The sequence below is a fragment of the Chromatium okenii genome, from assembly GCF_002958735.1.
Lineage (GTDB): Bacteria > Pseudomonadota > Gammaproteobacteria > Chromatiales > Chromatiaceae > Chromatium > Chromatium okenii_A.
Map to the genome: position 1 here is coordinate 1 of NZ_PPGH01000013.1, position 115,343 is coordinate 115,343.

Annotated in this window: 105 protein-coding genes, 1 tRNA gene, 1 other RNA gene and 6 pseudogenes (1 of these 113 running past the window's edge); 64 read left to right on the forward strand and 49 right to left on the reverse strand. The window is 49.2% G+C overall.

All coding sequences use genetic code 11. The annotated features are described in order from the left end of the window. The first annotated feature begins 331 nt into the window (after nt 1–331). Genes CXB77_RS01805 through CXB77_RS01825 form a run of 5 tightly spaced genes read left to right on the forward strand, consistent with a single transcriptional unit; the run spans nt 332 to nt 7,150 of the window. On the forward strand, nt 332–427 hold the full coding sequence (locus tag CXB77_RS01805) for a type II toxin-antitoxin system RelE/ParE family toxin (RefSeq protein ID WP_347338015.1): 96 nt from the start codon (nt 332–334) through the stop codon (nt 425–427). 3 nt (nt 428–430) lie between these two features. Continuing rightward, nucleotides 431–721: a helix-turn-helix domain-containing protein gene (locus tag CXB77_RS01810; RefSeq protein ID WP_105072446.1), complete on the forward strand. Its 291-nt coding sequence runs from the start codon at nt 431–433 to the stop codon at nt 719–721. A gap of 38 nt (nt 722–759) precedes the next feature. Beyond that, nucleotides 760–1,305 (forward strand): DUF1566 domain-containing protein, encoded by a 546-nt coding sequence (locus CXB77_RS01815; protein WP_172452492.1) that lies wholly within the window; start codon nt 760–762, stop codon nt 1,303–1,305. Beyond that, nucleotides 1,302–2,252, forward strand: coding sequence for a DUF1566 domain-containing protein (locus CXB77_RS01820; protein WP_105072562.1), 951 nt, complete (start codon nt 1,302–1,304; stop codon nt 2,250–2,252). The genes CXB77_RS01815 and CXB77_RS01820 overlap by 4 nt, the downstream gene beginning before the upstream one ends. Next, on the forward strand, nt 2,252–7,150 hold the full coding sequence (locus CXB77_RS01825; RefSeq protein ID WP_105072563.1) for an InlB B-repeat-containing protein: 4,899 nt from the start codon (nt 2,252–2,254) through the stop codon (nt 7,148–7,150). Before CXB77_RS01820 ends, CXB77_RS01825 begins: the two co-directional genes overlap by 1 nt. A gap of 21 nt (nt 7,151–7,171) precedes the next feature. On the opposite strand, the gene CXB77_RS18995 is transcribed toward CXB77_RS01825, so the two are convergent. The 3 genes from CXB77_RS18995 to CXB77_RS01835 all read right to left on the reverse strand — a co-directional run bounded on the left by CXB77_RS18995 (nt 7,172) and on the right by CXB77_RS01835 (nt 10,104). Then, complete coding sequence (locus CXB77_RS18995) at nt 7,172–7,474, reverse strand: hypothetical protein (RefSeq protein ID WP_146108644.1); 303 nt, start codon at nt 7,472–7,474, stop codon at nt 7,172–7,174. Between the two features lie 101 nt (nt 7,475–7,575). Then, the gene (locus tag CXB77_RS01830; RefSeq protein ID WP_105072564.1) at nt 7,576–9,594 is read right to left on the reverse strand and encodes a transglycosylase SLT domain-containing protein; all 2,019 of its coding nucleotides are present in this window, start codon (nt 9,592–9,594) and stop codon (nt 7,576–7,578) included. Then, nucleotides 9,595–10,104, reverse strand: coding sequence for a DUF2939 domain-containing protein (locus tag CXB77_RS01835; protein WP_347338024.1), 510 nt, complete (start codon nt 10,102–10,104; stop codon nt 9,595–9,597). Between the two features lie 70 nt (nt 10,105–10,174). Between CXB77_RS01835 and CXB77_RS01840 the strand changes: the two genes are divergently transcribed. From CXB77_RS01840 to CXB77_RS20815, 4 genes are all read left to right on the forward strand, one after another. Continuing rightward, a complete protein-coding gene (locus CXB77_RS01840; protein WP_105072685.1) occupies nt 10,175–11,437 on the forward strand; it encodes a multifunctional CCA addition/repair protein in 1,263 nt (420 codons plus the stop codon). Between the two features lie 211 nt (nt 11,438–11,648). Then, entirely contained in the window at nt 11,649–13,322 is a 1,674-nt protein-coding gene (locus tag CXB77_RS01845) for a methyl-accepting chemotaxis protein (protein ID WP_105072565.1), read from the forward strand. A 32-nt stretch (nt 13,323–13,354) separates the two neighbouring features. Then, the gene (locus CXB77_RS01850; RefSeq protein WP_242445347.1) at nt 13,355–14,293 is read left to right on the forward strand and encodes a response regulator; all 939 of its coding nucleotides are present in this window, start codon (nt 13,355–13,357) and stop codon (nt 14,291–14,293) included. A gap of 89 nt (nt 14,294–14,382) precedes the next feature. Beyond that, on the forward strand, nt 14,383–14,556 hold the full coding sequence (locus tag CXB77_RS20815; RefSeq protein WP_242445348.1) for a hypothetical protein: 174 nt from the start codon (nt 14,383–14,385) through the stop codon (nt 14,554–14,556). Nucleotides 14,557–14,603: 47 nt separating this feature from the next. Here the strand turns inward: CXB77_RS20815 and CXB77_RS01855 are convergent, their stop codons facing one another. Together CXB77_RS01855 and CXB77_RS01860 are read right to left on the reverse strand one after the other, a co-directional pair. Further along, the gene (locus tag CXB77_RS01855) at nt 14,604–16,025 is read right to left on the reverse strand and encodes a putative bifunctional diguanylate cyclase/phosphodiesterase (RefSeq protein ID WP_105072566.1); all 1,422 of its coding nucleotides are present in this window, start codon (nt 16,023–16,025) and stop codon (nt 14,604–14,606) included. Next, the gene (locus CXB77_RS01860; RefSeq protein ID WP_347338032.1) at nt 15,977–16,690 is read right to left on the reverse strand and encodes a response regulator; all 714 of its coding nucleotides are present in this window, start codon (nt 16,688–16,690) and stop codon (nt 15,977–15,979) included. Before CXB77_RS01860 ends, CXB77_RS01855 begins: the two co-directional genes overlap by 49 nt. Before the next feature lie 176 nt (nt 16,691–16,866). On the opposite strand from CXB77_RS01860, the gene CXB77_RS01865 reads away from it, so the two are divergent. The 4 genes and pseudogenes from CXB77_RS01865 to CXB77_RS01880 all read left to right on the forward strand — a co-directional run bounded on the left by CXB77_RS01865 (nt 16,867) and on the right by CXB77_RS01880 (nt 22,247). Beyond that, nucleotides 16,867–17,217 carry an Hpt domain-containing protein gene (locus CXB77_RS01865; RefSeq protein WP_105072568.1) on the forward strand — a complete coding sequence of 117 codons (351 nt, stop codon included), beginning with the start codon at nt 16,867–16,869 and terminating at the stop codon, nt 17,215–17,217. Between the two features lie 388 nt (nt 17,218–17,605). Continuing rightward, nucleotides 17,606–19,419, forward strand: a pseudogene (typA, locus tag CXB77_RS01870) (translational GTPase TypA). Between the two features lie 111 nt (nt 19,420–19,530). Next, nucleotides 19,531–20,910 (forward strand): hypothetical protein, encoded by a 1,380-nt coding sequence (locus CXB77_RS01875; protein ID WP_146108645.1) that lies wholly within the window; start codon nt 19,531–19,533, stop codon nt 20,908–20,910. A 98-nt stretch (nt 20,911–21,008) separates the two neighbouring features. Beyond that, on the forward strand, nt 21,009–22,247 hold the full coding sequence (locus tag CXB77_RS01880; protein WP_105072570.1) for a hypothetical protein: 1,239 nt from the start codon (nt 21,009–21,011) through the stop codon (nt 22,245–22,247). 85 nt (nt 22,248–22,332) lie between these two features. On the opposite strand, the gene CXB77_RS23445 is transcribed toward CXB77_RS01880, so the two are convergent. The 5 genes and pseudogenes from CXB77_RS23445 to CXB77_RS01900 all read right to left on the reverse strand — a co-directional run bounded on the left by CXB77_RS23445 (nt 22,333) and on the right by CXB77_RS01900 (nt 25,287). After that, nucleotides 22,333–22,962 carry a TOBE domain-containing protein gene (locus tag CXB77_RS23445; RefSeq protein WP_347338025.1) on the reverse strand — a complete coding sequence of 210 codons (630 nt, stop codon included), beginning with the start codon at nt 22,960–22,962 and terminating at the stop codon, nt 22,333–22,335. Next, nucleotides 22,959–23,440 (reverse strand): annotated as a pseudogene (locus tag CXB77_RS24335) (ATP-binding cassette domain-containing protein). The gene CXB77_RS23445 and the pseudogene CXB77_RS24335 overlap by 4 nt, the downstream one beginning before the upstream one ends. Then, nucleotides 23,406–24,084, reverse strand: a pseudogene (gene modB / locus CXB77_RS01890) (molybdate ABC transporter permease subunit). The pseudogenes CXB77_RS24335 and modB overlap by 35 nt, the downstream one beginning before the upstream one ends. Before the next feature lie 4 nt (nt 24,085–24,088). After that, entirely contained in the window at nt 24,089–24,844 is a 756-nt protein-coding gene (modA, locus tag CXB77_RS01895; RefSeq protein WP_105072571.1) for a molybdate ABC transporter substrate-binding protein, read from the reverse strand. A gap of 20 nt (nt 24,845–24,864) precedes the next feature. After that, complete coding sequence (locus tag CXB77_RS01900; RefSeq protein ID WP_105072572.1) at nt 24,865–25,287, reverse strand: TOBE domain-containing protein; 423 nt, start codon at nt 25,285–25,287, stop codon at nt 24,865–24,867. A gap of 257 nt (nt 25,288–25,544) precedes the next feature. Here CXB77_RS01900 and CXB77_RS01905 point away from each other — a divergent pair, with 257 nt between their 5' ends. Then, nucleotides 25,545–27,161 carry a hypothetical protein gene (locus CXB77_RS01905; protein WP_105072573.1) on the forward strand — a complete coding sequence of 539 codons (1,617 nt, stop codon included), beginning with the start codon at nt 25,545–25,547 and terminating at the stop codon, nt 27,159–27,161. A gap of 109 nt (nt 27,162–27,270) precedes the next feature. Here the strand turns inward: CXB77_RS01905 and CXB77_RS01910 are convergent, their stop codons facing one another. From CXB77_RS01910 to CXB77_RS01920, 3 genes are all read right to left on the reverse strand, one after another. Continuing rightward, complete coding sequence (locus tag CXB77_RS01910; protein WP_105072574.1) at nt 27,271–27,567, reverse strand: TusE/DsrC/DsvC family sulfur relay protein; 297 nt, start codon at nt 27,565–27,567, stop codon at nt 27,271–27,273. A gap of 128 nt (nt 27,568–27,695) precedes the next feature. Beyond that, nucleotides 27,696–29,324, reverse strand: coding sequence for a sensor domain-containing diguanylate cyclase (locus CXB77_RS01915; protein ID WP_105072575.1), 1,629 nt, complete (start codon nt 29,322–29,324; stop codon nt 27,696–27,698). Nucleotides 29,325–29,335: 11 nt separating this feature from the next. After that, complete coding sequence (locus CXB77_RS01920) at nt 29,336–29,689, reverse strand: cupin domain-containing protein (RefSeq protein ID WP_105072576.1); 354 nt, start codon at nt 29,687–29,689, stop codon at nt 29,336–29,338. A gap of 124 nt (nt 29,690–29,813) precedes the next feature. Here CXB77_RS01920 and gcvPB point away from each other — a divergent pair, with 124 nt between their 5' ends. From gcvPB to CXB77_RS01970, 10 genes are all read left to right on the forward strand, one after another. Further along, nucleotides 29,814–31,283: an aminomethyl-transferring glycine dehydrogenase subunit GcvPB gene (gene gcvPB / locus CXB77_RS01925; protein ID WP_105072577.1), complete on the forward strand. Its 1,470-nt coding sequence runs from the start codon at nt 29,814–29,816 to the stop codon at nt 31,281–31,283. After that, nucleotides 31,276–31,647, forward strand: coding sequence for a diacylglycerol kinase (locus tag CXB77_RS01930; RefSeq protein WP_105072578.1), 372 nt, complete (start codon nt 31,276–31,278; stop codon nt 31,645–31,647). Before gcvPB ends, CXB77_RS01930 begins: the two co-directional genes overlap by 8 nt. A gap of 58 nt (nt 31,648–31,705) precedes the next feature. Continuing rightward, nucleotides 31,706–32,470 (forward strand): DUF4198 domain-containing protein, encoded by a 765-nt coding sequence (locus CXB77_RS01935; protein ID WP_105072579.1) that lies wholly within the window; start codon nt 31,706–31,708, stop codon nt 32,468–32,470. Nucleotides 32,471–32,473: 3 nt separating this feature from the next. After that, the gene (gene cbiM / locus CXB77_RS01940) at nt 32,474–33,094 is read left to right on the forward strand and encodes a cobalt transporter CbiM (protein WP_105072580.1); all 621 of its coding nucleotides are present in this window, start codon (nt 32,474–32,476) and stop codon (nt 33,092–33,094) included. Beyond that, nucleotides 33,087–33,662: a hypothetical protein gene (locus tag CXB77_RS01945; RefSeq protein WP_197710964.1), complete on the forward strand. Its 576-nt coding sequence runs from the start codon at nt 33,087–33,089 to the stop codon at nt 33,660–33,662. Before cbiM ends, CXB77_RS01945 begins: the two co-directional genes overlap by 8 nt. After that, nucleotides 33,629–34,414, forward strand: a complete 786-nt coding sequence (cbiQ, locus tag CXB77_RS01950) for a cobalt ECF transporter T component CbiQ (protein WP_242445349.1) — start codon at nt 33,629–33,631, stop codon at nt 34,412–34,414. The genes CXB77_RS01945 and cbiQ overlap by 34 nt, the downstream gene beginning before the upstream one ends. A 5-nt stretch (nt 34,415–34,419) precedes the next feature. Then, nucleotides 34,420–35,097: an energy-coupling factor ABC transporter ATP-binding protein gene (locus CXB77_RS01955; protein WP_105072582.1), complete on the forward strand. Its 678-nt coding sequence runs from the start codon at nt 34,420–34,422 to the stop codon at nt 35,095–35,097. 124 nt (nt 35,098–35,221) lie between these two features. Further along, nucleotides 35,222–35,836 carry a cytochrome b/b6 domain-containing protein gene (locus CXB77_RS01960; protein WP_105072583.1) on the forward strand — a complete coding sequence of 205 codons (615 nt, stop codon included), beginning with the start codon at nt 35,222–35,224 and terminating at the stop codon, nt 35,834–35,836. Then, on the forward strand, nt 35,836–36,189 hold the full coding sequence (locus tag CXB77_RS01965; protein ID WP_105072687.1) for a DUF1924 domain-containing protein: 354 nt from the start codon (nt 35,836–35,838) through the stop codon (nt 36,187–36,189). Before CXB77_RS01960 ends, CXB77_RS01965 begins: the two co-directional genes overlap by 1 nt. Before the next feature lie 16 nt (nt 36,190–36,205). Continuing rightward, nucleotides 36,206–36,817 carry a diheme cytochrome c gene (locus CXB77_RS01970; protein ID WP_105072584.1) on the forward strand — a complete coding sequence of 204 codons (612 nt, stop codon included), beginning with the start codon at nt 36,206–36,208 and terminating at the stop codon, nt 36,815–36,817. 53 nt (nt 36,818–36,870) lie between these two features. Here CXB77_RS01970 and fliD read toward each other — a convergent pair whose 3' ends face one another. From fliD to CXB77_RS01985, 3 genes are all read right to left on the reverse strand, one after another. Continuing rightward, nucleotides 36,871–39,273 (reverse strand): flagellar filament capping protein FliD, encoded by a 2,403-nt coding sequence (gene fliD, locus CXB77_RS01975; protein ID WP_105072585.1) that lies wholly within the window; start codon nt 39,271–39,273, stop codon nt 36,871–36,873. A gap of 37 nt (nt 39,274–39,310) precedes the next feature. Next, nucleotides 39,311–39,718, reverse strand: a complete 408-nt coding sequence (locus tag CXB77_RS01980; protein ID WP_105072586.1) for a flagellar protein FlaG — start codon at nt 39,716–39,718, stop codon at nt 39,311–39,313. Between the two features lie 107 nt (nt 39,719–39,825). Next, entirely contained in the window at nt 39,826–41,961 is a 2,136-nt protein-coding gene (locus CXB77_RS01985) for a flagellin (RefSeq protein WP_105072587.1), read from the reverse strand. Between the two features lie 168 nt (nt 41,962–42,129). On the opposite strand from CXB77_RS01985, the gene CXB77_RS01990 reads away from it, so the two are divergent. Next, nucleotides 42,130–43,080: an AAA family ATPase gene (locus tag CXB77_RS01990; protein ID WP_105072588.1), complete on the forward strand. Its 951-nt coding sequence runs from the start codon at nt 42,130–42,132 to the stop codon at nt 43,078–43,080. 147 nt (nt 43,081–43,227) lie between these two features. Here CXB77_RS01990 and CXB77_RS19000 read toward each other — a convergent pair whose 3' ends face one another. Beyond that, on the reverse strand, nt 43,228–46,275 hold the full coding sequence (locus CXB77_RS19000; RefSeq protein ID WP_146108646.1) for a calcium-binding protein: 3,048 nt from the start codon (nt 46,273–46,275) through the stop codon (nt 43,228–43,230). A gap of 144 nt (nt 46,276–46,419) precedes the next feature. Between CXB77_RS19000 and cysS the strand changes: the two genes are divergently transcribed. Beyond that, nucleotides 46,420–47,805 carry a cysteine--tRNA ligase gene (gene cysS / locus CXB77_RS02015; protein WP_105072593.1) on the forward strand — a complete coding sequence of 462 codons (1,386 nt, stop codon included), beginning with the start codon at nt 46,420–46,422 and terminating at the stop codon, nt 47,803–47,805. 24 nt (nt 47,806–47,829) lie between these two features. Here cysS and cysE read toward each other — a convergent pair whose 3' ends face one another. The 4 genes from cysE to CXB77_RS02035 form a co-directional block, all read right to left on the reverse strand. Next, nucleotides 47,830–48,621: a serine O-acetyltransferase gene (gene cysE, locus CXB77_RS02020; protein ID WP_105072594.1), complete on the reverse strand. Its 792-nt coding sequence runs from the start codon at nt 48,619–48,621 to the stop codon at nt 47,830–47,832. Nucleotides 48,622–48,638: 17 nt separating this feature from the next. Beyond that, nucleotides 48,639–50,054, reverse strand: a complete 1,416-nt coding sequence (locus CXB77_RS02025; protein WP_105072595.1) for an ABC transporter permease — start codon at nt 50,052–50,054, stop codon at nt 48,639–48,641. 13 nt (nt 50,055–50,067) lie between these two features. Beyond that, on the reverse strand, nt 50,068–51,045 hold the full coding sequence (locus CXB77_RS02030; protein ID WP_105072596.1) for an ABC transporter permease: 978 nt from the start codon (nt 51,043–51,045) through the stop codon (nt 50,068–50,070). A gap of 575 nt (nt 51,046–51,620) precedes the next feature. Beyond that, nucleotides 51,621–53,093: a mannose-1-phosphate guanylyltransferase/mannose-6-phosphate isomerase gene (locus CXB77_RS02035; protein WP_105072597.1), complete on the reverse strand. Its 1,473-nt coding sequence runs from the start codon at nt 53,091–53,093 to the stop codon at nt 51,621–51,623. Nucleotides 53,094–53,187: 94 nt separating this feature from the next. Between CXB77_RS02035 and CXB77_RS02040 the strand changes: the two genes are divergently transcribed. Further along, on the forward strand, nt 53,188–53,988 hold the full coding sequence (locus CXB77_RS02040) for an inositol monophosphatase family protein (RefSeq protein ID WP_105072598.1): 801 nt from the start codon (nt 53,188–53,190) through the stop codon (nt 53,986–53,988). Between the two features lie 32 nt (nt 53,989–54,020). After that, nucleotides 54,021–54,455 (forward strand): tetratricopeptide repeat protein, encoded by a 435-nt coding sequence (locus CXB77_RS02045; protein WP_105072599.1) that lies wholly within the window; start codon nt 54,021–54,023, stop codon nt 54,453–54,455. Between the two features lie 6 nt (nt 54,456–54,461). Here the strand turns inward: CXB77_RS02045 and CXB77_RS02050 are convergent, their stop codons facing one another. From CXB77_RS02050 to CXB77_RS02075, 6 genes are all read right to left on the reverse strand, one after another. After that, the gene (locus CXB77_RS02050) at nt 54,462–55,136 is read right to left on the reverse strand and encodes a hypothetical protein (protein ID WP_105072600.1); all 675 of its coding nucleotides are present in this window, start codon (nt 55,134–55,136) and stop codon (nt 54,462–54,464) included. Between the two features lie 35 nt (nt 55,137–55,171). Continuing rightward, a complete protein-coding gene (locus CXB77_RS02055; protein ID WP_431520696.1) occupies nt 55,172–55,501 on the reverse strand; it encodes an ArsR/SmtB family transcription factor in 330 nt (109 codons plus the stop codon). A 24-nt stretch (nt 55,502–55,525) separates the two neighbouring features. After that, on the reverse strand, nt 55,526–56,392 hold the full coding sequence (locus CXB77_RS02060) for an ATP-binding response regulator (protein WP_105072602.1): 867 nt from the start codon (nt 56,390–56,392) through the stop codon (nt 55,526–55,528). Further along, complete coding sequence (locus CXB77_RS02065) at nt 56,389–58,734, reverse strand: hybrid sensor histidine kinase/response regulator (RefSeq protein ID WP_105072688.1); 2,346 nt, start codon at nt 58,732–58,734, stop codon at nt 56,389–56,391. The genes CXB77_RS02060 and CXB77_RS02065 overlap by 4 nt, the downstream gene beginning before the upstream one ends. A gap of 84 nt (nt 58,735–58,818) precedes the next feature. Further along, nucleotides 58,819–59,394: a peroxiredoxin gene (locus CXB77_RS02070; RefSeq protein WP_242445350.1), complete on the reverse strand. Its 576-nt coding sequence runs from the start codon at nt 59,392–59,394 to the stop codon at nt 58,819–58,821. Continuing rightward, nucleotides 59,345–59,872 carry a DUF4184 family protein gene (locus tag CXB77_RS02075; protein WP_105072689.1) on the reverse strand — a complete coding sequence of 176 codons (528 nt, stop codon included), beginning with the start codon at nt 59,870–59,872 and terminating at the stop codon, nt 59,345–59,347. The genes CXB77_RS02070 and CXB77_RS02075 overlap by 50 nt, the downstream gene beginning before the upstream one ends. Before the next feature lie 64 nt (nt 59,873–59,936). On the opposite strand from CXB77_RS02075, the gene CXB77_RS20820 reads away from it, so the two are divergent. The 7 genes from CXB77_RS20820 to CXB77_RS02090 all read left to right on the forward strand — a co-directional run bounded on the left by CXB77_RS20820 (nt 59,937) and on the right by CXB77_RS02090 (nt 64,361). Further along, nucleotides 59,937–60,626, forward strand: a complete 690-nt coding sequence (locus CXB77_RS20820) for an efflux RND transporter periplasmic adaptor subunit (RefSeq protein WP_242445351.1) — start codon at nt 59,937–59,939, stop codon at nt 60,624–60,626. 61 nt (nt 60,627–60,687) lie between these two features. Then, entirely contained in the window at nt 60,688–60,834 is a 147-nt protein-coding gene (locus CXB77_RS20825) for a hypothetical protein (protein ID WP_242445352.1), read from the forward strand. Further along, nucleotides 60,809–61,117 (forward strand): hypothetical protein, encoded by a 309-nt coding sequence (locus CXB77_RS20830; protein ID WP_242445353.1) that lies wholly within the window; start codon nt 60,809–60,811, stop codon nt 61,115–61,117. The genes CXB77_RS20825 and CXB77_RS20830 overlap by 26 nt, the downstream gene beginning before the upstream one ends. After that, entirely contained in the window at nt 61,114–61,581 is a 468-nt protein-coding gene (locus tag CXB77_RS20835) for an efflux RND transporter permease subunit (RefSeq protein ID WP_242445354.1), read from the forward strand. Before CXB77_RS20830 ends, CXB77_RS20835 begins: the two co-directional genes overlap by 4 nt. Continuing rightward, on the forward strand, nt 61,568–61,729 hold the full coding sequence (locus tag CXB77_RS20840; protein WP_242445355.1) for a hypothetical protein: 162 nt from the start codon (nt 61,568–61,570) through the stop codon (nt 61,727–61,729). Before CXB77_RS20835 ends, CXB77_RS20840 begins: the two co-directional genes overlap by 14 nt. Beyond that, complete coding sequence (locus CXB77_RS22775; RefSeq protein ID WP_277949327.1) at nt 61,689–61,820, forward strand: hypothetical protein; 132 nt, start codon at nt 61,689–61,691, stop codon at nt 61,818–61,820. The genes CXB77_RS20840 and CXB77_RS22775 overlap by 41 nt, the downstream gene beginning before the upstream one ends. A 51-nt stretch (nt 61,821–61,871) precedes the next feature. Continuing rightward, nucleotides 61,872–64,361 carry an efflux RND transporter permease subunit gene (locus CXB77_RS02090; RefSeq protein WP_242445356.1) on the forward strand — a complete coding sequence of 830 codons (2,490 nt, stop codon included), beginning with the start codon at nt 61,872–61,874 and terminating at the stop codon, nt 64,359–64,361. A 3-nt stretch (nt 64,362–64,364) separates the two neighbouring features. On the opposite strand, the gene CXB77_RS02095 is transcribed toward CXB77_RS02090, so the two are convergent. Further along, the gene (locus tag CXB77_RS02095; protein WP_105072604.1) at nt 64,365–66,056 is read right to left on the reverse strand and encodes a diguanylate cyclase; all 1,692 of its coding nucleotides are present in this window, start codon (nt 66,054–66,056) and stop codon (nt 64,365–64,367) included. 94 nt (nt 66,057–66,150) lie between these two features. Here CXB77_RS02095 and CXB77_RS02100 point away from each other — a divergent pair, with 94 nt between their 5' ends. After that, entirely contained in the window at nt 66,151–67,026 is an 876-nt protein-coding gene (locus CXB77_RS02100) for a transporter (protein WP_105072605.1), read from the forward strand. 8 nt (nt 67,027–67,034) lie between these two features. Here CXB77_RS02100 and hrpA read toward each other — a convergent pair. Then, nucleotides 67,035–71,076: pseudogene (gene hrpA, locus CXB77_RS02110) on the reverse strand (ATP-dependent RNA helicase HrpA). Nucleotides 71,077–71,192: 116 nt separating this feature from the next. Between hrpA and CXB77_RS02120 the strand changes: the two are divergent. Beyond that, nucleotides 71,193–75,638: a calcium-binding protein gene (locus CXB77_RS02120; RefSeq protein ID WP_146108647.1), complete on the forward strand. Its 4,446-nt coding sequence runs from the start codon at nt 71,193–71,195 to the stop codon at nt 75,636–75,638. 180 nt (nt 75,639–75,818) lie between these two features. Here CXB77_RS02120 and CXB77_RS02125 read toward each other — a convergent pair whose 3' ends face one another. From CXB77_RS02125 to crtD, 8 genes are all read right to left on the reverse strand, one after another. Further along, nucleotides 75,819–76,052, reverse strand: a complete 234-nt coding sequence (locus CXB77_RS02125; RefSeq protein WP_146108648.1) for a hypothetical protein — start codon at nt 76,050–76,052, stop codon at nt 75,819–75,821. Nucleotides 76,053–76,097: 45 nt separating this feature from the next. After that, nucleotides 76,098–77,441: a chlorophyllide a reductase subunit Y gene (bchY, locus tag CXB77_RS02130; protein ID WP_105072610.1), complete on the reverse strand. Its 1,344-nt coding sequence runs from the start codon at nt 77,439–77,441 to the stop codon at nt 76,098–76,100. Beyond that, nucleotides 77,434–78,384: a chlorophyllide a reductase iron protein subunit X gene (locus tag CXB77_RS02135; RefSeq protein WP_172452494.1), complete on the reverse strand. Its 951-nt coding sequence runs from the start codon at nt 78,382–78,384 to the stop codon at nt 77,434–77,436. The genes bchY and CXB77_RS02135 overlap by 8 nt, the downstream gene beginning before the upstream one ends. Further along, nucleotides 78,381–79,217 carry a chlorophyll synthesis pathway protein BchC gene (bchC, locus tag CXB77_RS02140; RefSeq protein WP_347338028.1) on the reverse strand — a complete coding sequence of 279 codons (837 nt, stop codon included), beginning with the start codon at nt 79,215–79,217 and terminating at the stop codon, nt 78,381–78,383. The genes CXB77_RS02135 and bchC overlap by 4 nt, the downstream gene beginning before the upstream one ends. Before the next feature lie 160 nt (nt 79,218–79,377). Then, the gene (locus CXB77_RS02145) at nt 79,378–79,587 is read right to left on the reverse strand and encodes a hypothetical protein (RefSeq protein WP_105072612.1); all 210 of its coding nucleotides are present in this window, start codon (nt 79,585–79,587) and stop codon (nt 79,378–79,380) included. A 35-nt stretch (nt 79,588–79,622) separates the two neighbouring features. Beyond that, nucleotides 79,623–80,003, reverse strand: a complete 381-nt coding sequence (locus tag CXB77_RS02150) for a hypothetical protein (RefSeq protein ID WP_105072613.1) — start codon at nt 80,001–80,003, stop codon at nt 79,623–79,625. A gap of 77 nt (nt 80,004–80,080) precedes the next feature. Then, nucleotides 80,081–81,040 carry a carotenoid 1,2-hydratase gene (locus CXB77_RS02155; protein ID WP_105072614.1) on the reverse strand — a complete coding sequence of 320 codons (960 nt, stop codon included), beginning with the start codon at nt 81,038–81,040 and terminating at the stop codon, nt 80,081–80,083. Nucleotides 81,041–81,055: 15 nt separating this feature from the next. Next, nucleotides 81,056–82,543 carry a 1-hydroxycarotenoid 3,4-desaturase CrtD gene (gene crtD / locus CXB77_RS02160; protein WP_105072615.1) on the reverse strand — a complete coding sequence of 496 codons (1,488 nt, stop codon included), beginning with the start codon at nt 82,541–82,543 and terminating at the stop codon, nt 81,056–81,058. A 237-nt stretch (nt 82,544–82,780) separates the two neighbouring features. Between crtD and CXB77_RS02165 the strand changes: the two genes are divergently transcribed. The 5 genes and pseudogenes from CXB77_RS02165 to yegQ all read left to right on the forward strand — a co-directional run bounded on the left by CXB77_RS02165 (nt 82,781) and on the right by yegQ (nt 86,458). Then, nucleotides 82,781–83,185, forward strand: a complete 405-nt coding sequence (locus CXB77_RS02165) for a hypothetical protein (protein ID WP_242445357.1) — start codon at nt 82,781–82,783, stop codon at nt 83,183–83,185. 204 nt (nt 83,186–83,389) lie between these two features. Next, nucleotides 83,390–83,536, forward strand: coding sequence for a light-harvesting antenna LH1, beta subunit (pufB, locus tag CXB77_RS02170; protein ID WP_105072690.1), 147 nt, complete (start codon nt 83,390–83,392; stop codon nt 83,534–83,536). Between the two features lie 30 nt (nt 83,537–83,566). Beyond that, the gene (gene pufA / locus CXB77_RS02175; RefSeq protein WP_105072617.1) at nt 83,567–83,815 is read left to right on the forward strand and encodes a light-harvesting antenna LH1, alpha subunit; all 249 of its coding nucleotides are present in this window, start codon (nt 83,567–83,569) and stop codon (nt 83,813–83,815) included. A gap of 347 nt (nt 83,816–84,162) precedes the next feature. Further along, nucleotides 84,163–84,827, forward strand: a pseudogene (locus CXB77_RS20845) (ChaN family lipoprotein). Between the two features lie 347 nt (nt 84,828–85,174). Further along, a complete protein-coding gene (gene yegQ, locus CXB77_RS02185) occupies nt 85,175–86,458 on the forward strand; it encodes a tRNA 5-hydroxyuridine modification protein YegQ (protein WP_105072618.1) in 1,284 nt (427 codons plus the stop codon). A 13-nt stretch (nt 86,459–86,471) separates the two neighbouring features. Here the strand turns inward: yegQ and CXB77_RS02190 are convergent, their stop codons facing one another. The 4 genes from CXB77_RS02190 to CXB77_RS02205 form a co-directional block, all read right to left on the reverse strand. Beyond that, entirely contained in the window at nt 86,472–87,740 is a 1,269-nt protein-coding gene (locus CXB77_RS02190; protein WP_105072619.1) for an alpha-amylase family glycosyl hydrolase, read from the reverse strand. Between the two features lie 113 nt (nt 87,741–87,853). Continuing rightward, a complete protein-coding gene (glgA, locus tag CXB77_RS02195; RefSeq protein WP_105072620.1) occupies nt 87,854–89,869 on the reverse strand; it encodes a glycogen synthase in 2,016 nt (671 codons plus the stop codon). Nucleotides 89,870–89,969: 100 nt separating this feature from the next. Continuing rightward, nucleotides 89,970–91,814, reverse strand: a complete 1,845-nt coding sequence (locus tag CXB77_RS02200; protein WP_105072621.1) for an Hsp70 family protein — start codon at nt 91,812–91,814, stop codon at nt 89,970–89,972. Further along, nucleotides 91,811–92,368 carry a DUF2760 domain-containing protein gene (locus CXB77_RS02205; protein ID WP_105072622.1) on the reverse strand — a complete coding sequence of 186 codons (558 nt, stop codon included), beginning with the start codon at nt 92,366–92,368 and terminating at the stop codon, nt 91,811–91,813. Before CXB77_RS02205 ends, CXB77_RS02200 begins: the two co-directional genes overlap by 4 nt. Before the next feature lie 159 nt (nt 92,369–92,527). Between CXB77_RS02205 and CXB77_RS02210 the strand changes: the two genes are divergently transcribed. Beyond that, on the forward strand, nt 92,528–92,752 hold the full coding sequence (locus tag CXB77_RS02210) for a DUF2934 domain-containing protein (RefSeq protein ID WP_105072623.1): 225 nt from the start codon (nt 92,528–92,530) through the stop codon (nt 92,750–92,752). A gap of 210 nt (nt 92,753–92,962) precedes the next feature. Here CXB77_RS02210 and ssrA read toward each other — a convergent pair. Next, nucleotides 92,963–93,318: a transfer-messenger RNA gene (gene ssrA, locus CXB77_RS02215) on the reverse strand. Between the two features lie 45 nt (nt 93,319–93,363). Then, a complete protein-coding gene (gene smpB, locus CXB77_RS02220; RefSeq protein WP_105072624.1) occupies nt 93,364–93,843 on the reverse strand; it encodes an SsrA-binding protein SmpB in 480 nt (159 codons plus the stop codon). Nucleotides 93,844–93,979: 136 nt separating this feature from the next. Between smpB and tpiA the strand changes: the two genes are divergently transcribed. The 21 genes and pseudogenes from tpiA (at nt 93,980) to CXB77_RS02320 (ending at nt 111,737) form a co-directional block, all read left to right on the forward strand. Beyond that, on the forward strand, nt 93,980–94,750 hold the full coding sequence (gene tpiA, locus CXB77_RS02225) for a triose-phosphate isomerase (protein ID WP_105072625.1): 771 nt from the start codon (nt 93,980–93,982) through the stop codon (nt 94,748–94,750). A 24-nt stretch (nt 94,751–94,774) separates the two neighbouring features. Then, the gene (gene secG / locus CXB77_RS02230; protein ID WP_105072626.1) at nt 94,775–95,188 is read left to right on the forward strand and encodes a preprotein translocase subunit SecG; all 414 of its coding nucleotides are present in this window, start codon (nt 94,775–94,777) and stop codon (nt 95,186–95,188) included. A gap of 9 nt (nt 95,189–95,197) precedes the next feature. Further along, nucleotides 95,198–95,282, forward strand: a tRNA-Leu gene (locus CXB77_RS02235). Nucleotides 95,283–95,432: 150 nt separating this feature from the next. Then, nucleotides 95,433–95,789, forward strand: coding sequence for an NADH-quinone oxidoreductase subunit A (locus CXB77_RS02240; RefSeq protein WP_105072627.1), 357 nt, complete (start codon nt 95,433–95,435; stop codon nt 95,787–95,789). Further along, a complete protein-coding gene (locus CXB77_RS02245) occupies nt 95,780–96,256 on the forward strand; it encodes a NuoB/complex I 20 kDa subunit family protein (protein WP_105072628.1) in 477 nt (158 codons plus the stop codon). The genes CXB77_RS02240 and CXB77_RS02245 overlap by 10 nt, the downstream gene beginning before the upstream one ends. A 12-nt stretch (nt 96,257–96,268) precedes the next feature. Next, on the forward strand, nt 96,269–96,979 hold the full coding sequence (locus CXB77_RS02250) for an NADH-quinone oxidoreductase subunit C (RefSeq protein ID WP_105072629.1): 711 nt from the start codon (nt 96,269–96,271) through the stop codon (nt 96,977–96,979). Then, a complete protein-coding gene (locus CXB77_RS02255; protein ID WP_105072630.1) occupies nt 96,979–98,235 on the forward strand; it encodes an NADH-quinone oxidoreductase subunit D in 1,257 nt (418 codons plus the stop codon). Before CXB77_RS02250 ends, CXB77_RS02255 begins: the two co-directional genes overlap by 1 nt. Then, nucleotides 98,235–98,762 carry an NADH-quinone oxidoreductase subunit NuoE gene (gene nuoE, locus CXB77_RS02260; protein WP_105072631.1) on the forward strand — a complete coding sequence of 176 codons (528 nt, stop codon included), beginning with the start codon at nt 98,235–98,237 and terminating at the stop codon, nt 98,760–98,762. Before CXB77_RS02255 ends, nuoE begins: the two co-directional genes overlap by 1 nt. Nucleotides 98,763–98,766: 4 nt before the next feature. After that, on the forward strand, nt 98,767–100,047 hold the full coding sequence (gene nuoF / locus CXB77_RS02265) for an NADH-quinone oxidoreductase subunit NuoF (protein WP_105072691.1): 1,281 nt from the start codon (nt 98,767–98,769) through the stop codon (nt 100,045–100,047). A 191-nt stretch (nt 100,048–100,238) separates the two neighbouring features. Further along, complete coding sequence (locus tag CXB77_RS23460) at nt 100,239–100,472, forward strand: 2Fe-2S iron-sulfur cluster-binding protein (RefSeq protein WP_347338033.1); 234 nt, start codon at nt 100,239–100,241, stop codon at nt 100,470–100,472. Beyond that, nucleotides 100,457–102,559, forward strand: coding sequence for an NADH-quinone oxidoreductase subunit NuoG (nuoG, locus tag CXB77_RS02270; RefSeq protein ID WP_347338029.1), 2,103 nt, complete (start codon nt 100,457–100,459; stop codon nt 102,557–102,559). Before CXB77_RS23460 ends, nuoG begins: the two co-directional genes overlap by 16 nt. Nucleotides 102,560–102,569: 10 nt before the next feature. Beyond that, nucleotides 102,570–103,603, forward strand: a pseudogene (nuoH, locus tag CXB77_RS02275) (NADH-quinone oxidoreductase subunit NuoH). Nucleotides 103,604–103,617: 14 nt separating this feature from the next. Continuing rightward, entirely contained in the window at nt 103,618–104,109 is a 492-nt protein-coding gene (gene nuoI / locus CXB77_RS02280) for an NADH-quinone oxidoreductase subunit NuoI (protein WP_105072632.1), read from the forward strand. A 13-nt stretch (nt 104,110–104,122) separates the two neighbouring features. Further along, nucleotides 104,123–104,776 carry an NADH-quinone oxidoreductase subunit J gene (locus CXB77_RS02285; RefSeq protein WP_105072633.1) on the forward strand — a complete coding sequence of 218 codons (654 nt, stop codon included), beginning with the start codon at nt 104,123–104,125 and terminating at the stop codon, nt 104,774–104,776. Continuing rightward, nucleotides 104,773–105,078 carry an NADH-quinone oxidoreductase subunit NuoK gene (nuoK, locus tag CXB77_RS02290; RefSeq protein ID WP_105072634.1) on the forward strand — a complete coding sequence of 102 codons (306 nt, stop codon included), beginning with the start codon at nt 104,773–104,775 and terminating at the stop codon, nt 105,076–105,078. The genes CXB77_RS02285 and nuoK overlap by 4 nt, the downstream gene beginning before the upstream one ends. Before the next feature lie 50 nt (nt 105,079–105,128). Continuing rightward, nucleotides 105,129–107,135 (forward strand): NADH-quinone oxidoreductase subunit L, encoded by a 2,007-nt coding sequence (gene nuoL / locus CXB77_RS02295; protein WP_105072635.1) that lies wholly within the window; start codon nt 105,129–105,131, stop codon nt 107,133–107,135. Between the two features lie 17 nt (nt 107,136–107,152). Beyond that, a complete protein-coding gene (locus tag CXB77_RS02300) occupies nt 107,153–108,730 on the forward strand; it encodes an NADH-quinone oxidoreductase subunit M (protein WP_105072636.1) in 1,578 nt (525 codons plus the stop codon). Nucleotides 108,731–108,756: 26 nt separating this feature from the next. Further along, nucleotides 108,757–109,326, forward strand: coding sequence for a hypothetical protein (locus CXB77_RS02305; RefSeq protein WP_105072637.1), 570 nt, complete (start codon nt 108,757–108,759; stop codon nt 109,324–109,326). Between the two features lie 53 nt (nt 109,327–109,379). Beyond that, on the forward strand, nt 109,380–110,819 hold the full coding sequence (nuoN, locus tag CXB77_RS02310) for an NADH-quinone oxidoreductase subunit NuoN (RefSeq protein ID WP_105072638.1): 1,440 nt from the start codon (nt 109,380–109,382) through the stop codon (nt 110,817–110,819). A 36-nt stretch (nt 110,820–110,855) separates the two neighbouring features. After that, a complete protein-coding gene (locus tag CXB77_RS02315; protein WP_105072639.1) occupies nt 110,856–111,248 on the forward strand; it encodes a 4Fe-4S dicluster domain-containing protein in 393 nt (130 codons plus the stop codon). A 3-nt stretch (nt 111,249–111,251) separates the two neighbouring features. After that, nucleotides 111,252–111,737: a Na+/H+ antiporter subunit E gene (locus CXB77_RS02320; RefSeq protein WP_242445358.1), complete on the forward strand. Its 486-nt coding sequence runs from the start codon at nt 111,252–111,254 to the stop codon at nt 111,735–111,737. Nucleotides 111,738–111,758: 21 nt separating this feature from the next. Here the strand turns inward: CXB77_RS02320 and sdhA are convergent, their stop codons facing one another. The 6 genes in view from sdhA to CXB77_RS02345 are tightly spaced (at most 26 nt apart) and all read right to left on the reverse strand, a layout consistent with a single transcriptional unit that may run on beyond the window. Next, nucleotides 111,759–113,519, reverse strand: coding sequence for a succinate dehydrogenase flavoprotein subunit (sdhA, locus tag CXB77_RS02325; protein WP_105072640.1), 1,761 nt, complete (start codon nt 113,517–113,519; stop codon nt 111,759–111,761). Further along, entirely contained in the window at nt 113,516–113,725 is a 210-nt protein-coding gene (gene sdhD / locus CXB77_RS23465; RefSeq protein WP_347338030.1) for a succinate dehydrogenase, hydrophobic membrane anchor protein, read from the reverse strand. Before sdhD ends, sdhA begins: the two co-directional genes overlap by 4 nt. Continuing rightward, the gene (locus CXB77_RS23470; protein WP_347338031.1) at nt 113,707–113,859 is read right to left on the reverse strand and encodes a hypothetical protein; all 153 of its coding nucleotides are present in this window, start codon (nt 113,857–113,859) and stop codon (nt 113,707–113,709) included. Before CXB77_RS23470 ends, sdhD begins: the two co-directional genes overlap by 19 nt. Next, entirely contained in the window at nt 113,856–114,239 is a 384-nt protein-coding gene (gene sdhC, locus CXB77_RS02335; RefSeq protein WP_105072641.1) for a succinate dehydrogenase, cytochrome b556 subunit, read from the reverse strand. The genes CXB77_RS23470 and sdhC overlap by 4 nt, the downstream gene beginning before the upstream one ends. 26 nt (nt 114,240–114,265) lie before the next feature. After that, nucleotides 114,266–114,520, reverse strand: a complete 255-nt coding sequence (moaD, locus tag CXB77_RS02340; protein WP_105072642.1) for a molybdopterin converting factor subunit 1 — start codon at nt 114,518–114,520, stop codon at nt 114,266–114,268. A 16-nt stretch (nt 114,521–114,536) separates the two neighbouring features. Beyond that, a protein-coding gene (locus CXB77_RS02345; RefSeq protein ID WP_105072643.1) for a molybdopterin molybdotransferase MoeA crosses the window boundary here: on the reverse strand, nt 114,537–115,343 show its 3' portion. Its footprint extends 438 nt past the window's final position; 807 of the gene's 1,245 nt are visible here — the last part of the coding sequence; the start codon falls outside the window, past its right edge; its stop codon occupies nt 114,537–114,539.

Sequence of the window (115,343 nt, forward strand, 5' to 3'; positions counted from 1 at the left end):
CAATTGATTCATCCTGATGCAGCAAAATTCGCTACAGCGTCGCATTACTGTATTGGGGTTATCACATTATTGAAGGCTCAAAACCGCAATTAGCTTTTCGTGAAACTGCCGGGCGCAGTTATCCCCGCACCGATTTTTTACAATTGGCAGAATATCTTGAAAATCACACCGATATTGATAAGTTGCGCGATATAGAACATGTGATTTTTCAGCCGCGAGAATAAATGCTATTCAGGAAAATCTCTGCTTTTTCCAATGAATGCTTCAGTGACTTTTAGTCCGCTAAGTACGAAGTGAAGAAGGCACCTAAAATGCTGACATCCGCTTTGATGTGTATGTCCTCCACGCTTTTGTGAAAAAAACGCAGCGCACCCGCAGCGAAGATATAGAATTGGCAACGCGCCGTTATCGCCACATTGAGGAATAACCCATGACGACCGAATACATCATCGAATCCAGTGGCGACGTGTTCACTGATTTAGGCTTTACGACCGAAGAAGCAAATCTGTTGCGTTTGCGTGCTCAACTCATCACTGAATTGCGCATGAGGATTTCCAGACGCAATTGGACGCACCAGCAAGCAGCAATGCAATTGGGTATAGAACCAGCACAACTGTCGGATTTAATACGCGGTCAAGAGGAACAGTTTAGTATAGATATGTTAATCACGTTAGCAACTCGTGCGGGTTGCAGAGTGGAGTTAGAACTTTTACCTGCTTAATTTTAAGTGGATTAAAAACTCACTACTGGAGAATGACAATGCTTGACCGTATGCGATCTTTTCATTCACTGGCGCGTGGGGCGGGATTGATTGCCCTGCTCGCGCTGACTATTCCAACTCACGCCGATGGTCTCAACGACACCGGCATTACCACCTGCTCGAATGCCACGCAAAATGGTTTGCCGTGTCCGGTCGCGGGTTTTCCGCGCCAAGATGCTGAATACGGCAGCAACGGTTTTAATTTCACCAAATTAGATGCAGCGGGAAATGATTTGCCCGCCAGCGCCACCGATCACACCTGCGTCCGCGATAACGTCACCGGTTTGATCTGGCAAGTGAAATTCAGTGATTCATATTACACCTTCGACCAAGCCGCTACTTATACTGGAACTGTTAATACAATTGGCTTGTGCGGATTTAATGATTGGCGAATGCCGAATATAAAAGAATTATCGGGAATTGCCGATCACAGCATTGCTTATCCCGGCCCAACAATTGATACCAATTATTTTCCCAATACGCCGAGTTCGTGGTTTTGGTCGGTTCTCCGCTTGCCAGCAGCGCGGACTACGCGTGGAACGTGAATTTCGACCATGGCAACGCCGTCAACTGCGATCGGAACCACTACTACCACGTCCGGCTCGTCCGCGGCGGACAGTCTTTTGATTCTTTTGCTGATAACAACGATGGCACAGTCTCCCAAACAAACACTGGGCTAATGTGGGCCAAATGCAGTGAAGGTCAAACCGGCACGAATTGTACAGGCACGGCAACGGGAATGAATTGGAGCGCCGCATTAACTGCTGCCAATAACTCTAATCTGGGTGGTTATAACGATTGGCGCTTGCCTAATTTCAAAGAGCTGCAAGCCTTAGTCGATTACAGCCGCAATATCCCAGCAATCAACACCAGTTATTTTCCCAATACGCCGAGTTCGTGGTTTTGGTCGGGTTCTCCGTTTACCGTCTACGCGAACGGCGCGTGGTACGTGGGTTTCGAGAATGGCTACACCTACCACAAACTTCGGAAGGACTACTCCCACGTTCGCCTCGTCCGCAGTGGGGCTGCTGTTGTTAATTCTTCGTTTGAATTAACTGTCAGTAAAGCTGGAAGCGGCAACGGTACAGTCACCAGCAGCGATGGGAGAATTAACTGTGACCCAACTTGCTGGTCATTTTCGACCGGTTTTAGCGGTGGCGCTATTGTCAATCTCATTGCCAGTGCCGATAGCAATTCCGTATTTACTGGCTGGAGTGGGGGCGGTTGTTCTGGCACTGGTTCTTGCACCGTCACCATGAATGCCGCGCAAATCGTCACCGCTAATTTTGCGCCCGCCAGTTATTCGCTCTCGATCAATAAAAGCGGCAACGGATTGATTTACAGCGACGACTACAAAATCAATTGCGGTTCGACTTGTTCAGCCGATTTTAATAGCGGCATCATCGTTAATCTCAATACCACGCCCGATGCTGGCTATATTTTTAGTAATTGGAGCAACGGCTGCACCGGATCGGCGCGTGTTCAATTCTAATGAACAGCGCAAAAGCGGTATTAGCAACGTTTAATCCTGCGCCAACTTATGCCATCGGGTTAGTTGCCAATCCCAGCGTCGGCGGCAGCGTCACTTGCAGCGTCAATCCGGTAATACAAGGCGGCTCAACAAATTGCACTGCAACGCCAAACTCCGGTTACACGTTTACTGGATTTGCTGGTGATTGCAGCGGCACCTATTGCAGCTTGAATAACGTCACCAGCAATAAAACTGTGACGGCGAATTTCAGTGCAATCACTTATCCAATTAACGCCACTGCGAATCCGTCAATTGGCGGCAATGTGAGTTGTAGCGTTAATCCAGTGACTTACGGCGGTTCGAGTAATTGCGCAGCAACGGCAAATACGGGTTATACATTTACTGGATTTGGTGGTGATTGCAGCGGTACGAGTTGCAGCTTGACGAATGTTACTGCGACTAAAACCGTGACGGCGAATTTCACCGCAATCACTTATCCAATTAACGCCACTGCAAATCCTTCAATTGGCGGCAGCGTGAATTGCAGCGTTAATCCAGTGACTTATGGCGGCTCCAGTAATTGCACCGCAACAGCAAATACGGGTTATACATTTACCGGCTTTGGTGGTGATTGCAGCGGCACGAGTTGCAGCTTGACGAATGTCACTGCGACTAAAACTGTGACGGCGAATTTCACCGCAATCACTTATCCAATTAACGCCACTGCGAATCCGTCAATTGGCGGCAACGTGATTTGCAGCGTTAATCCGGTGACTTATGGCGGTTCCAGTAATTGCACCGCAACGCCAAACTCCGGTTATACGTTTACTGGATTTAGCGGCGATTGCAGCGGCACGAGTTGCAGTTTGAATAACGTCACCGGCAATAAAACTGTGATGGCAAATTTCACTGCAATCACTTATCCAATTACCGCTACTGCGAATCCTTCAATTGGCGGCAGCGTGAATTGCAGCGTTAATCCAGTGAGTTATGGCGGCTCCAGTAATTGCACCGCAACGCCAAACTCCGGTTACACGTTTACTGGCTTTGGTGGTGATTGCTACGGAACGAGTTGCAGCTTGACGAATGTCACTGCGACTAAAACCGTGACGGCGAATTTCACCGCAATCACTTATCCAATTAACGCCACTGCCAATCCTTCAATTGGTGGCAATGTGAATTGCAGCGTTAATCCGGTTGTTTATGGCGGTTCGAGTAATTGCGCAGCAACGGCAAATACGGGTTATACGTTTACCGGCTTTGCTGGTGATTGCAGCGGTACGAGTTGCAGCTTGACGAATGTCACTGCGAATAAAACCGTGACAGCGAATTTCACTGCAATCACTTATCCAATTAACGCCACTGCAAATCCGTCAACTGGTGGCAACGTGAGTTGCAGCGTTAATCCAGTGACTTATGGCGGTTCGAGTAATTGCGCAGCAACGGCAAATACGGGTTATACGTTTACTGGCTTTGGTGGTGATTGCAGCGGCACGAGTTGTAGTTTGACGAATGTCACTGCGACTAAAACCGTGACAGCAAATTTCACTGCAATCACTTATCCAATTAACGCCACTGCCAATCCTTCAATTGGCGGCAGCGTGAATTGCAGCGTTAATCCGGTGACTTATGGCGGCTCCAGTAATTGTGCAGCAACAGCAAATACGGGTTATACATTTACTGGCTTTGGTGGTGATTGCAGCGGCACGAGTTGCAGCTTGAATAACGTCACCGGCAATAAAACCGTGACGGCAAATTTCACTGCAATCACTTATCCAATTAACGCCACTGCCAATCCTTCAATTGGCGGTAGCGTGAATTGCAGCGTTAATCCGGTTGTTTATGGCGGTTCGAGTAATTGCGCAGCAACGGCAAATGCGGGTTATACGTTTACTGGATTTAGTGGTGATTGCAGCGGCACGAGTTGCAGCTTGACGAATGTCACTGCGAATAAAACCGTGACGGCGAATTTCACCGCAATCACTTATCCAATTAACGCCACTGCGAATCCGTCAATTGGCGGCAACGTGATTTGCAGCGTTAATCCGGTGACTTATGGCGGTTCCAGTAATTGCACCGCAACGCCAAAGACTGGTTATAACTTCAGTGGATTTAGCGGCGATTGCAGCGGCACGAGTTGTAGCTTGACGAATATCACTGCGACTAAAACCGTGACGGCGAATTTCACCGCAATCACTTATCCAATTAACGCCACTGCAAATCCTTCAATTGGCGGCAGCGTGAATTGCAGCGTTAATCCGGTGACTTATGGCGGTTCCAGTAATTGCACCGCAACAGCAAATACGGGTTATACATTTACCGGCTTTGGTGGTGATTGCAGCGGCACGAGTTGCAGCTTGACGAATATCACTGCGAATAAAACCGTGACGGCGAATTTCACCGCAATCACTTATCCAATTACCGCCACGGCAAATCCTTCAATTGGCGGCAACGTGAGTTGTAGCGTTAATCCGGTTGCTTATGGCGGTTCGAGTAATTGCACTGCGACACCAAAGACTGGTTATAACTTCAGTGGATTTAGCGGCGATTGCAGCGGTACGAGTTGTAGCTTGACGAATATCACTGCGAATAAAACTGTGACGGCGAATTTCACCGCAATCACTTATCCAATTAACGCCACTGCAAATCCTTCAATTGGCGGCAGCGTTAATTGCAGCGTTAATCCGGTTGTTTATGGCGGTTCGAGTAATTGCGCAGCAACAGCAAATACGGGTTATACATTTACCGGCTTTGGTGGTGATTGCAGCGGCACGAGTTGCAGCTTGACGAATGTCACTGCGACTAAAACTGTGACGGCGAATTTCACCGCAATCACTTATCCAATTAACGCCACTGCAAATCCATCAACTGGTGGTAACGTGAGTTGTAGCGTTAATCCGGTGACTTATGGCGGTTCGAGTAATTGCACTGCGACACCAAAGACTGGTTATAACTTCAGTGGATTTAGCGGCGATTGCAGCGGTACGAGTTGCAGCTTGACGAATGTCACTGCGAATAAAACCGTGACGGCGAATTTCACCGCAATCACTTATCCAATTAACGCCACTGCAAATCCTTCAATTGGCGGCAATGTGAGTTGCAGCGTTAATCCGGTGACTTATGGTGGCTCCAGTAATTGCACTGCGACACCAAAGACTGGTTATAACTTCAGTGGATTTAGCGGCGATTGCAGCGGTACGAGTTGCAGCTTGACGAATGTCACTGCGAATAAAACCGTGACGGCGAATTTCACCGCAATTACTTATCCAATTAACGCCACTGCCAATCCTTCAATTGGCGGCAATGTGAGTTGTAGCGTTAATCCGGTGGCTTATGGCGGTTCGAGTAATTGCACTGCGACACCAAACTCCGGTTACACGTTTACCGGCTTTGCGGGTGATTGCTACGGAACGAGTTGCAGCTTGACGAATGTCACTGCGAATAAAACCGTGACGGCGAACTTCACTGCGATCACTTATCCAATTAACGCCACTGCCAATCCTTCAACTGGTGGCAACGTGAATTGCAGCGTTAATCCGGTTGTTTATGGCGGTTCGAGTAATTGCGCAGCAACAGCAAATACGGGTTATACATTTACCGGCTTTGGTGGTGATTGCAGCGGTACGAGTTGCAGCTTGACGAATGTCACTGCGAATAAAACCGTGACGGCGAATTTCACCGCAATCACTTATCCAATTAACGCCACTGCAAATCCGTCAACTGGTGGTAACGTGAGTTGCAGCGTGAATCCGGTTGCTTATGGCAGTTCCAGTAATTGCGCAGCAACGGCAAATACGGGTTATACATTTACCGGCTTTGGTGGTGATTGCAGCGGCACGAGTTGCAGCTTGACGAATATCACTGCGAATAAAACCGTGACGGCGAATTTCACCGCAATCACTTATCCAATTAACGCCACTGCCAATCCTTCAATTGGCGGCAGCGTGAATTGCAGCGTTAATCCGGTGACTTATGGCGGCTCCAGTAATTGTGCAGCAACAGCAAATACGGGTTATACATTTACTGGCTTTGGTGGTGATTGCAGCGGCACGAGTTGCAGCTTGAATAACGTCACCGGCAATAAAACCGTGACGGCAAATTTCACTGCAATCACTTATCCAATTAACGCCACTGCCAATCCTTCAATTGGCGGTAGCGTGAATTGCAGCGTTAATCCGGTTGTTTATGGCGGTTCGAGTAATTGCGCAGCAACGGCAAATGCGGGTTATACGTTTACTGGATTTAGTGGTGATTGCAGCGGCACGAGTTGCAGCTTGACGAATGTCACTGCGAATAAAACCGTGACGGCGAATTTCAAGTTAACAGAAGGTTATGTGCTTAATGTCATTAAAAAAGGCACGGGATCGGGTGTTGTCACTACTACTGATGGTAAAATTAGTTGTGGCATGAATTGCAATGAAAGCTATACAAACGGACAATCAGTCACGCTTAAAGCAGTTTCTGATGTCGGTTCTGTATTTACTGGTTGGAGTGGCGATTGCAGTGGTACTAATACCTGTACTGTTAGTATGAATGCACTGAAAAATATCACGGCAACCTTTACTACAACAGCGGTTGATTTAGTCATTACCAATATGGTCATTACGCCCGCGTCACCAAGCGCAAATGATTTTTTTGACATTAGCGTTACGGTAAAGAACTTTGCGAAAAAAGCATTGGATGCGGGTGATTTGACAATTTGGAAAAGTCAAACCAATCTCGGTACTTGCGGGGCATTAGGTAATGCACGTACTCGCGTTGGCACTTTAGCTGTTGGGGCGAGCCGCACGTTAACAGCGCGATTACGGGTGCCCAACGCGGGAACTTATACTGCGCGGGCATTTATTGATAGCGGCTGTGTCACAACAGAAACCAGTGAAAAGGATAATCAGTTGGGTAAACTCTATACAGTAAAATAATCACTGCTGTTTTTATGACTGTTAGCCTCCCTTTCTACAAAGGGAGGCTTTTTTATGTATCAATAACGCTTCTGCAACTGAATGGCGTTCGCTATATATGGTGTTCGGATGAAAGCGTAAACTGACTTTTATTTCACCGGGAGGAAGTGCTTCGCGTAAGTATCCATCCCTGAAGCTATAAAGCCCTTGACCAAGTAAGTATTGATGACCAGAACCAGCATTCGGTAATTGTGCTTTGGTCAACGGACGCAAATTGGCAGCGACACGCAATAAACATAAACTCTGCCCTGTATTCTCACCATTCGCATAATTGATGGAGGACACACTCCATCCTGCGGTGATTGATCCACGCCACCAATAAACATTGGAGTGACAATTTGAAAAGTCGCAGTGAGTGTATTCGACATTTATGCACCTTAAATCCATTAACTTTTAGCATTATTCCTGGGTAACGCAGGAATTGGTGGCAATAAATCACTGAGACGCAATGGTGGTAATCCCAAACGCTCCGCATAAATCACCCGATATGCCAGCACTCGTTCCACATAACCGCGTGTTTCATTAAAAGGAATCTGCGCAATCCATAAATCAGCATCAATTGGTTGCGGCGGAAGCCAACTGGTGACTCGCCCCGGTCCGGCGTTATAAGCCGCCGTAGCGAGCGCGGCATGAGTAAAGCGTTTCCACATCCAGCCCAAATAGGTGCTGCCCAACGTGATGTTGAGCGTCGGATCGGTTAAATCTTGCGATGATGGCGCGGGTAAACCGCGAGAAATCGCCACTTCTGCAGCGGTTTTCGGCATTAATTGCATCAAGCCCATTGCGCCGGAGCGAGAAACCACCGCTGGTGCAAATACGCTTTCTTGGCGCATTACTCCAAAAATCCATTCCGCCGCAATGCCCACTTGCTCCGCTTGCGTTGTCACCTGCTCTTGATAACGCAGGGGAAAGCGCAGTTTTAAGTCGTCCCAATAACCACTCCGCGCCAGCGTGAAAATCGCCCGATCATGCCAATGCAACACGTCGGCGATGTAGGCTGCCGCTTGTAAATCCGCTGCCTCCAAACGCTGCGTCAACGTGCGCCATTCACGCTGGATTTCCGCCTCTCGCGCCAAATGGCGTAATTCACGCAGTCGTGCCCAGGCTGGCGACCGAATCAGCCGCACAATTCGCGCTGGTTCGGCTGGCGTGGCGACATCTTTCAAGTGATACGGCTGTCCCAGCCGATCGGCTGCCATGAATCCCCAAAAACTCCGCGCTGTTGCAGCTTGCTCAAAACTTTGCCGCGCTGCGGTTGCCTGTCCCAGTGCCGCTTCAGCGCGACCTTGCCAATAACACCAGCGGTCGCGTTTTTCAGTGCTATCAGGCATTTGCGCCAGCCATGTCGCCAATTTCCCCCAGTCCTGAAACTTTAACGCCGCTCGCGCTCGCTGTTCCTGCTCCGCAAGGTTGTCAGCGTTCGCTTGCAGCCCATCCCAATAGCGCAGACCTTCTGGATTATTTTTACCAATCAAAGCGTTACCGACGGCAGCGTAAGCGCGATTCCCCGCAGTAGGATCAGCCGCGAGTAGATCGCGGTAGCGTGTCAACCGTTGCGCGGCATCATCAGGTGCTCGCCGCGCCAGCCGCGTGATGCCATGCGCGACAATCGCCGCACGTTGCGGATATTCCGTTGCAAATGCTGCGTTATCGCTGATTAGCGTCGGTGTTTGATCAACCGCCAGCCACAGCTCCAGCCACGGGCGCTCCGGTTCTGGCAGTGACATTCCGAGCCATCGCGCTAAACCTATTTCGCTAGCGTTCATTGCCAAACGAATGCGTTGCCACACCAGCTCCGGTGTCAGTTTTCCGGCCTGTTGCCACGCCTGAAACACGCGATCACAGGCAGCAGGTTGTGACCGAGGCGATAACCAAATCGCGGCGACTTGCGGCAATACTTCCTCGGCATGTCCGGTTTCCAGCAGCGCCAGCAGTGATAAACAACGCCGTTCAGTTGACGCATTGGCTGGCAGCGGCGGCGGATCAATGCGCAAATAATCTGCCCAGCGTTGTGCGGTTACGAGCCGTTGCAGGTACACCTGCCGCAGTGTTTCGGCGAGCGGCGAATCTGCATCAAAGGTAAAGAAATCAAGGATTTCTGCTTCGGAAACTGCGTCGAGATTGCGCTCGAGGTCGGCAAAACGCAGATAGGAATACAGCGGATAGGCGCGAAGTTTGGCACTGAGTTGTTCAAAAACTGGGCGATCACCGCGTTTCAGTGCCTCTTCAGCAGCGAGAAAATCGCTGCGATCATCCGCATGGGCGCACCAAGTTGCAGTCAGCAACAAGCCAGCACTGAATAAGTGCTTAAAAGTTAGATTAAAAATGGCGGAAGTACCTGAATTGGGAATAACGAGAAAGGCAAAAAACACGCGACACGACGAATGCGTGTCGCGTCGCCTCATTTAATTGATGGCGGTGACGGAAGTAATGATGTCAGTGATTTTCCATTTGCCGCCAATGAATGACAGCCGAATGTGCGTTGCGCCCTGTCCGAGGTCGCCAATGCGAATTAAAAAGCGGTTATGCGATTCAAAAAACGCGAAATCCATTGCCGCCAGCAAATACGCAGGCGTTTGTTTTGTGGCTTCGTTAATTGCATCACGCAGAGTACGTTGCGCCCATTCTGGCGTAATCACTTGATCGAGCGCAGCATCACCAAGTCGCGTTAGATTTTCACCGATCCATGTCATCACGCCATGCGGATCAGAGGTGTTGCCGGGGAGCACATCCTTGACCCCTGCGGTCACGCGCTGTTTATAGTTCGCACGAATTGCCGGTAAATCGAGCAATTCAGCAAGTGGCGCAGTGGATGGTTGCACAATTGCTTTATCCAGTTGATAAACCGTGTAATACGGCCAGATACCGTAACCAATAATTGCCAGTAGGACGAGATAACCAAAAATACGCATCATGTGAAGATATTCCGTAATGTCAGGATGTAATTGAGATTCTAACTGCGAACGAGATGCTGTGGACGAGATGATGAGTGCAACAGAAGGATTAACGGTTTATTTGGTAGGCGGCGCAGTGCGCGATCGGCTGCTGGGACGGACGGTGACGGAACGCGATTTCGTGGTGGTTGGCTCCACCGCTGCGGAGTTGCGAGCGCGAGGTTTTCTGCAAGTCGGTAAGAATTTTCCGGTGTTTTTACATCCGCAGACCAAAGAGGAATATGCGCTGGCGCGGACGGAACGCAAAACTGCGCCCGGCTATCATGGCTTTGCGATGCACGCCGATCCGCTGGTGACATTGGAAGAAGATTTGCTGCGGCGCGATTTAACGATCAACGCACTGGCGGAAGATGCAGCGGGCAACATTGTTGATCCTTACGGTGGATTAGCTGATTTGGCAGCGCGGCGCTTGCGACATGTATCAATCGCGTTTACGGAAGACCCAGTGCGCATTTTGCGTGTCGCCCGTTTTGCCACGCGCTTTGCGGATTTAGGCTTTGAAATTGCTGAAGAAACCCGCGAATTGATGCGCAGCATGATTGCTGCTGGCGAAATAGATGCGTTGGTTCCAGAACGGGTATGGCAGGAATTAGCGCGAGTTCTGAATGAAGCGCAACCGTCACGGTTTTTCAGAGAATTGCGGGAATGTGGGGCGCTGGCGCGATTGCTGCCGGAATTGGATCGCTTATGGGGAATTCCGCAATCTGCGCAGTGGCATCCCGAAATTGATACTGGCGAACATGTAATGATGGTGGTCGATATGGCCGCGCAATTATCAACAAATGCAGAAGTGCGCTTTGCGGCGTTGTGTCACGATTTCGGCAAGGGTACAACGCCACCGGAATTATTGCCGCATCATCACGGTCACGAAAAACGCGGGGAAAAATTGGTCAATCGGCTGTGTGATCGCTTAAAAATCCCTAATTTATTTCGTCATTTAGCGCGAATCACAGCGCGAGATCACGGTTTAATTCATCGCGCACTGGAATTACCAGCAGAAACGTTGCTGGCGCTGCTCGAAGGCGCAGATGCGCTGCGACAACCGGCCCGATTTGAAAAGGTATTGCTTGCGTGTGAAGCCGATGCGCGTGGACGTGCGGGTTATGCCGATGCCGCTTATCCGCAAGCAGCATTGCTGCGGCGACTGCGCAATGTCGTTGCATCGGTCAATGTTGCTGCCATCGTGCACCAAACGCCGGAACCCGAAAAAATTCCTGAGCGCGTACAGGCAGCACGCATTGCGGCAATTGAAAAGGCGTTACAAAAGTACGCAGCGCAACACGTTAATTTTTGATCGGTTGACAAGCATCATAGCGCGTTTATTTAGAATAACCTGATAAACTAACGGAATGCGCGATCACGCCCCAAATTACAATGAGTAACAGCAATAAAGCGCCCGCTGGCGCTTTATTCACATTGATGATCTAAAGAACCGACCGCATTGCGGTTATTAAAATTATGTTTCCCGATTAGAGCTGATATCGGGGTTTGTCTTGGAGTAGGGAATGAAAACTGTTCGATTAAGTGTCAAGCTGATGCTGAGTTTTCTGTCGGTAGCCATGATTGTGCTCGTTGTCGGATTATTTGGCATCAAGGGCGAAATGGATATGCGCGGGCATATCGAAACGATTGGGCAGATTCGCCTGCCATCTATTATTGAATTAGACCGTATGAATGTCGAACGTTTGAGTGTGCGTGCTCAGACCCTTGAAGCACAAGCACAAACGCCGTGGTCATCTGAAACAAATAAGACGCTGGAACTTTTATCGCGGCAGCGGCTTGCCTCGTGGAAAGCGGTTGAAGATGCCATGGCGCAGTATGAAAAATTACCGAAAACAGCAGATGAAAAAGCTATCCAAGATGTCTTCAAATCTGAATACACTGCTTGGCGTAAAGGCTATGAAAAAATTGATCAAATTTTAGCGCAGATGATATTAGCAAAAACAGCGGAAAGCTATGCACCTTTATATGATCAATTCCTGCAATTGGTGCATAGCATGATGTTACTTTCAGACCGCGTTGGCGTTTTAATTGATACGATGGTCGCATTTAATAATCAAAGCACACATTCTGCTGTAGAAAAGGCGCTATCGGAAGCCGGGCAGATGTTTACTTGGACCCTGATTGGCATTGGGATTGGGCTAGCATTAGCTGTGGGTTTAGGGTTGTTTATTATCCGCGATACGTTGCAGCAATTAGGCAGTGAGCCAGCCTATGCGGTTGATTTAGTGAATCAAGTTGCCGCTGGTGATTTGACCGTAGAAATTAATTTGCGGGCTGATGACAACAGCAGTTTGCTCGCAGCGTTTGCGCAAATGGTGACGAATATGCGACGCGTATTGCACGAGGTGACAACTGCCAGTGCGCAGGTGGCGGCAGCAGCCGAGCAGCTTTCAGCGACCAGTGAGCAGATGCGCGAGCAGGTTAGATTGGAACAATCCGAAACCGATCAGGTTGCTACGGCGATGAACCAAATGACGGCCACCGTTGAAGAAGTAGCGCGTCATGCCGCTGCCGCTGCGCGTGCTGCACGCGAAACGGATATGGAAACTGAAGCCGGCAGCAAGGTGGTGATGAAAGCGGTATCGGCAATTGAATCGCTGGCGCGAGAAGTCGAAACCGCTGGCGAAGTCATTGCGCAATTATCGGTCGATAGCACTGAAATTGGTGCGGTGCTTGACGTGATTCGCGGCGTGGCAGAACAAACCAATTTGCTGGCTTTAAATGCGGCAATTGAAGCTGCACGTGCTGGTGAACAGGGACGCGGTTTTGCAGTCGTTGCTGCCGAAGTGCGCACCTTGGCAAGTCGTACTCAATCATCCATTTTGGATATTCAAGCCAAAATTGAGCGGGTACAAAATAGTTCGGCTGGTGCAGTGCAAGTGATGGAAAAAGGACAGACCAAAGCGCGTGAAAGCGTGGCGCAAGCACGACAAGCAGGTGAATCGCTACATGTCATTAGTGTTTCAATTACCAGCATCAATGATATGAATCGACAAATTGCCAGCGCAGCCGAAGAACAAAGTGCCGTTGCTGAAGAAATTAACCGCAATATCCACACCATTTCTGGCACTGTCGATCAAACCTCAGCAGGTTCAGCACAAATCGCCACTGCAAGTGAAAAACTCGCGCAATTAGCCACGCAGTTGCAGGAGCGAGTAGCGCAGTTCAAAATCTAATCATTATCACTTTTGAATAGAAGTAAAACACTGTGATTCGTGTCATTATTATTGAGGATGATGCGTCAACCGGCGCTTTATTGGCACAATTGGTAAAACGATTATGGCCAACAGCGTCGGTTATTTTAGAATCCGATGCAGTTTCTGGAATTGAGCAATGGCATCAGCACGGCGCAGATTTGATTTTGCTTGATTGGGGATTGCCGGGAATGAGTGGAATGGAAGCCCTTAAACAGATTAAAAAAACGGATATGAAAACGAAATGCGTGATGATTTCTGGTCATGCCGAACGCGATGTGATTTTAGCGGCGCGAGCACATCAGGTTGATGCGTTTATTGTTAAGCCATTCAACGCCAAACAGGTAATGGTGCGCTTGGCAGAAATTATGGAGTTATCCAGAGCGCTGCATGACTCAAAAATTGACGGGTTTGATTCACTGAATGATTTTATTCGTTTTCAAATGACGCAAGGCACATTGGGTTTGCCAATTGATCCTGAGTTAATTAGCACTATTGAAAGTCTGCGCAATGCTAATGGCAGCGAGCGTGTGCGGATTTTGCGGCAATGCCAATTTCATCCAGCACTGGTGTTTCGATTATTAAGCCTTGCCAATAGTAGTCAATACATTAAAGGCATAAGTTCTGTTGAAAATTTTGAGGCAGCAATTCAATTGGTGGGATTAGATGGTTTTATTAATCTCGCAGTAGAAATGTCGTTGCATCAAGGCAGTCATTTACAGCAAGATTTTTTAAGAACACGGCAAATGAAATACCAGCGTGACGGGTTAATACTGGCAGAAATTGTCACTAAACTGGCAGCGGATTTGGCTGAAAATGTGTCCTTTAGTCTCAATGCCGCACGCTCGGCTTGTGTATTGTATCGCGTGGGTGAATTGTCGTTATTACAGGTGATGCAGCGTGGATTGATTCTGGGCATGAACTTGATGAAATCACCTGCGATACAACCTTAAAAACACATGCCAGTACTGCTGGAAATCGAATAAAAACGCAGTGGAATATCCCCAACACCATTCGCGGACGCATTGGAGCAACTTATTTATTGCCGTCGGGAACCGTGAAAATTGATGTGATTGTGATGCGGATTGCGCACCTGTTGTTAATGAATGATGATCAACAGGAATTACCACGTTTATTAGCGCGAGTGGGTTTGAATGAAGCGCGAGTGAAAAGCTATCGACCCAACGCGGATGCTGATAGCAGTGTGGATTCATAAGCGGATCGTAAATCGTAGGTTGGGTTGACGCAGTCAACCCAACCTACTTAATTGGTTGGTGTTTCTGCGCCGGGGCGTACAAAGTTGGCAATTAACGTTTCAATCTGCGCAGATTCCATCGGTTTACCAATGAGATAACCTTGGATTTCGGTGACGCCAAGTGCTTCAATAAAATCACATTGGCGCAGCGTTTCGACACCTTCCGCAATGACACTTAATCCCATTGTTTGCCCAATCGCAGTGACCGCTCGCACAATGACTCGATCTGCTTGTACATGCGTGATATTAGTCACAAAAGCGCGATCAATTTTAATGGCGTCAATCGGAAAACGCAGTAGATATTCTAATGATGAGTGACCAATTCCAAAGTCATCAAGCGCAATTTTTAATCCGGTTTCGCGTAAACGTCCCAATAATAAAATAGCATTGGCGGGGTCTTGCATGGCGAGGCTTTCGGTAATTTCTAATTCAATATGCGCCGGATTGACGCCGCTCAGTACGACAGCGCGTTGAATTTTATCGAATAAATCTGGCTCCAAAAATTGGCGCGGCGACAGATTGATCCCCACGCGCAGCGCCAGCCCCATTTGTTCCCAGCGCCGCGCTTGCCGACAGGCATCTTCTAACACCCATTGTCCGACATCAGAAATCAGTCCCAGACTTTCCAGCAGCGGAATAAAGCGCACCGGCGACACCAAACCCCAAGTTGGATGCTGCCAGCGCAACAGCGATTCTGCGCCGACGATCACGCCGGTGCGTAAATCCATTTGTGGTTGATAAACAAGGAAAAACTCTCGACGTTCAAGCGCGGTGTGCAGCGCCCGTTCGACCGCCAGCGTTTCAGTAAAGCGCGAGTTTGATGGGGTGTTTGGCGTTGCCACCAGCAATGAACGGGCTTGACTTTGCGCTAATCGTTGGGCGTCTTGTGCCAATAATAACAATTGGTTAGCGTTGATTGCGTGTTCGGGAAATAGGGCGATGCCGGAGGTGAAGGTCAAAATGGTATCGTTTTGCGCGATGTCAAACGGGCGACGCAGATGAGACAGCATGGACTCGAAACGATCTAGCGCCGTTTTCATGTCGGTAGCACGAAAAATCACCGCAAATTCATCGCCACCGGTGCGAGCGACTGCTTCCGTGTCGAGAATCAACCGCCGCAACCGCCGCGCCAACTGCGTCAGCAATAAATCGCCGAGCGCCTCACCAAGTGCTTCGTTGTGGCGATGAAAACGCGAAATGTCAATCCAGCCAAGCAGCAGCACTTCGCCGTTTTCTGTGTTTATTTTCGGTATTATTTCAGCGACTTGCCGCAGAAAGAGCCGCCGATTGGGAAGATCAGTCAATTCGTCATGCAGCGCCAAATAATCCACCAGCGCCTCGGTTTGGCGCAGCGCGGTCACATCCTGAAACGCGCCGAACATCAGCGCGTGATCGCCACCCTGAACGCCGCGTTCGCCCACCAAACGCACCAGCCGATCTTGCTCGTGTGCATTCGCAATTCCATTTCGATGGAGCCGGTTGATTGCCGCGCCAGATTCATTAGCCGCTGCGCTCGAGCCCGATCATCGGGATGCACGGCATCGAGAAAATCTGCAACCTGAGCAATGTGTTGCGCAGACACGCCCAGCACTGCTTCTAAATCATCTGACCAATGCAACGAATCATCGGTCAAGCGCCATTCCCAAAATGCGAGTTTGGCAATCCGGCAGGCAGACGCTTGGCGCAAACGACTTTGCCGCACTTCACGATTCAGTTGACCGGAACGCAGCGCATAGCGCACCCGTTGCGTTAATAACGTCCAGTTAATTGGTTTGGTAATAAAATCAGTCGCGCCAACGCGAAATGCCTTATCAATTGCTTTCAGATCATCTGCGCCGGTGAGCATAATCAGCGGTGTGCCTTCGTTATGATCAATGGCACGCATTTCGGCACAAGCGGTAAAGCCGTCCATCACCGGCATCATTACGTCGAGCAATACCAACAGTGGACGATGCTGGCTAAACAGAGCAACGGCTTGTGCGCCATTAGCAGCTTCAATAATTTCAAAGCCTTGACGACTGAGTACGCCGCGCAACAACATCCGCGTGGCATTATCATCGTCAACAATTAACAGCCGTTGAGACGGGGTTGGAATAGTGCGTCAGCGTTCAAAAGTGAAAACCTTCCGTGTGAATTATTTTTGTGCAAAGCACGCGATTAGTGAACACTATAATCAACCACCATTATTCAACAAAGCGGTTTACTGTTGGTTGACATTATTTTGGTGTAATAAGTGACATCTATCACATAAACACGAGTTTGGGGGAGTGCATGACGTATTTTGATAATGAAGTATTGGACGAATTGGTAGAAATTTTAGGGGAAGAAGACCTGTGCGCCATCACTGCGAGTTTTGTCGATCAACTGGGGAATCAGTTGGCGGAATTAACAGCGCATAGTGCCAATGCAGAACTGACCGAAATATCGCGTATTGCGCACTCGCTCAAAGGTGGCGCAGGTAATCTCGGCGCTGTCGCATTATCTGATGTTGCTGCCGCAGTCGAACGTCATTCTCGCGCTGGTGATAGTGGATTGACGGCTACCGCAATGGCAAAGCTGCCTGAAGTAGTGCAACAGACCATTGCCGAATTGCGCCAACGTGGTTATTTGCCAACGCATTGAATTAACTGTTTGCTTGTTATTTCTAATCAATTTACTGCAACAGCGACAACCCAGTGTCAAGCAAATCAATCAATGCTCGAACAAAATGTTTCGAGCATTGGCTTTATCAGCGATTTTCTGATGATTTAATGCGCCATGCTAAATAAAAATTGCTGATAACGCGAGCGATGAATAGTGTTCAGTTTTCAATGGTCAGCGCGTTTCTTACTGACAACTTTTCGATGCATCATGAAGCGCATTAAACGCAGTCGTCCGCCGGAATGACGCCGACAGCATATACTTACATACCGGCTGCGCCTTATTTTCCGCGCATACCAGCAATTCGCCGTTAATTTCTGATTTATATCATTAAATCTTTATTTACACTGTCTTTTGGAGCTAGACCCTCGTGATCGAAACCCTACGCAACATCGCCATCATTGCCCACGTTGACCACGGCAAAACCACCTTGGTAGACAAGCTGTTGCAGCAATCCGGCACTCTCGGCGACCGCTTTGGACCAGTCGAGCGCGTCATGGATTCCAATGCGTTGGAAAAAGAACGTGGCATTACATTCTGTCCAAAAACACTGCAATTCGTTGGAATGATTATCGAATTAACATCGTTGACACGCCCGGACATGCTGATTTCGGCGGCGAAGTGGAGCGCGTCCTGTCGATGGTCGATTCCGTGCTGCTGCTGGTCGATGCGCAGGAAGGACCGATGCCGCAAACCGTTTTGTCACCAGCAAAGCGTTTGAGCACGGTCTGCGTCCCATCGTCGTGATCAACAAAATTGATCGCCCCGGCGCTCGCCCGGATTGGGTGATTGATCAGGTGTTTGATCTGTTTGACCGCCTCGGCGCAACCGATGAACAGCTTGATTTTCCAATTGTTTATGCCTCTGCGATCAACGGTTACGCTGGGCTGGAAAACACCGTCAACGGTGGCGACATGACGCCGCTGTTTGAGGCCATCGTGGAGCATTGCCCTGCGCCCGAAGTGGATCCCGATTCGCCGTTTCAAATGCAGATTTCGACGCTCAATTACAGCTCCTTCGTTGGCGCAATTGCGGTCGGGCGCATTCGTCACGGCAGCGTGCGGCCCAATCAACAGATCGTGGTCGTCAAGCCAGATGGCGAACGGTATAAAGCGAAAATTGGTTTGGTTTACGGCTACTTAGGTTTGGAACGTCATGAAGTGCCGTCCGCTTCGGCAGGCGACATTGTGGCGCTCACGGCATCGAAGCGCCCAATGTTTCCGATACGTTGTGCCATCCCGAACACGTTTACGCGCTGCCTGCGTTGACGGTGGACGAGCCGACCGTGACCATGACGTTTCAGGTCAACACCTCGCCATTTTGCGGGCGTGACGGCAAATATCTGACTTCGCGCCAGCTCAAAGATCGGCTAGAACGTGAGTTAATTCATAACGTTGCGCTGCGTGTTGAAGAAGGCAACGATCCTGAAAAATTCCGCGTGTCTGGTCGCGGCGAACTGCATCTGTCGATCCTGCTCGAAAACATGCGCCGTGAAGGGTATGAAATGGCAGTCTCGCGCCCAGAAGTGATTTTCCGCGAAATCGACGGGCAGATTTGCGAACCTTATGAACAGCTTACCGTCGATGTCGATGAAACGTCACAGGGCGCAATCATGCAGGCGCTCGGCGAACGGCGCGGCGAATTAAAAGACATGATTCCAGACAGTAAAGGCGAGTGCGTTTGGATTATGAAATACCATCACGCGGTTTAATTGGCTTTCAAACTGAATTCATGTCGATGACTTCCGGCACGGGTTTGAAATACCACGTCTTTGATCGCTATCGTCCGGCGAATCAAGGTGGTATTGCACCGCGTCGCAATGGCGCATTGATTTCTAATGGAACCGGTAAAGCATTGGGTTATGCGCTATTTGCTTTGCAAGAGCGCGGACGCATGATGGTATCGCCCAGCGATGAAGTGTATGAAGGTCAGGTGGTTGGTATTCATTCCCGCGACAATGATTTAACGGTCAATCCATTGAAAGCCAAGCAGCTCACTAACATTCGTGCTGCTGGCTCAGATGAAAATATCCTGCTCACTCCACCAATCAAATTCACACTGGAGCAGGCGTTGGAATTCATTGAAGATGATGAATTGGTGGAGATCACGCCGAAAGCGATTCGCGTGCGCAAACGTCATCTGACTGAGAATGAACGCAAGCGCAGTTCACGTATTAAAATTTAGTTAACTGCGGATTGAGTAGACTCAACAACCACCAGCTTTTAGCTGGTGGTTGTTGAGTTCATCAGCAAGACACATTTCTGCATAAAACACATGCTCTCAGGTGTGCTAAAAATGCGCAATAACTCTGAAATAATTGAGATGGAAGTGCTTAAGGTTACCAATATACTACGCTTAAGCGGCATTGATATTCAGAAAGATAAAAACAATAACACCCTCTCTATAAATTGTTCAGATACTGTTAAAATCAATGATATTCTTGGGAAAGTGTATGCAAAGTATAAGGTAAGTGATTACTGTTGGAGTAATAGCACAGTAGTCATTGTACTTTATAGAAAAATCTGGGACACCGGAGTCGTGATCAAATTCTTTATCGACAATTTACTGGACAGCTCGACGCCATATCCCAAAAAGGCATTCTTTTCACCCATTACTCAAACATACCTTCTACATCAACGAAATTTTAATACCGAAGAATGCTTATCTGTCTATTCATCTCTAAATACGCAGTGGCAAGCCTTAACAAATAGTAATAAAACTACATTTTTATACGATATTAAAAAAGAAAACTTTGAAGATTTGGCTAATTCTGCGGTTGCTTTTTATGCTTCAAAGCATGATGGATGTGTTGTTCACTCTCAACCTATTTGGAATCTGAGTGAACGGTTTAAAAAACTCGGAAATGATCGTGAAGATAGTATTGGAGAAGATAACTGGAATATAGAACATCATAGTAATTCGACGCTACCAGAAGAAAATAGACCGCATCCTTGCCGTAAATGGCGAATGGAAATGTTAGCTTACTATTCGCCTGCGCATACTAATCGACGTGACGCTTATGGCATTCATCTTACTCAACGAGGTATTGCTAAAGTCGCTTTTCAAGTGCATGAACAGTGTTCTAACGAGCCGTTAGAAATTGTTGTGTTAGCAACGGCATATATGCTGTTGGCTCACGAAATATGTCACGCATGGATTGAAGACCTCTGTTGCTTATTTGATTTTTTTGACGGCGAAAATGCACCAAAGTCTAAAAGACGATATGCGAGAATAAATAATCGTTTTAATGGCTATATTTTTATGGAAGAAGCGATATGCAACACAGCAGCGTATGGTTTTTTGTATAAACACTTAACTGAACATCAAGAAAATTTGATGCCTTTATTTAAGACTTCTACTATTCCAACTTTTATTCCTCCATTTAACGCCGATAGGATTCTTAATGCCTTTGAAAATTGGATGATGAAGCAACCAAAAGGGTACAAAAATTTTGTGGCTATTCAAGAAACGCCCGCTCAAAGTGAGCTTTTTATTGAAAATATGTGTCGGTTGTTGGTTGAAATCTACAGAGTAAATCACTACTCAAATGGGTGTAATTACCCTCGATGTATAAGAGAAATCACTCAGATCATAAACGGCTTTTTTGGGTTGAAAAATCAGCAGTGTTGTGATAATCTTTGCTCTGCCCAGCCACCAGTATACATTGCGCGATGATATTTTATTGTCACACTTTGTGCTTTATAGTAATCTAAGCTACGTCCCCAGCAATTAAATTAAGACCTAATTAACTGAAAAAATCAGAGGTTTTAGTCATGCAAATTTATGCCTTGGATTTAGAAGATTTAAAACCAACAGATATTTCTGAGGCAGTTAATAAATGCCACAGACCAAAGAAATTTTCTGATGCCGGTAGCCATATCATGGAAGTTATTCATAGTCTGCCGAATTTGTTTAATGGCGTTGATCTTGGTGAAGTGGTTATCTATATAGGTAGATCGTTTTTTAATCCTGACAAACCTAAAGCAGGAGTTTATGGAAGATTCATGGAACATTTTAGAATCAAAGGTCATCATTACTCAGTTATAGCTCTGAGATGCGATACAAAGGTTGTTCCTTTATGGGAACGAGCAGCTATTCGAATAATTAGTAAATTAAAACAAAAAAAGCGACTATGCGTTTCAGATATTGTGAACATTGCGCAATGTCAGGCAGGTGCATTGCCAGCTTATAAAGAGTCCGTTATTTATATTACATGGACTCACGGCAAGAAAACTCCTATACAACACTTGAATACTAAAGAAATAAATTTAGTGTCAAATGAAATTTATGAAGATTTAAATAATGAAATCCCTCGTATTCAAATCAGTGACGTGCTATCAGCGACAACCGATGTAAGCCAATGTGTGGAGATAGTTTGGCATCCTCGATATCAAATTACTGATAATAGTGAAGATATTGACTCTATCGGGCAACTAACGGTTAGTTCTGCAATTATAGAAGATACGGCAGAGTCAATTAAGGATATTACGGGTTGTTCGTTGCGCAAGGTTAAACAGATTTTGATGAAGACGCGTGGGAATACACTTGTAAGAAATGCTTTTAGTGATTATTGGCCAGACTCTGAATATGTGGAAGACGATACCGACACCGACACCGAATATGCGGAAGATATTGACTCTATCGGGCAACTAACGGTTAGTTCTGCAATTATAGAAGATATGGCAGAGTCAATTAAGGATATTACGGGTTGTTCGTTGCGCAAGGTTAAACAGATTTTGATGAATACGCGTGGGAATACGCTTGTAAGAAATGCTTTTAGTGATTATTGGCCAGACTCTGAATATGTGGAAGACGATACCGACACTGAATGTGCGGAAGATATTGAATCTATTGGGCAACTAACAGTTAGTTCTGCAATTATAGAAGATATGGCAGAGTCAATTAAGGATATTACGGGTTGTTCGTTGCGCAAAATCGAACAAATTTTGATGAATACGCATGGAAATACGCTTGTAAAAAATGCTTTTAGTGGTTATTGGCCAGAAGATTAGTTTTGAAAATTACGCTATTGAAATTACAGTATTTTGCTTTATGGGATCTTTTTCAATAAAGCAAAATCAAAAATTCAATAACCAACTATTCCATCAGCGCCACCGATTTAACCTGCACCCAAATTTGCTGCCCCAGCGCGATGCCGAGCGCCGCCGCCGACCGTTTGGTCACTCGCGCCAGCAACACCGCTTCACCAATTTGCACCCGCACCAGTGCCAGCCCCGGATGCTCATCATCAGCAATCGCATCGACCTTGCCAGATAACAGATTGAGAATGCTCGTATTTTCTTGATGCTCGGTCGCCAAACTGACATCCCGCGCCAGCACCCGCACCCGCACATGCTGCCCTAGCGCCAGCCCTCGGTCGCGGCTCCACAAACTGCCGCCCGCAAAATCGACCCGCGCTAATTGCCACTGCGCATCGCGCTCGGCGACGGTCGCATCAAGCACCACGCCCGCGTCCTCGCCGAGGCGAATCGGCACATCCAGCCGCGCCAGCGTTTCCGTCAACGCCCCACTTGCCTGCACCAGCCCGCCGTCCATGACCACCAGATGATCGGCTAATCGCGCCACTTCATCCGGCGCATGACTGACGTAAAGCACTGGAATATCTAGTAAATCGTGCAGCCGTTCGAGATACGGCAGGATTTCTTGCTTGCGTTTGAGATCAAGCGCCGCGAGCGGTTCATCCATCAACAAAATGCGCGGATTCACCGCCAGCGCCGCGCAATCCCCACGCGCTGGCGCTCGCCACCCGATAGCCGCTCCGGTTTCCGCGCCAACAGATGACCGATGCCGAGCAGTTCGACCGCTTGCTCCAGACTGCGCCGCTCGGCTGCCGCGATCCGTTTCAGCCCGTAGCGCAGATTGCCCAACACGGTCAGATGCGGAAATAAACTCGCTTCTTGAAAAACATAACCCAGCGGCCGGCGATAGTCGGCACCCACGTCGTCGCGTCCTGCCAAATCTCGCCTTTGAATGATAAAAAACCGCGGGGCGCGTGTTCTAAACCGGCGATGCAGCGCAGCAGCGTAGTTTTGCCAGAACCAGAATGACCGAATAGCGCGGTAACGCCACGTCCGGGTAAATTGAGATCAACATCCAATTGAAAGCCCGGCCAATTGAGTTGAAAACGAGCGGCAATAGTATCCATTGATTTAAGTTTCCTTGCGCCCGCGATGTTGCCAAACATAAAGCGCCAACAAAACTGCAAAAGAAAATGCCACCATCACCGCTGATAAACGATGCGCGTCGGCATATTCCATTGCTTCAACATGATCGTAAATTTGCACGGAAACGACGCGAGTTAAATCAGGAATATTGCCGCCGATCATTAACACCACGCCGAATTCACCGACGGTGTGGGCAAAGGTGAGAATGCCGGCCGTTAAAAAGCCCGGCGCTGCCAGCGGTAATACGACGGTGAAAAACGTATCCAATGGTGAAGCTCGCAGTGTTGCAGCGACTTCCAGCGGACGGTGCCAATCGTTTCAAAAGCGTTTTGCACCGGCTGCACCATAAATGGAAACGAATAAAACACTGAGGCAATGACTAAACCCCAAAAGTAAACGGCAATAAACCGATGCCGAGCGCCTGCGTGAATTGCCCCACCGGCCCGCTCGGCCCCATTGCTAATAGCAGATAAAAGCCCAGCACCGACGGCGGTAATACCAGCGGCAATGCAACCACTGCGCTGATCGGACCTTTCCAGCGCGATGATGTTTGTGCCAACCACCACGCCACTGGTGTTCCCACGACGAATAAAATCGCCGTTACAATTCCGGCTAAACGCAAGGTTAGCCAGATCGCTTGTAAATCGTCGCTACTGAGCCACATCGCGTTATTTCAGGTCATAACCAAAGCTGTGGATAATTGCTTGCGCCGTCTCACCTTTGAGATAAGTCATTAACGCCGCAACTGCCGGTTTATCTTTACCCGCATTCAAAATTACAGCATCTTGAAGAATCGGCGGATATAACTGCGCCGGAATTAACCACATCGAACCGTGCGTTAATTTGCTATCTTTCTGCACCTGCGCCAGCGCAATAAAACCGAGTTCCGCATTGCCCGTTTCTACGAATTGAAAGGTTTGCGCGATATTTTCGCCGGTCACAAATTTGGGCTGCACTGCATCCAATAATCCCTGTTGTTTTAATACCGCCAACGCGGCTGCTCCATAAGGCGCAGCTTTCGGATTCGCAATTGCGACTTTTTGAAAATCGCCCGTCGTCAATACCTTGCCCTGCGCGTCCACAAAACCCGCTTTCGCTGACCACAACACCAATTTTCCAATTGCGTAAGTGAATTGCGAATCAGCAACCGCATTCCCTTCTTTAATTAACTTCGCGGGTGTGGTGTCATCTGCCGCCAATAAAATCTCAAACGGTGCGCCGTTTTGAATTTGCGCATAAAACTTGCCGGTTGCGCCGTAAGCCGCTTTGATCTGATGACCGGTTTCTTTAGTAAATGCAGCCGCAATCTCTTTCATCGGCGCAGTGAAATTAGCAGCCACTGCGATTTGAATCTCATCGGCGTGCGCGACCACGCTGGCACTGAGCAGCGCCAGCGTTAGTGCAAAATAACGAATTGGGTTCATAAAAATACTCCGGCTGGTGCTCAGGATTTAGTGGCCACAATGATCTGCGACGCTTTAATCAATGCGCAGGCACGAACGCCGGGCGCAAGTCCCAAGCTATTCAAACTATCAAGCGTGATTGATGCGGTGATTTCTGGGCCAGCGTCGGACGCGATGACGACGATGGCATTCACTGCGCCGGGTTCGCAGCGCGATACTGTGCCCCAAATCTGGTTGCGGGCGCTGGTTTTGAGCGTGGTATCGGTGAGCACGATGACCGACGGCGCTTTAATGAGCGCGTAGGCGGCGCTGCCGGTCGTTAATCCTAAATGGGCGACGCTGTGGTTGGTAATCATCGCGGTTAATTCGAGACCGTTAACATCAAGGACGACTTCCGAATTGACGGCTCCTTGATCGACGGATTTCACGGTTCCAAAAAACTGATTACGGGCGCTGGTATACATTGCGATAAGCCTATGTTTAGGGTTGAAAGAATGCAGTCGAAACTGCGCAAGGGATCAGCCTTGTGTTTTGAACTATACAGCGTTATGCCCTATGTAAAAAGCGAAAACTGCTCAGTAGGTCGTTTTTAATAAAGGAGTTAAGGTAAACATTAACAGTACCGCTGTGTGCACTAAAATATAGCAACGAAGCGCGATTATGGTGCTGAACAGTAGCCTTGTCGTGTTCATTTCCGCATTCAATTAATAGCAAACATCAAATGAAAAAAATACTCGTCATTGCGTTCTGGTGTGCATTATTCACTGCTGAAAAAATGCCTGCTGCATCAAATGAACAAACTTTAGAACCAATGATTGCAGCACATTATTTCGGTGAACACTGGCCAAAAAATTTCCTGTCCGCATTTCGTCGTGAGTACGTATTAAAAGATTTTCAACAATTGCGAAAAGATGGTTTTAATACGGTGATTTTATTAGTCAGTTGGGGCGATTTTCAACCGGTGATTGCGCCATGTTGCCAATGGAATGAACGTGCATTTACGCGGCTGCAGTTTTTAATTGATGCAGCGGCGCAAGCTGATTTGCGTGTGATTTTGCGCGTGGGTTACGGTTGGAGTTTGAATCCTCATGCAGAAGCGCCGTTGCAGCGTATTCATCAATTGCTCAATGACGCAGCAACTCGCGTCATTTTTCTCAAATTTATTGAGCGATTAGGACGCAGTTTGGAAAATTCGCCGCAGGTCATTCTCACGATGATGAGCTGGGAAGATCAATGGTTACATCAGATTGATCCGGCAGCACAAACCATTTTTGAGGATTTCACGAGCCTATTGCCAGCAGGAACACGTCCGCCATTAAATGCGCCCTTGCCGACAGCAAACGGCATTAACGCTGCGTTATTTCATGCGTATTGGGATTGGTTGGTAATGACGCAATTATATCAACCCGCACAGAAGTTATTGCCTAACTTGAGCTATGAAATCCGTATTGATAAAGACCCAGTGAAGACTGGTGAAAATCAACCAATGATTTGGTTAGATCATCGTGCGATGTATCGGCAAACCGGCAATGCACCAGTCAGTATTTATTGGGCACCATTTTGGGGCGCAGAGAATGTTGGCGAGCAATTAAGTGCTGCTCGCAGTAATGAATTGTTAGCAGCTTTGCTGCGGGAAACACGAGCATTTTCTGGGCAACGTGCAATTTTTATTGATCAATTTAATGTGATTGATAACTCGCTTGGTTACGAGCACAACGCGATTCTCGCGCCGAATGCGCTTGACGATTTTCTGAACACTGCGCTTTGCACATTAAAACAGCAAAATGTTATTGGTTATGGTTATTGGACAACCCGTGATTATCGAGAAAGTCCACTGTATAACCCATCATTTAGTCTTGGCTTAGATGGTTGGAAATTCACTTCAACCAATTCCGCAGCTCTAAAGTGGTTGCCAAATGAAGATGCTGAATTGCAATTAGCGACAGGTGATGTATTAGAACAAACAATCACCAGTGCTGCTGGACGATTACCGACATCTCTGGATTCACAACCAGATCAAGTATGTATTGCTGTTGGCGCAGCGAGTGTAGGCAGTGTAACGATTACCGCAGGTAATCTAAATAGTGCAACGCAATTGCGTTTTACTGCGAATACGAATCCGCTACAATGCACTGCAATCGTTGCTGCTCCATACAATGATCAGTTGACATTACGCATTGCCGCAAATTCCGAAACAACACTGCAATTGCGTAGCATTTGGTTTTTCGATCATATTCAACACGGCGGGCTTTATGATGTCGATGGAAATCACGGAGAATTATATCACGCATTAGTGCAATTTAATCGGAATTTTAAGAACAAACATAACTGCCGTTAATGGTCGTAATTTCTCGAATGTTTACCATGATGCAGCATGAATAACCAACATCTTAACAATAAAAAACGCCGATAACTATCGGCGTTTTTGGTGATTCAATGTGCGGGATTTAGACGCAGCCAGTAGGCTTGGGTAGTCCGCCCCATTTGCAAATGAGTTTCATTGGACCTTTCTTAAAAATGTCATAGAGGTCTTTGGTTGAAACCTTTTGCTTCTTGGCAAAAATACGAATCGGTGGAACCACGCCATCTTCATCATACATGGTACGCGCATCACGAATGAGCGACATCACTTGCTCAGTCATTTCAAAATCATCGGTACGCGCCAATTCAACCGCAACCTGTTCATTCCAATCATCGCGGTTGAGTAAAAAACCTTCGTTATCAAGCGGAAAATTAATGGTCATCGCAGCATCCTTCAGGTTTTGAGAAAAGTTGAATGTTTGGAAGATGGAGACAAGACGACATAAATCAACCGGAATCAGATCATGCTGTGGCTGTTGTCAAAAAACTCGTTAGCGATCAAAAACTAATCTTATTTAATCAAAGAATTAGAAACAACATCAATGCAATTATGACCTTTAATTTTAGCTTGATAAAGTGCTTGCTCGGCATCTTTCAACAACTGATCAACGGAGCTAGTGCTGGCAGATGTGAGTTCTGTAACACCGAAACTTGCAGTAATACTACCAGCAGATAAGGTTGAAATTGCGCTCATTACTAACAATTGACGTAAATCTTCACATAACTTAATGGCGATATTGAGTGGTGTATCCGTTAAAATAACTAAAAATTCTTCATCACCATAGCGAAAAATATAATCAGAATTCCGCACACAACTACGTGTTAATCGCGCTGTCTCAATCAAAACTTGATCGCCAACAGCATAACCAAAACGATCATTAATACTTTTGAAATGATCCAAATCGATGACGATTAGGCTCAGGTTAGTAAGATGACGACGCTGAACGCGAATTGCTTCTTTGGCTAAACATTCTGTTAGATAGCTTCGATTGTAAAGGCTGGTTAGTTGGTCGCGTATAGATAATTCACGTAACGCTGTTGTTTGTAAACTGAGCGTCTGTTTTAGTTTTCTTGTGGCAATACGGAAAGCGATAAATAACATGATTTCAATTAAAATAAAAGCAACTACACTGTAAATGATATTGTTGTGAACATTCTGGTGTAACTGTGCTATTTCATTCGTCACATCATACCAAGTTGCAATTGCGCCAACAGGCGCACGATGTGGATCATTTTGATTTTGATAGTCGCGTAATGGAAACACGGATACTGCAATATCACGTTGATCAATGTGACACCAACTCACACCAAATTCATGTAAAATCGCTTGCGTACAGGGATGATCTAACAGATAGCGAGTTTCATTATGTAAGCTCGATTCAATAAAATAATTACCAACAGCCGAATTTTTAGCAAGGTAGTTTGCAAAATGATATGGCCACATTGTTTCACGAGTGTGGCTCAAGGTTAAAAGCACTGCAAAATGTGTATCACTTGATTTTTCAACCATTTGTAATAGTGATTGATAAGATGTTCCTGCTTCAAGAACGCCAATTTGCGTTAATCGTTGTGGATTATCTGGATCATTGTAAGTGATCGGAACAACGCCACGAATTCCGCAGATAGTACGCCCACATTCAAAACCCATCGTTGGCTTTTTTAAGCGTAATGCATCTTGAATAGTAAAACGAACATCTGCCAGATCATCGCCGAATTCTTCAGGTGCATGAACACGCAAAAATGAGGTTGCTGCTAAACCAAATTGAAAGTGTAATTGACGAGTATCATAAAGACGCTCTAATTCTTCCCAAGGTCTGGATACAATTGAGAGCAGACGACACCGCGCTATTTGTGCTTGCAATCCACCCTTGCCACCGCCTTCTGCTTCAACTGCTTTGCGACCCTCGTAAAATGTTTTTTGTACTTCAGGAATAGAAGCGATATAGGCAGCGGTTTGTTGCATACGCAATGCAGTATCGTCAAGTGCAGTTTTAAAAAGACTATCGAGGTAATCTGCCCGTTGCTCTAAAAAAATCTGGAATTGTTTTTGCTCTGAATGATAGTTGATCCAAACAAAAATGCCTTCACTGAATGCAATTAAACAACTCACGGCGACAAACAAAACGATGCGAATGGTCATGCTATTATTAATTAAGTGTTTGGTGTAGAATTTACGTTGCTGCTTGCGCTAAAACTGTTTTCAAGATGAATTGCCAGCCAAATACACTGCGGTTCTTCTGCTGTGTATAAAACGCGATGCAGTGTGTGCGCAGGAATAAAATAATAGTCTCCTGCTACAAGATTGACAATAACGCCAGCAATCCATAATTGCGCTGTTCCTTGTAATAAACACACCCATTCATCTTGCACTTGATCGTAAAGCTGTTGATCGGGATAAGCACTGCTGATAATACGTTCAATGCGTAATTGAGGGCAGCAGAGTAATGATTCAAATGTTTCGCCGTGAGATAACACCGGTGCATTTGCAAATAAATTTCCAGACATAGTGACGGATTCAAATCTCACGTTGATTTCCCACAATATCGCTATTCGTTAACATGGATTCGGCAAATCGCCGTAAAATCTGTTCCATCCAACAGGATTTAACCTTTATTTTTAGGATACCGCCATGCTGATTTACGACCAATCCCGTGCTGGTCGCCGAGCGCCAACGCAAGCGCCGCTCAATTCATTTGATGTCACTACAATTGCTCCAGCGCTGCGCCGTCGCACTCGTCCGCATCTGCCGGAAGTGTCTGAAATGCAGGTGGTGCGTCACTATACGCGCTTGTCACAAAAGAACTTTTCCATTGATACGCAGTGTTATCCGCTCGGTTCGTGCACGATGAAATATAACCCTCGCGTTTGTCACACGTTGGCGATGCTGCCGGGGTTTCTCAATCGGCATCCGCTGACGCCAGACAGTCACGGTCAGGGAGTGCTGGCTTGTCTGTTTGAATTGCAAGACATTTTGAAAGAAATCACCGGCATGGCAGCAGTATCGCTGGCTCCATCTGCCGGAGCGCAAGGCGAGTTTGCCGGCGTTGCGATGATCCGCGCTTATCATCAAGCGCGGGGCGATGTAGCGCGAACCGAAATGCTGGTTCCCGACGCCGCGCATGGCACAAATCCCGCGTCCGCCGTGATGTGCGGGTTTACTGTCCGCGAGATTCCGACCGGCGCTGATGGCGATGTCGATTTGACGGCACTCGCAGCGGCAGTCGGCCCACAAACTGCCGGAATCATGTTGACCAATCCCAGCACGGTCGGCGTATTTGACCGCAATATCCAAGCCATTGCCCGCACCGTGCACACCGCTGGCGGCTTGCTGTATTACGACGGCGCAAATCTCAACGCCATTTTGGGCAAGGTGCGCCCCGGCGACATGGGCTTCGATGTGATTCACATGAATCTGCACAAAACCTTTTCCACTCCCCACGGCGGCGGCGGACCCGGCGCAGGTCCCGTCGGCGTGTCGCCGCGTTTGGAACCCTATTTACCCGTGCCATTGGTCGCTTGCGACGGCAGCACTTATCGCTGGCTGACCGAGCGCGACCGTCCGCACAGCATCGGACGCTTGACCGCGTTCGGCGGCAACATCGGCATTTTGCTGCGTGCTTATATTTATGCGCGGCTACTCGGACGCGAAGGCATGGGGCGCGTCGCCGAATTCGCCACGCTCAACGCCAATTATCTGCTGGCACGACTGCAAGCCATTGGTTTTGAAGCAGCTTATCCGCAACGCCGCGCCAGCCACGAATTCATTATCACGCTGAAACGTGAAGCAAAAGAACTCGGCGTAAATGCTATGGATATTGCAAAACGTTTATTAGATTACGGCTATCACGCACCAACCACTTATTTTCCATTACTCGTGCCGGAATGCTTATTGATTGAACCAACCGAAACCGAAACTAAAGAAGAATTGGATGGTTTTATTGCCGCACTTGCCGCCATTCGCCGTGAAGCCTATGAAAATCCGCAACATCTCAAAACTGCGCCGCATCATTTGCCCTTGCGTCGTCTCGATGATGTGCGAGCAGCACGGCAATTAGATTTAGCGTGGACACCGAATCATCACGAGAATGCGAATGGCTAATCAAAACGCAAAAGGTTGGCGGCGCGTCGTGTTTGCGTTTGGCTATTCAATGAACGGATTAAAAGCCTGTTTCGTACATGAAGAAGCATTTCGACAAGAGATTTTTCTGCTGATATTTTTCATTCCGCTGGCGCTATGGCTTGGCGAAACGCCAACTGAACGCGCATTATTGGTTGGCAGTTTATTGATTGTGCCCATTGTTGAATTGCTCAATTCAGCAATTGAAGCCAATGTTGATCGCGTGGGTTTAGAACGACATGAATTATCGGGTCGCGCTAAAGACATCGCCTCCGCCGCAGTGTTTTCCAGTATTGCGTTTTGTGTGGTGAATTGGGCACTGATTTTAATTCCTAGATGGGTATAAAACACCTGATGCAGCACACCTACATCTGTTCAGAATTATCAGCGCAGGAATACGTTCTATGATTCGTTTTGCCCTCTCATTGGTGATTGCACTCGCATTTGCCACAACTGCTGCGGCGCATTTTCAAGAACTCATTCCAAATACGGAAATCATTATTACCGCCAGCGAAAATCCAGTTGAATTGCACTTGCAATTCACGCATCCAATGGAACGCGGGCCATTGATGAACATGGCACAACCCGTACAATTTGGCGTGATTAGCCCAACGGGACGCGAAGATTTACTGCCTAATTTGACTGCGCACAGCATCGCCGATCATCAGACGTTTAGTGCCAGTTATCGCATTAAACAGCCCGGCGATTACCTGTTTTTTGTGGAGCCAGCGCCCTATTGGGAACCGGCTGAAGGTGTGATGATTATTCATTACACCAAAGTCATCGTGTCTGCATTTGGCGCAGAAAATGGCTGGGATACTGAAATCGGCTTACCGGTTGAAATCATTCCATTAACGCGCCCCTATGGATTATGGACAGGAAATCTATTCACTGGCGTGGTTAAACACAACGGTCAACTAGTGCCTTTTGCGGAAGTTGAAGTAGAATGGCGCAATGATAGCTCCATTAAACCACCAGCATCGCCGTTTGTGACGCAAGTCGTTAAAACTGATGCCAATGGCGTCTTTAGTTACGCCATGCCTCATTCTGGCTGGTGGGGATTTGCGGCATTACTCAATGGCGATCAACCACTAAAAAACCCAGCGGGAAACGCGGTTCCAGTGGAATTAGGGGCGCTGATTTGGGTGCGCACACGAGATATGAAATAAGCTATGGCACATATTCCCGATGGCGTGTTATCTGCGCCAGTGTTAATTGGCGGCGCAGTGTTTTCAATCGGCTTATTGACGACCGCACTGCGCCGACTAGATGATGAACGATTGCCCGCAGCAGCCGTATTATCTGCTGCTTTTTTTGTCTCTTCGTTAATTACGATTCCCATTGGACCCACCAGCGTTCATTTATTATTAAATGGGTTAATGGGTTTATTGCTAGGGTGGACAGCAATTCCGGCATTATTCGTGGCGTTGCTATTACAGGCAGCGTTTTTTGGTTATGGCGGAATTTTAGTGCTGGGCGTTAATACGCTGAATATGGCATTGCCAGCGTTGATCTGCGCACTGTTATTCACGCCATTATTGCGTCGAATTGCGCCAGCTCGATTTTTTTGGATTGGCGCTGCCGCAGGTTTATGCGGAGTGTTATTAACTGGTGGATTGGTGGCGTTAAGTTTAGGTTTAAGTGGTGACGCATTCCGCACTGCGGCTGGAGTGCTATTGGCAAGCTATTTACCGCTCGCATTGGTGGAGGCACTGATTACCGGCACGGTATTGACTTTTTTACAGCGTGTCGCGCCGGAATTATTGGAGCCATTGGTGGTATTGCGTGGTTAATTACATCAGCACATTGGCGCTATTGTTTATTTGTGCTTTCAATTGCGCCCCAGCGCTGGCGCATCGGCTGCAAGTATTCGCCAGCGCCGAGGGTGCGAATATCAGCGGCAGCGCCTATTTTGCGGGTGGCGCGAAAGCGGGCGATGCGTCCATTTCAATTCAGGATGCGACGGGTCACAAGCTCGCGGAATTGCGCACGGCCGCCGATGGCAGTTTTAGTTATCCGGTGCAAACGCCGACCGAGCATTTGGTGATTGCCGACAGTGGCGACGGACATCGGGCGCAATGGCGCGTGACGGCAGCGGAATTGGGTGGAAATCTGCCGCTGTCCGCAGCGCCAGCGTCATCTGCCATCGTTTCAACTACAACCGCAAACACCGTTGATCCGGCGCTGCTCGCGGCGATGGAGCAGGCAGTGGCGAGGCAAGTACGACCACTGCGCGAGGAATTACAAGCGGCTAAAAATCAAGCCCATTTCCGCGACATTCTCGGCGGCATCGGCTACATCGTTGGTTTAACTGGCATTTTGCTGTGGTGGCGTCAACGCCGCAGCCCACCTCGCCCGTGAGCCAGCTCGCGCTTTTTCTTCCGCCTGCATCCTGTTGGATATGCGCCCGCGATCCTCGGCTGCGCATCGTTGCGGCTGGAGTTTTTGCGCTGGTGACGGTCAATTTCACGCATTTATTCACGTTATTGATCGCAGTGCTAAGTGCCGTGACCATGCTCATCAGCAGCGGCGGCTGGAAACGTTGGCGACAATTGCTGGCGCTAGAAAGCGTGATGCTGTTGTTATTATTGACATTACCGCTGACCGTGCCCGGCGCGGCGCTATTCACCGTCGGCGGATTCAGCGCCAGCCGCACCGGTCTCACCTTGGCAATAACGCTGTTGCTCAAAGCCAACGCCATTGTCGTGATGATGCTGGCACTGGTCGGCAGTCTGGAGCCGATGCAATTCGGTCACGCGCTGGCGCGGCTCGGCGTACCGGAAAAATTGGTACATTTGCTGCTGCTGACCATTCGCCAGATTCACTTGTTATATCAAGAGTTTATTCGTTTGCGCCAAGCGATGCGTGCTCGCGCTTTTGTGCCACGCAGCGATCGCCACACTTGGCACAGTTACGGTTGGCTGATGGGAATGTTGCTGGTGCGCAGTTTGACGCGCTCGCAACGGCTGGCAGCGGCGATGCGTTTGCGCGGATTTCACGGGCGGCTGTATTTGCTCGATGCGTGGGTGTGGCAGTGGCAACGGGCTGACACGACGCTAGCGCTGGGATTTGCGTTATTTCTCAGCAGCTTAATTGCACTGGAATCGTGGTGATAACCATGCCATCGCTCCTCGAATTACGCGAAGTGCATTCTGGTTATCCCACGCATCCGGTGCTGCGCGGCGTCAATTTTGCGCTGGCAGCGGGCGAGCGCGTGGCACTGATTGGTGCGAACGGCGCAGGCAAAACGACGTTGCTGCATTTATTGGTCGGACTGGTACGTCCGACGGCCGGTGAAGTGATCGCTTTTGGTCAAGTGCGGCGCAGCGAGACGGATTTTCACGCCGTGCGAGCGCAAGTCGGGCTGGTGTTTCAAGATGCTGATGATCAACTTTTTTGTCCGACCGTGCTGGAAGATGTCGCCTTTGGGCCGCGCAATCTCGGACGTACTTCGGCGCAGGCGAAAGCAGATGCACTGGACACCTTGGCTGCGCTGGGATTGGCAGGATTTGCCGAGCGCGTGACTTATCGACTATCGGCGGGGGAAAAACGGCTGGTGGCATTGGCGACGGTATTGGCAATGAAACCGACCGTATTGTTATTAGATGAACCAACGAATGGTTTAGATGCCGCAACTGAAGCGCGATTAATTCAATATCTCGCTGCATTAAAACAGGCAATGGTGATTGTATCGCACGATCAACAAGTGCTGGCGCAATTGGCAACCCGCAGCGTTCGACTTGATAGCGGCGTATTACACCATGAACCACGAATGAACTCTGCAAAACATCCATAGCATCCATTTCCTGACCATTCGCTGACAACGACCGATAGCTATTGGTCAGGGCGTCATTGTTAATCTGCGTTTCAGATCGCGGCACACTGCAACGATCAATTCAATCATCAATTGAGGCGCACCGATGACCATACCCACCCAAATTCCAACCGAATCTACTTCAACTGCAAATCCGAATACGCAAGTGCGCGTTTGGGATCGATTCATCCGCGCTTTTCATTGGACGCTGGCAGCGGCTTTTATGACGGCGTTTATTGTGGAAGACGATTTGCTTAATGTGCACGTCAACGCCGGTTATCTCGTATTCATTCTGATTGCTGTCCGCATCATTTGGGGCGTGATTGGCAGCGAATATGCGCGATTTAGCGATTTTGTGCGCCAACCACGCGAGATCATGGCTTATCTGAAAGCTGCGCTGACGCATCAAGCGCCGCGTTATCTCGGTCATAACCCCGCCGGCGGCGCGATGGTGATCGTCATGTTGCTGACCTTAACGGCGACTGCGTTGAGCGGTATGGCGTTATATGGCGCGACGGAATTTGCTGGACCACTTGCGGGAATGATGAGCGGCGCATCGGAAGCAACTGGCGAGGCGATTGAAGAAGTGCATGAATTTTTTGCCAATTTCACGCTGGCGCTGGTGTTCTTTCATTTGGCTGGCGTGGCGTTTTCCAGTTTGTCGCATCGTGAAAACCTGATTGGCGCAATGATTACCGGCTTCAAACGGAGTGCAAAATGATGCGTCAACATCTTGTAATCACAGCGATTACTGCTGCATTGACGTTTTCTGCTGCGTCATTCGCTGCCGATCCCGCCGCCGGTAAAGCTGCATGGAACGCCGAACATGCGCAAACCGATGGTTCACCCGCTCGCAGCTGCGCCACCTGTCACGGTCAAGATTTGACGCAAGCTGGACGTCACGCCAAAACCGGCAAGGTGATTGAACCAATGGCTCCTTCGGTCAATCTGCAACGCTTAACCGATCCCGAAAAGATTGAAAAATGGCTGGCGCGTAATTGTAAATGGACGTTTGAACGCGAATGCAGCACCAATGAAAAAGCTGATTTCATCAGCTACATCAAAACTCAATGAGCGAGCGATAAAACCAATGAACAATTCCAAACGCATATTGAGCATGATCGCTATTGGTTTGTTTTCTCTCGGCGTCGTTAGCGTGGCTTTTAGCGATGATGATAATGATGATGATGACGGACGGAGCAAGCACCATAAAAATAGTGGTTGGGTAGAATCTCGCGCTGATATTGCGCCAGTTACCAATGCAACTTATGGCAAAGAATGCGGCTCCTGTCACATGGCGTATCAACCGGGGCTGCTTCCCGCCACAGCTTGGACGCAAGTGATGACGCCAGCGGCACTAGCTAATCATTATGGCGACGATGCCAGCTTATCAGACACAATTCGCAACGAAATCAACGGTTATCTCAGTGCAAACGCTGCCGATCATGCTGCGCAAACTCGCGCTCAAGCCTTTGCGGTTGCCGCCGCGCCCAACGCACAAAATCAAGGAAATGCGTTACCGCGCATCACTAAAACCCGCTACTTCATGCGTAAGCACGATGAAATTCCGGCACGACTGGTGACGGGCAACCCGGAAGTTGGCAGTTTTAGCCAATGTAATCAATGTCATCGCGGCGCAGCAGATGGCGTATACAACGAACATCAAGTCAGTATTCCCGGTCACGGGCGCTGGGCGGATTAAATACACAAAAAAAGCCCCCGTTCGGGGCTTTTTTCATTGCGATCATTCAATGTTTATTTATTAGATGCGGTAAATGGCAGCCGATCTACCAAGCCATCAAGTTGACCGCCAGTATCTTGAAGACTCGCTACAATGCGCTCCATCGTGACGAATTGCGCGGTCAAGCGTGCGGAAACAGTCGTCATTCGAGTATTTAACTTCGTTTTATCTTCACCCAAACGATCAAGCTGGGTTTGAATACCTGATTCACGCGATTCAATCACACCGGTCGAACTCAAAAAGTTATCAATTAGATTCGAGAGCTCACCAGCCATACCCCGCGAAAAACTCACCTGAAAGCCGCTGCCACTTTGCGCTGTTGCGCCAGCGCGAACGCTAAAGTTTAAGCCATAAGCGTCGGATTCAATATCTGGTAATAGCACATTGCCTGCGCCAAAACCTTCGATGCCATTTACAGTGCCAGCAACATCAATACCGCGAGTGCCACCCATTGTGGTGCTAATTCCAAATTCCGCCATGTCATTACTAATGCTCGCGAAGCTAATCGCTGACACCGTACCACCAGCCCGCGAATTAAAAATAAATCGCTTATTCGTGGTGTCGTATTCAACATCAACTGCCGCACCAGCAGTGGATAATGTGGAATCAGCATTGATTTTTGCCTCTAGCTCTGCAGCGACATCAGCAGCAGTGTTATAGGTATTTATCAAGGTGATAGAGCTTGATTCAAGACCATCAACGTTGATCTTGAACGTATAATCTTTTGTAGTAGCATCTAGTGATGGCGTAAAACTATTAGTGCCGCTATTGAAAGTAGCTTGCGTAATGGCACTGCTAAAAACTTTTGCTTGCGTTGGAGAAATTCCTAAATTCGCCATTCCTGTTCCAGTTTCAGTAAACCCAGCTTGGGAAATAGAACCGTATTCCCGCGACTTAAAACTGAACTGATTGTTAACGGTATCAAAGCCAACATCGACGCCAACTCCAGCGGCTTTTAATTTAGAATCCGAGTTAATCCGTGATTGCAAATCAAGGCGCAATTGTTCTACTGAACTATAAGTGCCTGTCAGTTCAATTGAGTGGGAGGAAACGCCATCGACATTGAGCTTAAAGGTATAACCATCACCAGTGGCAATCGTTTTTGGAAAAGTATCAGTCATCGTACTGCCAATCGTTTCACCTTTTGTTGGATCACGAGTAATCGCAATCTCATAACTACCCGCAACTGCAGCAGAGGCAAAAGTGCCTTGATTCACCGTGACAGCACTATTGGCAGATGTGGTTTTATTAGCAAATAGCTCACCAACTAAATCAAAATGATTGGTAAAAGCATCGTTGAATTCAGTTTGGTTAATACTTAAACTACCATCGCGTTCAGTGCGAATACCGACGTTGGTCAACGCAGTAAAACCACTTTCTAAACCGGGCACTGCGCCGCCGATTAAAGTACGCATTCGGTTAATTGTGCTGCGTGCTGAACTATCGCCAGCAAGATCGCCGCGCACCAGATTGTTATCGGCATCACGGGTATAACCAACTAATTTATTAGTGGTTTCTTGAAAGGTGTTATAAGCAGTGACAAATCCGCGTACCGCTGTTTCTGCCGCACTTTTATCTGCTGTCACGGAAAAAGTCAGGCTTTCAGTCGCAAGCATGGCTTTATTCACTGTGAAATTCAGCCCAGAAATAACATCGTCAATCGTATTACTCTCGCGGATCACTTCTAGACCGTTGACGGTTAATTTAGCATCACTAGCCTGCTGGGTTTCGGTCACAGAAGCATGGTTCGTTGCTGTGAATGAAAAAGAATTGAGACTTGGATCATCAACACTGATTTGCATTGCGTTAGATGCGCCAGAGGGTGCCGTCAGTGTTAATTGATATTTATCATCCACTTTAATCACTGATGCCTGCACACCAGCATTTTGGCTATTGATTTTTTCAGCGATGGTATCGAGCGAATCAGCAGCCGTAACATTAATTGATAGTGCCTCACGGTCAGTATTGGTGGCAAAACTGGTGGGATCGCTGCCAGTATAAGTCCAAGCGCCAAAACTAATAGTCATATTGCCAGATTTATTCAATGCGCTATCGCGTTCAGTTTGCTCTTCAGTCGCAATCGATTGGGCGCTGGCAACTTGAGTCACATTGATTTTATAACTGCCAATTTGCGCACCGGGCGAAACCTTGTCAGCAGTAATCGCTTCTGAAGTGGGCACTGCCACTGAACGGGCATTGAATAAATCGGTACTACCGAGAGAAGCAACTGCGGTTTTAATCGTATCCAACGCACTTTTCAGTTTGCCATAACCAGAAATTTGTGCCTCTAGCGTTTTCTGCTTGGCATCAATTCGCGCCTGTTGTGGAGCGCGTTCGACTTCGACCAATTGCGAAACCAATTTGGTGATGTCAATACCTGATCCAGCGCCGAGTGTACTAACGATATTGGTGTCCATACTGGTCTCCTGTGATCGCAATTAAAAAATTAAGATGTCATGCTTTATGATTAAAAATTAAACCCACTAAACCATCCACATATTGCGCAAATTTTAGTGTTTCTTCGTTGGGAATTTGCCGAATTAACTCATCGGTTTTACTGTCAACTACCCGAATCACCATTCGCCCGGAATCTTGATCCATCGCAAAGGTAATCATCTGTTTATTGTTTTGCATCATTTCATTGATGCGTTCAACTGCCTTGCTGACACGTTCAACTGAATCAGGTGGCGGATTACCGCTGGCATCAACTGGCGTTTGGGTGGAAACCGGCTGCGCAGTCAGCGTTGGGATTGGTGCGGGTGCGGCGTCTTCGGTAGATCGTGTTGGTTGATCTGACTTGGTGAGGCGGGAAAGCGCGGCGGGCGATCCGATTGCGCCAAGCGTGGAAGATTCGCTGACCATGATCGACCGTCCTTTTGTGTGAGAGGTGTTTTTAAATCCCCCCAACCCCCTTTTTCAAAGGGGGCTTTTTGTTTTCTAAAAGGGGGGCAGGAGGATTAGCGATCAGTTTAACGCAGGAGTGACATCACCTGTTGCGGTGCGGAGTTGGCTTGCGCCAGCATCGCCGAACTCGCCTGTTGCAATACCTGTGCCCGTGACAGATTCGCTGTTTCTTTCGCAAAGTCTGCGTCTACGATCCGTGAACGCGAGGCTTCCGAGTTCTGTTGAATGCCGCCCAAGTTGCTGATGGTGAAGTCGAGTCGGTTATTGATTGCACCCAAGTCAGACTTGGTGTTGTTGACTTGCTCCAGCGCGTTATCAATAGCGGTAATCGCTTTTTGTGCACCCTCAGCAGTGGAGATGTCAATGCTGGCGATCGACATGCCGTCTTCACCGTTGCCGTAATTACCGACGCTCAAACCAGTAAGAGCGATGTTGGGATCCATGCCGCGAGTGATGACGATCTCTTTATCCGAGGTTAGCGTGAAGTCGCCAACATAGGTGCCATCAGTCACTGATAGCCCACCATACGCACCGTTACTTTCATCGATAACAATGTTGCGCCCGTCGTCAGCAATCAATTGCACACCGCCGCCTAAAGTTGAACCGTCCACACCAGTATCAACTGCCCGTACTCCGGTCTCTCCTGAAATTTTATTGATCTGCGTCACCAATTCTTGGCGATTGGAGCTAGCGCTGGTGGTAGCACTGAACGAGGTAATCGATACGCCGTTGACAGTTAATGCCACAGTACTTGCACTCGTTGAGGTCAATTGCGCAGTCGTACCCTTGGCGACATTCTGATTGACCACTGCCGTCACGCCAGTTTGCTCAGAAACCTTGTTAAACGCCGCGGCTTTAGCAATCGCGCTGTAACCATTGCCGCCTGATGATGCGGAATCATCAATTGCATACGACGGACCGACCCCAATGCCATTCACCATCACATTGGCTGCTGTCATTACCGCTGTGCTGTCATTCAATCGGGATGAGACCTGAGTGCCTTTGCCATTGTAGGTGCCTTCCATAAAGCCAGCATCCGTCGCCTTGCCGGTTGCATTCGAGGTGATCTTGATATCTTTGCCGCCATCCGCAACCAAAGTTACGGTTCCAGTAGTAATGACGCCGTTGCCACTTGTTGTGGAAAGTCCACTGATTCCAGTCTTAACGTCTGTGAGCGTTCCCGATACGTTATAAACCGAGATATTCCGCCCATCCTCTGCGAGCAAAGTGATGCCGCCATTATCCGTTCCACTGTCAACCGCAGTGACACCGGTCTGCTTGGAGAGCAGATTAATGTCACGCACAAGTCCAGAGCGGGTGGTGGTCATGTCGTCGGATAGATTCACACTAATCGACACGTTATTGATCGAAATGACCCCAGCATCGGTCGCGTTAGCCGTCGTCATTGCCGTGCCGCCAACCCGCGTTTCACCGACAACCGCGGTGACGCCGGTTTCACTAGTTTTCGCATTGATTGCGGCAGCGGTCGCAATCGCACTGGAATTTTTCGCGTCATGCGACGCAGTGTCAGCAGAAGTCACTGCTGGATCGATGGTGATGCCGTTGATGATCAGATCACCAGAACTAAAGGGATCGAGGGCTGTTGCCGCTGAAGTCATTGTTGCAGCCGCACTCGTACCAGTCCCTACTCCGGATTTGGCAAAAGACGTGATGCCTGCCGAATCAGAAACGCCCAGCTCTTTGGAGGTCATCGCACTAATGTTGACGCTGATCGTTTCGTTCGATTCAGCACCGATCTGTAATTTCACATCGCTTGAGGAGCCGTCAAGCAAGTTCAGACCATTGAAATTGGTACTGCCAGAAATGCGGTCGAGTTCTTTAACTAACTGCTGCGTTTCAGCATTCAGCGTGGTGCGGTTGCCGGAGGTGTAGGTTCCGTTCGCCGATTGCACCGATAACTCGCGCATCCGCTGCAAAATGTTACTGGATTCAGTCAACGCACTTTCAGCGGTTTGCACCAACGAAATACCATCATTGGCATTGCGGGTGGCTTGTTCTAAACCGCGGACTTGTGAAGTCAAGCGGTTAGCGATGGCGGAACCGGCGGCATCATCTTTCGCAGAGTTGATGCGCATTCCGCTGCTCAACCGCTCCATGGTTTGACCTAGGGTATTCTGCGATTTTGTGATATTCCGCTGTGCGTTCAGCGACGCCATATTGGTATTGATGACTAATGACATGACTGCTCTCCTAACGTGATCAAATCGGCTGAACTGCTAACTCAATAAGCGGTAAGCCGGGACAAAGAGGTCGTTCAGTGCCACTAACGGCGAGCGCCAGAAAACCTTTAATTTGACTGCATCATCTTCTGGAATGATTTTGCGCGATAACGAAAAGAGCCTAAATCCATGACATTACCTAATCTAAACCCAATCAATACATCTCACCTCAGCCTGCCTGATGTCATTTTGAAACATGCCAGCACCGTGATTCTCGGCAAGGATCACGAATTGCGGCTGGCGCTGACATGCTTGCTGGCGCAGGGACATTTGCTGATTGAGGACGTGCCGGGCGTCGGCAAAACTACGCTGGCACATTTGCTGGCGCGGCTGCTCGGTTTGGATTACGCCCGCATTCAATTCACGAGCGATTTATTGCCTGCTGATGTCATTGGCGTGGCAGTGTATGACCGCGCTGCGGAGAGCTTCCGTTTTCATCCCGGACCGATTTTTTCGCAATTAGTGCTGGCAGATGAAATCAATCGCGCCACACCAAAAGCGCAGAGCGCATTGCTGGAAGCGATGGAAGAACGGCAGGTGACAGTTGAAGGCGAAACGCGCCCATTGCCGGAGCCATTTTTTGTGATTGGTACACAAAATCCACTATTTCAAATCGGTACTTTTCCACTGCCGGAATCGCAACTTGATCGGTTTTTAATGCGCATTCGACTGGGTTATCCCGAAGCCGTGCAGGAAAAACGGCTGCTCGCTGGTGAAGATCGGCGAGCGATGGTAGCGCGGCAAGCGCCAGTATTGACGAATGCGCAATTGCTGGCGCTGCAACAACAGGTTATTGCAATTCACGCCGCACCACCGATCATTGATTATATTCACGCGATTTTGCAATTCACTCGCGGTTCAGAGCGATTCATTTATGGATTATCGCCTCGTGCTGGGCTGGGTATTTTGCACGCAGCAAAAGCCTGGGCATTATTAGCAGCGCGGGAATATGTCATTCCAGAAGATGTGCAAGCGGTATTGCCGGCTTGTGCAATTCATCGGTTAGTTGGTGGAGAGCCGGGGCAGCGGATTGGTGAAGATGAAGTAGCAGCATTTATTCTGAATGGAGTGGCGCTATGACAGCGGGTAATCAATTCAGTAAAACAAGTAGATAGAGCTCACAATCCTAATCCCAGTTGATTGTGGCGCTATCTACTGTTGTTTCATAAAGATCGTGGTGAAAAGCAGTATTAAATTCAGAACGAAAAATACTGCTTTTGAATCTAATTAAAGCACGAAATCAGCAGCTACCATCGGTGTTGTGACTCCTGTCAACTGAATGGCAAAATCAGCCACTTTATCGCCATTAATATCACCCGTAACTAGCACGTTGCCTGCATTGATCTCAAAGCGCAACTCACCGACTTTTCCACCAAAGGCTGCATTACTAATGAACGCAAATGTTCCCGAATAGAACGCTAGTGATGACAAATCGATTATATCACCCTGTGCATGTACAAAATCACTGATAACATCGGGATCAGAAACCTTGCTATCACTGGGTAGGTTAAAACAGAAAGAGTCAGCACCCAGATCGCCTTGCAGCGTATCCTTGCCGTCGCCGCCGTTAAGCGTGTCGTTGCCTGAACCACCAATTAACGTATTGCTAGCAGCGTTGCCCGTCAGGCTATTATTGAGTGAGTTGCCAGTTCCGTTAATGCTGACTTTTTTCGTGTCCAGTAACTGCAAATTCTCAACGTTGTCACTGAGTGTAAAACTGACGTTGGATTGAACCGTATCAATCTGGGTTAGCTGGCTATTCTTCTCAATTACCACATCGAGCGAATTATCGACGATATAAATGTCATTGCCGTCTCCTCCTGTCAGGGTATCAATACCAGCACCACCATTCAGCAGATTGTCGCCTGTATTGCCAATCAGAATATCGTTGGACTTGCTACCAATCAGGTTCTCAATATTAATCAGGATATCCCGACCAGAACCGCCTGTATTCTGTATATCACTGGTTACTAAACTGACCTCAACTGCTGCAGAACCTGCATAGGAAACTGTGTCAACACCGCCACCGCCATTGATAATATTGTTCGCTGTGCTAACAGTGATGATGTCATTGAAATTGCTGCCGTTTAAATTCTCAATATTCAGCAGCGTGTCTTTACCGGAACCACCTGTTGCTTGAGCACTTTTACTGCTCAGATCAACAGTAATTACCGCAGTCGCACTTTCATAAGAGACGGTATCGCTTCCGCCCAAACCATCCAGCACGTTATCTTTATCAGTGCCAATCAAAAAATCATCATAACTGCTGCCAGTCAAATTGCTGAAGCTGCCATTCAACAGCGTATCCGTTCCAGAACCCCCAGTGACCTGTGCTGCCGTCAAAGATAGATTAACACGAATACCAGTAATTGCTCCAAACTGATAGGACACCGTATTCACACCGCCCTGACCATCCAGCACATTATTGCCAACGTTGGCATAGATGACATTTGCCAGTGCATTACCAGTACCACTGAGGTTATCTGATCCCAATAATTGTAAGTTCTCGACATTCATAGGGAGCGTGTAGCTAATGTCGGTCAATACTGTATCAATTCCTTCTGAAGGTTGTTCAATAACCGTATCAGAAATCGTGTCAACCACATAACTGTCATTGCCATTGCCACCTTTTAATTGGTCAGAGCCTGCCATACCATCAAGGAAGTTAGCCTTACTGTTACCAATGATAGTATTTGACAGTTCATTGCCTGTTCCGTTAATCGCATCATTGCCAGTTAGGGTCAGTTGTTCCACATTGGCATTCAAGACATGGCTCACACTCGATAGCACGATGTCAGTTTCAGTTGTTGCCGAATTGGTTTCAATCACAAGATCAGCGTTATCAACGATATAAGTATCGTTACCGTCACCACCTATCAAACGATCTGCTCCACTTGAGCCATCCAATCGATTTGCCTTGCTATTACCGGTCAACGTATCGTTGTATTGGCTGCCAATAAGGTTCTCGATGTTAATGAAGGTATCCTTCCCAGAACCACGGGTGTATTGAATACCAGTGGTGTCTAAAGAGATTAAAACACCCGCATAGGCTGCATCAGCGCCCGCAAAATCTGCTTTTGAATCAACCCTTGATTCATAAGATACTGTATCGATACCAAGCCCACCATCGAAAACGTTATCTCCTGTATTGGCATACAAAACGTTATTCAGTTTGTTCCCTGTGGCATTGATGTTCGCACCGCCCATCAATTGCAATTTTTCAACGTTCTCAGTCAGAGTATAGCTAATGGTTGATTTAACGAGATCAACCTGATCATCCACTATTGCTGTATTCTCTTCAGTTACCATGTCACCAACGTTGTCAACGTAATAGACATCGTTGCTATCTCCGCCCTTCATGGTATCTGCACCACCAAGACCATCTAGGACATTTTGATCATCATTACCAACCAGAAGGTTGTTCAGAATATTGCCGGTACCATTGATGTGGTATCTATAACCAGAAATAGCTTGTAGTTCTAGATTTTCAACATTGCTAGTTAGCGTATAGCTGATGAAAGAACGCACGGTATCAATCCCGCCGGCTGTTCCTGAAGAGTCCTCTTCGACTTGATCGTAAACATCGCCATAAAGAATGGAGCCGTAAGAATATTTATAGTAGGAGTCATCGACGAGGTAAATATCATTACCATCGCCACCACTCATCGTATCAACACCATCTCCGCCATCTAAGATGTTGTTGCCAGCGTTGCCAGTAATAACATTACCAAGTGTGTTTCCCGTGCCGTTGATATGAGCGCTGCCAGTCAGATTTAAATTCTCGACATTCGCATCCAGCTCATAACTAACCGATGCATTGACTGTATCTCCAATACCATCGTCGTTTTCATTAACCTGATCGCCATCATCATCAGCGATGTAGAGATCAGCGCCAGCACCACCGATCATAACGTCAGCATTCGCACCGCCGTCTAACGTATCATTACCACCCATGCCAAAAAGTAAATCGGATATTGATCCACCGGTGAATAGCATATTAGAAGAATCGTCGTTGACGGTAGCAGTAGTGTCATCGCCAACTAATAATTTACTGCCGTTGATGAAGGTCACGTTTTTCGAAGTCAATTGTCCCAGGCTGACATTGCCGAACGTAAACGATTTTCCTGCATAACTAAATTGCAGGTTATTTTCGACCGGGCTAACCTTACCTAAACCTGCACTAATGGCGGGATCATCGAACTGGAAAATGTCAGTTAGCGGATTAAACGCGATTGAATCCCCGTTTTTAATCGTACTGAATTTAAATGTTGCCATTCTTGTCTCCAACTAAAATGAATTTAAGCCGTTCAATCAACGGCGATAGTCTGTCACCTTGAGAACGAAAATCACCCATTCAAACAACAAAACTTTCTGCTAAAATAACACCTCGTTCCTAGGCATTGTCAAGGCAATTTTTCGATGCTACAGATTTACAACACCCTGACCCGTCAGAAAGAATTCTTCCAAACGATTGAACCCAATAAGGTGCGGATGTATGTCTGCGGCATGACGGTTTATGACTATTGTCATCTCGGTCATGCGCGAGTGCTGGTGGTTTTCGATGTGGTTTATCGCTATTTACAGGCGCTTGGCTATGACGTGACCTATTTGCGCAACATTACCGATATTGATGACAAGATCATTCGTCGTGCTGCCGAAAATGGCGAACCATTTACCGCATTAACCGAGCGTTTTATTCAAGCCATGCACGAGGATTCAGCGGCGCTTAGTATTTTGCCGCCGACTGCGGAACCACGTGCTACTGCGCACATTGCCGAAATCATCGCAATGGTGAATGCGCTGATTGATAAAGGTTTTGCGTATGCTGCTGACAATGGCGATGTTTATTATTCTGTTAGTCAATTCGCCGATTACGGCAAATTGTCCGGTAAAAATCCGCAAGACCTTCGTGCTGGTGCTCGCGTGGATATTGATGAAGCAAAGCGCGATCCATTGGATTTCGTATTATGGAAAGCGGCAAAACCTGATGAACCATTTTGGGAATCGCCGTGGGGCAATGGACGACCAGGTTGGCATATTGAATGCTCGGCAATGAGTACCTGCGCTTTAGGTAATCATTTCGATATTCACGGCGGCGGTGCTGATCTTCAATTTCCGCATCACGAAAATGAAATTGCACAATCAGAAGCAGCGACTGGCGAGCAATATGTGAATGTGTGGATGCACAACGGTTTTGTACGGATCAATGAAGAAAAGATGTCTAAATCGTTAGGCAATTTCTTTACTGTGCGCGAGATTTTGCAGCGTTATCGCGCTGAAGAAATCCGCTATTTCATTCTCACCAGTCAATATCGTAGCCCGTTAAATTATGACGATGATAATTTGCAAAATGCACGCCATGCGTTGACGCGCTGCTATACGGCTTTGCGGGGATTGCCAATTGCTGCGCCAGCAGATGATGCGTCGTTTAACGAACGCTTTCATGCAGCGATGGATGATGATTTTAATACGCCAGAAGCATTGGCGGTGTTATTCGATGTGGTGCGTGAAATGAATCGTATTCGCGCAATTGATGTGAATCGCGCTGCGGCACTTGGTGCGCAATTGCGAACGCTCGGCGCGGTGCTCGGTATTTTACAAGCCGATGCAGATGAGTATTTGCGCGGTAATGCGACGGATGACGGATTAACCGATGCAGCAATTGATGATTTAATTGCGCAGCGTATTCAAGCTCGCGCCGCAAAACAATGGGTAGAAGCGGATCGAATTCGTGCCGTTTTAACCGAAGCAGGAATTGTGTTAGAAGACGGTGCACAGGGCACAATTTGGCGGCGCAGTTCATAAAACTGAATTGAAATAACGAAATGGTTATTCAGTGAGTTTATTTGCACCAAGCGGAATTTCCGCATCAGTCGCTGGCGCGAGGATGACTGTATCCAAATCGCCGTCATGCTCGAAGTGTGGCATCAATTCGCGGCTTTCGAGCACCTGCGAAATCTTCTCAACCCGTTGATCCATCGTGTGAATATGGTCGAGCATTCGATTGATCGCATTCGCAATCGGATCGGGCGCGTCGCGGGTCGCGCCGTAAGCATCAAAGCCGATGCGTTTGGCGGTGTCGGCGCGGCGCTGGGCTGCGGCATTTTCGGGCGGTTCAATAATGCGTCCGGGGATGCCGACCGCCGTCGCGCCAGCGGGCACGGATTTGACCACGACGGCGTTGGAGCCGATTCGTGCTCCGTCGCCGATCTCAATCGGACCGAGCACTTTTGCGCCAGCTCCAACCACGACATCGCGCCCAAGTGTCGGATGGCGCTTGCCTTTTTGCCAACTGGTGCCGCCAAGCGTGACGCCGTGATAGAGCGTGCAATCGTCGCCAATCACCGCCGTTTCACCGATGACCACGCCCATTCCGTGATCAATAAAAAAGCGCCGCCCAATCACTGCGCCAGGATGAATTTCGATGCCGGTGAATAATCGGCTGAGATTGGCGAGTGCTCGCGCTAACCATTTGAAATTGTTAATCCACAGCCGATGCGCCAGCCGATGCGCCAGCATCGCGTGAACGCCGGGATACAGCGTGAACACTTCAAAGCGGGTTCGCGCTGCCGGATCGCGCTCAAACACGCAGGCAATATCTTCTCTTAAACGTTTGAACATGTTGCAGTTTTCAATTGTTAATGAACGGTGCGCAGGCGCGGATCAAACGCATCCCGCACGACATCGGCAAACAGATTTGCTGCCAAAACCAGAATAAACATGAAACTAAATGCGGCCGCCAGCGACCACCACACGACCGGCTCTCGCGCCAGTTCCAGCCGGGCGCTGTTAATCATATTGCCCCAGCTGTTCATCGTCGGATCAACGCCGATGTTGACATACGACAGCACTGCTTCCGCCAACACCAGTCCGCTGAAATCCAGCACCAGCGTCATCAGCACGATGTGCATCACGTTGGGCAAAATGTGGCGGGTGAGAATGGTGAAATGTCCCACGCTGAGCGCCAGCGCCGCTTGCACATATTCCACTTCGCGCAGTTTCAACGCCTCGCCGCGCAGCAGCCGACACAATCCCGTCCAACTGGTGACGCCGAGAATCAGGCACAAAAACAGCAGCCGCAAATCCGCTCGCTCGACCAAACTGGTGAACTCATCGGCGTGATTAGTCATGTACACCTGCAACATCAAAATCGCGGCAGCAATCAGCAACACGCCGGGAATAGCGTTTAACGTGGTGTAAAGATACTGAATCAGGTCGTCCACCCAGCCGCGAAAATAGCCCGCCGCAATGCCCAGCAACAGCGCCGCTGGCAGCATCACCAGCGTCGTTAACGTGCCAATCAATAAGCCGGTGCGCACACTTTTCAGGGTTTGATAAAACACATCTTCGCCCACCTTGTCCGTGCCGAGCAGGTGATAACTCGCTGCCAATTCCGCTGCGATAAATCCCAGTAAAAACAACATGCCGAGTGTGATCAACGCGGTGCGCCACGGCAGCGCAGTCCGTCCGGTGCGAATGTCCGCTGCAACTTGCGCCAGCGATGCAGTGCGTCGCCGCGCCAGCAACCACAGCCATCCTGCGCTGAAAAATGCCCATGCAATCAAACCTTTCAACGCGCCGATGAGCGTCCGTGCGGCGATGTCGGCAGCGCGTTCGGTGTCGGGATCGCGGAGATTGCGCCCGCCGTATTGCAGACGCGGATAAGCGCGATTCAGGCTGCCATCTGGTTGTTCAATTGCTTCTTTAACAAAGAGATGCGTCGCAAAAGGCGCGGAGTAGGTTTTTTCTTGCTGGGTACGCAAATCGCTCAACGCAAGATCGAGCAGGCTCATTACGTCGGGCGCGTATTGTGCTGGCGCAGTGCTGGCGCTGGTTTCCAGTCGCAGCCGCACATGCACGGTGTCAAGCACACCAATCAGCGCGTAACTGCCGAGCACCAGCAGCGTCACCATGCCGACCGGCGAGCGCAGCACCCGTCGCCACGGAGCGCGGAGATGTTCGTGACGCGCCGCATAAACGCCAAATCCCAGCGCCAGCGCGAGGAGCACAAACACGAGCGCATCTGTCCATAAAATCACTGGAATCAACGGCATGGCATTGGCAACCTCATTGCAGGCGGATTCGGGGATCGACCAGCGCGTAGGAAAAATCGGTCAACATCAATCCCAAAATGTAGAGCACTGCACCGAGAAACACCATTGCGCGGACGATGGCGAAATCCTGATTGCTAATTGCATCAATGGTATAGCTGCCGAGTCCGGGAATGCCGAAAAACGATTCCGTCAATAAACTGCCCATGAAGAGCAGCGGCAACACCACGACGACACCAGTCAAAATTGGTATCAGTGCATTGCCGAGCACGTGGCGCACCAACACCCGCGTTTCCGATAAACCCTTGGCTCGCGCCGTGCGGACGTAATCCTTGCTGATTTCTTCTAAAAACAGGGTGCGATACCAGCGCGTGCCTGCGCCGATGCCGCTGATGACGCCAATCAGCACCGGTAACACCAAGAATTTCCACGCATTAACGCCGGTGTCGTAACCGGAAATCGGCGCGAGATGCAGCAGTTTGCTCAACACAAATTGTCCGCCGATGATGTAAAACAAGCCGGAAATTGACAGCAGCGCCACCAGAATCACGACACTGCCGATGTCCACGTAAGTCGCTCGCAACAGCACGAGCAGCAGCGCCACGCTGATATTGACCGCCAACCCGACGATGAGCACCGGCAGCGCAATCGCCAAACTCGGCCACATCCGCTGCGCAATGTCCGCACCAATGTTGCGTCCGTCATCGGATGCGCCAAACTGGAACACAAATAAACGTACTGATTTCTCAAAGAAAATGGTGTCGGTGAATTGTGCTGCGCCTGCTGCTGCTGGATTGAACAGCAGCGGTTTGTCGTAACCATGCGCCTGCTTCCACAGTTGCACTGCTTCCTGCGTGACGCGCTTTTCGCCCAACTGCATTCGCGCCATATCGTCCGGCGCGTTGACCACGAAAAACAACATAAACGTCAATAAGTTAACGCCAATCAAAATCGGTACGGCATACAGTAAGCGGCGCAGCAAATACGCGATCATGGTGCATTGTGCCGCAGCGCGAATGATAAAAAGTATTTCATAAACAATGACCTTAATCGCTATTTACACTGAATTGACATGATTGGGGAATGATGTCGTTGAAAGCCTGACGTTTGATTTTTTATGGAAACATCAATTGTATACGGCGCAACGAAGTTTTTAATAAAATCATCAACTTATAGATTCAACTGCGTTACTTCTAAATTTGATACTATATTAGCAGATGCCGAAATACGCTGGTAATGACCCAACTCACGTGCACACCAGTGTTTTTTGTTATCAAGCCGTTTGCCAGTGCACTGGAAACGGATTGCCACTATTTAGGAGAATTTGAATGAGTTTTGATGCACTAACCATTACCGGCATTCTCGTTGCCATCCTCTGCGCGGGTTTTTTGATCGCGCTCGTCAATCGCAACAGCACTGTTCGGCGTTCTACCAAACGTTAGTTCCCGCCTCACTGGTCAGTCGTACTGGCTGACCACCTTTGTTTTTCGGCAGCAAGCCAATTGGGTCGCAGCGATAGTCACACACCTTGTTGCTGCGACCATTTTTTGCCGGTGATGCCGGACGGAATTAACGGTGATAGCGGTCTTCAAACCGCACGATGTCATCCTCGCCCAGATAGCTGCCGGATTGCACTTCAATCAGTTCCAACAGAATGCTGCCGGGATTTTCCAACCGATGCGTGGAACCGACCGGAATATAAGTGGATTGATTTTCGGTCAATAAAAACGTTCGCTCGTCGCAGGTGACGCGAGCCGTGCCGGAAACCACCACCCAATGTTCGGCGCGATGATGGTGCATTTGCAGTGACAGCGATTCGCCCGGCTTCACGATCAAGCGTTTCACCTGATACCGCGCTCCCAGCCCAATGGCTTCATACGAACCCCACGGACGATGCACCTGCTGGTGATGACGATGCTCATTGCGTTGTTCTCGTTGCAGAAACTGCGTGACCGCCTTCACGTCCTGCGCACTGTCTTTGGTCGTGACCAACACTGCGTCGGGCGTTTCGACCACGATTAAATCGTGGACGCCAATCGCTGCCACCATCCGATGTTGCGCAATTACCAAGTTATCGTGCGCATCGTGCAAGAAAGCGTCGCCATCGACGACATTGCCCGCTGCATCCTGCTCGCGCACTTCCCACAGCGCGGACCACGCGCCGACATCTGACCAACCGACGGCAAGCGGAATCACCACTGCTGGCGGCAAATCCGCTGCCGCGCCCGCCGCCAAATGCTCCATCACTGCGTAATCAATTGAGTCGCTGGGACAAACTGCGAACAGCTCCGTCGCCAAGCGCAAAAACTCGCCATCGCGCTGGGCGGCAGCACAGGCGCTGGCGCAGGCGTTGGCGATGTCGGCACGAAACCGTGCAATCAGTCGTAACCACAGCGATGCTCGTAATACAAAAATGCCGCTGTTCCACAGATAATCGCCTGATGCTAGATAACTTTCAGCAACTTCAACCGCTGGTTTTTCCACGAAATTAGCGAGCTGATAGGCTGCGCCATTCACGCCAGCGATTGAATACGGCGCACCTTGCCGAATGTAGCCATAACCGGTTTCGGGTTTGCTGGGCACGATGCCGAACGTCACCACTGCGCCAGCTCGCGCCAGCAATGTGGCATCCGCGACTGCTGCGCGAAAGCCGGTTTCATCGCGGATGGTATGATCGGCCGGCATCACCAATAGGATCGGATCGTCATCAGTTTGGGTCGCGGCGAGTGCCGCTAAGGTCAATGCTGGCGCGGTGTTACGTCCCAGCGGTTCGAGAATAATTGCGGCTGGTGGTTGCCCAATCACGCGCAACTGCTCGGCAACCAAAAAGCGATGCGCCTCGTTGCACACCACCAGCGGCGCGAGCTGGCCAATTGCGGCGCGAGGATGTTCGGCATCCAAACCGTTCAACCGCCGCACGGTTTCTTGCAGCATCGTGTGCGCACTGGTCAACGGCAGAAATTGTTTCGGATAGGCTTCGCGGGACAACGGCCACAACCGCGTTCCAGAACCGCCGGAAAGAATGACAGGTTGCAATGGCATGACGAGTTGACCTGCTGGTGTGAGTGAAATGACGCTAATGCACTGATTAGAGCAATCCGCTCCAGCGCGGTCAAACCCAGACGATAGGCATCGAATGAACGCGAAACTCAAACTGTTAACACAATTGCTGCGCACTACTGCGGCAACCGAAATCATGCCGCGCTGGCATCACATCAGCGCCGAGAACAAAGCCGACGGGAGCTTAGTCACCGCCACCGATTTAGCGGTGCAAACGCGAATCACTGCTGCGCTCGCGCTGGTGTTCCCTGACATTCCGCTGCTGGGTGAGGAGATGACCGCCGACGAGCAGCAGCATTTGTTGACCGCAACTGAGCACCGAATCTGGGTGCTTGATCCGCTCGATGGCACCAGCAATTACGCTTGCGGCTTGCCGTTTTTTGCGATTTCGCTGGCGCTGATTGAACACGGGCAAGTCACGCACGGCGCGATTTACGATCCAGTGCGCGATGAATGTTTCACTGCCGCTCGCAGTCAGGGCGCGTGGCTGAATGGTGAGCCAATTCAACCGTTTGCGGCTGGCGCAGAACTCGGCGACTGTTTGGCGATGATTGATTTGAAACGATTACCGCCGCAGCGTTTAGCGGCACTGTTTCGCCCCGGCGGTTTTCGCTCACAACGCAATCTCGGCTCGGTCGCGCTCGACTGGTGCTGGCTGGCGAGCGGACGATTTCAGCTGTATTTGCACGGCGGGCAACGGCTCTGGGATTACGCGGCGGGACGGTTGATTGCCGAAGAAGCGGGCGCGGCAGTGCAACATTACCAACCCGAGCAAATGACCTTGACTGCCGGATTAACGCTGGATTCTCAGCTTGCGATTGCCGCAGCGAATCCCGAATTACTGGAACGCTGGCAAGCATTTGTCGCATTGCAATAAACCATCATTTTGATAAATCACAGGAATTGACGATGAGCCGCGAACAAGACGATCTGGACATGACGCTGGGCAGCGGCATCGCTGCCTTTGAATCAAAACAATTTTCTCGCGCTGCCGGTTTACTCGCGCCGCTCGCCGAACAGGGCAATGTAGACGCGCAATATCGCATGGCAATCATGGCGCAAAACGGGTTAGGAATGTTGCCTAACCCGTTGTTAGCCTTCAGTTATATGAAGGCAGCGGCGAAGGCAGGAATGGGCGTGGCGCAACACGGGCTGGCATTTATGTACATGCAGGGCGAATGCACCGATAAGAATCCGGCAAAAGCGGTGCAATGGTTCAAACAGGCAGCCGATCAAGGATTAATTGGTTCAATGACCACGCTGGCGCTGATGTATGAACAGGGGCAAGGCGTCGAAAAAAATCTGGATGAAGCCAAGCGCCTATATCAACTCGCAGGCTTTTAATTGCGCTCAACTCAAAACACTGCCGAGCAGCAATACGCTTGATGCAGCCACGGTAATTAAAATGTTGTCGTCAATCGGCCCGAATTCATAGCGTTCAATCACTGTCGCTACGATTGCCGACAACAATCCCCATACCGGAATTGATGGATCAGCCTGTGCACCAATATACCAACCCAGCGGTGCGCACAATAGCAGCATGAATACATTGCCAATCGGATTTTTTGAACGTTTACGAATGACTGCATTGCGTACAATTCCAGTAATTCCATCGCCAAATGCCATATACAGCGATGGCAAAATTGCCAGCCATGGATCGCCGAGCACCCACCACAATAGCGAAACCGAACTCGACCACATCAATGCAAATTTAACATCATTACGATTGTCATCGGTTTGAAACCAATAAAACCGCAGTCCGCTGACGTGTGCGAAATATAACAACAGCGTTAATAATAATCCGCTCACCAATGGATACCACGGATCAATAAATACCAGTGGAACCATAATTGAACCCATTCCACCCGCCAGCATGTGCACCATTTTGCGAACGTAATACACCGCCCGAATGGGTTCCATTCCTCGCGTCACCATCATTTGATACGGCAAGCGCGTTAAAAACAACACCGCCAGCACATACACACTCAAACCTGCAGCCCACAGCAATTGCGGAGAAATGTTCATTAGCGATTCACTCCAAAATTGTATGATCAATCTAATTATTGTGCGCGATCATCCAAATTGACTGGACACAGCACTTCGCGCATGATGCCAATTAAATCTAATAATTGACCATTGCGAATGCGGTAATAAATACGATTGGCTTCTTTACGCGCTACCACGATGTTTTTATTCCGCAGTTGCTCCAGATGCTGTGAAATGTTGCTTTGTGATGTGCCGGTACGTTCGACAATTTCACCGACTGACAATTCGTTGTCACCGAGTGAACAGAGGATTTTCCAGCGCAACGGATGCGCCATTGCTTTCAATGCGTTCGCAGTTAAAGTGGTGTGATCTTCATCTTCAATCACCTCCGGCAGTGAATTCATTTCGGTCATAATCAATACTCTCGTTTAACAAACGTCGTGAGTGGAATCAGCATTTGCTTCCAACCGTACATAGCCAGTCATGTCTTTGGCGATGCAAATAATATCGCTGATGTATCCGGTATTCGTTTTAATGGCAGTGCGCGAAAATAAAATTGGCACACGTCGTCCATCGCTGGCGACAAATCGCGCTTCGATTTTGCTTAATGCGCCAGTGCGAATTAATGCCTCCAGCCACAGCCCCATAAACGCTCCGGCTTGTTCATCCGCGTCTTCTTCAAACACATCGCCAATCGCCATGCCCAGCAATTCATCGCGGCGATAACCGAGCATTTGACAGGCTGCCGGATTGGTCAGTTTAATAATTCCTTCCGCAGTCAGCACCAGCAGTGCCTCGCCCATATAAGTGACAATGTTTTCAAGATATTGTCGCGCTTCTGCCAATTCTTGTGTGCGCTCGGCGACGCGGCTTTCCAGAATACGATTGAGTTCGCGTTCTTTTTCAATCAGCCGAAAATAAGTGCTGATTTTATTGATGAACTGATGGTCTTCAATCGGTTTAAGCAAGTAATCGGCAGCGCCGACAGCAAAACCACGCTGTTGGAATTCTTCCGATTTGAATGCGGCGGTGAGAAAAATAATCGGAATATCGCGGGAGCGTTTGCGCAATTTGAGCATCGCCGCAGTCTCAAAGCCATCCATATCCGGCATTTGCACGTCGAGAATAATCAAGTCGATATTTGAATGCTGATGTGTGAGATCAATTGCTTCTTGACCGGAAGCCGCTTCCAATACTGCGACATCAAGATGCGTGTGAATGAGCGTTCGCAGCGTGAATAAATTGTGTGCATGATCGTCAACGATCAGTAGTTTGAATCCGGCATAACGATTCATTGATTTCTCCGGTCTGGCAACACTTTATCAACCAACCGATTGAATTGATAAACATCAATGGGTTTGGTTAAAACATCAATCGCGCCTATTTCAGGGCAGTCATCTTTTTGAATTGCTGCGTCCGCTTCAATTAACAGCACAACCATTGGCAGCGGCGGTGTCACTTGGGTAAATAAGTGTTGAAGCGTACCACAGGTGATTTCAATTGATTGCTGCGCCGCCAATAGCACCAAGGCACAACCATCGTTTTCTTCCTGCAACGTTTCCAATGCTTCGTCGACATCCGCAGCGGTTTGCACCCGCAATCCCTGTTGCGCCAGCAATGACGCCAACAACACCAAGGTTTTCACGTCCCGTTCAATCACCAGCACCCAAGTTGCACTTTGCGCCGGCGCAGATTCGACCGAAGCTGACGGCGGTACATTCAAGCGCACCGCCATTTCAGTAGACGCCGGCAATATCGACTCGGGCATGATCGGCGGCGCAGTCGTTGCTGCTACTGGCAAACTCAAAGTAAAACAAGCGCCTGCGCCCGGTGCGCTGTCGATGGCAATCTGTCCATCCAACAGCGTCGCCAACTCGCGGCTAATCGCCAATCCCAGCCCCGTGCCTCCGTAACGGCGGCGCGTTGAACCGTCCGCCTGTTGAAATGCCTCGAAAATAATCTCTTGTTTATCCAACGGAATCCCAATTCCCGTATCAGTCACGCTGATAGCCACCGGATGTGCCAAATCGTTGTGCGTCGCCACACTGATGACAATCTCGCCGCTGGCGGTGAATTTGACGGCGTTGGAAAGAAAATTCTTGATAATTTGCCGCAACTTATCGCGGTCGGTGTAAATCCACGCTGCGGCTGCGGGATCAAATATCAGCCGCAAGGTCACTGGTTTCTCGACAAGCTGCGGCGTCACCAGCTCGATCAAATCTTCCAACATCGGGCGCATTTCCACCCAATCGAGCGTGATGTTCACATGTCCAGCTTCAATCCGCGAAATATCCAAAATGTTGTCGATCATCGTGCGCAAATCGCGCCCAGCTTCGTGAATCACCTGCGCTTGACGCCGTTGGCTGGTGCTCAATCCGCCGCTCTCTGCGCCAAGCATTTTTGACAGCAGCAAAATCGAATTGAGCGGTGTGCGCAATTCGTGGCTTACGTTGGCGAGAAACTGCGATTTGTAGCGATTGGACGTTTCCAATTCGCGGGCATGAGCGCGAGCGGCACGAAGATGTTCGGCGTGAGTTTTCGCCAGCGTGGTGAGCTGCTCGCTCAATTCGTGAATCTCACGCGGGCCGCGCCAGCGAAACCGCAGCGGTTGTCCGTCATGCAAAATGTGTCCAATGCCACCAGTCAATTCCTGCCCAAAATGTTCCGCCCGTGCTGCGATCCATCGCGCCAGCACCATCACCACTGCCACCAGTAAAAAAATAATCGACAGCACCCGTACCATCAGCTCGTTGCGAAAAGCGTCAATTGGCGACGAATCCACGGCTCGCCCGACCCACAGCGGCACACCGTCTTCGGTTAAAAACATCGGCAGCCACAGCATTTGCTGCCCCTGCTCGCCTTTCCACAGCGCCAGCTTGCCCTCAGCGAAAATCTCCGCCAACCCCGGAAATGCGGCGAACGCCTCCGGTTTGCCGCTCGGTGGCTGATTCGGGCGCAGATAGCTGCCGTCCTGATTGACCCACAACGTGTTCTGATAAAACTGCGCCAGCCCGCCGACATCAATCGTCAACACCACCACGCCCCGCGCCTCATTCGCCTGCTTCCCGCCGATCAAACTAACCAAATTCAGCGTCATCAACTGATGCGGGTCTTCCGCGCCAGCGACCTGATCAATGCGAATGCGGCTGACCAACACTGCGCCCGGCTGCAACGCCAGCCCCGCCGCGACAAATTGCCGATTGGGGATTTGCGGCACTGCAACTGGGGTTTTCCATTCCTGAGTCCGCGCATCTCGCGTCAACCAAAACCGCGCTGCGCCGTCATCGCCGATAAACAGTAATTGAATCACATCGCCTTGATCGTCAAGGATTTGATTGATCCACAGCGTGTACCGCGCTCGCGCTGCGCTGATCTGCTCGGCGTCGCCCTCAGTGCCGAGAATCAAGCCGAGTTCAGGAAGTTTGGACAGCAGCCGAATCATCTCGTGACGGCTGGCAAGGTGTTGATCGAGATCGCGGAAATCCGCTCGCAGGTTTTGCAGATAAGCGCGTTGGTAAAAAAGCGTGGTGCGCTCCAGCACCAGCGGGAGATTGATGAGTAGGGCGAGAATGAGCGGGGTTAAGCCGAAAACCAGCAGAAATAACAGGATATAAGCGCGGAGTTTGAACCTCCCCATCGCTAAAGTCAGTGGATTCCAGATGGGATCACGCGACACAGCGCATATCCGCTTGCGCCGACAAGGCGTTCACAACGAATGGCACTAAGTGGTCGCCAGATCGCGCACGAATTGCAGCACTTCGGCTGCGTGACCTTTTGGTTTCACGTCATACAGCGCGTAGCGAATGACTCCATCCAAATCAACGATAAAGGTGGAGCGCACGATGCCCTGCCGCTTCACGCCGTGAACCTCTTTCTCGCGCCATACGTCATAAGCATCACACACTTCGCCATCGGTATCTGACAGCAGATGCACGCTCAAACCGTACTTATCTCGAAAAGCGCCATGACTGGCACAGGAATCGCGGCTGATGCCGATAATTTCGGTCTGTGCCTGCTCAAATTCAGCTTGTAAATCAGTGAATTCTAAGGCTTCGATGGTACAGCCCGGCGTATCGTCTTTTGGATAAAAATAGATGACCGCATAACGGCGACCGATAAATTGATCGAGCGTGACCTGCTCCATGTCGGCAGTCGGTAACGAAAAACGGGGGGCTTGATCGCCTAGGTGCAGCATTGTGACGTGCTCCAATGGTCGTGGGATCGGCAGGAATGTAGGCAGCGCCAGTTTAGTCGTCAACTGTCCCGCGTTGTCGCCATTTTTGCGCCAGCCAGCCACTTATTCCGAGCAGTCCAGTTGCCACGCAAAACCAGTGCAACGCAGTGATCGACAGCCAGCCGCGTAACGGATTGGCGTCTGACCAAGGCGCAAACGGTGTCATGTCGGCGTGCATCAGGCTGTCGAGCAGGACGTGTGACAGTGTGCCAAGCAGAGCGCCGCTGATGACGGCAACCGGCGTGAATGTTTCCGGCGCAGTCAGCCAATCCAGATGATAAAACCGCAGTTCCCGGTTCCAGCGCCGCAGCAGTGATCGACCCAGCAGCGGCGCAATCATGGCAACCAGCGCGGCAATTCCCACTGCTGCCAAATAGGTGTGGGTCACGCCGTGCAACCGCTCGGCACCGCGCATCATGCCCAGCAATGGCTCAATATCCATCGCTATCTGCGCTATCCCAAAAGTCAACACGCTGAACTGCTGGCCAGCGAGTGCTTTAATCGCTATGCCCGGTCCCATGTGTAACGCTGTGAATGGCATTTGCAACATCCGACCGCAATTTAGGTCACATTTGGAAATGATTGCTCAATTCACTATTCATAACATGCTGCCTCGCCTCTTGCCATTTCTGATTCTCGCTGCCGGTATCGGCGGTTTTTATCTGCTCAAAATCACGCGCCCCGCACCACCGCCAGTGGTGGTGCAAGAACGCATCTGGCGTGTCAGCGTCACCAGCGTCACTCCGGCAGATCATCGTCCGGTGCTGTCGTTATTCGGGCGCGTCGAAGCACCAGAGCGCATTCGCGCTGCTGCGCCAGTCGCTGGGCGGTTGCTGGAAATGCGGGTGCATGACGGCGAACGCGTTCAATCCGGTGCACTGCTGGCGCGGCTCGATCCGCGTGATGTGCAACCGCGTTTGACGAAAGCGCGGGCTGAAGTGGAAAAACAGCAACTGCGTTTACTTCACGATCAAGCGGCGCTGGCGCAGGAGCGCGAATTGCTGCGACTCGCTGAAGTGGCACTGGAACGCGCTGGCGCAGTGCAAGCGAAAAATCTCGGCTCGGCGTCCAGCGTCGATGAAGCGCGGCAGCAATTGGCGCGAGCGCGTCTCGCAGTCACGTTGCGCGAGCAATCCATCGCCGAACATCCAGCGCAGTTGGCTGCACTGACTGCGACGCTGGCAGAAGCCGAACGTGACGCCGAACGCGGCGAAATTCGCGCTCCATTTGCGGCGCGGATCGGCGTGGTGGAAGCAGCGGCTGGCGATCAACTCCAACCCAATCAAACCATTTGACGTTATTCCCGCTGCAACGGCTGTATCTGCGCACCATCATTCCCGACGCTTACGGGTGGAATTGCGCCGCGCTCTCGACGCTGGCGAGCGATTAATGGCCAGCGGTGAATACGCAGGCAAACCGTTGACCGCAGTGCTGGAACGGCTCGCGGAGAAGCAGATGCGCGGGAGTGGAAGCGTTATTGCAATTCACCACCAGCGGCGTTGATTTGCCACGCGGCGCGTTTGTGAAGGTGCAACTCCAGCGCCCAGTGACACCTGCCACGATCGCGCTGCCGTTTTCGGCGCTACACGGTGGCGAGCGCATTTTTGCGGTGGATAACGGACGCCTGCGCAGCGTGACCGTCGAACGAGTCGGCGAACTGAGCGGCAATGACCATGAAGGCGGATTGGTGTTGGTGCGAGCGCCGACGTTCGCGCCAGCAACGCCGGTCATGGTGACGCATCTGCCCAATGCAGTTGACGGTCTCAAGGTGGAGATCGTCGAGTGAAACACGGATTGATTGCCATTTTTGCCCGTCATCGGCTGCTGGCTAACCTGTTGATGGGGTCGATTTTCATTCTGGGCACAGTCGCGCTGCTGCGAATGAATGTTCAGTATTTTCCAAACTTTGCGCTGGATGTGATTTCGGTGCGCGTGGTGTGGAGCGGCGCAGCAGCCGAGGACGTGGAAAACGGGATTTTGCTTCCGCTGGAAGAACGCCTCAAAACCGTTGATGGTCTGAAAAAGCTCAATTCCACTGCGCGCAGGGTGTCGCCAGTTGCTGGAATTGGAAGAAGGCACGGATACGTTGATTGCGTTGGATCAGGTGCGCCAGCGTGTGAGCGAATTCGCAATTCCCGAAAGATGCCGAAACGCCGCAAATCAGCCGTGTTTCGCGTTATGAATCCGTGCGCGGCTGTTGGTGTCGGGACCGAGTGTGGCGGAATTGCGCCCGTGGGTGCGCCAATTTGAGCGCGAATTGCTGGCGCGGGGCATCGACCGGATTGATCTCAGTGGGCTGCCGACCGAGCGCATTGCATTGAAGTGCCGGGGCAAACGTTGGAAACGCTCGGTTTATCGTGGACGGCATTGGCGAACAGATCGCACGGCTGGCGCGTGATCTTCCGTCGGGCACGGCAGGCGATGCTGACGGCGCACGAGAATTGCGCAGTTTGGAGCAGCGCCGCGATCGCAAGCGTTTGAAAATTTAGCGATTGTCAGCGATACGCGGGGTTGGTGCGGCTGGGTGATGTGCAGTGATTGTGCGCGAGGCACGACCAGCGAGTTTGCAACTGCAACAGTTGGAGAAATCGGCTTTTTTTGAAAAATCCCCCCAACCCCCCTTTTCCAAAGGGGGGCTTTCTACTGCGCTCTCCGTTGAAACAGAAGGGCTTTCTGCTTCACTCCCCGTTAAAACAGAGGAATCCTCTTCTCCACCCTTTGAAAAAGGGGGGTCGGGGGGGATTTCTGCGCCAGCAACCGTGGAAATCCTTGTCCAACGCGCTGAAAACGGTAATTCGCTGACTGCCGCGAAAATCTTCGAGCACTGGCTCACCGACACGCGCCCAACGCTGCCGCCAACGCTCACGCTCACCGTGTTTGATGCGCAGTGGGAGCAGATTCAAGATCGCGTTAACCTGTTGACGGATAACGGTTTACAGGGCTTCACGCTGGTGCTGCTCCTTCTGTTTATCTTTCTGCCGGGGCGCGTCGCATTCTGGGTGGCGATGGGAATTCCGACGGCCTATCTCGCGGCGCTGGCGCTGCTGTGGCTGTTCGGCGGCACCATCAACATGATTAGTCTGTTCGGGCTGCTGCTCACGCTGGGCGTGATTGACGATGACGCCATCGTCATTGGCGAATATGCCGAATCGCGGTTTCGTGCCGGAATGTCACCTGCGCAAGCCGCCATTGCCGGAGCGCGGCGCATGTTTTGGCCCATCGTCGCCTCGGCATTCACCACCGTCGCGGCTTTTCTGCCGCTGATGCTCATCGGCGGGATCATGGGCAACATTCTGGGCGACATCCCGTTTGTGGCCATCATGGTGCTGATGGCGTCGCTGGTGGAGGTGTTTCTGATTATGCCTGCGCATTTACGCGCCGCATTTGAACATCACGCCGAGGCGACGATTCCACGCTGGCGGCAGCGCGTGGACGCTGGCTTTGACCATTTCCGCGACGGCATTTATCGCCCATTGGTAACAACAGCAGTGCGCTGGCGCGGCGTGACCGTCAGCGCAGTCATGGTGCTGATGCTGCTGGCAGTCGGATTGCTGGCGGGTGGGCGCATTCAATTCGTGTTTTTCCCCACGGCGGAAGCGCAACTGGTGTTTGCCAATGCCACCTTTGTCGCCGGAACGCCGCGTGAACAGACGGCAGCGTTTTTGCACGAAATGGCGCGAGCACTGCGCGAGACCGAGCACGAACTCGGCGGCGGGTTGGTTGAAGCCGCAGTAGCGCGGTTCGGCAGCACGGTTTCAGTCGAAAAAGGTGATGGCGCAGCGGGCGATCAATTGGCGTCGATTCTGGTGCAATTAGTGCCGACCGAGCGGCGCACCGTGCGCAATGAGCAATTTCTCGCCGACTGGCGCAACCACATCAAGATGCCCGCCGGATTGGAAAATTTGGTGATTTCCTCGCGCCGGGCGGGTCCACCCGGGCGAGATTTAACGCTGCGACTGACGGGCGATGATGCTGGGCAATTGAAAGCAGCGGCATTGGAGCTGGCGCAGAGTTTGGAAAGTTTGCCGGGCGTCTCGGACATGCTCGATGACATGCCATTTGGCCGCGAGCAGTTGATTTACCGCCTGACGCCAGCGGCACAGGCGCTGGGATTAACGACCGAATCGCTGGGTCGGCAACTCCGCGCTGCGTTTGACGGGCATTTGGCGCAACTGGTGCAGGTCGGACAAGACGAATTGGAAGTGCGGGTGCTGCTGCCGCGAGCTGAACGCACCCGTTTAGACGTGCTGGAACAACTGTTGATTCGTGCGCCGGACGGCAGTTTTGTACCGCTGCCGACGGTGGCGCACTGGGAAAGCCAACGCGGTTTTGAGGCGCTGCGCCATGCCGACGGACGGTTGGCAGTGGAAGTGTCAGCGGACATCAATCGTGCGCTGAGTACGCCGGATAATGTGCGCGAAGCGTTGGAGCGCGAGTTGTTGCCCAGACTGGTGAAACATTACGGGATTGAATACAGCTTTGAAGGTCGCGCTGCCGATCAACGCGAAACGCTCGGCGATATGCGACTGGGATTGTGGCTGGGGCTGGCGCTGATTTATTTAATTCTGGCAGCGGTTTTTGCGAGCTGGGGCTGGCCGCTGGTGGTCATGACGGCAATTCCGCTGGGATTGATTGGCGCAATTGCGGGTCATTGGATCATGGGCTTGGATTTAACGCTGCTCTCGCTATTTGGTTTATTTGGCTTATCGGGAATTGTAGTGAATAACGCAATCATTCTGGTCAGCATGTATCACGAATTGCGCGAAACCGGAATTGAAGTGGAAGCAGCGTTAATTGCAGCAGCAGTGTCACGATTGCGAGCAATGCTCTTAACTTCAGCGACGACCGTTGTTGGTTTAGGTCCGCTATTATTTGAGACCAGTTTGCAGGCGCAATTTTTAATTCCGATGGCAGTGTCATTGGCATTTGGCGTGGGTTTTTCCACTATTTTGGTGTTGGTATTTACACCAGCATTGCTGTCATTCCATGAAAGTGTGCATTTTCGAGTGGCGCAGTGGTGGCGCAGTTGAACATTATTGACATTGAAAATTATCAATTTTTTCGGATGTTGGAAAATTTTGAAGATGACCGAAGAATTTGCGATCTTCATTTAGGATGTGTTTAACGATGGCGTCGTGAGCTAAAAATTCTAACAGCGAACTAATCGCCAAACTACCAGCACGAAATTGCTCCACCAATACCACTGATTGATTAATCAAGGAGTAATGCAAAATAGCGTGTTCAACCAAACCCGGATAACCAATCGCTATCAGCACTTGTTCCTCATCCCGAAAATGCTGTATTAAATCGCGCATCATTTTATCAAGCAGCAGGTTCACCTCTGCTGCATCCGGTCGTTCGTTGAGGATTAAATCCAAAAGCTGATTAGCGTCATCAAACAATTGCTGGTGCTGATGGTCTATCAACATATGACCGCTGAGAAAACAATCCCGCAAAATTAAGCGAATAAATGCAGTCTTGCTCGGTTCGGTAATGTTGAAATCAGTCGCATTCACTTCGATTCGATTGCGCCCGTTTTGTTTCGCACGGTAAAGCGCCACGTCAGCACGAGCGAGCACCGTATTAGGGGTTAAATCAATTGATTCCACTGCTGCCAGCCCGATCGAGGCGCTGATTGGTGGCAACTCCTGATCCTGATGGCGCACCCGCAGGCAGGTCAGCGCGTGGCGCACTCCATCCAATCGAGCAGCCGCAACGGCAAGCGTGGTTTCCGACAGAATCATGGTGATTTCCTCGCCGCCGTAACGACACACGATGTCTTCGCGGCGCAGCGAATGCTGCAAGAGTTCGCCGACTGCCCGCAGTACGGCATCGCCAGCATCGTGACCATAACTATCATTAAAACGTTTGAAATGATCCAAATCCAACATGGCGATAATCAGCGATCCGCCATTGCGTTGGCAGCGGCTGAATTCACGTTGCAAACTTTCATTAAGATAACGGCGATTAAATAATCCGGTTAACGGATCGCGGATGGTTTCCTCTCGCAATTGTGTTTCCAGATATTTACGCTCGGCGATGTCCCGTTCCAATTCTTGCTGCACCAAGCAATAGTCGTATTCAATCCGCTGCGCATTCATAATGATTTGCCCCAAAACGATCAATAGCGTCATTCCGATGTTAATCACAATAAATACGGCTTGACCGGATGCGACCATAAGATCAGGGAGCAACCCTTCAAAAAATGCGGTATAGCCAATGCGGATAAATGTCGCTAACACTAAGAAAATCAGCGCCAGTGCTAGAAATTGATCGCCTGATCCAAACCACGCTGGTCGCCGTGTAAGCAAAATAAATATCGCCCATGACATGAATGCGCTGCTGTAAACACACCACAGCAAAATACGCATTTTGGTGTCGGGCACGACAATGGTTAACCAAATGAATAATGCGATAAATGACAATAAGGCAGCTATTTCTATGCTGGAGTGGTTTGGGTGATGCTGGTCACGGAATACGCGCACTCCGCGCCCGATCAGTATGATGTCTGCGAGCAATAGGGTATTGGCGAGGATGATGGTCAGCCACAGTGAAAGTTGATCGCGGAACAGGAATAACAACGAACCCAGCGTTCGACACAGGACGCCAAACGTCCAGTATCCGAAACCGGGATAAACGCGGCGCGTCAATAACGTTGTTGCCATGCTCAGGGTGCTCGCCAGCGCCATCATGATGCCGACAGCCACCAATGTTTTCATATCCATTGCACAATCACCTTGCACAAACCAGCGTGGAAGTTAAACCGATTATGATCATTATCAACCGCAATCACCTTCGGTTGCCGCACAGGATTACATCATGCCGATACGTTATCGCCACGCTTGCATCGTTTCACTTCTGACCATTTTATTTGCTGCGCCAGCGTTGGCAGTTGATTTGCAGCCGGGCGATTTACGAGCGCCTAAAATTGGCATGAATTTCACGCAATTCATTCTGCAACAAAGCAATTTTAAGGGGCGTTATGTGCACGGGCAGTTGCAGCCGGGTGATCCACAATTGGAAATCTCGCATCTGTTTTGGCGGGTTGGGCGTGTGTTTGATGCAGCGGGAAAGCCGCTGCTGTTTTTCGCGCAGACGCCAGTGTCAAGCGTACAACCTGCTGGTTCACTGTCGAATCAAGAAAGCGTGAGCGGTATTGGTGATACGACTTTTTTGCTGGCGCTGTGGCCTTACGCCAATCGTGAAACCCAAACTTATTTTGGCGTTGGCGCTTATTTGTTCGCGCCGACTGGCAACTATCACCATGATCGCAATTTCAATCTCGGTGACAACCGCTATCGCGGCGCATTGCAAATGGGTGTGCAGGCGCCGTTAACCGATCGTTCGCGGTGGATGCTGGCGCTGGATACGGTTTGGTATGGCGAAAATGCTGAGTTTGGGCAACGCCGCGACACCTTGGAAAAAGCGCCGCTCACCACCGCGCAGGTCAGCGTTCAATACGACGTGCTGCCCGGCTACACGCTGGCTGCTGGCTATTTCTACAGCGTCGGCGGCGAAACCAGTCTCAACGCCACGCGCCAGCACGACCAGACCGAACTGCATCGATATCAACTTACCGGCACGGCGCAATTTTCTTTTGGAAAAATCACGCTGCAATATGGCGGCGATCTCGAAACGGAAAACGGCTGGCTGGAAGATAACCGCTTGATTTTGCGTTATACAAAATACTTTTGAAATGCAATTTACAATCCCAACTCGCGCCAGCGGGCTTGAATGCGTTTGACCGACACCGGCGCGGGTGTGCCCAATTGCTGGGCAAACAGCGCCACCCGCAACTCCTCGATTAACCAATGAATTTCCTCCAAACGCGGATCATCGCGTCCGGCAGCAGTCGCTGCGTCTGCCCGCTCGCGCCAGCGGGTTTGCAGCTCCGCCATTTCCCGCAGCCATTGCTGATCGCGGCTCGGCGCGTGGGCGAGACGCTCCAATCGCTGCTCCATCGCTTTGAGATAACGCGGGTAATTTTTGAGCTGCGCAAAGGGGATTTGCAGCAGAAAACCGCGAAAAATCAAGCCGTCAAGCTGGGCGCGAAGGTCAAGCACCGACGGCAGCCAATTGGCTTGGGTGCTGGTGGCGAGCTGTTTTCGCAGCGCGTGATAGCTCGCCAAAATGCCGCCGATGAGTTTGCACACTGCGGTCGTCGTCGGCAGCAAGTGCGCTTTGCAGTCGGTTAAACGCTGTTCAAACTCGGTTTGACTGCGCAGCGGCGGACGGTCTTCGGTGAAGGTTAAATCGAAAATCAGCGCCAGCAGGTCGTCGGATAAATCCCCCCTGCCCCCCCTTTTCCAAAGGGGGGAGATGTCGGAGTTCCTTTTTCAACGGGGGGAGTTGAAAAGCCCCCCTTTGAAAAAGGGGGGTTGGGGGGATTTGAGATCGGGCGGTTGGGATTTGATGAAATAAGCGGCGCTTTCGCATACAGCAGCCGCATCCGTTCTAAATCGGTCAGTTGTTTGCGGAGCTGGCGCAGTTCGGCGCTGAGATGCAGCATCAATAACCGCCGTACACCGTCGCGTTGCGCTCGTGCCGCATTTTCCGCCGAATCCAGCACCCGAATGGACACGCTGTCTCCGCCGTCCACCAGCGCCGGATAACCGCGCAGCGTGATTCCAGCGCGAGTCAAATCCACCGCTTCCGGTAAATCGCCGAAATTCCAACGGGTTAAATCGTCGCGTTCTAAATCGCTGCTCGGCAAATGCGCAAAACCGTGTTGCGCCTGCTCGCCAAATTCGCGTTTGAGCCGCAGCGAATCGGCATCCAGCGCCAGCTCGGTGCCGCTCTCGTCAATCAGTTTGACCTTCATCCGCAGATGTTCAGGAATCGCGTTCACATCCCACGCATCTTCGGGAATCTGCACCCCCGTCATCGTTTTGAGCGTTTCTGCCAGCGCCTGAATCAAAGGGCGTTCTGACGGTTTGAGGCGAGCGGCGAGCCGTGCCGCAGTGTCGGGAATGGGCACGAGTTGCTTGCGCCACACTTTGGGCAAACCCCGCAGCAGCGCGGTGATCCGCTCGGTCAACAGTCCCGGCACCAGCCAATCGAGCCGATCTGCGGAAATCTGGTTAATCAGCGGCAGCGGCACGGTCACGGTCACGCCGTCGCTCGCCGCGCCCGGCTCGAAGTGATAGTCCAGCGGCAGCGCCGTCGCGCCAACGTGCAGGCGGTCGGGAAAGGAAGTCGGCGTGATGTCGGCGGCGTCGTGGCGCATCAAATCGTTCAAGCGCAGATGCAGCAGTTTGGGATTGGTGCGCGTGGCGTGGCGCAGCCATTGCTCAAATTGCGGCGTTGAATAAATGCCCGACGGCACGCGCTCGGCATAAAACCGATAAACCGCTTCATCATCGACGCGGATGTCACGGCGGCGCGATTTGGCTTCGAGCTGGTCGATGGATTCAATCAATTCGCGGTTGTGGCGCCAAAATGGAGCGCGGGTTTTGAAATCGCCTTCGGTCAGCGCGAAGCGCAGAAAAATCTCACGGGCTTCAGCGGGATTGAGCGGGCCGTAATTAACGCGACGTTTGGGCACCAACACGACGCCAAACAGCGTCACCCGTTCAAAGGCGGCGACTTGCCCAGATTTCGCTTCCCAGTGCGGTTCGGAATAGCTGCGCTGGAGCAGATGTTGAGCGGCGCTTTCAATCCACGCCGGCTGCACCGCAGCGGCGATGCGCCCATATTGGCGCGTGGTTTCGACGCGCTCGGCGACGATGACCCATTTTGGCGGTTTGGCGGCCAGCCCCGAACTCGGATGAATTTGAAATTTGCTATTCCGCGCACCGAGATAATCGCGTTCTGCGCCTTTGAATCCGATGTTGCCGAGCAGACCGGCGAGGAGGGCGCGGTGAAGCGCGTCAAATAGTGCCTTTGGTTCTTTTTCGATAACCGACGGCGATGACTTAAATCCCATTTCCAACATTTGCTCACGCAATTGGCTATACACATCGCGCCATTCTTGCACCCGATTCACCGATAAAAAATGCCGCTGACATAACTTTGCAAACTTATTTCTGGATAACGCATGACGCTGTTGATCCAGAAAATTCCACAGCTTTACGAAAGTGAAAAAATCCGAATGCTCGTGGCGAAAAGTATTGTGAATTTCATCTGCGGCTTGCTGCTTTTCCAACGGACGCTCACGCGGGTCTTGCACACTCAACGCTGCCGCAATAATCAACATCTCGTCCAAACAAACGTGCTCGACTGCCGCCAGCAGCATCCGCCCGATGCGCGGGTCAACCGGCAGCCGTCCCAACTGTTTGCCCAGCGCCGTTAAATCGCCCGCAGCATCGACTGCACCCAATTCCTCCAGCGTCCGATAACCATCGGTAATTAAACGGGAATCTGGCGGATCAATAAACGGAAAATGCTCAATCGCGCCGAAGCCGAGCAATTTCATCTGCAAAATGACGGCAGCCAGATTGGTGCGGGAGATTTCTGGCTCGGTGAAGGCGGCGCGAGATTGGAAATTTTCCTCGCTATACAAGCGGATGCACACGCCAGCCGCCACCCGCCCGCAGCGACCTTGCCGCTGATTCGCCGACGCCTGCGCGATCCGTTCGACCGGCAGCCGCTGCACCTTCGTGCGATGGCTGTAGCGACTGATCCGCGCAAAACCGGGATCAATCACATAATGAATGCCCGGCACGGTCAGCGAGGTTTCCGCGACATTCGTGGTCAAAATCACCCGCCGCGAGCTGTGCGCCTGAAAAATCCGCGCCTGTTCCTGCGGACTTTGCCGCGCAAACAGCGGCAGAATCTCGGTGGACGGCGGATGATGCTGGCGCAGCGTTTCCGCCGTGTCCCGAATCTCGCGCTCACCCGATAAAAACACCAACACATCGCCGCGCCCGTGCAGCGCCAGCTCGCCGACCGCCGCTGAAATCGCCTGCTGCATCGCGTCATCGCGCTCGCCCGCACTTTCATCCTCAGCCGGCGGGCGATAACGCACCTCAACCGGATAAGTGCGCCCCGAAATCTCAATAATCGGCGCAGGCTGCGCGTGCGCATCGGCAAAATGGCGGGCAAACGCTGCGGGTCGATGGTCGCCGAAGTCACAATCACCTTGAGATCGGGACGACGCGGCAAAATCCCGCGCAGATAACCGAGCAGAAAATCAATGTTCAAACTGCGCTCGTGCGCCTCGTCGATGATGAGCGTGTCGTATTCGGTGAGCAGCCGATCTTGTTGAATTTCCGCCAATAAAATCCCGTCAGTCATCAATTTGATGCAGCTTTCCGGGCGGCTGCGATCATGGAACCGCACCTTGTAACCCACCAGATTGCCGGTCTCGCCGCCCAGCTCCTGCGCCACGCGACTGCACAGCGTCCGCGCCGCGATGCGACGCGGCTGCGTGTGTCCGATCCGCCCCGTGCGCCCGCGCCCCAGCTCAAGACAGATTTTCGGCAACTGCGTCGATTTACCCGAACCCGTTTCGCCACATAAAACAATGACTTGATGCTGCACGATCAACTCAGCAACTTCGGCGCGGCGCTCGCTGACCGGCAAGGCTTCGGGATAGTCAATCGTTGGCGGCACCAACGCAGCGCGGCGTTCGACAAGTGCTTGAGAGTGATGAATTTCTAGCCAGAGTTTCGCCAAACTTTGATCGAACGGTTGACCGGCGCGTTGGCGCTTGCGTAAACCGCGCAGCCGCGATTGGAACGAATGGCGATCACGAATTAAACAGCGATTGAGATCGGATGATTCGGGAAAATGAGAAATGTTCAAGTTGGAAAATAATTTCAGTTGATTGATGTGAAGACATTGTCATTGCATGGATATTGGCATTCAACCCATAATCAACATGCTATCAATAGCAAATAACACACATGGAACAATGAATCATGGCGACACCTATTACGTTGAATGATAAAAACGATAAACATCCTGGCACCACTGGCAACGATACCGTCAATGGTATGGGTGGCAACGATACTCTGAAGGGCGAGAGTGGTTTGGATTCGCTCTCTGGTGGCACTGGCAACGATTCCTTGGATGGTGGTGCCGGCAACGATACCTTGGATGGCGGCGCCGGCAAGGACACCCTGCTCGGTCAAGCCGACAACGATTTATTGAAAGGCGGCGCTGATAACGACATTCTTTTTGGCGCAACTGGTAAAGACACTTTGGACGGCGGCACTGGCAGCGATACCTTGGATGGTGGCGATGGTGACGACTTCTATATCGTTGATCATTCCCAAGATAAGGTTGTTGAAAAGGCAACCTCGGCAGGCGGTAAGGATACGGTGCAGGCTTCAGTGACTTTCACGCTGGGTGCTGCGCTTGAACACCTCACGCTGACCAGTGAAAGAAATCTCAACGGCACTGGCAATCAGTCCGACAATAAGCTAACCGGCAACAACGGCGACAATAAATTAGTCGGTTTGGGTGGCAAGGACACGCTATCAGGTGGTCTCGGTGCAGACACTCTCGACGGTGGTTTGAATGCCGATCGTCTGATTGGCGGCGATGGTTCCGATACCTATCTCATCAACAACACCGAAGACACGATTGTCGAAACAGTCACGGACGGTGATGTTGATCGTGTGATTAGCAGCGCCACCGTTAAGCGCCTGTCAGACAACGTGGAAGCACTGCAATTGACTGGCACTTTGGCGCTCAACGGCACCGGTAATGCTTTGGATAATCAGCTAGAAGGCAACGCCGGCGCGAATCTTTTGGACGGCGCTGCTGGCGCTGACACCCTCAGCGGCGGCGCGGGCAATGACACTTTGATTGGCGGTCTCGGCGACGATTCGCTGGATGGTGGCGCTGGTGCAGATACCGTGACCTACACCGGCAAGCTGGCTGAATACACGCAAGTCTATGATCTTGATAATAACTCGTGGACGGTCACGCACACCGCTAGCGGTGAACAGGATCAAGTGGTTAATGTCGAAACGCTGAGTTTCAAGGATCAGACCGTTGACATCAGCGCCGGTCCCATGCCGCTGTTATCCGTTACCGACATCACCCAAAACGAAGGCAACAGCGGCAAACTCAACGTGCAATTCACGCTGACGCTGTCCGCACCCGCCGGGCGTCCCGTCACCGTGAACTACGTCACTGCCGACGGTGGTGCTGACGGCGCAGGGATCGCAGCCGCTACCGCTGGCACCGATTACACCGCCACTTCCGGCACCGTCACCTTCGATGTTGGTGAGCGCAGCAAAACTGTCAGCGTTGCCGTCATTCCCGATGCGCTCGTGGAAGCCAATGAAGCGTTTAGCTTGTTCCTGTCTCAACCGGTCAACTGTGAGCTGGGCGATCCGCAAGCAGTCGGCATCTTGACCAATGACGATCAGGTGTTGGTGTCCGTCAAGGGCGCTACCGTGAAAGAAGGACAGACCGGCACCACCAATGCCATTGTCACCATCAGTCTGTCCGCTGCCGCCAATCAAAATGTGACGGTCGATTACAGCACGCTGAACGGTACGGCGGAGGCAGGCAGCGATTTCACCGCGAGCACCGGCAGTCTGACGTTCAAAGTTGGCGAAACCAGCAAGACCGTCATCATTCCGGTGACGGCTGATACCACAGTGGAAAGCTCAGAAACGTTCCAAGTGCAGCTTGCCAATCCCGTCAATGCGGCGCTTTCACCTCGCGCCAGCCTCGCTACCGTTACCATCACCAACGATGATTTTCCCAGCCTCAGCATCGCTGATGTCACGGTCGTCGAAGGTAATGAGGGCGTCACGGAAGCTCTCGTGACGGTGACGCTGGACATCCCCGCAACTGCCGAGGTCACGGTGAACTACGCCACCGCGAAGGGCACGGCGCTGTTGGGAACGGACTTCACTGCGACCACCGGCAAGTTGATTTTTGCGCCCGGCGAAACCACCAAAACCATCGCGGTGCCGGTCATCGCCGATACCAACGTGGAACCCGATGAAACGTTCACGCTCACGCTGACCAAACCGACCAACGCGGTGCTCAGTACCGCTGCTCGCGCCACGATCACGCTGACCAATGATGATCTGCCCAGCATTACCTTTGCTGCCGATGCCCTTGCAGTCAGTGAAGACATCAGCACGCACACCGCCAATCTCACGGTCAATCTTTCCGCTGTGAGCAGCCAGCCGGTGACGGTGGGTTATGCGACTGGTGACGGCAGCGCCAGCGGCAGCGATTTCACCGCGCTGACCGACACGCTCACCTTCGCGCCCGGTGAACTCACCAAAACGTTGACGGTTCCGATCAGCAATGACACTGAAGTCGAAGCGGATGAAACCTTCAGCGTCACTTTGAGCAATCCGACGCTGGCGCTGTTGGGTGAACTCACCACTGCGACTGTGACCATTACCAATGACGACCGCGCCAGCCTCAGCATTGCGGATGTCGCAGTTCCCGAAGGTGCGGCGGGTACGGCAAATGCGACCGTTACCGTGACGCTCTCGTCGCCAGTGCTGTCTACGGTGACGGTCGATTACGCCAGCAGCGATAAAACCGCCATCGTTGATAGCGATTACACCGCAGTGACCGGAACGCTCACCTTCGCGCCCGGTGAACTGACCAAAGCCATCACGGTGCCGGTGCTCGGTGATGCGACGGTGGAAACTGATGAAACCTTCGCGCTCAAGATAAGCAACCCAACTAACGCCGTGCTTGGCAGCGCCAGCGCCATCGTCACGTTGACCAATGACGACCTGCCGACAGTGGGTTTTGGCGACGACCAGACTGTGACCGAGTCCGACAAAGACAGCGTCACCGCCTCGTTTACCGTCACGCTGTCAACGGTGGCGGCAAGCACAGTGACGGTCGATTACGCCAGCAGCGATGGCACGGCGACCGTTGCCAGCAATGATTACCGCGCCAGCAGCGGTACGCTCACCTTCAAACCCGGCGAGAGCAGCAAAACCGTCACGGTGTCAGTGCCGGGCGATATGTTGTTGGAAACTCCAGAAACGGTGCTGTTCACTCTGAGCAATCCCACCGGTGCCACGCTGGGCAAAACCACCGCGACGCTGACCATCGCTGACAACGATGAGATGGGCAGTTTTACCCTGCCGGTCGATTCCCGCAGTTATGACTTCGAGTTTCCGCTGACTCCCGAACCCGATTTGATGCAGGGCAGCGCCGGTCCCGACAAATTGCTCGGGTTGACCGGCAATGACACCTTGAGCGGCAACACCGGCAACGATCATCTGGATGGTGGCGATGACAACGATGTCTTATCGGGCGAGGACGGCGATGATTATCTGCTGGGTGGCAACGGTGCCGACACGCTTGACGGTGCAGCCGGTAAAGATTCGCTCGACGGCGGCGCAGAAAATGACAATCTTTCGGGCGGCTCGGAGAACGATCTGCTGGTGGGTGGTTTTGGCAATGACACGATCAACGGGCAGGTGGGCGATGATTCCATCGACGGTGGCGAGGGCGATGACGCTCTGGAGGGATGGGATGGTAATGACCGAATGCAGGGCGGATTTGGTAACGACGCGATCAATGGACACTATGGCGACGACATCATCGACGGCGGTGACGGGAATGACAGTCTGACTGATGGCGCTGGCTCAGATTTGCTGATTGGCGGGACGGGGAATGACTCTCTGTGGGCGAATTCAGGGAGCAACGGTCAGGGAAATGACACCCTGTTGGGCGGTGACGGCGATGACACCTTGGGCAACGGTTATCTGTTGGACGGCGGTTCTGGCAATGATGTCATCAGTGCTACAGATTACGGCTGGTACACCGGCGCTGGTGCAACCCTGCTCGGCGGCGATGGCGATGACACCATCTCCGGCTATTTGAAGTACGACGCCGCCCGTAAAAACTACGTTTCCGGCGGTGAAGGCAACGACAAGATCGATATGGCTGATACCTGCCTCGTTTATGGCGACGCTGGCAACGACACCATCTACGGTTCAAATGGTAACGACACGCTGTCCGGCGGAACCGGTGACGATAGCCTGACGAGTGATGCTGGCGCAGATAGTCTCAATGGCGGTGCCGGAGCCGATAGTCTGACCGGCGGCGCTGATGCCGACACTTTCAACTACACCGCCGCCACCGATTCCGGCGTGGGCGCAGCCAACCGCGATCTCATCACCGACTTCAGCTCGTCCGGCGGCGATGTCATCAGCCTGAAAGCCATTGCGCCGCTGGCAACTTGGGGTTTCCTCAGCACCAAGCCCTACACCGGCGCTGGTCACGAAATCAACTTTGCAGTTGACGCCGTGAATAAAACCACGCTGGTGAGCATCGATTTAGACGGCAATAAGGCGCCCGATATGGAAATTGCCCTCAGCGGCATCGTGTTGCTCAGTGCCGATGACTTCGGTTTGAAGTAGTTCATTTAGATCGTCATTGCTGAAATAAAAACGCCCCGATGATTCGGGGCGTTTTTTTATTGAGCAATTAATCCAAAAAGCGACGATTGCTTAACGCTTTCACTTAATGGCGCAGCCATACTTTCTTTAAACGTTTCACTTGGCGCTTAAATGCTGCCGAATAATAGATTACCATCAGCGTTAATCAGTTTTGATGTGAATATCATCCCATAACGTCTCAATTGCATAAACCTGTCCCGCTTTAATATCCTTCCAGCCTTCGCGGAAAGCTTCAGCTGCATTTAACCAAGGCGCATCTTCTTCAATCCCTTCACGAAAAGAATGCACCAAACGCAACAACAGCGGGCGATAGTGCTCCGGTGTTTGTTCAATCTCGGCATGGAGTTGTTCAGTAATCGTGTTGGGTTTAATCATTTTTTCACCACCGCACAAACAAATGTTGCCAACTGGTTTAATGAGTTAATTATTCACCCGCACCGGCGCTTTCGACCAAATCCCGCTCGTGTCACCCATTCCCACGCCATCAAAAAACTCACGCATCGCAATAAAGCGTTCTTTATTCGCCAAGGCGCTGTTAATGACCTGCGCTAATGAACCCGCGCCAGCCGGTCCCATTAACGGACGCGCTGAAATCAAATTGGTGAAATACAGCGCCGGAATGGTTAATTCTTTTGCTGCCTGCACGACCGGCGTGGTGCCAATTGCTAAATCCGGTTCCAATGATTTCACTGCCGCTAAATCTTGCTCCAATGAAGCGCGGAATTGCACCGGTACGCCGTGCGCGGTCAACCATTCCAAATCGCTTTCATTCCACGCCGTGCGCGGACAAGCCGTGCCGACATACGGCACTGTTGCGCCCGATTCAATTAACAATCGCGCCACCAGCAATTCTGAACCTTCATAACCGGAAACAATCACGCGCCCTTTAATTGGTTTTGCCGCCAACGCGCCAGCAATTGCCGGTAAAAACTTGTTTTTCGCTGCATCAACCTTGTCTTGCGCGATGCCGCAGGCTTGTCCAATCGCATCTAACCACGCCGCCGTGCCGTCGCAGCCGACCGGAGCCGAGCCCACAATTGGGCGTCCGGCAGCGGCAAATTCCCGCGCTGAGGCGGCATATTGCGGATGAATCGCGGCAACGGCAGCGCAATCGAGCGCGGCGTACAGCTCGCGCCATTCGCGGGTCGGCACCACTGGCCCAGTCGCCAGCCCCAGCGGTTCCAACATCATGCCAATCCCGACCGGATCAGCCGGGAACATTTCGCCGAGCAGCGTGATCGTCGGACGTTCGCTGCGCCCACCGCGTGGCGCTTGCACCGGCCCTTGCTCCGCCTCACTGCGGGCGTAATGCAGCATCGCGCCCGCCAGCACGTCTTTCGCTTCGGCGTGAGTTGGGGTGCCGAAGCCGGGCACGTCGATGCCGATAATCCGCACACCGTTGATTTGCTTGGGCAATAAGCGCAGCGGCACACCAGATGCCGTCGGGACGCACAGATTGATGGCGATGATGGTGTCGTAGCGGTCGGGATCAGCCAGTTTCAACACCGCGTCCCGTGCATCCTCGAATAATCGACCGGAAACCAGCGATTCCGAATCAAACGGCACATAGCCGATGGAACGCCGTGCGCCGTAAAAATGCGCGGTGAAACTCAGCCCGTACACGCAGCAGCCGGAGCCGACCAGCACCATCGCGGTGCGGCGCATTCGCAGTCCGACGCGCAGTGCGCCGAATGCTGGGCACATCGTTTGCGGTTGATCGTGCGGGCCGCTGGCGCAGGTCGAAAGCGTTGGCAACTCAGACATCGTCGTACACCACTTCGAGAGATGGTTTCGCCACTGCGGCCGCGTCGCACATATCCGCCGCATTCGCCGGTTCTAAAATCACATGCCGCCCAACGGCATCGCCTTTGAATAAATTGAGCAATTCCTCATGCGCCAGCGGTTTCGGTTTCACCGGCGGCGCAGTGGCGACATTCGCCGCTAATTCTTCAAACAACGCGCCCCAGCGGTCGCCAGGGCGTCCGACGATTTCGTAATTCGCACTTTTACGGCGGATGTCATCGTCGGCGGGAATCGTCGCCAAAATCGGAATTCCGACTGCGTCCGCAAACGCCTGCGCCTCGCCGGTGCCGTCGTCTTTATTGATGACCATGCCGGCGACGCCGACGCTGCCGCCCAAGCCAGTGAAATAGCCGACTGCCGAGCAGACGTTGTTGGCGACGTAGAGCGATTGCAGATCGTTGGAGCCGACGATGATGACTTTTTGGCACAGATCGCGGGCAATCGGCAGCCCGAAGCCGCCGCAGACCACGTCGCCGAGAAAATCCAGCAGGACGTAGTCAAAATCCCACTCGTGAAAGCCCAAACCTTCCAGCAATTCAAAGCCATGAATGATGCCGCGCCCGCCGCAGCCGCGTCCGACTTCGGGGCCGCCGAGCTCCATCGCAAACACGCCATCGCGCTTAAAACAGATGTCGCCAATCGCCACGCTGTCGCCAGCGCGTTTTTTCTCGCTGGAGACGCCGAGAATGGTCGGGCAGGCGCGTCCGCCAAACAGCAGCGTTGCGGTGTCACTTTTGGGATCGCAGCCAATCAGCAGCACCTTTTTGCCCTGCTGCGCCATCATGTACGAGAGGTTGGCGAGGGTGAAACTCTTGCCGATGCCGCCCTTGCCATAGATGGCGATGATCTGGGTTTGTTTGAGTGCTGGCGCGGTGGGCGCGGAAACGGTCACGGATGCAGTCACGATAAATTTCTCCAATCCAAAATCATCTTCAAACAGGTGGGATCGCCAAACGCGGTGCGGTACGCGCTCGCAGCGTCAGTCGCAGCGACGCGATGCGTGATCAAGCCATCCAGTGACAAGCGTCCAGAATCAAGCAGCGCCTGCACTGCGGCGAGATCGGCGGGTTGAAATTCAGCGGCGATGCGGAATCGCGCCTCGCGCATAAATGCTGGCGGGAAAGTGAAGGCAACCGGCGCGTGATAAAAGCCAGCCAGCACGATCTCGCCGCCTCGCGCCAGCCGCGCCACCAGCCGATCTAAAATCGTCGCATCACCGCTCATGTCGCAGATGCAGCGGTAATCGCGGCGCGGATCGTCGTCCGGCGACATGACGTTGTAACCGTAACCGTCCGCGCCCGAATGCCGCGCTGGATTGGTTTCCCACACGACTGGCGGCGTCGCTGCATCCAGCGCCGCAATCCGCGCCAATAGCCGTCCGAGCACGCCATGCCCAACGATCAATTCAACCGTCGCGCCGGCGATTGCGTGATACGCGGTCGCTGCCAGCGTCAATAACACGGCTTGCTCACCAAAGTTTTCTGCGACCGGCAACAGGCGGCTGGCTGGCGCGACGATGCGCGAAGCTGCGCCGCCGAATAAGCCGCGCACTTCGCCATAACACCGCGCTCCCGGCACAAACACGCGCTGCCCGACGCTGAGACCGGATTCTGCGCCCGCGAAAATGACGCGCCCGACTGATTCATAACCGGGTACCAGCGGATAACCCATGCCGGGGAATTCGGGCATTTGCCCCGACCACAGCAGGCGCTCGGTGCCGTGCTGATGCCGCTCCATTCGATGTCCACGATGACATCGGTGGGTTCCGGTGGCGTCAGCGCGAGGCGGCGCAGCGATAACTGTTCGGGTTGTTCGAGGACGACTGCGAGGCTTCGAGAGTGGGAATGTCGGGGTTCACGGTGTGGCTCGAAAGTGAGGGATAAAAGGGAATAGTTGATTAAATTAAAAACTCAATTTTATCGGCTGCGCAGCACTCTAAATCCAATCGCTCTTGAATACGCCGCATGGTTTCATCAGCTCCAACAAAACCACTTTCAAGTGCCAATTGAGCTTTTTTGCCCCACCACGAATCATCAAGTGATTGCGGGGTCTCGCATTCAGTGGTAGGCAACAGTTCAACAGGTGGATGAGCATTTTTTTCGAGCATACGATGCAACGTCTATTGAATTTCAGAAACAATCGCTAAAAATCAAAATTTTCTTTATCCCAATGTGGCAGAACAGATTTTCGACTTCTGATAGAAATTTCTGTTAATCCTTCTGCGTCCCAACTCCAAGTAAAGTTCTCATCTGTTCCCGCATCTTTGCGATCAGTGAGAATGGCGTTTGCATAATTAAAATCAATTCTGCCCGGCTCGACAACATCGTATGCAAATGACACTTGATTGGTATCGTCATCACGAGTAATGCTGACATTTTCTAATACGGCATAATCTAAAATCATGCTGTTAAACAAATAACCAATCACTGCGATGAACAAAATTGATACGGTGACAAAGAGCGATTGATAGCGTTTTTTGGCAACCGTTGCTTCTTCTAACTTCTTTTCGAGAGAAATAGCCATTGATCATTACCTCATTAAAAACACATCTTTTTTTAAGCGCGGAACCATTGATAGCAGTCAGGTTCCGCGCCTTGTTATTACCAGCGTGGCATCCGATATGGCAATAAATGCTGCACCCACGCCGAACGAAACCGATCTAATGACAGGCTTTCGTGTACGGCTTCAACGGGACGCCCCAATAAATGCGCATTGATGACCGAGCGCGAATAAAACGGCGTGTCTTCTAATGTTTTCACCACGCTCGGTGGTGTACCTGCGTCCGATTGACTGCTGCGTGGCATTTGCCAAATTGGTGTACGCGGCAAGCGATGATCTGGCGGTGGCGCAAATTCATTGATTGAACCATCAGCATTGAAATGAAGTGCTAATGCCAGCGACGCATCATTGCGCCGTTCAACGTGATACAAAATTGCGCTTTCATTGCCGCCCATTTCTGCGCGTGACCAATCCCAATACACAAACGCATCTTCTAATGGTTCATCGCCCCAATTACGATCAAAATAAGCGTGTCCCGTCCATTTGATATTGGGATGTTCCAATTCAACGGTCACTCGCGCACTCGGTGCAATTGGTCGCCAACGATGACGTCCATTGCGATCCAAAGTGAATATCCGCTCATTGATAAAATTGGGTGTTAAATGAATCGTACCGCGCACCCGCTGCGGAATTGGCGTGCCAATTTCATTGAGTTGCAGCGTTAATGTGTCGTCGCTATTCCATTGAATCGCACTCGGCCCAATAGTTAAATTGGTTTCGGTTTGATTCACAGCGTTGGCGTGGCGTTCTGTCATTGTCCAGCGCCGTTTTTCACCGTATAAACAGACATTCATTGAACAATGATCACGCGGATCATTGCGTCCTTTGCGCCGTCCTTTGAAATAATACGGCGAAAACACGCTGCCAATAAACGCAATTAACGTTAATCCGTGTTGCCCGTCATCACTCAACGCATCGACATACCACCACGCATAACCACGCGGCGGCACCGTTAAATTGAAGTCTGGACTGGCGGGGCGATTTGATTCTGCAACAGCCATTATTCAACTCCTGATTCAATTCAATTGCGCTAATACTGCTTCGGCGGCAATTCGCCCAGAAATCGACGCCATTGGAATACCGGGACCGGGATGGACGCTGCCGCCGGCAAGATATAACCCAGCAATTTTTGATTCATTGCCAGGACGGTCAAAAGAACCGAATAAACCGTGGGTGACGCGCCCGAATACTGCGCCACCAGATGCGGGATAAGTTTGTTCAAAATGAACCGGCGTGGTCACGGCAATTTCTTGGTTGTCGGCAAAAGTTAATCCGCAATGCGCCAATAACTTCATTACCCGTTCTTCACAGCGCCGAATCTCATCTTCGGGAATGACTTGACTGTCACCACGCGCTGGTGCATTGACCATAACTAATAACCGCTCCGCTTCAGTCGGCGCAGGGGCAGCAGGATTGCCGCGATCTTGAGCGCAGATGTAGACGGTTGGATCAACTGGTAAACGCAAATCTTCAAATACGGATTTGAATTCTTCGGCGTAATCACGCGGGAAAAAGACGTTGTGATATTGCATTGGAAAACCCACAGGTTTTGCCAATAAGTTCCAAGTCACGACGGAATGAGAGCGTTTATCGGGAGTAATTTGTGGGGCGGCTTTTTTCGCTCGTGCGCCCAATAAACCTGCGCCCAGTGCCGAGGCATCGCCGTTGTAAATGACGGCATCGGCAGACAATCGCTCGCCATTTTCTAGCACTGCGCCAGCTGCGCGTCCGCCTTCAATGATGATTTCTGTGACTTTTTCGCCGTAGCGCAGCGTCACGCCTTTCTCTTCAGCCAGCTTTGCCACTGCTTCCGGCAAACCGTGAATGCCGCCCTCAACGGCGTAAACGCCGCGACTTTCGACATCCGCAATTAACATCAATGTTGCTGGTGCGTGATAGGGTGACGCGCCGACATAAGTCGAATAGCGCCCGAACAATTGACGCAGCCGTTGATCTTTGAAATAACCGCCGAGTGCTTGCCATAATGTGAATACGGCTTTAATTCGCGCCAATTCACTCATGCCACTCATTCCGAAGCGTCCAAAAATGGAGAGCGGCGTTGGTTGCGAGGAACGAATAAATGGAACTTCGAGGGCATTAAATACGCGCTTGGCGTGTTGCACAAAACGCAAATAACCATCGGCTTCCGCTGCGCCAGCAAAGGTGGCGATGGCGTCTGCAGAGCGTTGTTGATCGGCAAATAAATCGAGGCGTTCGTTCTGGCTCCACGCATGACGGGCGAGGATTTCCGCTTTATGCAGCGTGACGCGCTCTTTTAATGAAGCGCCAGCCTCGGCGAACATTTCCTCAAATATCCAAGGCATCGTGAGCACCGTCGGGCCGGTGTAGAAACTTTGGTCGCCGCGATGTTGCTCGCGGAGTTTGCCGCCGGGACGCGCACCACGTTCGATGACGGTGACTTCGCAACCGTTGACTGCCAGTTTGAGTGCCGCGCTCAAGCCGCCCATGCCCGCGCCGATCACGAGGATTCGTTTATTCCGCATGTGTCTGCCTTGTCTGTTCAACCGTGAAATTAAAGGGAAAATTTGACTGGATGCTTGCGAGATCGCGCCTTGCAAGATGAGCTGTGATTAGGTTCAAATGAGTGTCTAGTTCACTAGACATCTGGGCGGTTGAGTCTACCTGACAGGGGGCGATTTTGCACAGTCAGGCGGCGGTCGCTCATTCATCGTTCATTACACTATCTAATTGAGGAATCATCGTTGAATTACGCAGCAAGAATGATGTGGCCTGAGAAATCAGCGACTTGGGATTATCTCGGCGCGGCAGAAAGTTTGGACGATTTCGCCATGATGTACGCCACTGATAAGGCGCTGGCGGTGGGTGCCGAGTTTGTGGTGATTGAGAAAGGCGGCGCGGATTCAGACATTCAGTTTTTCAAAGTGAGCCGCGCTGATCCTTATGGCTTGATTCCGGCTGATCCGCGTGTGGAAAGCGGCGGCAGCAGTGTTAGCGCGACAACAGCGACGGCGGCGACTTCCCAAGAGTTTATGCAGGAGCAGAGCATTGGCGAAGTGTGGAAGGCGATGTACAGCAATATCTTCTTTTTCGGTCGAGTGTCTGGCACGGCATTTTTAGTGTTTTTAGCGTTTATTGGCATTGCCAAATGGTTCGATTTGTGGTGATCGCGGAAGATTTTCGTGTGCAATCATCGCTATCGGAGAAGTGTAAATAAAACTTGACGCAACTGAATGTCAGGTTAGACTAACACCCATGCGCTGCTGATGGCTTCGATTCTGGACTTAATAACAGGGTTCGCAGCCTGACGGCAAGCCTAGTTGCACATCATTTAGGTGTGCGTCACTTACAGCCAAAATGAGGATAAGTCGATGGCAGAAGCAGCAAAGAACCTGTCTGGTTTGACCGATGCACAAGCAAAAGAATTCCATGAGCATTGGAAGCATGGCACTTGGAGCTGGGTGATGATCGCGTGCGCAGTTCACGTCGTCACTTGGGTCTATCAACCCTGGTTCTAAGAACTATTTACTTTTCTGAGGAGATTTCCAATGCAAGTACCTGTCATGTTTGCCGATCCATCTGTTGCCGCTCCTAACCATCCTGAAGAAGATTGGAAGATTTGGACCGTTATCAATCCAGCAACTTGGATGGTGCCTTTCTTCGGTATTCTGTTTGTTCAGATGTGGATGATTCACAGCTATGCACTGGCTCTGCCAGGCTACGGCTTCAAAGATTCCGTACGCGTCGCTGCGCCTGCTGCTGTTGTTGCTCCAGTTGCTGCAACCCAAGCTCAGTAAAAACCAGTCTTTCGCGTCGATAGGCGGTGATACCTTGCGTATCATCCGCCTATTTTTTTGTCTAGCAAAAACACATCTATAATCAAATCTATTAGGATTTGATGTTCATGTTTCTTCTGCAATAAGCCACTCTTTTAGTCAGTAGATTTCTATATGTTTTTGTCATACTGATATTCATGGCATGACATCAAGCATATTCATCAACATCAAAATAATTAGGAAAACAATTCATGTCTTCTTTACTATTTCGTATTTTGACAACCAGCATCATTATTTTTACAAATGTCGTTGTAGCAACACCGCCTGAATTGCTAGTTACTGTATTAGATACAACGCAACTTACTACAATGAATCAATTATTAGAACGCATTACTGATCAGCGGGTTATTTTTGTTGGCGAACAGCATGATCGTTATGAAGATCATCTCAATCAATTAGCAATTATTGAAGGTTTACAAGCGCGAGGACATGCACTTGTCATTGGCATGGAAAGTTTCCAACAGCCTTTTCAAGCAGCACTTGATGCCTTTATTGCTGGCAGTATTGATGACGCTGAATTATTACGTCGCACTGAATATTTTGAACGTTGGCGTTATGATTACCGACTATATCGACCATTATTACATTTTGCTCGCAGCCACCGAATTCCAGTGATTGCACTTAATTTAGATGTAGAATTAACCAGTAAAGTAGGTATTAGCGGTATCGAAGGATTAAATGAAACTGAGAAAGCAAAAATCCCACTGATATTGATCGCAGTAATTCCTCTTACCGACAACGTATTGAAGCGGTTTTTAATCAGCATCCGAATACACAAAAGATTAATTTTGAGCATTTTTTAGATGTGCAACTACTGTGGGATGAAGGCATGGCAGACCGAGCTGCACAAGCACTAATTATTATCCTGATCGCACACTTATCGTATTCGCTGGAGCTGGACATCTCGAATATCGACAAGGCATTCCAAATCGATTATTACGACGGAAAGCAGTTAACATTGCGGTATTATTGAATGGCACAGCATATACACCTAACACAACAATTGCCGATTTTTTACTATACCCACAATCAGCAGAATTACCACCGCAGGTTTACTTGGCGTAATGCTTGATCCCAGCACCGATGGTAACGGAATGATTGTAAAGATTTTGTAGATTCAAGTGGTGCAAAAATAGCAGGGTTAATCGTTGGCGACCGTATTATTCGTATTGGAACAACACCCATCACTAACTATTCCGACATTCGCATTGCACTTCTCGATCATGCACCTAATCAAATATTGCCAGTTGAAATTGAACGCAAAAAACTTGTCGGTAACAGTGAACACCTAACTTTTTTAGTTAAATTGAATTAATCATCATGTTACATCGTCCTGAATTACTTTCGCCTGCCGGAAGCCTTCGCAATCAACGTTATGCTTTTGCTTATGGCGCAGACGCAGTATATGCAGGGCTACCGCGTTACAGTTTAAGAGTGCGTAATAATGACTTTAATGCCGCTAATCTCGCCATTGGAATTACTGAAGCACACGCACAGGGTAAACGCTTTTATTTAGCAACTAATTTAATGCCACATGGCGCAAAAATACGCACATTCGTTACTGATCTTGCTCCAATTATTGCATTAAAACCAGATGCACTTATTGTCGCTGATCCAGGTATTTTACTATTAATACGCGAACACTGGCCTGAGCAATCAATTCACCTTTCGGTACAAGCGAACACAGTGAATGCAGAAGCAGTGCGTTTTTGGGCAAAACAGGGAGTTGAGCGCGTTATTTTATCGAGAGAACTATCACTTGATGAAATTGCTGATATTCGTGCCGCCTGTCCTGATATTGAATTAGAAGTATTTATTCATGGTGCACTGTGCATCGCTTATTCTGGACGCTGCTTATTATCAGGTTATTTTAATCACCGCGACGCCAATCAAGGCAGCTGTACTAATTCATGCCGTTGGCAATATCGATTAAAAAATGCCGAACCAAATGTTGAGCATCATCACGCAGTAGATGCTGTTTATTTATTGGAAGAAGGTAAGCGCCCCGGCGAATTGATGCCAATTTTCGAAGACGAACATGGCACTTACATTCTCAATTCACGGGATTTACAAGCGGTTGCACACATTGAGCGATTAGTCGCAATTGGAATTGATTGTCTTAAAATAGAAGGTCGTACTAAATCACATTATTATGTCGCACGTACTGCGCAAGTTTATCGAGCAGCAATTGATGATGCACTTGCCGGTCGCACCTATCGTCCTGAGTTATTGTTAGATTTAGAAGGCTTATCTAATCGCGGCTATACCGAGGGCTTCTATCAGCGACATTCAGCAAGTGAATTACAGAATTATGCAGATGGAGCATCACGCAATCATCGCCGTATTTTTGTTGGTGAACTGAATGAACGCGATGACACGACAGAATGGGTAAAAGTGACGGTTAAAAATCGCTTTGCCGTCGGAGATTATTTAGAACTGATAACCCCAAAAGAAAATCAGTTGTTTCAATTAACACAGATGCAAACATTAGATGGTGAAGTACTGTTAATTGCGCCCGGTTCAGGTTGGCAAGTACGTATTCTATTGCCAGACATAGATGCGCAAAATGGCTTGTTAACTCGCGTACTCGATCACACGAGTTAATAAGCGGCTTTGATTAGGGCGTGGTGACTAAAATACGACCCATTCCCGGTGCAAGTTCAAATTCAAAAGGAGTTGGCAAATAATCCATTGGCCATTCCGGAGATACATCAAGTAGTGGCGCTGGTTTTTTAAGATAACGATACAAATTATCGATTTGTAAATGCTGACGATTCCATGGGTCTTTATTAATGATTAGTAATGCTTCACCCGTACCTTTGGGATGACATTTGTGTAATAACAACACTGCTGAATTCTGTAATTCAATTTTTTTAATCGCGCCTTCGCTCTGAAATACCGGATAATCGTCTTTAATACGATTGATCTCAGCAATAAAATGCGTCAAATCAACATTGGGTGTTTCCCATTGTTCCGAACGAGTGTTCACTACATCAAGGCGGCTGCGAAAACCATACTCAAAGCCAATTGGAATCATCACTCCAGTTGAAAAAAGCGTTGCAAACAGATAACGCTGTTTCATCGCATTCAAGTTGCTACCGGACTCGCTAAATAAACGCTCGGTATCGTGACTTTCTGGAAAGCTAATTGATGGTGCAACATAGCGCGTTAATTCATATTGATCAAGCAACCAATCACTACTGAAATCCCACCACTTTGAACTGTTAAAAACTGCATCAAAACCAGCCGTAGCGGTATCCTTAGTTTGTTCTGGTGAGCATCCAAGAGTTTCAGCAATAAAGACCGTATTTGGGTGCATTTTACGAACGCGCTGAATTAGTTGCGTCCAAGTTGCTTTAGGGAGTTGATAAGCGGCATCACAACGAAAACCACGAAACCCAATACCAATTAAATATAACACCAATTTAACGCAGTAATCTAATAGCGCAGTACGAGCTGATGAATTAGCGTGATCGAATTGTGCTAAATCATACCAAACAACTTTACTACCATCAGGTTCAACACAAAATGGATTGGCAACTTTTTTACCATCACGCAAAAACCATTCAGGGTGTTCTTTAACTAAATCAGAATCAATAGCACAGTGATTAATAACGAGATCAATCATCATTGATAAACCATGATTTTCGGCTTGCGCCACCATTGCTAGCACCTGTTCTTTAGGAGAAATATCAGTGCTAGAATTTAGAAAATCTTTGTTAATTGCAAAGTAATCGGCAATTGAATACAGGCTGCCTGAGCGTCCTGTTTTCTGAATTGGATTGACAAATACCCAATCAAAACCCATCGCAGCAGCACGTTTCAAATGTGGTTCCCAGCGATCAAAATGTCCAGCAAGCCGTGGAAACAGATTATAAATCTTCATTACTTTATTTACCTTGCTGCAATTAGCAGATATCGAGAATACGAAGTGTTATTTAATCTGAAGACGTCACATATTAAAATCATGTGACGCTAAGATTTTATAGATAAAACAATTTAAACATCGCGGATGTAATCGTAGATGTTCAAATAATCTTGTCCCGGTACATTCCACGAATAATCCGAACGCATGGCGTTTTTCATCAATTCACGGAAATGATCGGGGTGATTGCGGTAGCAAGCGATGGCACGACCCAATGCAGATTCAAGACCTGGATTATCGTAATCTTGGAAAACGTAACCATTACGCGCATGAAGCGGGCGATCAGAAAAATCTTTATCAAATACGGTGTCGGCTAATCCGCCAATTGCACGGACGACTGGAATAGTGCCATAGCGTAATGCGATGAGTTGCGTGAGACCGCAAGGCTCAAAACGACTCGGCACTAACATCATGTCTGCGCCAGCATAAATAAGATGTGATAAATCTTCATCAAAACCAATTTCTAAATGACAGTCAGGGCTGTCATTGAGCATCCGTTTTAATCCCCAGAAATCGCCGTTAATTCGTTCATCGGGACTAGAGCCAAGCAATACAAATTGTGCGCCGCGTTCCAAGGTATAAAAAATGGCGTGACGTACCAATTCAAGACCCTTTTGTGGATCAAGTCGCCCAATAAAAGCGACAATTGGTTTGTCATTATCAGCGAGCATTAAGCGGTGACGCAGTGCCCGTTTATTGTCGTATTTACCCTCAATCGTTTCAATGTTATAGCGCGTCGGAATTTGATGATCTACTTCTGGATTCCACACGTCGTAATCAATGCCATTCACGACGCCACCGTATTTAATATGATGGGTGTGTAATGTTGATTCTAAACCAAATCCTTGCCCTTGATCTTTGGTTTCAAACGCATAACGCGGCGATACGGTGGTGACGAAATTCGCGTAAACGATGCCACCTTTAAGCAAATTCAAGGCGCGAGGATGACGATTATCCGCCATGCGCGTGGGATCAAAAAATCGCTCAGGTCGATGTAAACCAGTGGCATGAAGAATCTCAACACCGGTGACACCCTGATGTGCAAAGTTATGAATTGTTAAACAAACTCGTGGATGCGTCATACCCAGCGATTGATAAAATTCATACAAAAACACTGGAACCAATGCGGTTTGCCAATCGTGGCAATGAATCACGTCGGGATGTTTGCCGGATTTCCATAAGAATTCCATTGCGGCGCGAGAGAAAAAAGCATAACGCAGCACATCATCTTTGAACCCGTAAATGCTGCCGCGATTAAAGAAGTTATCCGGTGAATGCGGTTCAATGAAAAAACATTTGCGGTCATGGACAAAACCAAAGAATACAGTGCAATGAATTGCGCCGTCATACCAAGGCACCCATAAATCGTGATAAACCTCTTGCATAGCATAAATTTGGTCATGCCGCATGGAGGAATACTTGGGCAAAATGATTTCAACGTGATTGCCGCGAATTGCTAATTCACGACTTAAACCAAATACGACATCCGCTAATCCACCTACTTTAGCGACCGCAGCCAATTCTGGCGTGATGTGTACAATAAATAGATTGGGACGCGCTGGTGCGGGCGGCGGTGGTTCAGCAATAACTTCTAGTGCCCGTTCTGGCTCTGGTTCTATTGCTACAACCGATTCAGGTTCAATAACCGATGGAAATGCTGGTTCCAGTACAAATTCTGGGGTTATTTCAATCATCACTGTCGTTTCAGCAGCAATTGGAATTTCTGCAACTGCGGGTGCAATTTCATCTGTTGGTGTGACAATGATTTCTGCGTTGACGACCTCGGCAATCGCAGCAGCAACCGGCACGTCAACAGCAGGCTCAATCAGTTGGGTTGCTTCAGATTTACTTGTAGAACGCCGCCGTGATTTGGTTGTCGCTGGTGCGGAATCGCCGCTCGGTTCCACTGCCGATGCAGTTGGTGCATGTTCTGGCGCAGGCGCAGCCGCTTTAATTTCTTCTGTAGTCGTAACCGCGACGGGGATAACGTCTGGCACAACAGTTTCTACTGCTGGCGCAGCGGCAGTGGGCTTGACCGCGCTAGGTTGCACAGTCGGTATCTGTTTTGATCCAGTTGGCTTTTTTGGCATTCGCTTGCTTCCTAACGCAGTGTTATTTCGTCAAAGATCAGGTGAATAATTGTAACGCAGTCAGTTTGCACCACCGCCGTTATCTCTCAGCGTGAATCAATCATGCCTGATGACCACGCGTATTAAATGCAACATTCCAGTGTTCTCCGCCAGCATCCACCGGAATTGCTGTCAATTCGAGCGTTCCAACTTCGGTGACTGCTGCCTGCAATTGCACGGCGACAACTTCGCCCGGTTTGCGCGTGGTGGTCGAAAGCGTGGTTTGAATTTCCGCCATTTCGTCCAGCTCATCCGCGTTCCATTCTTCCAATAAATCGCCGACTTGATCCTCGCGGCGCACGCTGGAACCGAAAAACCGAAACCGCACCGGCTCGCCGACCACCAGCCCGAATTCCTGTGGCGGCGCAACCGGCGGCGAACCTTCTTCTAATCCAAACGGAACCACACATAGCGCCTGAATTTCCGGTTCCATGCCGGGAATTGCCGGCATCGCACTTTCCACGCCGACGTAATAACTGTGCGACGTACCGCCGCGAATCCGCACTCCACCATGACGGCGAACATGCGCATGAAATGCTGCGCCCCGCGCCACGGCTAAGTCCAAATCGCGGGCAATTAACAATCGCGCTGCTGGGGCAGATTCGCTCGCCAGCCATTGATTGAGCACTTCCAGCACTCGCGCTTGCAGCGGCGTGGCTTTGAACACGCCGCCGTTAAACAGCACTGCCGTCGGGCGCAAAAAGCTGGCGTCGGGATGCTGCGCCACAAAACCGGCGAGATCGCCAGTTGCGCCAGCTTGACGGGCGAGAAAAGCGGCGAGATGGCGCGTGACGGCTGGGTCTTGGGCGTAAGGCAAACCGACTTTGGTCAATGCGCCGCGTGGACGATTGACTGGGCGAGCACTGGCTGCAACCGCTGGGAAAAAGCCCTCGATCAAACTGGCTTCGATTTCAGCGCGGGTCAATTCGGTACGAATACTGCCGCCAATCAACCGCGAACCGCGACTGGGTACGACCACCGGAACCTGCGCCAGCGTCGCATCAGCCAGCAGCGTTTCCTTCGCCTGCCGACAACCGTGCGTGAGCGCCTGCACTTGCCAGCGATCCAATTCCACGCCGGTGTGCGCCAGCTTGGTTTTCAATAAATACGCCAGCGCCAAATCCATGTTGTCGCCGCCGAGTAAAATGTGTTCGCCGACTGCAACCCGCGTCAGTTCTAACGCACCGTCATTTTCCGTCACTGCGATCAACGATAAATCCGTCGTGCCGCCACCGACATCGACCACCAAAATCACATCGCCGACCTGCACTTGCTGCCGCCACTCGCCTTCGCTGTCATTCACCCAGCTATACAGCGCGGCTTGCGGCTCTTCCAACAGCACCAGTTGCTCGATGCCAATCGCTCGCGCTGCTTCGGCCGTCAATTCCCGCGCTGCCGGATCAAATGATGCGGGCACTGTGACGGTGACGGCTTGCTGATGCAGCGGCGCGTAAGGATGCAGCCCGTTCCACGCATCGCGCAGATGGGCGAGAAATTGCACGCTGGCGTCAAACGGGGAAATTTGCGGAATTTCCGCTGGCGCTCCTGCCGGTAAACAGGCGGCTTTGCGGTCGATGTCGGGATGACACAGCCAGCTTTTGGCGCTGGAAATCAAGCGGATTGGCGTGGTCATTCCTTGTTGCCGCGCCAGCTCACCGCCGATGCGGGTGGCGTCGGTGTGCCAAGGCAAACCGAGATCGCCGGCGCGAAATTCATCCCGGTGCGGCAAATATAAAAACGAAGGCAGCAGCGGTCGCGCTTCCACTGCGCCGGGCGAAACCAGTTGTGGAATCAACAGCAAGGCTTGAACAATCTGCTCGCCCTCGCTTTTTTCTGAATCAACGTAAGACAACGCGCAGTGCGTCGTGCCCAAATCAATGCCGACGGCATAACGCGGATGATTCACAGTTCCACCTCCGCAGCAGCGAGGATGCGCAGATCGTGGGTGCTGGTGAGTTGTGGCAAGCGGGTTTCGGCGACGCGCCAACCGCGATGCAGCAGGGTTCCAGTAAACGGCGGTTCACCAACGACTTGTCCGGTCGGGCGAATCGCGGAGGCATCAAATCCGCGCTGCAGCGTGACGCGGCTGCCTTCCAGTTCGTCGCGCACTGGCGTGATGGTGAGATATTCGTTGAGTACGCGCTGGCAGCCGTGATGCACCACGCGGGCTGCTGCGCCAACTTCTTGATCGGAATAGCTTTGGATGTTTTCGTGCAGGAAATCGACTAATCGCCCCTCGCGTTGCAATAAACCGAGCAACAGTAATGCGGCATCGGGTGCAGCAGTGGCGAGTGGAATTGCGGCTGGCGCTGGCGCAACAACAGAAGCTGGCGGCGAGATGTCGTCATCTGTCGCCAACTGCGCGACGGCTTGCGCAAAATCTGGGTCTTTGAAAATACGGCGAAAACTGCCGAATGCGATCAGTGTCCTCCGAAATACGGACGGCGCTGCTGTGGTCATGGAGAGTTCCTCTGCGCTGAAATCGGGAGAGATTAGGATTGCGACAAGCTGGCGGTGCGCTTAATCGACCGCTGATCTTTGCTGCAAAAAACGCGATTATACGTGTCTCAGACCCAAGCTAAACGCGGATCACGACAATCTGCTGGAGAATGTTGATTGATGACGACATCTTGTATTAAGACTCCAACTGCCGAACAGCGCCACGAAATGATTGCGCTGGCGGCCTATTATTTAGCGGAACGCCGCCATTTTGCGCCGGGGTCGGCGGATGCAGATTGGTTAAACGCCGAACGAATGATTGATGCGCTGATTGCTGCGCAGTTGATTGGCGCAACGACCACACCGGAGCGCGTTCGTAATGCGCTGAAATTCAGTGTGGCGTGAATTAAATCGGCGCAAAAAAAAGCGCGACGATGTGTCGCGCTTAAAAAAAATTACCACCAAAGGAGGATGGAGGAATGTACTGGAGGATCAAACTTCAGTACATCAGTAGTTTCTAATATACCAAATCGTTTGTCAATCCTGATGTGGCGGGAATTTCGATACCACGAGACATAAAAAAACCCGCACTAGGCGGGTTTTCAATACAGAAGTTGGTGGAGGCGGCGGGAATCGAACCCGCGTCCGCAAGCCCTCTGCCCTTGGTTCTACATGTTTAGCCAATTCAATTGTTTTTAACCTTCACACGCCCGAATGGCAGGGCGACGTGTCGGCGATTTCGTTAGTTTTAGCAGATCAGGTCCGAACGCCCATCTCCGCGATCCTGTGTAATGTTACCCCTGGAACCCGCCGCCCACAGGCGAGAGACGGTCAGAGGCTCGCTGGGTTAAGCAGCGAGAGCGTAGTTGTCGTCGTTGGCAACTATAAGTTTGCGGCTGGATTTACGAGGTAAACCGCACCTCGACATGCACCTTAGGTTTTGCGACCCACGTCGAAGCCATGTCGCCCCCAAGTGAGACTGTCAACTATAGACTTGCAATGATGACCCGGCAAGCTCAACCGGTTTTGAACAGCCGTTCTTTATCGCGTTGCCAATCACGATCCTTCTCCGTGGAGCGTTTATCGTGTTGTTTCTTGCCCTTAGCCAAACCAATTTCGAGTTTGGCGCGTCCGTGTTTCCAGTACATCGCGGTGGGAATAAGGGTATATCCAGAACGTTCAGTCAACCCAATCAATCGGTTAAGCTCATAGCGTTTAAGTAGCAGCTTCCGGCTGCGTGTTGGATCAGGATTAACGTGCGTCGATGCAGCGGCAAGTGCCGAAATGTGAGTGCCAATTAAAAAGCACTCACCGTGCAAAATTTTGACGTAGCTTTCCTTGAGTTGAATGCGTCCTGCTCGTAAGCTCTTGACTTCCCAACCTTCAAGCACTAAACCCGTCTCAATGCGTTGTTCGATGAAAAAATCGTGACCTGCCTTTTTGTTCAGGGCGATGGTCGCGTTGCCCATGGTCTTGCTCTTGCTAGTTTTTGTCATGTCGTTAGTCTTAAAAGGATTATGTGCTTAGTTTATAAGGTTTTATAGATAAAGCGTTTTATTTGACGATCAAACTCACGCTTGAATTCTGCAAAAAACTGGCTATGATCGCTAACTCAATTTATGGAGTCTCGCTATGCGTCAACCTTTGATTGCAGGAAACTGGAAAATGAATGGCAATCGATCAAGCGTTGAAACGCTTTTATCGAATGTTATCAATGGAGCATCAACAATTTCAAAAACCGAAGTTGTGGTTTGTCCATCATTTCCTTTCCTTGACCTTAGTGAACGCTTGCTTTCTGGAACTTCAATTAAACTTGGTGCACAGAACACCTCTACTAAAGAGTCTGGCGCTTACACTGGCGAAGTCTCTGCCAGTATGCTCGCTAACTTTGGTTGTCAATATGTCATTTGCGGACATTCAGAACGTCGTGAGTATTATGGCGAAACCGACGCAATCATTGCAGAAAAAGTGTCGATTTGTGTAGAAAAAGGAATGAGAGCTATTCTGTGCGTTGGTGAAACACTAAATCAACGCGAGCAAGAGCAAACCGAGTCTGTTATTAGTACTCAGCTTGATGGTGTTATCACACAAATTGGTATTGACATTTTTAATAACATAGAAATAGCTTACGAACCAGTTTGGGCAATTGGTACAGGAAAAACCGCAACGCCAGAACAGGCTCAGAGTGTTCATGCTTTTATTCGTCAAAAGATTGCTAGTCACAGTTTAGTGATTGCTGAGAAAATCAGAATACTCTATGGCGGAAGTATGAAAGCAGAAAACGCTTGTGACCTATTATCTCAGTCAGATATTGATGGTGGTTTAATTGGTGGTGCATCGCTGGTTGCTAATGATTTTTTAGCAATCTGTCGCGCTGGTGATACCGTTGCGTCACAGAATTAAAGTCTGAATTACAAAATAATTTCTATGCACACAATTTTAACAATTGCCCAAGTTTTCTTATCAATAGGACTCATTGGATTAGTGCTTATCCAGCATGGGAAAGGCGCAGATGCTGGCGCTGCTTTTGGAAGTGGTGCATCGCAAACAGTATTTGGCTCTCAAGGAACAGGGTCGTTTTTAACACGTATCACCGCTATTATTGCGACGTTGTTCTTTTTAACGAGTATGGCGCTCGCTTACTATGCAACTCAAGGACATGAACCGGTTGGGTTGATGGAGCAAATTGATGACACAACAGTAAGTGATCAGTCAATGAAACTAGAAAAAACTTCTCCATCAGATATACCTACCGTTCCTGAAAGTGCTATAGAAGAACACTCTCAAACAGATGTTCCAATACTGCCTAGCACACCCAATCCTGAAAGTGGAAAAGAGTAAATGTTTATTGCCGACGTGGTGAAATTGGTAGACACGCTATCTTGAGGGGGTAGTGGCGTAAGCTGTGCCAGTTCGAGTCTGGCCGTCGGCACCAATTAAAAAACGGTACACTCTGTTTAATCTAGTGTGCCGTTTTATTTTGTGGTAAAGCGAATCTTTTTTCTTTCAGTTGACATATCAGTGATAGCTGAATTAGACTTTGATCTCACCTAATATATTATAAGAACGATAGTGGGAGGACACAGTGCTTAACAACTATCTTCCGATTTTGATGTTTATCCTTGTCGGAATATTGGTAGGTGTTGGTCCACTTTTAATGGGCTATTTCCTTGGTCCACATCATCCAGATAAAGATAAAAACGCTCCCTATGAGTGTGGTTTTGAAGCATTTGAGACCGCTCGGCTCAAGTTTGACGTGCGCTTTTATTTAGTTGCAATTCTATTCATTGTCTTTGACTTGGAAATTGCCTTTCTTTTTCCGTGGGCGGTTGTACTTAACGACCTTGGAATGACTGCATTTTGGGTTATGACAATTTTCCTTGGTATTCTGGTCGTTGGCTTTATCTACGAATGGAAAAAAGGGGCATTGGAATGGGAATAGAGGGGCTGCTCGAAGAAAGCATTATTACGACAACAGCAGATAAACTTATCAATTGGGCTAGAACTGGTTCGCTTTGGCCAATGACCTTTGGTTTAGCTTGCTGTGCTGTAGAAATGATGCACGCAGGCGCTGCGCGTTATGACTTGGATCGCTTTGGAATTGTCTTTCGCCCTAGTCCACGTCAATCCGATGTTATGATTATTGCTGGAACATTAGTCAATAAAATGGCTCCGGCTCTTCGTAAAGTCTATGATCAAATGGCTGAACCGCGCTGGGTAATTTCAATGGGTTCATGTGCTAATGGCGGCGGCTATTACCACTATTCTTATGCCGTAGTGCGCGGTTGTGATCGTATTGTTCCCGTTGATATTTATGTGCCTGGTTGTCCACCAACAGCCGAAGCTTTGCTTTATGGTATTTTGCAGCTTCAGAATAAAATTCGCCGTACAAACACGATTGCTCGCTGAGTGCATAATCAAATGACCACAAGCTCTTCAATCAACAGCACTAAACTCGATAAATTTGCTGCCCTTGTGCGCAAGCATTTTACGGAGATTGGTTGTGATTTAGTAGCTGAATTTGGTGAATTGACCCTAATTGTTCCCTCTACGCAACTAATTAAGGTTGCAGAGATTTTGCATGACCACCCAGATTTTTATTTTGAGCAATTAATTGATCTTTGCGGTGTTGATTACTCAACTTTTGGGCAGGCTGAGTGGGACACCGAAAATGTGTCTTATACTGGATTTGGGCGTGGTGTAGATCGAGATTTTAATTTTGAAATCGATAACTCCAAACGATTTGCTGTGGTTTATCATTTACTATCAATAACTAATAATCAACGTTTACGTTTGCGTACCTATGTAGATAGTTGTCATCCGCTTGTCGATTCAGTTGTCCCTATTTGGTCTGCATCTAATTGGTTTGAACGTGAAGCATTTGATCTTTACGGAATTCTTTTTCGTGGTCATCCTGACTTACGTCGAATTTTAACGGACTATGGTTTTATTGGTCATCCTTTCCGTAAAGATTTTCCATTAAGTGGTCAGGTCGAAATGCGTTATGATTCTGAACTAAAGCGCGTTATCTATCAGCAGGTATCAGTTGAACCGCGAGTTTTGGTTCCAAAAGTAATCCGCAAAGATAGTCGTTATATTAGGACTGATCAGGACAAGGAAGGAGTTAACTGATGCCTGAAATTCGCAACTACACACTTAATTTTGGTCCTCAACACCCATCAGCGCATGGTGTACTGCGTCTCGTATTAGAGATGGATGGCGAAACCATTGAACGAGCTGATCCACATATTGGTTTATTACATCGGGGTACAGAAAAACTGGCAGAATATAAACCGTATAACCAAAACATTGGTTATATGGATCGGTTAGATTATGTATCAATGATGTGTAACGAACATGGATATGTTCGCGCTATTGAGAAGTTGCTTGGTATTGAAGCACCAGAAAGAGCGCAATATATTAGAACCCTTTTTGATGAAATTACGCGCATTTTAAATCATCTCATGTGGCTTGGCGCTCATGGGTTAGATATTGGTGCTATGAGTATTTTTTTGTATTGCTTTAGAGAACGCGAAGATTTACTTGACTGCTATGAAGCTGTATCGGGCGCACGTTTACATGCAACATATTATCGACCTGGTGGTGTGTATCGTGATTTGCCAAGTGAAATGCCAAAATATCAAGGTAGCTCAAAGTGGCATAGTGCAAAGACCATTGCGCAACGTAACGATGCTCGTCAAGGTTCGCTGCTAGATTTTATTGAAGATTTTACGTTTCGTTTCCCCAATTATGTTGATGAATATGAAACCCTATTAACAGACAACCGTATTTGGAAACAACGTACAGTCGGTATTGGTGTTGTTTCTCCTGAGCGGGCGCTGCAATTAGGCTTTACTGGTCCGATGATACGTGGTTCTGGAATTGAGTGGGATTTGCGCAAAAAACAACCATACGCAGCCTATGGGAAAATTGATTTCGATATTCCTGTCGGCGTAAATGGCGACTGCTACGACCGCTATTTGGTGCGTATGGAAGAAATGCGACAATCTAATCGAATTATTCAACAATGTGTCAAATGGTTACGCGCTAATCCTGGCGCTGTAATGGTTGATGATCACAAAGTTGTGCCACCATCACGTGCATCAGTGAAAACTGACATGGAAAGTTTGATTCACCATTTCAAGCTATTTAGTGAAGGTTATTGTCCACCCGAAGGTGAGGTTTATGCTGCCGTTGAAGCACCAAAAGGTGAATTTGGCTGCTACATTATTTCTGATGGAGCAAATAAACCTTATCGCTTAAAAGTGCGAGCTCCTGGTTTTCCACATCTTGCAGCTTTAGATGAAATGTCTAAGGGACATATGTTAGCTGATGTCGTGGCAATTATTGGTACTTTAGATATCGTATTTGGGGAGATTGATCGCTAATGAGCTTCCGTAATACGCCTCTTACTGTTGTTTACGACTGTGATAAATCGAAGTTTTTTACTGCTGAGATTCGTGATGCGATTGATGCGTACATTTCTAAATATCCGCCAGAATGGAAACAGTCTGCCGTAATGCCCGTATTAACGTTGGTGCAAGATGTCAATGGCGGTTGGTTGACCCGCGAATTGATGGATGACATTGCAACTTATTTAGATATGCCAGCAATTTCCGTTTACGAAGTTGCTACTTTTTACGGCATGTATAATTTAAAACCTCAGGGTAAACACAAAGTTTGTATTTGTAATAGTGTGTCTTGTTTACTGCGCGGCTCTGAACAATTAATTCATCACATTGAACACAAATATGGTGTTCAGCAAGGTGAAACAACAGCAGATGGTCGCTTCACCTTTAAAGAAGTTGAATGTTTAGGCGCTTGTAGGGATGCTCCTGCGGTAATGCTTGATAAAATCTACTACGAAAATTTATCCACTGATGCGCTGGACAAACTGATCGATGGCTTGGAGTGAGATCATGATCCAGAATCAGAATACTGTCTGCTTTCGCAACTTTCATCTTGATGTTTCTATTCGACATACGTTTGATGCATACCGCAGTCTTGGTGGCTATACGCAATGGGAAAAGATTTTGCGAGAGCAAATCGATCCAAATCACTTAATTGATGAAGTAAAGGCATCAAATCTGCGTGGACGTGGTGGTGCTGGCTTTCCAACTGGATTGAAATGGAGCTTCATGCCGCGCACTACAGATCAAAAGTATATTATCTGCAATTCCGATGAAGGTGAGCCAGGTACCTGTAAGGATCGTGATATTTTACGCTACAACCCACATCAATTAATTGAGGGTATGGCGATTGCTGGCTATTGTATTGGCGCGACTGTTGGATACAACTACATTCGTGGCGAGTTTTATGAACCCGCAAATCGTTTTGAGGAAGCAATTAAAGAAGCCTATTCCGTTGGCTTATTAGGTAAAAATATTCTTGGTTCTGGCGTTGATTTTGATCTATACACGCATCTTGGTGCTGGCGCTTATGTTTGCGGTGAAGAAACTGCATTGCTTGAATCTATAGAAGGGAAAAAAGGGCAACCACGCTTTAAACCACCTTTTCCAGCGCAATATGGTCTTTATGGCAAACCAACGACAATTAATAACACTGAAACTCTAGCTTCAATTCCGGTTATTTTAGAAAAAGGTGGTCGCTGGTTTTTAGAGCAAGGACGCCCTAATAATGGTGGACCCAAGCTGTTTTCAGTGAGTGGTCACGTCAATCAACCCGGCAACTTTGAAATACCTTTAGGCACTGCATTTAAAGATTTATTGGAATTAGCTGGCGGTGTTTTAGATGCACGACCATTAAAAGCAGTCATTCCTGGTGGATCATCTGTACCAGTAGTTCCAGGTGACATTATGATGACCGTAGACATGGATTATGACAGCATTGCTAAAGTAGGCTCTATGTTAGGATCAGGTGCGGTTATTGTTATTGCTGAGGGAACCTGTATGGTCAAGCTATTACATAATTTGTCGCATTTTTATATGAATGAATCTTGCGGTCAGTGTACTCCATGTCGAGAAGGCACTGGCTGGCTGGCACGGGTGCTTAGTCGTATTCTAAATGGGAAGGGTCGCGCTGAGGATTTAGTATTACTTGATAGTGTTGCGGGACGTATTGGCGGACGTACAATTTGTGCTCTTGGCGATGCAGCGGCAATGCCCATCCAAAGTTTTATAAAGCATTATCGGCATGAGTTTATTTATTTCATTGAACATGGTCGTAGTTTAACAGCCTAGAGTTTGGCTTGATTACACAACAAGAATCGGGCGAATGCTTGCTTTGCGAGCACTCAGCACGGACGTTCGCCAAAGCTCCTCAACGACGCACGATTTTGAATCGGCCGCGGATTGACTAAAACAGATAAACCATGACGGACAAGATCACCATCGAGATCAATGGTCGCACCTGTGAAGCGACACCAGGAGAGATGATTATTGCGGTCGCTGATCGTGTTGGTATTTCCATCCCTCGCTTCTGCTATCACAAAAAGTTATCTATTGCCGCCAATTGCCGAATGTGTTTGGTTGAGGCGGAACAAGGCGGTCGTCCTTTTCCTAAACCAATTCCCGCTTGCGCGACGCCAGTTAGCAATGGCATGAAGTATGGACGCAATCACCAAAAGCGATTGAAGCTCAACAGGGCACGATGGAGTTTTTGCTGATTAACCATCCACTCGATTGCCCAATTTGCGATCAAGGTGGTGAATGCGAATTACAAGATGTTGCCATGGGTTATGGTGATGACATTTCGCATTTCAATGAAAGCAAACGTGTTGTTATTGATGAAGACTTTGGTTCATTAATTGCCACTGATATGACTCGTTGTATTCAGTGCACCCGTTGTGTGCGCTTTTGCGCAGAAATTACTGGAGTGCGCGAATTAGGAGCGACTGGACGTGGTGAAGATATGCGAATTGGCACCTTTGTCGCTCACGCTATTAATCACGAACTTTCAGGTAATATTATTGATTTGTGTCCGGTTGGTGCTCTGACGTCTAAACCTTATCGGTTTACCGCTCGGGCTTGGGAATTGACTAACGCAAATAGCATTGCACCGCATGATGGCGTTGGATCAAATCTCCGACTCCATATTCGGCGTGGTAAGGTGATGCGAGTTCAACCAAATGAAAATGAATTAGTCAATGAAACTTGGCTTTCAAATCGTGATCGCTATAGTTATATCGGTCTTACTAGTGAAGATCGTTTGACAGTACCAATGATTAAACAAAATGGTGTTTGGTGCGAAACAAATTGGTCAAACGCACTCACATTAGTAGCAGAGCGACTTAAATCTGCTGATCCGGCTGCAATGGGCTGGCTAATGTCACCGACGGCTACACTAGAAGAACTCTATCTTGCTCAACGTGTTGCTCGAGATTTAGGCTGTCCAAATATCGATCATCGTTTACGTCAACAGGATTTTGCCGGTGATGCTGCCGATCCGCTATTGCCTTGGCTAGGCGTTCCAATTGTTGAATTAGAACGGCAACAGGGAATCCTATTGATTGGTACTGATCTGCGTCAGGAACAACCGCTGCTTGCACATCGTATTCGCAAAGCTGCCCTCTCAAATGGACAAGTATTCTGTATCAATCCATTTCAGCTTGAATTGCATCATGCGGCATATCAACTCGTTAGCACTCCTGCTGAAATGATTAGAAATTTGGCAGCAATTGCCAAGGTTTTGGGTATATCTAATTCAGGCATAATGCAGGAATTAATTATTGCCAGCGAACCAAATGATCTACAAATTGCCGCTGCAAATTGTTTGACGCAATCTGGGCAAAAAGAACAAGGGTTAATTCTAATGGGGGCGATTGCCACAGCACACCCCAACTTCACTCTTCTAAAAGCATTTGCTTACGCAATTGCTGATATCACCCATTGTAAAATTGGCTATCTACCTGCCGCTGCTAATAGTGTTGGCGCTTATTTTGCCGGTGCACATCCGCAAAGATTAGCGGGTGCTAAACCTTCTGTTCAGATTGGTTTTACATCTGTAGAAATGCTAGAAAAACAGCTAAAAACATTGGTGCTTTGGGGAATAGAGCCAAATCTGGATTTGAATAATCCTGCTAAAGCCATGAATACATGCAAGAAAGCTGATTTTGTGTTGGCGTTTTCAGCCTTTCGTTCTTCATCATTGGAAGCAGCAGCAGATGTGTTACTACCGATAGCATCTTTTGCTGAAACATCAGGCACTTACATAAATGGCAGTGGAACTTGGCAACGATTTCAAGGCGCTGTGCCGCCACCAAACGAAGCGCGTCCGGGCTGGAAAGTATTGCGGGTTTTGGGAAATCTTTTAGATTTGAAAACTTTTGATTATCGTGATAGTGCTCAAGTGCACGATGAACTTGTTGCCCTTTGTATTGACTCACCTAACAACCATCCGTATCGTGATTTTGAAATAACAACACAGCCTATTGAAAGTGAACTAATGCGCATTGGTAGCGTACCAATCAATGCTATCGATCCTCTCGTGCGTCGTGCGCTACCATTGCAATATACCGAGACAACACGGTCAGCTTTTGGAGTTTACTTACACCCTGATCAAGCAAAATATGAGAAGGTTTCATCATCAGATTGGGTGACGTTAAAACAAGATGACTACGAATGTGCAGCGCAGATTTTTATTGACCATCGTATTCCATTAGGGTGCGCTTATATTCCAGCAGGCATTAAAGAAAGTGCGGAACTTGGTGTGCAAATTGGTGTAGTAAATCTCATAACCACTGGCAAAAAGTGACGAGGCAAAGATGATTCAACTTTGGAACGCACTGCCGTTGGTGATCCAGATTTTACTTAAGATCGCTATTATTGTTTTACCTTTGCTGGGATTGGTGGCTTATTACACCTACGCTGAACGCAAAGTTATTGGTTATATTCAAGTTCGTATCGGTCCTAATCGCGTTGGTTGGCGTGGCTGGCTACAGCCTATCGCAGATGCGGTTAAATTAATGATGAAAGAAATCATCATTCCGACCAAATCTGATAAAAAACTTTTTTTAATGGCTCCGATGATAGCTATTGCACCTGCACTTGCGGCTTGGGCAGTATTTCCATTCGACGAAAACTTAGTACTTGCAGATATTAACGCCGGGTTACTATATGTTTTAGCAATGACCTCATTAGGCGTATACGGGATTATCATTGCTGGTTGGTCTTCTAATTCTAAGTATGCGCTACTTGGTGCAATGCGTTCTGCAGCACAAATCGTTGCTTATGAAATCGCCATGGGATTTGCACTTGTTGGCGTTTTGGTTGCGGCAGGAAGCCTAAATCTTGGTGACATAGTTACTGCCCAAACGGGAAATATATTGACTTGGTTCTGGTTGCCGTTATTGCCACTGTTTGGTGTTTATTTAATTTCTGGGGTTGCTGAGACTAATCGCGCTCCTTTCGACGTTGCAGAAGGTGAATCTGAAATCGTCGCAGGTTTTCATGTTGAGTATTCGGGCATGGCCTTCGCGATTTTTTTCCTTGCTGAATACGCTAATATGATTTTGGTTTCAGCACTTACTGCGCTAATGTTTACGGGTGGCTGGCTATCACCATTTCCAAAAGATTGGGTTGATGGAGTCTTTATTTTAGGTGATGGTTTTCATTGGCTTCTGTTAAAAACATTCTTCTTTATGTTTTTATTTCTATGGTTTAGAGCGACTTTTCCTCGCTATCGTTATGACCAAATTATGCGATTAGGGTGGAAGGTATTCATCCAATTACAATTGTTTGGATTCTAGTTGTGGCAATCGCAGTGATATATCGATTACCGCCTTGGTGGTCCGCTTGAACGGGAGACAACCGATGTTGAAAACTGCGCGAGACTATCTCCAAAGTCTATTCATGGTAGAACTGTTTAAGGGACTTCATTTAACTGGTAGTTATCTATTTAAACGTAAGTTCACTGTTCAATATCCCGAGGAAAAAGCGCCGTTGTCGCCACGTTTTCGTGGTTTACACGCATTGCGTCGTTATCCAAATGGTGAAGAACGCTGTATTGCTTGCAAACTTTGCGAGGCAGTTTGTCCGGCATTGGCAATTACCATTGAATGCGAACCACGTGAAGATGGGTCACGTCGTACAACACGCTATGAAATTGATCTTTTCAAATGTATTTACTGCGGGTTTTGTGAAGAATCCTGTCCTGTTGATTCCATTGTTGAAACAGGAATCTATGAATATCATTTTGAACAGCGTGGCGAAAATTTAATGACTAAAGAAAAACTCCTCGCTATTGGGGATCAATACGAAGCTGAGATTGCTGCGGCACGCGCAGCCGACGCACTTTACCGCTGAGTGAGATGAAATCATGGGCTTTGAAAAGTTTCTCTTTTACGTTTTTGCTCTGATTACCTTATGGGCTTCTGGAATGGTGGTAACACGTCGTAACCCCGTTCATGCAGTACTCTTTTTAGTCTTAGCTTTTGTAACCAGTGCTGCACTTTGGATACTACTAGAAGCGGAGTTTTTAGGGATTGTTCTAGTTCTGGTTTATGTTGGTGCGGTAATGGTTCTATTCTTATTTGTAGTAATGATGCTTGATGTAGATATTGCCACTTTAAGAGCAAACTTTACTCACTATCTACCGTTAGGAACATTTGTTACCGTCGTAATGGCAACTGAAATCTTTCTTGTTGTTGGTTCAGCAAATTTTGGTTTAGTTATATTTCCGCCACCTGAACCCATTAGTATGGCTGTAGACAACACTCGCGAACTGGGCTTTTTGTTATACACGATTTACATCTATCCAGTTGAAATTGCATCTGTGATTTTGTTAGTTGCAATTATTGCTGCAATTCGCTTGACTCTTCGGCAGCGACCAGAAAATAAATGCATTAACCCATCAGTTCAAGTGCGGGTTGAGAGATCAAATCGAGTTCGAATAGTTAAAATGGCGTCAGAAAATTTCGGTATCACCACTTCCGAGAAGGATACTCTTTTGGATAATGGAGTAACGAAATGATTGCACTTTCTGATTATCTTGTTTTTGCTGGATTTCTTTTTTCAATTGCAGTCGCTGGCATCTTTATAAATCGTAAAAACGTCATCCTGCTGTTAATGTGTATTGAGCTGATGTTATTGGCAGTCAATGTTAACTTTATTGCCTTTTCGCATTTCCTCTCTGATATGACCGGACAGGTATTTGTTTTTTTTATTCTTACTGTCGCAGCGGCGGAAGCTGCAATCGGACTAGCGATTTTGGTTGTACTGTTTCGTAATCGACAGACAATCAATGTTGAAGATATCAATTCACTGAAAGGTTAACTAACTTTCTTGTTAACCCCTTCCACTAAAGCGAAAGAGCCAACAAAGAGATGGAAAACCTCTACCTGACTATTGTGCTTGCACCACTAATTGGTGCCATAGTTGCCGGCTTGTTTGGCAGCAAAATTGGTCGCCGAGGTGCACATTCTATAACCATCACAGGTGTTGCGATTTCGGCAGGTCTTTCGCTTTGGGTGTTGTCGCTTTTCATCTGGCATGAACAACCGGTTTTTAACGATGCTATTTACACTTGGATGGTGTCCGATGGCATTCAATTTGAAGTCGGATTTTTAATCGATAAGCTCACAGTTTTAATGATGGCAACAGTTAGCTTTGTTTCACTAATGGTTCATATTTATACCATTGGATACATGGCTGATGACGAACATAATTGGCCGCATGGTGCGCTTACAGGTAAGAACAGCTACCAGCGGTTTTTTAGCTATATTTCGCTTTTCACATTTTCGATGTTAATGCTAGTTATGTCTAATAACTTCATGCAGCTGTTTTTTGGTTGGGAAGCCGTTGGTTTAGTGTCTTACTTGTTAATTGGTTTTTGGTCAACCCGTGAAAGTGCTATTTTTGCGAATATGAAAGCATTTTTAGTAAATCGAGTCGGTGACTTTGGATTTATTCTCGGTATTGCCGCAATTGCAATGTATTTTAATTCGATGGACTATGCGGAGATTTTTGCACAAGCGCCAGCATTTGCTGGTACTCAGATTGAAGTATTCGGTGGTATTTCACTGATGACCTTAATTTGTGTTCTGCTTTTTATTGGCGCAATGGGCAAATCGGCTCAAGTGCCTTTGCATGTTTGGTTACCAGATTCTATGGAAGGTCCAACACCCATATCTGCATTGATTCATGCAGCAACAATGGTTACCGCTGGTGTATTTATGGTAGCCAGAATGTCGCCACTTTACGAACTATCAGAAACCGCTTTAAGTTTTATATTAATTATTGGTTCGACAACAGCTTTCTTTATGGGTTTAGTTGGACTTGTTCAAAACGATATTAAACGTGTCGTAGCTTATTCTACGCTTTCTCAGCTTGGTTATATGGTTACTGCACTTGGCGCTTCAGCTTATGCTGCTGGAATTTTTCATCTAATGACCCATGCCTTTTTTAAGGCTCTTTTATTTCTTGCTGCCGGCTCAGTCATCATTGCGTTACACCACAAACAAGACATTAGTCAAATGGGTGGATTGCGTAAATATATGCCAATTACTTGGTTAACCGCTCTATTTGGTTCACTAGCGTTAATTGGATTTCCAGGTTTCTCAGGTTTCTTTTCTAAAGATGCGATTATTGAAGCGGTTAACGCTTCACAGATTTTTGGTTCTGGTTACGCGTCAGTTTTACTGACGGTTGGAGTATTCGTTACAGCACTTTATAGTTTTCGTATGTATTTTCTAGTGTTTCATGGCAAAGAACGCATGGATGAACACACTAAACACCATGTACATGAAACACCTTGGGTTGTAACATTGCCATTGGTTTTTCTGGCAATTCCGTCAATATTTATTGGCTGGTATGCTATTGAACCATTATTAGTAAACGATTGGTTTACTTCTGGTAATTGGATGCCAATCGTAGTTTTCCATGAACACGATACACTCCATCATTTGCGCGAACATTGGCATGGTCAAGCTGCTTTTATTCAGCATGGTGTTACTGCTTTGCCATTTTTATTTGCAATGAGCGGTTTGGTGGTAGCTGCAATCATTTGGTGGGGAATGTTTGCTTGGAATCCTCGTATTGATGAAAAACTACAAACGCTTGGTGGCCCTATCACGCGAATACTGCAAGACAAATATGGTTTCGATGACTTTAACCAACGTATTTTTGCAGGCGGTGGACGCGGTCTTGGTCGTAAGCTCTGGGTGATTGGTGATCAAAATGTGATTGATGGAGCAATCGTTAATGGTTCTGCGCAGCGTGTTATTCAAATGGCGCAATGGGCACGTCATTTACAAACCGGTTACCTTTATCACTACGCTATTGTAATGATTGTCGGTCTTGTTGGCTTATTAACATTATTCGTATCATTCTGATGCGCAGAGATTTTTAAATGAATGATTTTCCACTTTTAACATTGACTATCTGGCTACCGATTATTGGCGGTATTGTCGTATTGGCGAGCGGAGATAAATCCACCAATCTTTCAAAATGGGTTGCTCTATCGTTTGCTTTACTAACCTTCTTAGTTAGTCTTGGGTTATGGATTGGTTTTGATTCAAGTACAGCTCAAATGCAGTTTGTGGAACGTTCGATTTGGATACCAACGTTTAATGTTGAGTATTACCTAGGTGTTGATGGCATTTCAATGCCACTCATTATTCTCACAACCTTTATTACGATTTTCGTGATTATTGCTGGTTGGGAAGTAATAACCTATAAACCTACCCAATACATGTCTGCGTTTTTAATTATGAATGGAATTATGGTGGGTGTTTTTTCAGCACTTGACGCAATTCTTTTCTATGTATTTTGGGAAGCAATGCTTATTCCAATGTTTATCATCATTGGGGTTTGGGGTGGACCGAATCGGGTATACGCAACCATTAAATTTTTTCTTTATACTTTCTTTGGCTCAGTATTTATGCTGATCGCTCTAATTTACATGTATTTTCAATCTGATAGTTTTAGTATTCTTGATTTTCATTCGTTGCAACTGAGTATGACAGCCCAAGTGCTTATATTCATTGCTTTCTTACTCGCCTTTGCTGTCAAAGTACCAATGTTTCCCGTGCATACTTGGTTGCCAGATGCGCATGTAGAAGCTCCAACAGGAGGATCAGTAATTCTTGCAGCAATTATGTTAAAAATTGGCGGTTATGGATTTTTACGATTTTCTATGCCAATTACGCCAGATGCAAGTGCTTCTCTTGCTTGGTTAATTATTTCTTTATCGCTGATTGCAATTGTTTATATTGGTTTTGTCGCACTTGTTCAGCAAGACATGAAAAAATTAATTGCTTATTCCTCAATTGCGCACATGGGATTTGTAACTCTTGGATTTTTCATCGTATTTAGTATTGTTCAAAATCCTGAGATATCCTCTGGTTCGATCATGGGCATTGAAGGTGGAATGGTTCAGATGATCTCGCATGGGTTTATTTCTGGTGCACTATTCCTTTGTGTCGGCGTTCTTTATGATCGAGTGCACTCACGTGAAATTGCTGACTATGGCGGTGTTATCAATACGATGCCTTGGTTTGGCGCTTTTATGGTCTTCTTTGCAATGGCAAATGCAGGATTACCAGGAACATCGGGTTTTGTTGGTGAATTCATGGTGATATTAGCTACCTTCCGCGCTGATTTTTGGTGGGCGTTAATTGCTGCAACAACTTTAATTTTAGCTGCTGCATTCACGTTATGGATGGTTAAAAGAGTGATATTTGGAGAAGTTAAAAACGAAAAGGTTTCAGTCTTAAAAGACCTAGATTCTCGTGAGACACTTAATTTAAGTATATTGGCAATAGTCGTTTTAGCACTAGGTGTTTGGCCTGCTCCACTAATTAACGTTATGCATGAGACGGTTTCAAATCTCGTTACTCAAAGCAGTATCTGTAAGTTGCCTGCTAACGAAATCAGCAATTGTGTATTGATGCAACCTAAATCTATTGCAGCAATACACAATAATTGAGTTGTAATATCACTAGAGCTGATCCAATGAAAAAAATACTACTGCTCCTGTTTACAGCAACTACTTTTTTTGTCTCTGGTTGCGCAATATCTCCACTGACAACAAACAGTAAAGTTCAGTGTGTGATTAGTGGAATTTCTGAAGACGACGTTGTTCGTGCTCAAAAGGAATGGGGAGAAGCAATTGTTGCTATCGGTAGGGCTTATACTGAAAAGAAAAACTATCAAGCCTTAGCGGCTCAGGTAATCAACAATCTATATGCTTATGATGAAGGCACTGTTTTGTTCAAACCAACGAAAGCTGTAGAAAGACAATTTCGTTTGAATAAAACAGATGCAATTTCTTATTTCGTGAAGGGTAATCTTCACGAAGATCACGGCTTTGCTCTTCAGCCTTGGAGTAAAGTTCGATTTGAAAATGCCGGAGTTGATATAAGCAGCCATTCTGCGACGGCAATGGGCAATTACTACTTTACCGATGCTAAAACTGGAAAAGATGTTAAGGTTGAATTCACCTTTGGATATATCAAAGACGACAAAGGGAAACTTCTCATTAACCTACATCATTCATCACTACCATATACACCTCAGCATTGATAGATTTAATGTTGTTTAAAAATACTTGATGTCTCAGAATTCGGAATAACCACATGCAATTTGATGCCGCAAATTTGACGACTATCCTGCCAGAAATCGCTATCTTGGTGACAGCCTGCTTAGTTCTTGTGGTTGATCTTTATGTAAAAGAACAAAACAAAGATTTTAATCACAAATTAAGTCTTATAGGTTTAATCGTTGCAATTGCGTTAACGGGAGTAGTAGGTGGTGGTGAACGTGTATTGTTTTTTGATGGTAATTTAGTGCATGACGGAATTAGCGATCTGCTTAAGGGTTCTATTCTTGTAGTCAGTTTTTTTGTGTTTATTTATGTAAGACCTTGGCTAAAAGATCGCAATATGCTGATTGGTGAATTTTATGTTCTAGGACTTTTCGCTGTCCTCGGCATGTTAATTATGGTTTCAGCAAATAGTTTTTTAACTATTTATCTGGGACTTGAGCTTCAAGCACTTTGCCTTTACGCCTTAGTTGCGTTTGATCGTGATTCCAAGAAGGGCGCCGAAGCTGCAATGAAGTACTTTGTGCTTGGTGCACTTGGTTCTGGAATGTTGCTCTACGGTATTTCGATGATTTATGGCGCGACTGGGAGTATTGAATTTGGTCAGGTTGCACAAGCAATCGCTGAAAAGGGTATTTCAAATCAAGTTTTAGTTTTTGGGATTGTTTTTCTCGTTATTGGTATTGGTTTTAAGTTTGGTGCTGTACCTTTTCATATGTGGGTGCCGGACATTTATGAAGGTGCGCCAACGCCAGCGGTTTTAATTTTAGGAAGTGCTCCAAAGATTGCAGCCTTTGCACTAGCGATCCGCATGTTAGTTGATGGTTTACAGGATTTATATTCGGATTGGCACGGAATGTTGTTAATTCTCGCAGTGCTTTCAATGGGTTTAGGCAATCTAGTTGCTATCGCGCAGTCGAATATCAAACGGATGTTAGCTTATTCGACAATTTCACATGTAGGATTCATCTTTTTAGGTCTTCTTGCAGGTTCGAGTCAAGGTTACGCATCAGCAATGTTTTATACGATTGTCTATGCTGTAATGGCAGTAGGAGCTTTTGGTATTTTATTACTTTTAAGCCGCAAAGGTTTTGATGCAGAAAATCTTGAAGACCTCAAAGGTCTTAACGATCGTGATTCTTGGTACGCAGCGATGATGGCAATTGTTATGTTTTCGATGGCAGGCGTTCCGCCAACTGTCGGGTTTATAGCAAAGTTGTTAGTTTTAGAGGCAGTGATCCGTATTGATTTGGTTTGGGTCGCTCTTGTTGCCGTGGCTTTTTCAATTATTGGTGCTTTTTATTATTTACGCGTAATCAAATTTATTTACTTTGATCGTCCAATGTTAAATTGTCCTGAACTTATAACCACTAGTAGCGTGCGTGTTGCAATGACTGTTAACGGTCTTGCTTTATTGATACTCGGTTTATTTCCCACTGCCTTATTATCGCTTTGTCAGGCAGCCTTTGTTTAATTTAGTGATTGATGATCATCATCTAAGGTAAAAATTATGTCTTGGGAACTTGATATTAAAGGATTGATTCAGCCATTTGGTGCGCTTAAATTTAGCGTTAAACAACCGCACACGTTGAATTACCCAATTGAAAAGCGAAAAGATGTTGAAGGCTATCGTGGTTTTCACCTTAATGATTTGAGTCTCTGTGTAGGTTGCGGAAACTGTCAAGACATTTGCATGAATGAAGCGATTGATATGGTTGAAGCGATGGGTACAATCAATCCCAAAAACGCCAGCGGTTTGATTCCGCGTATTGACTATGGGCGTTGCTGTTGGTGCGGACTTTGTACTGATGTTTGTGGTCCTGATTCACTGCGCCTTGACAGCAAATATGTCTATGCCAGCGCCGATGCCAATAGCTTTTTGTATATGCCAAAGGATCAATAGACTATGCAACACATTGGAATGGAACGCTTTCAATGGTTCGCGGTGTTGCTGATTGCGTGGGTCGGTCTCACGAATACGCTGCAATATCAGGAGCTATTAGCGGGAATTCTTATCGCAGCAACCATTGTTTGGGTCACGATACCTGCACCAACAATCAATCATGCTCGGTCTTGGAATTTGTTTGGATTACTGAGTTATTTTCCGATTTTTTTGAAAGCATTGGTGCTGGCAAACATTGATGTAGCAATGCGCGTATTGAATCCCAAACTGCCCATCAATCCCGGTATTGTGCGCGTTCATACTGATTTGACAGTTCCATATCAACGCTTGATTCTTGCAAATAGCATCACGCTCACGCCCGGTACGATTACGTTAGAAATGGATAATGAAGATGTTTATATCCATTGGATCGCCGTTGAAGACGTTGACATAATTCAAATGGGCGAAACCATTAAGGGCGATATGGAACGCGGGATTGTCCGCATTTAGACAATCACCCTTTGAATTGAGTTAGTACACCCGCTCTTTTGGCGGAAATGATTCGACAGTTAATGGCTTGGTGCGTACTGGTTTGTAATCCATGCGATCACCATCACGGTAATAAAGACTGTGTTTGAGCCACGCTTGATCGTCACGCGCTGGATAATCAGGACGCGAATGCGCCCCACGACTTTCTCGGCGATGCAGTGCCGATACCGCAATTGAAAGCCCTACGTCGATCATATTCACTAATTCCAATGCTTCAATTCGAGCAGTATTAAATACTTTGGAATGATCGGTGAGTCGCACTTCTGCCAGCTGCTCGCGCAATTCGCACAGTTTTTGATAGCCCTCCGCCATGACTTCCTCAGTGCGAAACACGCCCGCGTGATCTTCCATACATTTGCGAAATTCTGCCCGCAAGGTCGCCACTGAAATCCCAGCATCTTGCCGATCCCAGCGCGTCAGTCGCGCCAGCGCCAGCTCTAAACTCAGCGGATCGGTTGTGCGTTGATACGGATTTTCTTTTACAAATTCAATAATATCTTTGCCAGCCAGTCGCCCGAATACGAGAATATCGAGCAACGAATTTCCGCCTAACCGGTTCGCGCCGTGCACCGAAGCGCAAGCACATTCGCCCGCCGCATACAGCCCAGCCACAATTTCCTCACCGCGCCCAGCGGGAACGGCAACGCGCCCAAACCGATCCGTCGGAATGCCGCCCATCGCGTAATGCGCGGTCGGAAACACCGGAATCGGCGCGACTGCCGGATCAACGCCCGCAAAAATCTTGCTCAATTCACGAATGCCCGGCAACCGTTGGGCAATCAACGCCTCGTCTAAATGATCCAACTTGAGCAAAACGTGATCGCCCTGTGCGCCGCAACCCCGCCCAGCTTTGACCTCGGTGACGATGGCGCGAGCGACTACATCGCGGCTGGCCAAATCCTTGGCTCGCGGCGCGTAGCGTTCCATAAATCGCTCGCCGTCTTTATTGATGAGATAGCCGCCTTCGCCGCGAGTGCCTTCGCTGATTAACATGCCTTTGCCAGCGATTCCGGTCGGGTGAAATTGGAAAAACTCCATATCCATCAAAGGAATGCCAGCGCGGAGTGCCATCGCTGCGCCGTCGCCCGTGTTGATGTGCGCATTGGACGTGGTGCGAAATACCTGCCCCCAGCCGCCGGTTGCCAACAAAATCGCTTTGGCTTCAATCAGCAGCGGTTGTCCGCTTTCAATCTCCAGCACCAACGCGCCGCATATCACGCCCTCGGCATCGCGCACCAGATCAAGTGCGAAAAATTCGTCGAAAAAATGGGTGCGAGCACGAATGTTTTGCTGATACAGCGTGTGCAAAATCGCGTGTCCAGTGCGATCTGCTGCGGCGCAGGTGCGAGCTGCTTGTTCACCACCGAAGTTCTGGCTCTGTCCGCCGAAAGCCCGTTGATAAATTTTGCCATCCGCCAGCCGCGAAAACGGCACTCCGGCATGTTCCAACTCGTAAACCGTTGGAATCGCCTCGCGGCACATGAATTCAATCGCGTCTTGATCGCCGAGATAATCCGAACCCTTCACGGTGTCGAACATGTGCCAATGCCACGAATCGGGCATGACGTTGGCGAGCGCCGCGTTGACGCCACCCTGCGCTGCAACCGTGTGTGAGCGGGTCGGAAACACTTTGGACACGACGGCAACGCGCAGCTCGGCGTTGGCCAGTTGCAGCGCGGCATTCAGGCCAGCGCCGCCAGCGCCGATGATGAGCGCATCAAAATGACGAGTGGGAACAGTCATGTTGTAACACCTGCAGTTATGATCGCTTTGAACAGCCACAGTCCCGAAGCGATGAAGATAAAACCGAATAACATCAATAAACTGAGGCGCAGAGCGAGCTGATGTACATAATCAATCAGCACGTCGCGGATGCCAACCCAAGCGTGTGCCAGCAGCAGCGGTATCCACAGCAGCAGCCCGCCGGCAATCAGCGGTTGTTTGACCACGCCACGAGTGCGGCGTGAGTCGCTGGCGCGTTAAAGATGAAATGAATCAACAGATAACCCATGAAGAGCGCGAGATAAACGGCGCTGGCGCGTTGAATCAGCCACGCCATGAGACCGGAAGCGTGGCGGCTCATGCGAAAAATCTCCCCGCTGCGAGCAGCGCGACAGTGAATGTTGGCGCGGCAATGAGCACCATTTGGGCGCTGCGCCGAGCGACCGGACGATCCAGTCCAATGTCTAAATCCAGCAACAAATGGCGCAGTCCAGCGAGCAGATGATGCAGCAGGCTCCACAGCAGAAGCAGCAGCGCCAGCGTGATCGGCCAACTGTTCAGAATGGCTGCCGTCGTCGCAAAACCGTCCGGCGTGGTGAGTGCCTGTTCCAACAGGATGGCGACGATTGGCAGCGCCAGCACCATCAACACACCGCTGAGGCGGTGAAGAATGGAGACGATGCCTGACGGCGGCAATTTGATGTGCCACAGGTTTAAAAAAATGGGACGCGATTTTGACATATTTACTGTTAATTCAATGTTTTAAGTTAGCCGCCGGTCACTGGCGGAAAAAACGCCACTTCGTCGCCGTCACTGATTGGCGTGTGTGCTGGCGCAATCTCTTGATTCACCGCACTAATCAAGTGCTGGCGCGGATCAAATGCCAGCGCCCAGCAGCCGCCGCGTTGCTGAAGATAATCGCGTAACGCGGCAACCGTATTGATTGCTGGCGGTAACGCGAACGCTTCTCCGCTGCAATCAAGCTGTTCGCGCAGACTGGCAAAATACAAAATGTTGACCATGCTGGCGCAGCTCCATTCAGTGCAACAAATCGGCAAACGGCAGGAAATCCACCAGATCGCCAGATGCAATCACGCGCCCCGGTGCAATCTCGATCAAACCATCCGCCCAAGTCAGCGATGACAACACCGCCGATGAGCGCGTGGGAAATACCGCTACTTCCAATTCGCCATCTGCGCCGGGTTGCAATCGGGCGCGGTGAAATTCGGTGCGTTTATCCGGTTTCGGCCACTCAAAGCCAGCACGAATTTTTAGAACTCGCGGCGCGAGATCGCCAACGATTCCTTGTCGCCGCAGCACCACCGGACGCGCAAACAGACAGAACGTCACGAACAGCGATACCGGATTGCCGGGCGCACCGAGCACCGGCGTTCCGGCAATCGTGCCAAACGCAACCGGTTTGCCAGGGCGAATGTTGATATTCCACAGCTCAAGAGTGCCGATTTCTTCGATGGCCGGTTTGAGATGATCTTCTTCGCCGACCGAGACGCCGCCGCTGGCGAGAATCAAATCTGCTTCCCGCGCTCCGCGTTGCAGCGCGGCAATCGTGGCTTCTCGCGTGTCAGCAACGCTGCCGATTTCCACCACCTCACAACCCAGCCCGCGCAGCAAACCGCTCAACAGGAATTGATTGGCGTTGTAAATCTGCCCCGGCTGCAGCGGTTCGCCCGGCTGCGCCAGCTCATCGCCGGTGGTCAAAATCGCCACGCGCAACCGTTGATAAACCGTTACTTGCGCCACTCCGACTGCTGCGACCAAACCCAAATGCGCTGCCGTCAAGCGCGTTCCGGCAGCGATGATTTCTGCGCCAGCGCGGACATCTTC

Excerpts from the sequence above, each read along its gene's own strand:
- CXB77_RS01830 (WP_105072564.1), bottom strand. The coding sequence starts at position 9,594 with ATGAGGCGACGCGACACGCATTCGTCGTGTCGCGTGTTTTTTGCCTTT.
- CXB77_RS01990 (WP_105072588.1), top strand. The coding sequence starts at position 42,130 with ATGACATTACCTAATCTAAACCCAATCAATACATCTCACCTCAGCCTG.
- CXB77_RS02040 (WP_105072598.1), top strand. The coding sequence starts at position 53,188 with ATGAACGCGAAACTCAAACTGTTAACACAATTGCTGCGCACTACTGCG.
- nuoN (WP_105072638.1), top strand. The coding sequence starts at position 109,380 with ATGCAATTTGATGCCGCAAATTTGACGACTATCCTGCCAGAAATCGCT.
- CXB77_RS02155 (WP_105072614.1), bottom strand. The coding sequence starts at position 81,040 with ATGGCTGTTGCAGAATCAAATCGCCCCGCCAGTCCAGACTTCAATTTA.
- CXB77_RS23460 (WP_347338033.1), top strand. The coding sequence starts at position 100,239 with ATGATTATTGCGGTCGCTGATCGTGTTGGTATTTCCATCCCTCGCTTC.
- CXB77_RS02050 (WP_105072600.1), bottom strand. The coding sequence starts at position 55,136 with ATGAACATTTCTCCGCAATTGCTGTGGGCTGCAGGTTTGAGTGTGTAT.
- CXB77_RS02190 (WP_105072619.1), bottom strand. The coding sequence starts at position 87,740 with ATGAAGATTTATAATCTGTTTCCACGGCTTGCTGGACATTTTGATCGC.
- CXB77_RS02045 (WP_105072599.1), top strand. The coding sequence starts at position 54,021 with ATGAGCCGCGAACAAGACGATCTGGACATGACGCTGGGCAGCGGCATC.
- bchY (WP_105072610.1), bottom strand. The coding sequence starts at position 77,441 with ATGTCTGAGTTGCCAACGCTTTCGACCTGCGCCAGCGGCCCGCACGAT.
- CXB77_RS01910 (WP_105072574.1), bottom strand. The coding sequence starts at position 27,567 with ATGACCATTAATTTTCCGCTTGATAACGAAGGTTTTTTACTCAACCGC.
- yegQ (WP_105072618.1), top strand. The coding sequence starts at position 85,175 with ATGTTACATCGTCCTGAATTACTTTCGCCTGCCGGAAGCCTTCGCAAT.
- nuoE (WP_105072631.1), top strand. The coding sequence starts at position 98,235 with ATGAGCTTCCGTAATACGCCTCTTACTGTTGTTTACGACTGTGATAAA.
- CXB77_RS01960 (WP_105072583.1), top strand. The coding sequence starts at position 35,222 with ATGACCATACCCACCCAAATTCCAACCGAATCTACTTCAACTGCAAAT.
- CXB77_RS02150 (WP_105072613.1), bottom strand. The coding sequence starts at position 80,003 with ATGGCTATTTCTCTCGAAAAGAAGTTAGAAGAAGCAACGGTTGCCAAA.
- CXB77_RS20820 (WP_242445351.1), top strand. The coding sequence starts at position 59,937 with ATGCTGCCTCGCCTCTTGCCATTTCTGATTCTCGCTGCCGGTATCGGC.
- CXB77_RS01880 (WP_105072570.1), top strand. The coding sequence starts at position 21,009 with ATGCAAATTTATGCCTTGGATTTAGAAGATTTAAAACCAACAGATATT.
- CXB77_RS02145 (WP_105072612.1), bottom strand. The coding sequence starts at position 79,587 with ATGCTCGAAAAAAATGCTCATCCACCTGTTGAACTGTTGCCTACCACT.
- CXB77_RS02060 (WP_105072602.1), bottom strand. The coding sequence starts at position 56,392 with ATGAATCGTTATGCCGGATTCAAACTACTGATCGTTGACGATCATGCA.
- CXB77_RS01845 (WP_105072565.1), top strand. The coding sequence starts at position 11,649 with ATGAAAACTGTTCGATTAAGTGTCAAGCTGATGCTGAGTTTTCTGTCG.
- CXB77_RS02285 (WP_105072633.1), top strand. The coding sequence starts at position 104,123 with ATGGGCTTTGAAAAGTTTCTCTTTTACGTTTTTGCTCTGATTACCTTA.
- CXB77_RS01970 (WP_105072584.1), top strand. The coding sequence starts at position 36,206 with ATGAACAATTCCAAACGCATATTGAGCATGATCGCTATTGGTTTGTTT.
- CXB77_RS02095 (WP_105072604.1), bottom strand. The coding sequence starts at position 66,056 with ATGGATATGAAAACATTGGTGGCTGTCGGCATCATGATGGCGCTGGCG.
- secG (WP_105072626.1), top strand. The coding sequence starts at position 94,775 with ATGCACACAATTTTAACAATTGCCCAAGTTTTCTTATCAATAGGACTC.
- CXB77_RS02315 (WP_105072639.1), top strand. The coding sequence starts at position 110,856 with ATGTCTTGGGAACTTGATATTAAAGGATTGATTCAGCCATTTGGTGCG.
- CXB77_RS02300 (WP_105072636.1), top strand. The coding sequence starts at position 107,153 with ATGAATGATTTTCCACTTTTAACATTGACTATCTGGCTACCGATTATT.
- CXB77_RS01980 (WP_105072586.1), bottom strand. The coding sequence starts at position 39,718 with ATGGTCAGCGAATCTTCCACGCTTGGCGCAATCGGATCGCCCGCCGCG.
- cysS (WP_105072593.1), top strand. The coding sequence starts at position 46,420 with ATGCTACAGATTTACAACACCCTGACCCGTCAGAAAGAATTCTTCCAA.
- nuoF (WP_105072691.1), top strand. The coding sequence starts at position 98,767 with ATGATCCAGAATCAGAATACTGTCTGCTTTCGCAACTTTCATCTTGAT.
- gcvPB (WP_105072577.1), top strand. The coding sequence starts at position 29,814 with ATGCTGATTTACGACCAATCCCGTGCTGGTCGCCGAGCGCCAACGCAA.
- CXB77_RS01905 (WP_105072573.1), top strand. The coding sequence starts at position 25,545 with ATGAAAAAAATACTCGTCATTGCGTTCTGGTGTGCATTATTCACTGCT.
- modA (WP_105072571.1), bottom strand. The coding sequence starts at position 24,844 with ATGAACCCAATTCGTTATTTTGCACTAACGCTGGCGCTGCTCAGTGCC.
- CXB77_RS01840 (WP_105072685.1), top strand. The coding sequence starts at position 10,175 with ATGAGTGCAACAGAAGGATTAACGGTTTATTTGGTAGGCGGCGCAGTG.
- pufA (WP_105072617.1), top strand. The coding sequence starts at position 83,567 with ATGCAAGTACCTGTCATGTTTGCCGATCCATCTGTTGCCGCTCCTAAC.
- CXB77_RS02205 (WP_105072622.1), bottom strand. The coding sequence starts at position 92,368 with ATGACCACAGCAGCGCCGTCCGTATTTCGGAGGACACTGATCGCATTC.
- CXB77_RS02255 (WP_105072630.1), top strand. The coding sequence starts at position 96,979 with ATGCCTGAAATTCGCAACTACACACTTAATTTTGGTCCTCAACACCCA.
- CXB77_RS02100 (WP_105072605.1), top strand. The coding sequence starts at position 66,151 with ATGCCGATACGTTATCGCCACGCTTGCATCGTTTCACTTCTGACCATT.
- CXB77_RS01965 (WP_105072687.1), top strand. The coding sequence starts at position 35,836 with ATGCGTCAACATCTTGTAATCACAGCGATTACTGCTGCATTGACGTTT.
- pufB (WP_105072690.1), top strand. The coding sequence starts at position 83,390 with ATGGCAGAAGCAGCAAAGAACCTGTCTGGTTTGACCGATGCACAAGCA.
- CXB77_RS02030 (WP_105072596.1), bottom strand. The coding sequence starts at position 51,045 with ATGATCGCGTATTTGCTGCGCCGCTTACTGTATGCCGTACCGATTTTG.
- CXB77_RS01915 (WP_105072575.1), bottom strand. The coding sequence starts at position 29,324 with ATGACCATTCGCATCGTTTTGTTTGTCGCCGTGAGTTGTTTAATTGCA.
- bchC (WP_347338028.1), bottom strand. The coding sequence starts at position 79,217 with ATGGAGCGGCATCAGCACGGCACCGAGCGCCTGCTGTGGTCGGGGCAA.
- fliD (WP_105072585.1), bottom strand. The coding sequence starts at position 39,273 with ATGGACACCAATATCGTTAGTACACTCGGCGCTGGATCAGGTATTGAC.
- CXB77_RS02125 (WP_146108648.1), bottom strand. The coding sequence starts at position 76,052 with ATGATTAAACCCAACACGATTACTGAACAACTCCATGCCGAGATTGAA.
- CXB77_RS02065 (WP_105072688.1), bottom strand. The coding sequence starts at position 58,734 with ATGGGGAGGTTCAAACTCCGCGCTTATATCCTGTTATTTCTGCTGGTT.
- smpB (WP_105072624.1), bottom strand. The coding sequence starts at position 93,843 with ATGACAAAAACTAGCAAGAGCAAGACCATGGGCAACGCGACCATCGCC.
- crtD (WP_105072615.1), bottom strand. The coding sequence starts at position 82,543 with ATGCGGAATAAACGAATCCTCGTGATCGGCGCGGGCATGGGCGGCTTG.
- CXB77_RS01815 (WP_172452492.1), top strand. The coding sequence starts at position 760 with ATGCTTGACCGTATGCGATCTTTTCATTCACTGGCGCGTGGGGCGGGA.
- tpiA (WP_105072625.1), top strand. The coding sequence starts at position 93,980 with ATGCGTCAACCTTTGATTGCAGGAAACTGGAAAATGAATGGCAATCGA.
- CXB77_RS01865 (WP_105072568.1), top strand. The coding sequence starts at position 16,867 with ATGACGTATTTTGATAATGAAGTATTGGACGAATTGGTAGAAATTTTA.
- moaD (WP_105072642.1), bottom strand. The coding sequence starts at position 114,520 with ATGGTCAACATTTTGTATTTTGCCAGTCTGCGCGAACAGCTTGATTGC.
- CXB77_RS01810 (WP_105072446.1), top strand. The coding sequence starts at position 431 with ATGACGACCGAATACATCATCGAATCCAGTGGCGACGTGTTCACTGAT.
- CXB77_RS02245 (WP_105072628.1), top strand. The coding sequence starts at position 95,780 with ATGGGAATAGAGGGGCTGCTCGAAGAAAGCATTATTACGACAACAGCA.
- CXB77_RS01985 (WP_105072587.1), bottom strand. The coding sequence starts at position 41,961 with ATGTCATTAGTCATCAATACCAATATGGCGTCGCTGAACGCACAGCGG.
- CXB77_RS01900 (WP_105072572.1), bottom strand. The coding sequence starts at position 25,287 with ATGTATACCAGCGCCCGTAATCAGTTTTTTGGAACCGTGAAATCCGTC.
- CXB77_RS01935 (WP_105072579.1), top strand. The coding sequence starts at position 31,706 with ATGATTCGTTTTGCCCTCTCATTGGTGATTGCACTCGCATTTGCCACA.
- CXB77_RS01920 (WP_105072576.1), bottom strand. The coding sequence starts at position 29,689 with ATGTCTGGAAATTTATTTGCAAATGCACCGGTGTTATCTCACGGCGAA.
- CXB77_RS19000 (WP_146108646.1), bottom strand. The coding sequence starts at position 46,275 with ATGGCAACATTTAAATTCAGTACGATTAAAAACGGGGATTCAATCGCG.
- CXB77_RS02025 (WP_105072595.1), bottom strand. The coding sequence starts at position 50,054 with ATGCCGTTGATTCCAGTGATTTTATGGACAGATGCGCTCGTGTTTGTG.
- CXB77_RS01955 (WP_105072582.1), top strand. The coding sequence starts at position 34,420 with ATGCCATCGCTCCTCGAATTACGCGAAGTGCATTCTGGTTATCCCACG.
- CXB77_RS02120 (WP_146108647.1), top strand. The coding sequence starts at position 71,193 with ATGGCGACACCTATTACGTTGAATGATAAAAACGATAAACATCCTGGC.
- CXB77_RS02320 (WP_242445358.1), top strand. The coding sequence starts at position 111,252 with ATGCAACACATTGGAATGGAACGCTTTCAATGGTTCGCGGTGTTGCTG.
- CXB77_RS02210 (WP_105072623.1), top strand. The coding sequence starts at position 92,528 with ATGACGACATCTTGTATTAAGACTCCAACTGCCGAACAGCGCCACGAA.
- CXB77_RS02305 (WP_105072637.1), top strand. The coding sequence starts at position 108,757 with ATGAAAAAAATACTACTGCTCCTGTTTACAGCAACTACTTTTTTTGTC.
- nuoI (WP_105072632.1), top strand. The coding sequence starts at position 103,618 with ATGTTGAAAACTGCGCGAGACTATCTCCAAAGTCTATTCATGGTAGAA.
- nuoG (WP_347338029.1), top strand. The coding sequence starts at position 100,457 with ATGGAGTTTTTGCTGATTAACCATCCACTCGATTGCCCAATTTGCGAT.
- glgA (WP_105072620.1), bottom strand. The coding sequence starts at position 89,869 with ATGCCAAAAAAGCCAACTGGATCAAAACAGATACCGACTGTGCAACCT.
- CXB77_RS02055 (WP_431520696.1), bottom strand. The coding sequence starts at position 55,501 with ATGAATTCACTGCCGGAGGTGATTGAAGATGAAGATCACACCACTTTA.
- CXB77_RS01825 (WP_105072563.1), top strand. The coding sequence starts at position 2,252 with ATGAACAGCGCAAAAGCGGTATTAGCAACGTTTAATCCTGCGCCAACT.
- sdhA (WP_105072640.1), bottom strand. The coding sequence starts at position 113,519 with ATGACTGTTCCCACTCGTCATTTTGATGCGCTCATCATCGGCGCTGGC.
- nuoL (WP_105072635.1), top strand. The coding sequence starts at position 105,129 with ATGGAAAACCTCTACCTGACTATTGTGCTTGCACCACTAATTGGTGCC.
- CXB77_RS01875 (WP_146108645.1), top strand. The coding sequence starts at position 19,531 with ATGCGCAATAACTCTGAAATAATTGAGATGGAAGTGCTTAAGGTTACC.
- nuoK (WP_105072634.1), top strand. The coding sequence starts at position 104,773 with ATGATTGCACTTTCTGATTATCTTGTTTTTGCTGGATTTCTTTTTTCA.
- CXB77_RS02165 (WP_242445357.1), top strand. The coding sequence starts at position 82,781 with ATGATGTGGCCTGAGAAATCAGCGACTTGGGATTATCTCGGCGCGGCA.
- CXB77_RS23470 (WP_347338031.1), bottom strand. The coding sequence starts at position 113,859 with ATGAGCCGCCACGCTTCCGGTCTCATGGCGTGGCTGATTCAACGCGCC.
- cysE (WP_105072594.1), bottom strand. The coding sequence starts at position 48,621 with ATGTTCAAACGTTTAAGAGAAGATATTGCCTGCGTGTTTGAGCGCGAT.
- CXB77_RS01930 (WP_105072578.1), top strand. The coding sequence starts at position 31,276 with ATGGCTAATCAAAACGCAAAAGGTTGGCGGCGCGTCGTGTTTGCGTTT.
- cbiM (WP_105072580.1), top strand. The coding sequence starts at position 32,474 with ATGGCACATATTCCCGATGGCGTGTTATCTGCGCCAGTGTTAATTGGC.
- CXB77_RS01835 (WP_347338024.1), bottom strand. The coding sequence starts at position 10,104 with ATGATGCGTATTTTTGGTTATCTCGTCCTACTGGCAATTATTGGTTAC.
- sdhC (WP_105072641.1), bottom strand. The coding sequence starts at position 114,239 with ATGTCAAAATCGCGTCCCATTTTTTTAAACCTGTGGCACATCAAATTG.
- CXB77_RS02035 (WP_105072597.1), bottom strand. The coding sequence starts at position 53,093 with ATGCCATTGCAACCTGTCATTCTTTCCGGCGGTTCTGGAACGCGGTTG.
- CXB77_RS02075 (WP_105072689.1), bottom strand. The coding sequence starts at position 59,872 with ATGCCATTCACAGCGTTACACATGGGACCGGGCATAGCGATTAAAGCA.
- CXB77_RS02250 (WP_105072629.1), top strand. The coding sequence starts at position 96,269 with ATGACCACAAGCTCTTCAATCAACAGCACTAAACTCGATAAATTTGCT.